This is a genomic window from Polaromonas sp. (genome assembly GCF_016185115.1).
Classification (GTDB): domain Bacteria; phylum Pseudomonadota; class Gammaproteobacteria; order Burkholderiales; family Burkholderiaceae_C; genus Polaromonas.
Map to the genome: position 1 here is coordinate 284,761 of NZ_JACPOF010000021.1, position 112,585 is coordinate 397,345.

A 112,585-nucleotide genomic window follows, 5' to 3' on the forward strand; every position below is an offset into this window, starting at 1 on the left:
TCGTGAGGCAGAGGTTTTGGTACAGGTAGGGCAGGTCGTCGGCATAACGAAAGGCGATGTTGGTCATCTCGATGCGGCCCTGGCCTGCGGCCTGGCGGCTGGGCGTGAGGCTGTAGGGTTCGGTGGGGGCGTTCATCAAATCACCCAGCCGTGCCACGGCCAGGCTGGCTTGTTGAAACTGCTGCCACAGGCCGACCAGGCGCATGACGGGCTGGCTCAGCTTGCCGGCAAACATCTGAAAGGCGACCAGCATACCGATGGTGAACACAGCTGCCTTGCCGCTGCCATCAAGCGAGGGGTTCATCACAATCCACGCGCCGACCAGCAATATCAGCAGCGTCATGAGCTGCTCAAGGGTAGAGGCGACCACGTTGTAGGTATTGCCAATCTGCTTGGTCTGAAAGCCTGACTCAAGATAGGTGGCCAGATAGCCCGAATATTTGGCTTTAAGCTGGGGCTCGAACTGCAGGCTTTTGACGGTTTCAAACCCGCCGATGTATTCCGTCAAAAAGGCCTGGTTGCGCGCGCCCAGCATGAACTGCTCGTTGAGCCGCTTTTGAAACACGGGTGCCACCAGCACCGAAAGAATGCCGATGACAGACAGAATGCCCAGGGCCAGCAGCGTGAGTGGCACAGAGTAATAAAACATGACGGCCACGGCGATCAGCATGAAGGGCACGTCGAGAACCAGGGTCACTGCGGCTGAACTGACAAACTCGCGAATCGTCTCCACCCCATGCAGGCGCGCGGCGACCACGCCGGTCGGCCGGTTCTGAAAATAACGCGGAGGCAGTTTGAAGAGGTGGTCAAACACCCCGGCGGCCAGCACGGCGTCAACCCGGTTGCCGGTGTGCAGCACCAGGTACTGCCGCACCCAGGTAAGTACGGCGGTGGCCACCATGAAGATGGCCATGCCGATGGCAATGGCGATCAGTGTGCTTTCAGACTGATGCACGATGACCTTGTCGATGATGGTCTGCGTGAACAGGGGCAGGCCGAGTGCCAGCAGTTGCAGTACCAGGGAAGCCCAGAGCACATCACGCCAGACCTTGCGGTGCTTGAGCAATTCGGGCACAAACCAGCGAAAGCCAAACGAAGCCGGGCCCTGTGCGGTTTGGTCCGGGTCCCTGACGGCTTCGACCTGCGGCTGGAGCTGCAGCACCCGGCCGCTGTAGCGCGTATTGAAGTCGCCTAGCTGGTCGGTTACCGCATCGCTGGAGCCGGCAGGTATCCAGTTGATGGTGCCGGCGTGTGCATCGATGCTGACCAGCAGGCCGAGACCGGGCTGGTCGGGCAAGTCGGGCTGGTCAGGCACGGCATTGAGCAGCAGTATGGTCGTTGTTGTGGCGTCGCCAAGATGGGCGACGGCAACCAGAAGAGTCTGGGCTTGAAAACCCAGCGCCCGTGATGCGGTGACCAGGGTGGCCACTGAATACGGCGGTGCATGTTGCTTGAGCAGCAACTTCGCATCAAACGGCTTGCCGTGCAATGCGCAGCACGACCCCAGCGCCCAGAGTAACTCCCTCGACTCGATGTCCTGCATGACCGGTGGCCCTCCCTCTTACAACTGCGTTGTAAGCCTCTACCTGCTCGTTTTTGTTCTCGAAGTATAGGATTGAAAAATCCCAACCAGATCGATTAACACACAAACAAGGGTTGGTGGCGGGCTTACCCCTGTCAATGTTGACAGGGGGGTAGGCAGGTCCACGCTTGCGACGGGATTCACGACACTCTTATAGGGCACTGCGCCGGGTTCATGGATTACGGATCAAGTCTGCAATAACGATTCGGCGCGAAGCAGCCATGCATTTCGCTGCTAACCTTCAGCCATGCGAGACCGTGCCGGACTGATCATCCATACACTTCGGCTGAGCCCGGGTGAAGACCTCCGCCTTGCCATCGAAGCGGCCTGCGACCAGCTGATGGCCGAAAAAGACTGTCAGGCGGCCTGCGTCATCTCGTCCGTCGGCGGCCTCTCCTGCGCCGTGCTGCGCTATGCGGCAGAGCCTGAAGGCAGCCGGCTTGAAGGCCCGCTGGAAATGATCACGCTCTCAGGCACCCTGGCCGCTCCGGGTAGTGGCGGTGTTCACCTGCATGCCAGCGTGGCTGACGCTCAGGGCCGCGTGACGGGCGGGCACCTGATGCCGGGCTGTGTGGTCCGCACCACCGCCGAGATCGTGCTGGCCCTGTTGCCCGGCTGGTCGTTTGTGCGCACGCTGGACCCGGCAACAGGTTTCCGCGAGCTGGTTGCAGGCCGCCGACCCTGACTGCGGAGCCCTCAGGGCCGGGGCGTTACGCGTTCAGGTGTGCAAGGTCTGCAAGCCAGGCCGACCAGGCCTGGTTTTTTTCATGAGGCGGCAAACGCAACAGCGCGGAAGGGTGAAGGGTGACCAGCACCTTCAGGCCGTCTTCACGCTCGAAAATCTGGCCCCGTGATGCCATCACCGGTACGGGCCGCCCCAGCAGTGAGCGGGCGGCTGTGGCACCAAGGGCTACCAGCAGTTGCGGCTGGACGATGCGAATCTCGTCGTCAAGCCAGTGCAGGCAGGCCGCAGCTTCACGCTGTGTCGGTGTTTTGTGGATGCGGCGTTTGCCGCGCAACTCGTATTTGAAATGCTTGACTGCGTTGGAGACAAACACGCCATCACGCTCAATACCCAGCTCAAGCAGGGCGCGGTCAAGCAGCTGGCCAGCAGGGCCGACAAAGGGTCTGCTGCGCACATCCTCCTGGTCACCTGGCTGCTCACCCACAAACATGAGGCGCGCACCGACCGGGCCTTCACCGGCAACCGACTGCGTGGCGCATTCACCGATGGGGCATTCACGGCAATGTTCGGTGGCCTGACGCACGGCAGACAAAGACTTCATGGCCTTGCCGTCCGGGGTCTGGGTGAATGCCGATACCGGTGTATGCGTCACGTCGGCGATGGGAATGACGGGAATGCGGCGACGCGGCACGCTGCCGGGCTGCTCGATCATGCGAATGCTGCTTTCGTGCGCACCTGCCACCAGCGTGTGGATCATCTCTGCCTCGGGCAGGTTCTTCCAGTACTTGCGCGGCATCTCCTTCTGCATCATCTTCACCTTCAGGCGTGCCGGGTTGAAGATGTTGCGGTAATAGGTGAGCCACAGTTGCTCACCGGCATCGGGCGGCGGTGCGTCTTCCTTGCGGGCGCCGGGCCCAAAGCGCAGGCCGGCCATCACGGCATCTGCGCCTGTTTCCTTTGACGATGGCGCGTCAGTACCGCCATTGAGCCATTCCACGCTGCGTTCAGGTGTCATGATGGCCCAGCGCATCTGCGCAAAACGCCGTGCAAAAAATGGCGCCACGGCTTCGACGATATGGTGTTCGGGTTCAAACCAGGCCACGTGCAGCGGCCCGCCTTCGGGGTGGGTGTTGAAGGTTTCGTCCTGCACGCTGCGAAAGCGCACAAAGGCTTTCATCTTGTGCATGTCGCGCCGCACGGCATGCGCCATTTGCTGTGCGCGCATCATGTCGGCATCGAGCGGATCGTGACGAAGACCCGGCTCATGTGCGAGCCGCCACAGGATGCGGTACAGCAGGCCAAAGCGGGCAGGGTCGCTGTGCAGGATGGCGGCCTGGCACAGCGTTAAAAATTCGGGCGGCACACTGACTGCGGGAGCAGCGGCAAACTCCTGCGGGCTGAGGTAATGAAAGGTGTCCTGCTCGCCTGAAGCCTGCGCGCCGAAGAGGTCCCGGGTGGCTTCATCGCCACTGCTCCAGACGATTTGTTCGGGCAGCATTTGCCGTGCAAGCAATGCGCGTGAAGCACGGCGGAAGCCTTCCAGGTCGGTTGCGCCCTGAAGGGTGACGGGCAACAAGGCTTGTGGAAACAGGTCGGTCGTCAGCGGGTCATTCATCACGCCCATGGCAAACTCCTTTCTTCACTTACTGAGGCCCATGGTGCGCTCATCCCGCTTGCTGCCAATGTAGGCAAAGCGGCCGTCATGCCTGCTGCCGTGGTCGTGATTTGCGGTGGAATATATGGAAGCTGCGGCAGTGTGCGGGCCGGCGCAGGTGTCTTCCCTGCAGGGGCAGGCTCATCAAAAAGCCCGGGCTGGACGGGGTCACGCAATTGCTCACCCAGGCCCATGCCATCAAGCAGGCCGCCCGGGTGGTGATCAGGCAGCAGCACAAACGGCATCACCTTTTTTAGCGGCAGATGCAGGCGCAGCAGGTCTGCTGCACGCAGGTGGCGAACCCGGCGGCTCTGCAAAATACGCTCGACCGCCTTGACGCCCATGCCGGGTACTCGCAGCAGCATTTCGCGCGGTGCGTGGTTGAGGTCCACAGGAAAGCGGCCCCGGTTGGCCAGCGCCCAGGCCAGCTTGGGGTCATGCAGCAGCGACAGCATGCCGCCGGTATCGCTGGCGTCCGATGAATGTGTGGCGGGCACGATCTCGTCGTGGCTGAAGCCGTAAAAGCGGATCAGCCAGTCCGCCTGGTACAGGCGATGTTCACGCAGCAGGGGCGCCTGCAGCAGGGGCAGCCGCATCGATGCATCAGGAATGGGGCTGAACGCCGAGTAGTACACGCGCCGCATGCGGAAGGTGCCGTAAAGCGATGCAGAGGTTTGCAGGATGACGCGGTCACTGGACGCATCGGCCCCCACAATCATCTGCGTGCTCTGGCCTGCAGGTGCAAAGCGTGGTGCGGCACTGCGTCTGGCCATCCGCGATTTCGGCAAGGAGATCACGCTGCTACGGGCGCTGTCGATGGCCTCGCCTTTGGCATCGTCAATATGCACACGAAGCCTGGCCATGGAGCGGCGAATGGCGGGTGCGTTTTTCTCGGGGGCCAGCGCATGAAGGCCCTCCTGCGTGGGCAACTCGATGTTGATGCTCAGGCGGTCGGCGTAGCGGCCGGCAGCGGCCAGGAGTTCTGGCGAAGCATCAGGAATGGTCTTGAGGTGGATGTAGCCGCGAAAGTCGTGGTCCTCGCGCAGCCTGCGTGCCACCTCGACCACCTGCTCCATGGTGTAGTCGGGGCTCTGGATGATGCCGCTTGAAAGAAACAGCCCTTCTATGCAGTTGCGGCGGTAGAAGTCCAGTGTCAGGGCCACCACTTCATCAACCGAAAAACGTGCGCGCGGCACATTGCTGCTGACCCGGTGACGCAATACAGGCAGTCATAAGTGCAGAAATTCGTGAGCAGGATTTTCAGCAGCGAAATGCAACGCCCGTCAGGCGCATAGCTGTGGCAGATACCCGAATCTTCGGTTGAGCCTATGCCCTTGCCGCCTATCGAGTTCCGTTTGGAGCTGCCGCTCGACGCGCAGGAGGCATCGTATTTGGCGGCGTCAGCCAAAATCGCGAGCTTGCGCTGGAGGGGTTCATTAAACACTGTATTAATATACAGCTTTTGATGGAAAATGCTGTATTTATTTACAGTAATCAGATGCTTTTGTGGCCCTCAGGCTTCACAGGGCCTGGACTTGCAGCGCGTCACGCGGGAACGCTGCGCCGATTGCGGCCCTTCCTGCCTCTGACCTCCATGGCCAGATAGGCCAATACGGCTATTGCCAGGGGCGCGATGTAGTAAATCACCCGGTAAGCCACCAGCCCGGCCAGCAGGTCTGGCTGGGGCATCTGGTGGGACAGCAAGGCAACAAAAACAGCTTCCAGCACACCCAGACTTGCAGGGATATGCGTGATCACGCCGGCGACAGCGCCCAGCAAAAGCACGCCAACCACCATGGGGAATTCAATGCGCTGCTGGAGCAGGACAAAAATAATGCCAGACATGCAGAGCCAGTTGGCCGCGCCCATCAACAGCTGAAGGCAGGCAAGCCCGGCCGACGGCAACGCGATGACATGGCCCCGTATGTTGAACTGGCGATTGCCCAGAAAGGCGCACGCGCACACATAGCCCAGCGCAAGGCAAAGCAGCCCGGCACCCCCCAGGCGAAGTACGACAGGCTGGATACCCCAGCTCGCGGGCACGGCGGGCGGGTAGATGCTGAATACCAGGCCGGCCAGAAATACGTAGCCCATCCAGTTGGTCAGCATGCTGATCGACATGACGCGCGTGATCACGCCTGGCCCGAGCCCAAGACGCGAGTAGAGGCGGTAGCGCATCGCAACCCCGCCCACCAGTGAGCCGAGGTTCAGGTTGAATGCATAGCTCACAAAGGTGGTGGCCATCACCGTACATGTACCCAGGCCATGCCCGGTGTATTTGCGGCCCAGAAGATCAAAGCAGCTGTAAAGCGTGAAGCTCGTGATGGCCAGCAGAACAGCGCTCCATGCGGCCGACAGGGGATAGTTTTCAAGTGCAGTGAGCACCTCGTGCCACTCGATACTCCGCGCCTGGAACGCCAGCAGCGCGACAACCATGACCATGAATATCGCGCCGGCTACCCTCCTGACCCATGGCCACCACGAATGCCGGGATGCCGTCCCAACACGCAGGTCTGGCAGGGCAGGCAGGTCAGGCACGATAGCTGGCGCGGTGTCAGCAGACTGCTTCACACGGGGTCGGCGTTGGCCACGTTGTCCGCGCCTGCATGTTTGAGCCGGTTCGCCTCAGCACCATGATTGCCGGGCGACATCGCGGGAATGATGCGGGGCGCATGGGTAGGCAACCAGCCCGCCCACGACGGATAGCGGCGCAGCAGGTGAAAAATAAAAAAATTACGCAGCGAAAACCACCAGCGGGACGTTTCAAGTCTGTCGGCCGTGACCTGCTTGCAGCTGTTCTGTATGAGGTGGTCAAGGCGTGAGGTCAGGTGCTGGTTGAACGCCCTGTCCCGGATGATGACGTTCGCTTCAAGATTCAGGGACAGGCTCAGGGGGTCGAGATTGCTGGAGCCGACGGTAGACCACTCGCCATCGGATACCGCCACCTTGCCATGCAGGGGTCTCTCGCAATATTCGTAGATGCGCACACCGGCCTTGATCAGATGGTGGTAGAGCATGCTGGCCGCCGTCTTGACGATGGGCATGTCTGGTTCACCCTGCAATATGAGGCGCACATCAACACCACGGCGCGCGGCCCGTCGCATTTCCCTGATCAGTCTGTAGCCGGGGAAAAAATAGGCGTTGGCAATCACCACGCGCTCACGCGCAGCGCGAATGGCGATGCGGTAGTGGCGCTCGATGTCGTTGGTGTGCTTGCGGTTGTCGCGTGTCACAAAAAGGGCGCCTGCCCCGCCGGCACTGTCGTTCGTCACAGACATGGCCAACCTGTCACCCGGGCTGCGTTGCGAATGGCCGGGAAAGCGGTCATGCCACGGCCCAGACGTGCTGGAGCCCTGTGCGTTGCGCTGACCGGCAGCAAGCGCACGGTGCACAAAGTCATGAATGGCGGTGACGACAGGGCCTTCAATCTCGACTGCATAGTCCTGCTTGCCCTGCGGCCCGAAATCGGCAAGGTGATCGGCTGAATAGTTGATGCCGCCGACAAAAGCACGCTTGCCGTCGACCACCACTATCTTGCGGTGCATGCGGCGCAGGACGTTGGTGCGCCAGCCCAGAATCGGTGTGCCGGGGTCAAAGACATGGACCCGCACGCCAGCCTGCGTCAGGATGGAGATGAAGTCGTGCGAAAGATCCGGTGACCCGAAGCCGTCGACGGTGACATCTACCTGGACGCCCCTTTCAGCCGCTTTCAGCAGGGCGCCGTGAAGCTCCTTGCCGACCTTGTCCTCAAACAGGATGAAAGTCTCCAGGACGACTTCACGCTCGGCTGCGGCGATGCATTCAAAAACACGCGGGAAAAATTCCTCGCCATTTTCAAGCAGTGCGAATTTGTTACCTTCAATCCACTTACTCACTGCGTCCTCCGAATGAATCTCTAGATTTCTATTTCTGCCGCAAGCGGTGCATGGTCGGACAGGTGCGACCATGGCTTGTTTGGCAGAACCACAGGCGCATGGCCAATGGCGTTGCGCACGTAAATACGATCCAGCCGCAGCAGCGGGAGCCGCGCTGGAAAGGTTCTTGCCGGATGACCGTTGGCCTGTACAAACACTTCGTGGAGGCCCGCACCTTCTGCCAGCTGCCTGCCGGCACGGTGCCGCCAGTCGTTGAAGTCACCGGCCACGATGAGGGGAGACGCAGCGGGGACGGTGTCCTCCACCAGCTTGCAGAGCTTTTGCATTTGTTGCATACGGTGGGACTCTGTCAGGCTCAGGTGCACGCAAATGGCGTGGACGTTCAGGGAGCGACCGGGGATCTGCAGTTCACAGTGCAACAGGCCCCGGCGCTCCGGTCCGCTGATGGACACATCGTGATTCTCAAACCGGACGATGGGGAATTTGGACATGATGGCGTTGCCGTGGTCGCCATGTGTGTAAACAGCGTTGCGGCCATAGGCAAATTGCGGCCAGATGCTGTCAGCCAGGAATTCGTAGTGGGGCGTATCGGGATAGTTGTCAAACCTGTCCTGATGGGTGGTGTGACTGCCCGTCACCTCCTGCAGGAAAACCACGTCTGCGCCCACGGTGCGCACGGCCTCCCGCAACTCGGGAAGGATGAACTTCCGGTTGAAGAATGTAAATCCCTTGTGAATATTGACGGTCAGAACCTTCAGCGAAAAGGTCATGGCTGCCGTTGCCAGTGCCTCCTGCGCCTGGACAACGACATCCGCATCAGCTTCGGATGACCGAACGGCAGGTATTTCTTCACTAACGGAAATGGCAGAAGCGGGAATGGACATATGAATTTAAGGACCGCACGCAGATGTACAGGCCAGGCAACGATGAAACCACCATTAAAACAAACAGATGAAGTTATTGTTGTGTAACGGCCATGCGCTGCATGTAGGACCGCAAGCTAATTCCTTGTATGAGACGGTTTGTGAGAGTGTGCATGCATCCGGCCGCAGTCCATCCAAACCCTGCGGAAGCTCAGGCTTTTGGACGTTTGCGGGGCGTACTGTCCTACGCGCACGAGCGGGTAGCGCCGATAAGTCGCCACAATACTTGCCGCCTAAATTTGAGTCAACCAAACCAGTCGGTGTGGCTTCTGATGAAGTGCCTGGTTCAGGCACGGTTCAGATTGTTGGTACCGGGATCTGCTTCGCCAGGTCCCCCAAGTCTCTAAAGGAGTCAAAAGTGAACAAGTTCTCCATGCGATCCATCCCCGCTGCAATCGCACTCACAGCAGCAATGGCACTCTCCGCACACGCGCAGGTCGGTCTCGGCGTAGGGGCCGGGGTGGGTGTGGGCGTCAATGCTGGCACTGGTGTATCCACGTCTGGCGCAGGCCTGGACGCAGGTGTGCGTACCGGCGTGAACGCAAATATTGGCAGCGACGTACGCTCCAGTGCAGGCAACTCCGCCACCAATGGTTCTGCTGAAGCGGGGCTGAATGCAGGCACGAATGCCAATGTAAATACCGGCGCTGCTACCAGCGGCGCAGCCCGTGCAGGTGCCCGCACTTCTGCGGCAGTGCAGGGCAGCACGGATACCGCCGTCAAAACCACACGCCGTGCTGCACGTCGTGCAGTGAATACTGGCGGTGATGTTGCAGCACGCGCTGGCGGCACCGTTCGCGGCAGCATTCCATCTTCAGCCGGCGTGTCGGCAGGTGCGTCAGCTGGCATGCAGGGCAACCTGTCTGGTCAGGCCAATTAAAAAAGCCGTCTCGACGACATGACTCTGGGGCTCACTGCGTGGCAGTGAGTCATGCAGAACATGAACCGTGTTGCCGAGGGGGCTGCAAGCGAGCAGCATTGATTTGGGGAGCCATGGTCACTCTAAAGGAGCCCTTGCAATAGTCTCCAGCCAACGTGCAGCTTGCATACATCTTCAATCCAAAGGAAATCGAATGAACAAATCAACAATGTCAGTCCTTCTTGCAGCCATGATGGCTGTATCCGGTTTTGCCGCAGCACAGACGTCGGATAGCAAATCCGGCACGCAAGGTGGTGCAGGCCCTACCGGCGCAAGCGGAATGAGTGACGGCGGCACCTCCGTGAAGTCACGTGCCGAAGTCAAGGCTGAAATCGTTCCACAAAAGTCCGGCATCGGTGGCGGCTCGGGCACCAGCCGTGCCAACAACCCCAATACCGAGAAAACCACCGAAGGCGGCGCCATGCAGGCTCCAAAAATGACTGCTGCAGAACGCAAGGCCAAGCGTGCTGAAGCGCGAGCCGCACGCCAGGCACGTCTGTCTGGCAACGCAGGTAATACCCCGCAAAAAGAAGGCAAATCGAGCAATTGAAGCTTGATTTTCTGGTGATGGGCCAGAGGTCTGTTATCAGTTAGTGCTGCAGCTCCAGGCCTCGCCATCTATTGGCGGGGCTTTTTTCGTTCGGGCTTCCTGTAGCAATAAAACCGTGCATGTTCTCCAATTCAAACTGCCTTGAGGCAGTTCCCTACTTCGGACGCGAACGCTTTAGCTTGCGGTCTGCATCCAGCCTGGCGCGCGTTATGCTGCGCTTTTACCAGCACGGGGAGTTTCATGTCACGCGCATTACTCGACGAAACGCAAATTCATCCGGCGATACGAAACAGGTTGTCCAGCTGGCATCAGTCCATCGTTAGAGAAGTGCAGGCTGCTGTGTCAGCCAATGATGTGGTGGTGGTTGGCATGGGCATCAACCCATTCGTGAAGAAGGCACGCAAGGCGCTGGACCAGGCCGGCATCGCCTTCAACTACCTTGAGTACGGCAATTACTTCAGCCTGTGGCGCGAACGCACGGCGCTGAAGATGTGGACGGGCTGGCCCACACTGCCCATGGTTTTCGTCCGGGGCACATTGATTGGCGGCGCCACCGACCTCGAAAAACTCATCGCCAGTGGCGAACTCAAAACCCTGCTCGGCAAATAAAAACCCGCACCGCCTGGCATGGGCAGGTCCGGTGCGGGGCGCTGTCGGGTAAGACTCCCCCGACTTGCTGAAAGGATGGTCAGCCCTTTTGTGGGCCGGCGCCGCGGTGACCGCCATGACCACCGTGGTGACCGCCGCGCCCATGACGCTTGTGCTCGGCATCAAACACCTTTTGCTGATCAGGCGTCAGTGCCGCGTAGAAGGTTTTGGTAGCTTCACTGCGCTTGTCCATCGCTGCGTTCATCTCGCCCATGCGCTGGGTGCGAATTTCCTTCATCCTGTCGATGCGCTGGGGCGTCGTCAGTTTGTCAAACTCGGCGCGCTGAGCAGGGGTGAGGCGCGCACCGTGGGCGGGCGGCTGCATGGCCGCTGTGTAAGCCGACCATGCGCCTTCCTGGGCCGGGGTGATCTTCAGCTTGGCTTTCATCTCTGCCTGGCGCCTGGCAATAAAAGCCTGCATTTTTGCGGGGTCGTGGCGGCCCATGCGCTCACCGGGAGGGCCGGATGGCTTGCCCGCGGCAGCAGGCCCTGCAGGCGGCGCAGCGGGGGCGCCCTGCGCCATGGCGCTGGCCCCAACAGTTGCCAGCAGGCCGGCGAGTACAAAGCTGTTCAGGGCAGAAGATTTGATAGCGAATTTCATGGAGAGCTTCCTTTCGAGAAGATGCCTGATATCCGGAATTGGCTTCAGGTTGAGATGTAGTCTGGAAGCCCCGTGTATCGCAGCCATTGCGCCGCCGTGATGGTTTGTAAAGTTTGATGTAAGACTGGTTTCAGTGAGTTTGGCAGATCCGGGGTGAATCCAGCCAGGTGGCGCCGCGGAACTGGCTCCGCCAGGCCGCAGGCGCCGTCCCCTGCAAGGGGAGAACAGGCTACACGCAGTGAGCCTGGACAGGGGTGCGCCAAACCTCCACAGGGGTTTACAATAAACTAGCTTGTCGGGGTGCCCAGGATGTTTCATCAAGGGCTGAGATCGCAAATGCGAGACCCGCCGAACCTGATCGGGATTATCCCCGCGTAGGGAACAACGCAATTGGCTCCGGCATTCCGTCCGCCCTTTCCAACAGGGCCTTGATGGCAGATCCCGGCTCCCCGGCAGGCACCCCACCTCTGGAAACAGGAGCAAAAAGCCATGGCCAAAACCCGTCTTACCGTCGATACCGATGACCTCACAGGTCGCATCACACGCACGCCTTTCCCGGGCTCCGCGAAGATATACATCCAGGGCTCCCGGCCCGACATTCGCGTGCCTTTCCGTGAGGTCACGCTGACGGACACGCTGGTCGCTGAGGGCAATGAAACCCGGCGTGAACCCAACCCGCCGCTTCGCCTGTTTGACTCTTCCGGTGTTTACACAGACCCGTCGGCCACGATAGACATCACCCGCGGCCTGCCGCCCCTGCGCGGCGCGTGGATCAACGAACGTCAGGACACTGAAGCCCTGCCCGGTATCAGCAGCGCTTATGGGCGCGAGCGGCTGAACGATCCGGCGCTGGCTGCCCTGCGCATGAAGCATGCGCCGGTGCCGCGCCGGGCCAAGGCTGGCGCCAATGTCTCGCAAATGCATTACGCCCGCAAAGGCATCATCACGCCGGAGATGGAGTACATCGCCATCCGCGAGAACCTGGTGCGCGCGCAGCTGGCGGAACGCCTGGCAACCGAGCGCATGCCCAAGCGTGGACATTCATTCGGCGCGTCCATTCCCCAGGAAATCACGGCCGAATTCGTGCGTGACGAAGTCGCTCGCGGCCGTGCTGTCATCCCGAACAACATCAACCACCCCGAGAGCGAGCCGATGATCATCGGCCGCAACTTTCTCATCAAGGTCAATGCCAACATTGGCAATTCGGCCGTCACGTCGAGCATTGAAGAAGAAGTCGACAAGCTGGTCTGGTCGATTCGTTGGGGCGCAGATACGGTGATGGATTTGTCCACTGGCGAGAACATCCATGAAACCCGCGAGTGGATTTTGCGCAACTCACCAGTGCCCATCGGCACGGTGCCGATTTACCAGGCTCTTGAAAAAGTCAACGGCAAGGCCGAAGACCTGACATGGGAAATCTTCCGCGACACGCTGATCGAGCAGGCTGAGCAGGGCGTGGACTACTTCACCATTCATGCTGGCGTGCGCCTGGCCTATGTGCCGCTGACGGCCAACCGCCTGACCGGCATTGTCTCGCGCGGCGGTTCCATCATGGCCAAGTGGTGTCTCTCACACCACAAGGAAAGCTTTCTGTACGAACGCTTTGACGAGATCTGCGAAATCATGAAGGCCTACGACGTTTGCTTCTCGCTCGGTGACGGCCTGCGCCCAGGCTCCATTGCCGACGCCAACGACGAAGCGCAGTTTGCAGAACTGCACACGCTCGGCGAGCTGACACAGATCGCGTGGAAACACGATGTGCAGGTCATGATCGAAGGTCCGGGCCATGTGCCTTTGCAACTCGTGAAAGAAAACGTCGAGAAGCAGCTGGAGGCCTGTTTTGAAGCGCCTTTCTACACGCTGGGCCCTCTGATCACCGACATCTCTCCGGGCTACGACCACATTTCGTCAGCCATGGGCGCAGCCAACATCGGCTGGTATGGCACGGCCATGCTTTGTTACGTGACGCCCAAGGAACACCTCGGCCTGCCGAACCGCGATGATGTCAAGCAGGGCCTGATTGCCTACAAGATTGCTGCGCATGCGGGTGACCTGGCCAAAGGCTACCCGGGCGCGCAGATGTGGGACAACGCCGTCAGCAAGGCACGTTTCGAGTTCCGTTGGGAAGACCAGTTCCGCCTGGCGATTGACCCCGACACGGCAATGGCGTATCACGATGAAACCCTGCCGAAAGAGAATGCCAAGGTGGCGCATTTCTGCTCCATGTGTGGCCCGAAGTTCTGTTCAATGAAAATATCGCAGGAGGTGCGCGAATTTGCGCGGCTCAATCCTGAAACAACCACACTCGCATCAACGCCTGGTGTGATTGCCATCAAGCAGGTGGATACCGGCTTTGAAGAAAAGGCCAAAGAGTTCCGCGAAGGCGGCAGCGAGATTTATTCCTGAAAGTGATCGCGCAACAAACATGAGCAAACTTCACGTCGGTATTGCAGGTGCAGGTCTCGCCGGCCGCACACTGGCCTGGCGGCTCTTGCGCGCCGGATGCCGCGTGAGCCTGTTTGATACCCGCCACCGCGGCGACATCAACACCGCCTCCATGACAGCCGCGGCCATGCTCTCGCCGCTGGCTGAACTGGCGGTTGCCGACGATGAAGTATTTGCCATGGGCAACCGTTCGCTTGAACTGTGGCCAGAGTGGATTGCCGATATGGCGGCACAAGGGCACGAGGTTTACTTCCGCAGGGAGGGCACTCTTGTTGTCGCCCATACGCAGGACCAGAGTTCCCTGGAGCATTTCACACGGTTGCTGCAACACAAGCTGCCTGAGGCATCGCGGTCACAGCTTCATTCGCTGGATGCAACGGCCCTTGGCCAGATGGAGCCGGCACTGGCCGGGCGCTTTGGCGGCGGGCTGTTCCTGGACGGCGAAGGCCAGCTTGCCAATGACCAGTGGATGGCCGCGCTCGCGATTGAAATAGACCGTCTCGGCGGCGAGTGGCATGAGGGGCAAGGCGTGGAGCGGGTCAAAGCCAGGCGCATCGTCTGCGCCGACGCATCACACGATGTTGATGTGGCCGTGGATGCCCGCGGTGTGGGCAGCAAGACCCAGTGGCCGCAACTGCGAGGCGTGCGCGGCGAGGTGCTGACGGTGGAATGCAGCGGCGTGACATTGCAAAGGCCGGTGCGCCTCATGCATCCGCGTTACCAGCTTTATGTGGCGCCTCGCCCCAACCAGCAGTTTGTGGTCGGTGCCACCGAGCTTGAGTCAGAAGATGATGGCCCCGTGACCCTGCGCTCCGCCCTGGAGCTTGGCAGCGCGCTTTACAGCCTGCACCCCGCTTTCGGGGAAGCGCGTGTATTGCGGCTGGCTGCCGCACTGCGCCCCGCGCTTGATGACCACAGGCCCGCCATTGCCCTGCGCTGCGGTGTCTGGCATATCAACGGCCTGTACCGGCACGGTTACCTCTGTGCGCCCGCACTGGTCGATGACCTTGCGAACAAGCTGCTGAATGAAACCGTATTGAACGAAAATGTCGCCCATGACGATGCTTGATATTTCCCTCAATGGTGAGCGCGTGGCGACTGAGGCCCCGACGCTGCACGCATTGCTGCAGGCGCGTGGCTATGACTTCACGACCGCTTTTGCCTGCGCCATCAACAATGCTTTTGTGCCACGCCCGCAGTGGCCGGAACGTGCATTGCAAAATGGTGACCGGATCGATATCGTCACCCCAATAACAGGAGGCTAGGCATGTCTAACCCTCCCATCGCGCATGGCAAGCCCTGGACGGTTGCGGGCACCACGCTGAACAGCCGCTTCTTTCTCGGCACCTCGCATTACCCATCGCCACAAATCCTCAGCGATGCAGTGGCAGCCTCTGGCACTGAAGTCCTCACCGTCGGCCTGCGTCGTCTGCAACCCGAAAGTGGCGGTGGCAACAGTTTCTGGCAACGCATACAGGCGCTCAAGTGCCACATTCTGCCCAACACCGCAGGCTGCCACAGCGCTGAAGAGGCGATCACGCTGGCGCAAATGGCACGCGAGATTTTCGGCACCACCTGGATCAAGCTTGAGGTCATAGGTGACGACTACACGTTGCAACCAGACCCGCAGGCCACGTTGCAGGCGGCTACGGTGCTGGCGAAAGAGGGCTTTGCCGTCTTCGCCTACACCACCGATGACCTGGTCATTGCCCAGCGCCTGCGCGATGCAGGTTGTGCAGCCGTCATGCCCTGGGCGGCACCCATAGGCACAGGCCGTGGCCCCTTGAACCCCTACGCACTTGAAACCATGCGCCGCCGCCTGCCCGATGCCGTATTGGTGGTTGATGCCGGCCTGGGCCGGCCCTCGCATGCCGCGCAGGTGATGGAGATGGGCTTTGATGCAGTGCTGCTCAACACCGCCGTGGCACAGGCCGGCGATCCGGTGCGCATGGCACGCGCGTTTGCCGATGGCATTGCAGCAGGCCGGGCGTCATATGAATCAACCCCGATGCCGGAACGTGCTGCGGCGCAGGCTTCCACACCGACAGTCGGCGTCCCCTTCTGGCACGCACCATGAACGACAAGGCATTTCCCGCGCTGACAGGACCGATTGGCTTTTACCCTGTCGTGCCCACTGCCGAATGGGTTGAGCGCCTGCTTGGCTGGGGCGTGCGCACGATCCAGCTGCGCATCAAGGCAGCAGACCACACACCGGAGGAGATTGCCCGCGAAGTCAGGGCCGCGATTGAAGCCGGTCGCAGGGTATCTGGCGCGCAGGTCTTCATCAATGATCACTGGCAGCTCGCGCTTGCGGGTGGCGCTTATGGCGTTCACCTGGGCCAGGAAGACCTGGACATTGCCGACATCGAAGCCCTGCGCAAGGCAGGTGTCAGGCTGGGACTGAGCACGCACACGCCGCAAGAACTGGCTCGCGCGCACGCGGTACAACCGTCCTATCTGGCCATAGGTCCCATCTACCCCACCACGCTCAAGGTGATGCCCTATGAGCCTGTGGGCCTGGAGCGTCTCAAACTGTGGGTGGCGGACGCTGCGCCGTATCCGGTGGTTGCCATAGGCGGCATCTCGCTGGAGCGCATGCCCGGCGTGATGGCCTGCGGCGTGGACGGCGTAGCTGTAGTCAGCGCCGTCACGCTGTCCCTTAACCCACAGCAGGCGGCGCTTGAAGGCATGAAAATAGCCCGCGCCTGAACGCGAGCCCTTACCTTCAAACGAAGTCTTCTTCACCCGCCAGTTCACGCACGCGTGCCGGCATTTTTGCCCGGCCAAACCACGAGACGTAAAGTGCAGGCAATACCACCAGTGTGAGCAGGGTGGCGGTGATCAGCCCGCCAATCACGACGATAGCCAGCGGCCTTTGTGTCTCCGAGCCGATGTCATGCGACAGCGCCATGGGCAGCAAACCCAGCGCGGCCAGCATGGCCGTCATGAGCACGGTGCGCAGGCGCTGCATGGAGCCCAGTTTGACGGCATCAAGCGCACTGTGACCTGCGTTCTGCAGTTGCTGGAAGACCGACAGCATCACCACGCCGTTGAGCACCGCCTGCCCTGACAGCGCAATAAAACCAATGGCCGCAGACACCGACAGCGGGATTGAAAAAATCCAGAGCGCCACAAAACCACCTATGAGCGCCAGGGGCACGTTGATGAGAATCAGGGCCGCCATCTTGAAAGACTTGAAGGCGTCGAACAGCAATACAAAAATCAGCAGCAGCGAGATTGGCACCACCACCGTCAGGCGCTGCATTGCGCGTTCCTGGTTTTCAAACTCGCCTGACCAGCCGACGGTGTAGCCTGGCGGGAGCTTGACGTTCTGGGACACACGCGCCTGCATGTCCTTGACGATGGAGCCCATGTCCCTGTCCTTGATGAAGATGCCGATGGCCGCAGTGCGCCGTCCGGCCTCGCGTGCGATGTTCATGGCGCCGCTGGTCTCGCGTATCGTGGCCACGCTGCCAAGTTGTGCGTAACCACCATCAGGCGTGGGAATCAGGGTCTGCGGCAGGCTTGAAATGACACGCCGGTTCTCAGGCAGGCGCACAGCCACCGCAAACTTGCGCTCACCCTCCCAGATCTGGGTGGCGGCCTTGCCGGCCAACGCCGCCTCAATCACATCCTGGATATCCTGCACGTTCAGGCCCAGGCGCGCTGCCCGGTCACGGTCAATGTCAATCACCAGTTGCGGCAGGTCACCGGCCCGGTCGATCTCCGCGCGGTAAACACCCCGCACCTGCTTGATCTCGCGCTCAATCATCTCGGTCAGGCGCTTGATTTCGACAAGATCGTCGCCCGAAACCTTGATCACAATCTGGCCGTCAATCTGCGAGATGGACTCCAGCACGTTGTCGCGGATCGGCTGCGAGAAAGCGGGCTCCATGCCGGGCAGCGCAGACACAGCCTTGTCCATCTGGTCAATGAGTTGTGCCTTGGTCAATCCCTTGCGCCACTGTTCCTCTGGTTTGAGGTCCACGAAGACCTCGGCCATGCTGATGGTTTTGGGGTCGGTGCCGTCTTCAGGCTGGCCTGCCTTGGACACGGTGGTTCGCACCTCGGGAACGGCCATCAACGCCTTGCGGACATTTCGCAGCACGCGCGTAGCCTCTTCGTTTGACACGCTGGAGGGCAAGCGCAAATTGACCCAGATCGTGCCCTCGTTAAGCTCGGGCAAAAACTCCGATCCGAGGCGTGATGCCGCCACCATGGCCAGTGCAAACACACCCAGTGCGATGATCACGACAGTACGGCGGCGATCCAGCGCCCAGTTGAGAACAGGTTCATAAAAACGCTTGCTTGCGGCAACCACACGGTTGTCGCCGTGCGGTATCTTTTTGCGCAGCATCCAGTAGGCCAGCAGGGGTACCAGCGTGAGCGAGAAAATCAGCGAGCCCACAAGTGCCGTCGTAACGCTGAGCGCCATCGGCTGGAAGATCCGGCCTTCGTGGCGTTGCAGCGCAAAAATGGGGATGTGCGCGGCAATGATGATGAGCATGGAGAACAGTGTCGGCCTGCCAACTTCATTGGCCGCCTCGATGATGACATTGCGCCTGTCTGAATCCTTCATGCCTTCTTTTTCTTCAGACAGCCGGTGCATGATGTTTTCGATCACGATCACCGCGCCGTCCACGATGATGCCGAAGTCCATGGCGCCCAGGCTCAGCAGGTTGGCCGGCACGCCCATGATCTTCAGGCCCAGGAAGGTCGACAGCAAGGCCAGCGGAATGATGACCACCACGGCCAGGCTGGCGCGCACGTTGGACAGGAAAAGATAAAGCACCATTGCCACCAGCAAGGCACCTTCGACCAGGTTTTTGAACACGGTGGTCAGCGTCTTGCCCATCAGCCACGTGCGGTCGTAATAGGGCACGATCTGCACGCCCTTGGGCAGGCCACGGTCGTTCAGCTCGGCGATTTTTTCTTTTACCCCCTTGAGGACCACGCTGGGGTTCTCGCCCTTGCGCATGATGACAATGCCGGTGACCACGTCGTCATCCTGGTCCTGGCCCACGGTGCCCAGGCGTGCCACTGCGCCAATCTTCACCTGCGCAATGTCGCGTATCAATATGGGCGTGCCGCCCTTTGCAGAAACAACGATGCGGCCGATGTCATCTGGCGATGTCAGCAGGCCAATGCCGCGTATGGCGTATTGCTGCGCGCCCTGCGCGACATAGCTGCCGCCAGCGTTGGCGTTGCCGCGCCCCAGCGCGTCCAGCAGATTCTGGAAGGTGAGCTTGTAGGCCCGAAGTTTGTCGAGATCGGGCTGGACCTCATACTGCTTTATAAAGCCGCCCATGGCCACAACATCGGCCACACCCGGGACCTGGCGCAAGGCTCGCTCAACGACCCAGTCTTCCAGCGTGCGAAGTTCCGTGGTGGTCTTTCCGTCCCCGCGGACGCGGTAACGCATGATCTCGCCCACCGGCGTGGCATTCGGGGCAATGTTGGCTTCAACGCCGGCAGGCAGGTCAACGCCGCGCAGTCTTTCGCTGACCTGCGCACGCACCTGCAGCACATCGGCCTTGTCGTCGTAAGTCACGACGGTGAATGACAAACCGAACTGTGTGTGCGAGAACACGCGTATGGAATTGGGCAGGCCTGACAGCGCCACCTCGATGGGCAGGGTGACCTGTTTTTCAACTTCTTCGGCCGCACGGCCGGGGTAAAGCGCGATCACGGTGACCTGCGTGTCGGTCACATCGGGAAAGGCCTCGACAGAAAGATTCTTGAAGGCGATCACGCCTGCCATCACAAACAGCAGCGTGCCCAGCACGATGAACAAGGGCTGGTGCAGCGCGTAGTGAATAAGCTTTTTCATGGCTTGGCCTGTGCGCCTGAGGGCATCGGGGTCGTCGCCGGTTTGCTGGCTGACTCAAGGGCATTGGCTGCCTTTTTGTCGCCGCCCGTGGCAGTGCGCGCATCTTCCTGCGCTGTACGGAACTCGCGCGCCAGCAGCAGCATGTTTTCGCTCACCACGTGTTCGCCGGCCTCCAGGCCGCGCGACACCACGGTTTCACGCGGGCCCTGGTAATTGACAGAAATCTCCCGGGTTTCAAATACACCCGGCTGCACCTGCACAAGCACCGTGTGTTTGGCACCCAGTAGCGACACGGCCTGCGAAGGAATCACCACGCCGGGGCCGATGATGCGTTCGATACGCGCCGTTGCAAGCATCTCGGATTTCAGCAGGCGTTCCGGGTTGGCCACCACACCACGGACCTTGATGGTGCGTGTGGACGGGTCGATAAAGTCGGATGCTGCAGCGACGCGGCCTTCAAACTTCTGGCCTGGCAGCGTGGGAATGATCAGCTCGAAAGTCGAGCCCGGCTTGAGCGTACCGATCTCCGACTCGCGCGCATCAATCTGCACCCACAGCGATGTCGGATCAGTCACCACAAAAAGCGCAGGCACACCCGGGCCGGACTGGTCGGGCCTTACTTCCTGGCCGGGGTTGAGATTGCGTTCGACCACCATGCCATTGATGCCAGAGACCAGTGCCAGTTGCTGGTTGACGTTGCCGCCGCCGCCATACAGGCGGGTACGCGCTTCGGCACGCTGGATCTCGGCCTGCGAGCGTGCTGCGTCGGCTTCGGCCACATCCAGGTCCTTGCGCGCAATGATGCCGGCCTCAAACAGTTCGCGCTGTCGCTGTACCGTTTTTTTCGTCAGTTGCGCATCGGCCATCGCCTTGGCGGTATCGGCCTGTGCAATGCCGTAATCGGGTGACGAAAGTTGCGCCAGCAGCGTGCCGGGCTTGACCGCCTGGCCCACGTCGGCCTTGATGGCCATTACGCGTCCTGCAAACGCAGGGTAGATGCGTTGCGTGCGCTCTTCATTCCAGACCAGTTTTGCAGGCAGTTCCACCACGATGGCCTTGCCCGGCGCAGCTGTCGCAATCCCCAGCAGCGCCAGCTGCGGATGCCCAGGCGCAAAGCGCAACTGGCTGCCCTGCAATATGGGCGCAGGTGGTTCAGGCGCAGGCGACGGGGCCTCATTGCAGCCTGCGAGTAAAAGCATGGCCAGCAGTGCGCAGGCGGACAGGGAGTGGGGAAGGGTACGGTTCACGATGGTTTCCAGAAAGGGATGGCGTGGTATCTCGGGGCTGCGCGTCAGGGCTGACGTAACAACCAGGCCTGTGCAGCCTTCGCATGCTCGGTGCGGGCAGCCAGGTCCTCAATCAGGATGGTGCGCAGCGTGCGGCGGGCGTCAATCAGCTCGGTGAGCGACATCGCGCCCTTGCTGTAGGCCAGTTCTGCCATCTCCGCGACCTTGCGCGCGCGCGGAAGAATGGTGGTTTCATAGCTCAAGGCACGTGCGCCTGCGCCCTGCCTGTCCTGCTGCAGGCGCTGCAGTTCATTGCCCGCATTGCGGCGTGTCCTGTCGAGGATGTCCTGCGCCTGGTCCAGCTGGGCCTGCGCCCTGGCGATCTCGCCCTGGAAGTTGTAGCCACCGAGGAGGCCGTAAAGCGGCATCTGCAGCCGGAGCTCCAGCTGCCTGGTGGAGGTGCCCGGAAAGTGGTCAAACGATGCGCCCACGGTCACGTCAGCCTTCTTCTGTGCAGAGGCCACGTCCAGAGCTGCGCGGGCAGCCTCCACACGTTGCAGCGCTGCACGCACGTCGGGGCGGCTTTCCACTGACGGATAAATGATGCCGGCATCCGCAGCGTCGGCCCTGACAACTGCAGGCCAGTCGGGCTGGACGACCAGCATGCCGGCGCCCGTGAAGCCCGTCAGTTGCGCAAGCGCCAGCGCCGCACGCTGACGGTCCAGCCACGCAGACATTAAATCGGTGCTTGCGCGCTGGGCCTCAATCTCGATGCGTGCTGCGTCCTGGGCCGCCAGGTCACCGGCCTGCACACGGCGGTTGGCGGTGTTGGCCAGCTGTGTGGCGCTGCGCGATATCTCGCCCACCTGGCCGATGCGTTCCTGTGCGGCCAGCAGGTCAAAGTAGGCAAAGGCTGTGGCCTGCTGCTGCTGCACCAGCATGTCTTCAATGTCTGCCTGCGCCGCTGCCGCGTTGCTTTGCGCCGCCTGGGTACGCAGTTCGCGCTTGTTGCCACGCTCCCAGGTCCAGTCCATCCCCAGTGACTTGTCGATGCGCTTGTCGCGAAACAGGTTGCCGCCGCCTATGCCACGCTGCAGGTCCATCTGCGAGGCCTTTGTTGTCAACACCGGTGCGGGTGCGTGATCGGCTGCGGCCACATCGCCCTGGGCCGCAGCCAGCGCACGCCGGGCCAGCGACACATCGAGGTTGTTGCGTGCGGCCTGCAGGGCCTGCGCCAGGGTCATGGGGGTGCCCGCCACCGATGGCGAAGGCGCAGCCAGCGGCATGGCCGCGCCCTGCGCGCCTCCCTGTCCCGTGACCTGGGAATGGGCCGGCAATACCGCCGCCAGGCTTGCTGCAAGAAGGAATTGTCGTATGCTCATACAGGCGTTTATCGCCTGCAGGGGCTGACCTGCAACTGACCTCACAGCTTGGTATTTCTACGTAGAACCGCAGACGCAAGCGACGTGGAAGCACCGGCACCCGGAGATAACCACCTCATGCGAATCCTTCTGGTTGAAGACGATGCCGTGCTCTGCAACGTGATGTTGCGCAGCCTGGTTGATGCCGGCCACCGCGTCGACGTAGCCACCACCATGGACGAGGCACGCCACTGGTGGCGCGTGCAGGCCTACGACTCGGTGCTGCTGGACCTCAACCTGCCGGTCTCGCACCAGGAGCGCAGCGGCATGGGCAACGGCCTGACGGTGCTGCGCGAAGCCCGCGCACGCGGTGACCGCACCCCCGTGCTGGTGCTCACCGCTCGCGACCGCACCGAAGAGCGCATCGCCGGACTTGATGCCGGCGCGGACGACTACCTCGGCAAACCGTTTGACCTGGCCGAGGTTGAAGCACGCCTGCGCGCGCTGGTGCGGCGTGTGCACGGTACCGACGACCGGGTCGAACAGGGCCTGCTCGCGCTGGACCGCAAGGCGCGGCGGTTTTTTCTGGAGGGCCAGTCATGGGACCTGCCCGCACGCGAGTTTGAAGTGTTGTGGGAACTCATGACGCCGCCAGGCCGGGTCGTCAGCAAGCGCGTGCTGTCTGAAAAACTCTCGGAGACCGACGGCGCGCTGGGTGACAACGCCCTTGAGGCCTTTATCTCGCGTTTGCGAAAGAAGCTGGCGGGCAGTGGCGTCAGCATACGTACATTGCGCGGTCTGGGTTACGTGCTTGAGGAAGATGCCTCGTGAGTGAGCCGACGGGGGCTGAAAAGTCATCCCAAAAGCGCAGGGCAAAGCCGTCATTGAGAAGCCGGCTGACGCGGCACGTCGTGTTGCCGCTGGTGCTGATGTGGGCACTGGGCACCACCGTCGCACTGTCGGTCGCCAACTATTTCGCCGGCCAGGCCTTTGACCGTTCCATGCTCGACGATGCCTATGCCGTCGCCGCGAATGTGCGCGCCAGCGTTGACGGCCCGTCGCTCAACCTGTCGCCCCGCGAACTGGGCGCGCTGCTCTTCGACCAGAGCGAGTCCAATTATTTTGCAGTGCTCAAGCCTGACGGTGAACTGGTCGCGGGCCATGCCGGCCTGCGGCCGCCGGTGCTGGCGGCAGACGCCAATTACGGTTTTTCAGACATACAGTTTCAGGGCCGTGCGTTGCGGGTGGTCAGCCTGCGCCGCACTGATCCGGTCGATTTCACGGTCGTGATGGGCCAGACATCGGCCAGCCGCAGCAGCCTGTTGCACCGCATGCTGGCCTATGCCGTGGTGCCGCAGGTATTGCTGCTGCTGCTGCTGGGCTGGTGGCTGCTGCGCGTGATACAGCGCGACCTCAGGCCGCTGGCAGAGCTGCAGCGCGCGGTAGACCGCCGTGACGCACGCGACCTCACGCCCGTGCCGCCTTCCGCCACCACCTTTGCCAGCACCCGCGATGTCGAGCGCCTGGGCCTGGCTGTCAATTCCATGCTCGCCCGGCTTGATGAAAGCATCAGCGCCCAGCGCGAATTTGCCGGCAATGTGGCGCACGAGCTGCGTACGCCGCTGGCCGGCATTCGCGCGCAGGCCGGCTACGCACTGGCCCATGCCGACCCGCAGGTCTGGCGCGAGCAACTGCAGGGCATCATCCACGGCGAGGCCAGGGCCAGCCACATGGTCGAGCAGTTGCTGGCCCTTGCACTGGCGGACGAAGCGCGTGCCGGCCTGCGGCTTGAGCCTGTCGCGCTCAACGAGCTCGCGCGCAGCGTATTGCTGCGCTACATGCCCAAGGCCGATGCTGCGGGTGTTGACCTGGGCGGCGAAGGCCTGGACGAAGCCGTGGTGGTGCAGGCAGATGCAGCCTTGCTCGAAGGCATTCTCGGCAACCTGCTCGACAACGCCCTGCGTTATGGCAAGGCCGCCCAACCCCGCGTGACCGTCACCGTGTCACGCGAGGGCGGCGATGCCGTGCTCTCCGTGATCGACAACGGCCCGGGCATCAGCGAGCACGACGCCGGCCAGTTGCGCAACCGCTGGACGCTGGGCCCTGCAGGCCGACGCCTGGGCGAGGGCGCCGGGCTGGGGCTGGCGATTGTGAGCCGTTACGCCGAGTTGCTGGACGCCCGCTTCAGCCTCGATTCCGTTGAGGGCGAGCCGGGGCTCAAGGCGAGTGTGCGGTTTGAAGTCCGGAGTTGAAAGCACCTTTGCCGGCATGACTTTGTCCTGACATCAAGCACTCGTAAACTCCACGGCGTTGGACCCCGAAAATCGGGGTCTTTGTCGCCCGGTTTGCCATGAAGCACTTTTCCCGTTCTCTGCGATTCCGCGTTGCAATCCTGCCCCTGCTGTTGCCACTCGCAGCAGCGGCGCAGGCAGATTCAGCGCCTGCGCCCGCTTTCGGTTTTCATGCGCAGGCCACTTATATCTGGCAACGCAAACCCTCCTTCAGTGCGGCGTACACCGGGCCGAAATCGATCAGACCAGCTGCCGAAAAATCCTATTCATTCACCACCACAGCCGACTTCGGCGCGCGGCTCTGGAACGGCGCGCAACTGCACTTCAACCCGGAAGGCTCGCAGGGGGTGCCACTGTCAAACCTCGGCGGATCGGGCGGCCTGAGCAATGGCGAACTGCAGCGCGGCAGTTCGACCAGCCTCAGGAAATACATTGGCCGTCTGTTTGTGCAGCAACGTTTTGATGTTGGTAGCGAGACTGAGAAGGTAGAGGCCGACTTCAATGAGCTGGGCGGCAACTACGGCACAAAACGCTGGACCATCACCGCAGGCTCGTTCTCGCTGCTGGACTACTTTGACAACAACCCCTACGCAAAAGACCCGCGCGAGCAATTCATGAATTGGGCTTTCATGACGCATGGCGCGTGGGACTACCCGGCCGATGCACGCGGCTACACCACCGGCGCCGTCATTGAGTACCGCACGCCGGCCTGGTCCATACGCGTGGGCCGCGCCATGCAGCCGAAGGAAAGCAACGGCCTGCCGCTGGATCGCAATCTTGCGCGCCAGTACGGTGACCAGATCGAGCTTGATGGCAACCTGCCCGTGACGCTGCCAGCCGGGGCTATGCGCGGCCGCCTGCTGATGTTTCGCAACCGCATCATTGCGGGCAGCTTCAATGATGCGCTGGCACCTGGTGGCGTGCCTGACCTGTCACTGGTACGTCGCAGCCAGACCAAAACCGGCTGGGGTGCGACGCTTGAAGCGCCATTGGGTGATGACGCCGGCCTTTTTGTTCGCGCCAGCAGCAACAGCGGCAATCTTGAAACCTATGCCTTCACCGAAATCGACCGGCAGCTTTCAGCGGGCGGCCAGTTCACCGGCAGCGCATGGGGTCGCCCGCAGGACCGCGTGGGTGTGGCCTATGCCGTCAATGGTTTGTCTTCCGGCCACCGCAACTATCTCGCAGCGGGCGGCCAGGGCGCCTTTCTTGGCGACGGCAGGCTGAACTACGGCAGCGAGCGCATTTTTGAAACGTACTACCGCTGGACCTTGCCCGAATGGGCCATGCGCGCAGGCAGGCTGCAAACAGCCTTGAGCCTGGGCCTGCAGCACATCACCAACCCGGGCTACAACCGCGACCGGGGGCCTGTGCAGGTATTCAGCGTGCGGCTGCACACGGAGTTCTAGGCCGGATTCTTGATTTGCGTCAAGGCGCGCAGGGCCGCAGCGTGGGATGCTGCAGCATCTACTTTGCCGGAGTCCGCCATGTCCCACACCACCCTGACCATCATCCGTGATGAGCATGCCTCCCTGTCAGCGATGCTCAGGTCCATGCTAATGATGGTGACCCGTGGGCCCGGTGATGAGCACGACACGTTTTTCGACGTGTTGCGCGCCATGCTGTTTTACATCGACGAGTTTCCCGAAAAGCAGCATCACCCGAAAGAGTCGGACCTGCTGTTTCCGAAAGTTGTACGCGTGGCGCCAGAAACCATGGCGACGGTCGAGCGGCTTGAGCGTGAGCACATGAACGGGGAAATCGCCGTCCGCAACCTGCAGCACCTGTTGCTGGCCTGGGAGCTTCTGGGCGATGGGCGCCGGCCGGCATTCGAAGAGGCGGCGCGCCAGTACGTCACCTTCTACCTTGAACACATGCGGCTGGAAGAAGCGGTCATCCTGCCCGCAGCCGACAAGGGGCTGGGCGCTGAAGACTGGCTTGAACTCGATGCCGCCTTCGACACCAACCGCGACCCGCTCAAGCCCGGCGGCGTGCAGGACCCCTGTTATGACAGGCTGTTCGCGCGCATCGTGTTGAATGCCCCTGCACCCATAGGGCTGGGGCCTTCAAGCCAGGAGAGGCGTCACGCCAGCGTCGGGTAGTCGGTGTAGCCTTTCGCGCCGCCGCCGTAGAAGGTGCTCTTGTCTGGCGCATTGAGTTCTGCACCTGCTTTCAGGCGGGCGGGCAGGTCGGGGTTGGCCAGGAAGGGAACGCCGAAGGCCACCAGGTCGGCGCCGTCCGCCACGGCTTTTTCAGCCAGTGCCTTGTTGTAGCCGTTGTTGACCATCCACGCGCCCTTGCCTCCCGCAGTGCGGTAAGCCTGCTTGAGCGCTGCATAGTCAAACGGACGGTCTGCGATTTCGCGCGGGCCGCCCGTCATGCCTTCAATGATGTGGATGTAGGCCAGATTGAGCGTGGCCAGGTGTTTGACCACGTATTCAAACAGCGGCTGCGGATCAGCGTCGTGCGCATCGTTGGACGGCGTGACCGGCGACAGGCGTATGCCGGTGCGGCCGCCGCCAATCGCGTCGGTCACGGCGCGCGTCACTTCAAGCAGCAGGCGGGCGCGGTTTTTGATGCTGCCGCCATAGTCGTCGGTGCGCTTGTTGGAGTCGCTGCGCAAAAACTGGTCCAGCAGGTAGCCGTTGGCGCCGTGAATTTCAACGCCGTCAAAACCGGCGGTTTCGACCGCATTGCGCGCAGCGGCCTGGTAGGTGTGCACGATGCCGGGCAGCTCTTCAAGGTCGAGCGCGCGGGGCGCAGAAGTATCGACAAACACGGCCTTGCCGTCCCTGATCAGCACGGTTTTGGTTTTGGCCGTGATGGCCGATGGCGCGACCGGCTTGCCACCGTTCGGCTGCAGCTCGTTGTGCGAGACACGCCCCACATGCCAGAGTTGCACCACGATCTTGCCGCCAGCCTCGTGCACGGCTTGGGTGACTTTTTTCCAGCTGTCGAGTTGCTCGGTGCCGTACAGGCCAGGCACATCGGCATAACCCTGGCCCTGGTGGCTGATGGCGGTGGCCTCGGTGATCAGCAGCCCCGCGCTGGCGCGCTGCGCGTAATAGGTCTGGGCGATGTCAGGCGGAATGGCGTTGGGCGAGCGGTTGCGCGTGAGCGGCGCCATGACGATGCGGTTGGCAAGCTCGAGGTCGCCGGCTTTGGTGGGTTCAAACAGAGTGGTCATGAAAGGGGTCCGTAAATCGGGGAAGTCATGCAGTTTGACCCAAACAGGATTCACATGTGCAAGACAGGCTGCTGGATTTGTGTCAGCAGGCAAAGCCGGGCTGTCATTACGGACCTGATCCGCAATCCATGACCCCGACTCTTGCCGGATATGTCGGTTTTGCCTCAATTTGCTATCAATTCAATAGCTGTTTGCGCGCATATTTATTGGCCCGCAGCCGTTTTTATGCCTCAAAAAAGCCGTTTTTTGACCTGTTTGAGGCCTCCTGAGCAGGTCAAGCCGCCGCCAGAAGAAATTTTTAACGTGTACGTTAAATTTTTGCCGTAGAAGTTAAAAAATGCTTTCCAGCAGTCATTGCGGACTCGATCCGCAATCCATGCTCCCGAGTTTTCAGCCGGGCGCGAAAGGCATGGATCCCGGGTCAGGCCCGGGATGACAAGCCAGGAAGCGCCGGCTGCAGTGCTTACTTCAGCAAACCTTCATGTTTGAGCGCAGCCTGTACCGCCGGACGCGCCATCATGCGTTCGCGGAAGGCGGTGATGTTGGCAAACCCTGTGATGTCCACACCCACGCGCGGCGCCCAGCCGGTCACGGTGAAAAGGTAGGGGTCGGCCACCGTGAAGTCGCCCATCAGGTACTGCTTGCCGGCCAGCTCGCCGTCTACCCACTTCAGGCGCGACATCAGCTTGTCGGCCGTGACCTTCTTGAACTCTTCAGGCGTGGCCGGGTTGAACAGCGGGCCAAAACCCTTGTGCAGTTCGGTGCCAATGAAGTTGAGCCACGACTGCAGCTGCGCGCGGGCAATCGTGCCGTTGGGCGGGGCCAGCTTTTTCTCGGGCACCTGGTCGGCCACATACTGCACGATGGCCGGGCCTTCGCGCAGGCGGGTGCCGTCGTCCAGCTCCAGCAGGGGCACATAACCCAGCGGGTTGATGGTGTAGTAGTCGGTGCCGTCATCGAGCTTGTGGGTCTTGGTCGGGGCAGCGAGGTGTTCAAACTTCAGACCGGACTCGTGCAGCGTGATGTGCGGGGAGAGTGAACAGGCGCCGGGGGAGTAATACAGCTTCATGGTTTGTCCTTGATAGTTATGGGTGGCACAGGCCGCCGGATGAAAAAGGCGGCCGGCCCCCAATGCTAGCCGCTGGCCGTGCGTTTTCATGCGCCCCGGGGACAGGCGCGATTTGCCACAATGGCGCATGGCACGATATTTCAAATGGCTGCTGTTGGTTCTGCTGGCACTTGTTCTGTTGCTTGCGGCTGTGATCTTTGCGCTTCACCGCTGGGTCGGCTCTGACGACTTCAGGCAACGTGTGGAGCGCGAGGCGGGCGCGGCGCTGGGTGTGCCGGTTGTTGTGGGCAGCATGACAGTTGATGTCTGGCCCTTGCCCGCCGTGGCCTTTGGGGGCCTGACGGTGCAAAGCCAGCCCCCGGTCACGCTTGAGCGGCTGGAAGTACGTCCGCAGTGGCAGGCATTGATGCGCGGTGAGTTGTCGATCGCCACGCTCATCATCCGCAAGGCGGTGCTGCCCCAGCAAGGCATAGACGCCATCCTGCTCGCGCTACAGAAAAAGAAGCAGGTCGCCGTGGTCGGCCGGCCTGCGCCTGCGGGGCCGGCGACAGCGTCTGCACCTGCAACACCTGCCGCCGCACAAAAACTGGCGCCGGCTCTACCGGCAGCAACGGTCGTCACTGCACCTGCAGACGACCTGACGTGGCTGCCGCGCCGCACGATTCTTGACGATGTCACCTGGGTCAGCAACACCGGCACCAGTACCGCCGTTGAAGGCGAGGCCAGGCTGGGCGCAGACGCATTGCCCGACAGCGCCAGCCTCAAGCTGATACGCGGCAACCTGCAGGGCCTGACGGCGCAGCTCAGGCGTGAACCGCGTGCCACAGCAGACAGCACAGCAGACCAGTGGGACCTGCAGGTCAATGTGGGCGGGGGCAAGATGGCCGGCAAGCTGGGGCTGGAGCGCAAGGTCGTGAAAGCCGGCCCTGAGCTGGTGGTGCAGGGCAAGATTGAAACGCGTGATGTCGAGGTCTCGGCCCTGACTGCGCCCAACAAACCCCTGAGCGGCAAGCTCGAAGCCAACACCACCCTCAATGCCCGCGCCGCCACCACTGCAGCGCTGGTCGAAGCGCTGCAGACCCAGACGACCTTCACCGTGCACGGCGCGATTGTTCACGGCATTGACCTGGCCAAGGCCGTCAGGACGGTGGGCCTGAGCCGCGGCGGGCAGACGGAGCTGCAGACCCTGGCCGGCCATATCGCCACCAACGGGCGTGCGGCCCAGCTGAGCAACCTTGTGGCGACATCAGGTGCGCTCAGCGCCACCGGGAATGTGGCGGTGTCACAGGCGAAAGCACTCAGCGGCCTTGTCAGTGTGAACCTTTCGGCCGAAAGCAAGCTGGGCAACGCCATTGGCGGCGCGGTGGCTGTGCCGCTGGTGGTGAGCGGTACGCTGGATTCGCCCGAAGTCACACTGTCACGGGCCGCGCTGCTGGGCGCAGCCCTGGGTAAGGCCGTCATGCCCGGCGTTGGCACAGGCGCGGGCGCCAACCTGGGCAGCAAGCTCAGCGAGGGCCTGGGCAAGCTGTTCAGAAAGTAAATTTCTCCAGCTCCGGCAGCACTTGTCCTACAGGGTGAAGCGGGGGCTACTGATTCGGCCGGCGCCTGCCGGCTTTTAGTATCAATGCATATCAACCCAACTGTGCGCAGGCATCTGCCCGTGCCACCAAGGAGTCATTGATGCTCAAGTACGCCATCATTTTTGCGCTTATTTCCCTCGTTGCGGCCGCTCTCGGTTTTGGCGGCATTGCTGCCGGTTCTGCCGGCATCGCCAAAATCCTCTTCGGCCTGTTCCTGATCCTGGCAGTCGTGTTCATTGTGCTGGCTGCGCTGGGCGTGGGCGCCGCGAGAAAAGTGCTGAAGTAAATGCAGCCTTCTGAAGGAAGGGAGCTTGCGCCTTTGGGCAACGCGGGTCTTGTTGCGCGGCTGCGCCAGCGGCTTTTCCCGGCCAGCTCTGCGGTAAAGCCTGTTGCAGCGCCCGCTGCCTATGCGCCTGACAAGATCAAGGCCGGTATTGCCGAGCTTTTACTTGTCAATCGCCTGAAGGCGCGCAGTACCCGCAAGACACAGGCCAAAGACGTGATGGAGCGCGCAGCGCACATCGTGTTTGTCACCTGCAAGAACTGGTTCACGCCTACCGACGGCAGGTTGCCCGAGCGAAGGACGCCGCTTTAATCGCTCATGTTTCCGATGGCAGTCAGTGACTGCCATTTTGTTTTGACCCACTCATTAAAAACTATGCATACCGCCACCGTTGACCTGCTGCTTGACTACGAAGTCACCCATCCGGCACACTTCCTGTTTCACATTGAGGCTGCTTTTCATGAAGGCCATAACATCCTTGAGGAGCGCCTGACCATCACGCCCAGCATGAAGGTGCGCACGCATTCGGACGAGCGCAACGGCAACCGCTTTGTGCGGCTCGATGCGCCCAAGGGCGTACTGTCTGTCAACTACCACGCGAAGATCGAGCTCAACCCGGTGGCGGTGCCGCTGCATCTTGATGAGTCGCCCGTGACATCCGTCCCGGATGACGTGCTGCGCTACCTCATGCCCAGCCGTTACTGCGAATCCGACGTGATGAGCCGCGTCGCGCAGCAGCTGTTCGGCCACCTGCCGCACGGCCTGAGCCGCGTGCGCGCCATTGAAACCTGGCTGCATGAGTCGATTTATTACCTGCCCGGCTTCAGCAACTCAACCACCACCTCGCAGGAAGTTTTTGTGCAGCGTGCCGGTGTCTGCCGCGACTTTGCGCATCTGGGCATCACGCTGTGCCGCGCTCTGAACATCCCCGCACGGCTGGTTGTCGGCTACGTTTATTTTGATGAGCCGCCGCAGGATTTCCATGCCGTGTTCGAAGCCTGGCTGGACGACCGCTGGGTGCTGTTCGACGGCACCAAGATGGCGCCGATTGACCGCCTTATCCGCGTAGGCACGGGCCGTGATGCCAAGGACGTGGCCTTTGCCACCATCTTTGGCGCGGTGGTGATGACCCGCAAGGAACTGACCATAGACCAGGGTGACAGGCTGGTGGCGGTACCGGCAGATGCCAGCCCGCCAGCGCTGTCGCTGGTTTGAATGCTGGTTGGAATTAGCTGGCTCGCGGACGCTTCAATCGGGCTGAATGTTGTTGGCGCTGATGACGCTGGCCCAGCCTGTGATGCCATCCGAGATTATTTTGGCAAAGGCCTCAGGCGTTCCGCCTTCGGGGTCAAACGCCTGTTGCAACAGCGCGCTGCGCACGGCGGGGTCCTTGAGTACGGCATTGATCTCCCGGTTTAGTTTGTCGATCACGGGGCGCGGTGTACCTGCAGGCGCGACAAAGCCCTGCCAGGAACCGAACTTGAGGTTGGGCAGGCCCTGTTCTGCAAAAGTGGGCACGTCAGGCAGGGCGGCCGAGCGGGTCGCTGTTGATACGGCCAGTGGCCGCAGCTTGCCGTCACGAATAAAGGGAAGGGCCGGTGCAATGGTCACGATGATGCCGTCAGCATGCTTGCCAAGAACGTCGGTCAATGCAGGCTGCGCGCTTTTGTAAACCACGGGCGTCACTTTGATGGCCGCCTGGTTTTGCAGCACCAGCACGCCCAGCTGGCCGGGTGTGCCTATGGCCGGCGATGCGAGCGAAAACGGCTTGGCGCCCGGCTTCTGGGATGCCGCAATGAACTCTTTCACGTTGCGTACCGGCACGTCGGAATTGACGGCAAACACCTGGGGCGACGAGATGGCGTGCACGATGGGTGCAAAGCTGTTGATGGCGTGGAAGGGCAGGTTGCGAAACAGCGTCTGGTTGACCGACAGCCCGTCGCTGGCCACAAAAATCGTATAGCCATCAGGCGCTGCCTTGGCCACATAGCCTGCTGCGATATTGCCCGCGCCGCCGGGCTTGTTCTCAATAACCACAGACTGGCCCACACGTTTGCCGAGTGCTTCGCCGACGATGCGCGCCAGGATGTCAGGGCTGCCACCGGGCGCTGCGGATACGACGATGGTGATCGGCTTGTTCGGGAAGGCCTGCGCGATGGCCGAACCTGCTGTTGCGAAAGTCAGGGCCAGTGTGGCGGCAAGTGTGGTGACGGGTTTCATGTGCTCTCCAGCGAAATGTCAAACGGGAGGGCTACTCTAAAAACAAAACGTCAAAAAACGAACGAACAAGATGTGATGAGTTCATGCGCAAATCAGCTTTAAAAAAGCGTCAGCTCATCGCATGAATTTGTCATAAGCATTCGCCAATAAAGTTGTTGTGCAGGCGCATGCAGCTGCCTAGCATGGGCGCTCTTTTCAACTGAAACCGAGGCCTTGAATGAGCACCAACAACCCTTCAAAAACGTCACGTCCCGATGCGCTCTGGTACACCCGCTGCCCGGTGCCTACCGCCTCGGGCATCGCCATCCATCAGGGCTGGATAGACCAGGAGTTTGCAAAAGACGGCATCGTCGTGTCGTCCCTTCGCTCATCGCCTGACCGCGCCGTGCGCGAGTCGCACTTCGACCATCGCCAGGCCAACTCCTTCCGCCAGGGCGGCAACGCGCCGCCCATCTGGTCGCGCTCCGAAGGCCAGGATGTTGTCGTCGTCGGCCTGACCTGGCTGCCGCAGTACCAGTCCATCCTCACGCTGCCTGGCTCGGGCATCAAGACTGCGAAAGACCTCAAGGGCAAGCGCCTGGCCCTGCCACGCCGCATGAACGACAAGATCGATTTCTGGCGCGCCTCTGCATTGCAGGGCTACCTGCAGGTGCTGGCCGCTGTTGGCCTTGGCGAGAAAGACGTGAACTTTGTGGACCTGGCTGTTGAGCGCACCTACATCGGCCAGCAGAAGGCTTCGCATGCGGGGCCGCTGTTCGACGCACGTCAGTCGGCACAGGCGGCCAGCGCCGAGGCCTTTGCGCTTATACGAGGTGAAGTCGACGCGATCTACACCTACGGCGCAGCCGGCCCTGCGCTCGAAACCTTTCTGGGTGCGCATGTGGTGGTCGACATCAACCACCACCCCGACCAGGAAGTCGCCATCAACAACGGTACGCCCAATGTGCTGACCGTCAGCGGTGAACTGGCGCGCAAGCATCCCGACATCGTGGCGCGCTACCTGTCGCAGGTGCTGCGCGCCGCCTACTGGGCACGAGAGAACCGCGAAGAAGCGGGCGCCATCATTGCCGAAGAAGTCTCGGTCGTGAAGGAATGGCTGCCTGATGCATTTGATGAAAGCCTGTACGACAATCTGCTGCCCTCGCTGGACGCGAAGCTCGTGCATGCGCTGGAAGTGCGCAAGGACTTCATGTTCAAACACGGCTTCATCAAGAATGATTTTTCAATCGCCGAATGGATTGATCCGAAGCCGCTCGCTGCGGCGCGGGAGATTTTGAAGAGTCAGGCCAACAAGCCAGACATACGGCTGGCGGCATAAGAAATAGGCGCTGTGAGGCGCCTTTTTTTCACACTGACCAAGCGCACAAACAAGGATTTAACAACAAACCGTATTTGGGCTGATCAGATGGCTGTGTTTTTAATCAGTATTTACCTCATAATTGAATGGCAAACAGTCAACTGGGAGCCAACGTGAATACTGGACCAACAACAGTAGTGACTTCGGGGTTTGAGTCCTTGAGGCAAACCAATGAGCACAATGCCGAATACTGGCGGGCGCGAGATCTGCAACCCATGTTGGGGTACACGCAATGGCGCCGGTTTGAGCAAGCCATTGAACGCGCAGTGGCTTCCTGCGAGGCATCCGGCAACAAACCTGAAAACCATTTTGCCGGCGCCGGCAAAATGGTCGACTTAGGCTCCGGCAGTCAAAGATCTGTTGAGGACTATCACCTCTCACGCTTTGCCTGTTACCTCATCGCTCAAAACGGTGATTCACGCAAACCGGAAATTGCGCAGGCCCAGCAGTACTTCGCGCTTCAGACGCGACGGCAGGAATTGAGCGACCAGGCATTGGCAGATGCTGAGCGCATAGAGCTGCGCAAACAGACGGCCGGAGAATTCAGGGCATTGTCCGGCGCGGCACAAGACGCTGGCGTGCAGAGCAAGATGTTTGGTGTGTTTCATGACGCGGGATACAAAGGCCTTTATGGTGGTCTCGGCCGTGATGCTATCAAGCAACGCAAAGCCATTCCCGAAAAAGACAACCTGCTTGACCGCATGAATGCGACTGAGCTGGCTGCTAACCAGTTTCGAATGACCCAGGCTCGGGACAAGCTGGCGCGCGGTGTGAGCGGTCAGGCGCAGGCCATCCAGACCCATGAGCAGGTTGGCAAGGAGGTGCGCGATGCCATCAAAAGAATCGGCGGCACGCTGCCTGAAAATATTTCACCGGCCGAGCACATCAAGGAAGTTGAAAAGCGCATCAAAAAGGCGACGCCGAAATTGACCTTGAGTGAGCGTGAAGCGAGTGGCCTGCTGGGTGGAAAGGAAAAGTCATGAAAAAAGCGGCACTCGAAGTGCCGCTTTTCATTGGTGGTATGGCGTGAACGCTTATACCGCCCCAGCCTTTACCTTCAAACGCCAGGCATGCAACAGCGGCTCGGTATACCCACTAGGCTGCTCCAGTCCCTTGAAGACCAGGTCGCAGGCCGCCTTGTAAGCGGCTGACTTTTCAAAGTTGCCGGCCATGGGGTGGTAGAGCTTGTCGCCTGCGTTCTGTTTGTCGACGACGGCTGCCATGCGCTCGAATGTTTCTTTCACCTGCGCTTTGGTCACCACGCCATGCAGCAGCCAGTTGGCCATGTGCTGGCTGCTGATGCGCAGGGTGGCGCGGTCTTCCATGAGGCCTATGTTGTGGATGTCGGGCACTTTGCTGCAACCCACGCCCTGGTCGATCCAGCGCACCACGTAGCCCAGGATGCCCTGGGCGTTGTTGTCGAGTTCCTGCTGCTTCTCTTCTGCGCTCCAGTCGGGTGTGCTGGTCACGGGGATTTGCAGCAGGTGGTTGAGGATGCCGTTGCGCTCCTTGTTCGCGTCAATCTTTTCGAGGTCTTTCTGCACCTTGCTGACCTTGACCTGGTGGTAATGCAGCGCGTGCAGCGTGGCGCCGGTGGGGCTGGGCACCCAGGCGGTGTTGGCGCCGGCTCTGGGGTGGCCGATTTTCTGCTCCATCATGGCTTTCATCAGGTCAGGCATGGCCCACATGCCCTTGCCGATCTGTGCCTTGCCGCGCAGGCCGCAGCTCAGGCCGACCAGCACGTTGCTCTTTTCATAGGCGGCGATCCAGGCGCTGGTCTTCATGTCGCCCTTGCGGATCATGGGACCGGCGTGCATGGCGGTGTGCATCTCGTCGCCGGTGCGGTCCAGGAAACCGGTGTTGATAAACGCGACGCGGCTCTTCGCGGCGGCGATACAGGCCTTGAGGTTGACGCTGGTGCGGCGCTCTTCGTCCATGATGCCGAGCTTGACGGTGCTGTCGGGCAGGCCCAGCATTTTCTCAACGCGGGTGAAGAGTTCTGCGGCAAAGGCAACTTCATCGGGGCCATGCATCTTGGGCTTGACGATGTAGACCGAGCCCTTGCGCGAGTTCTTGATGCCGGCCTTGCCTTTGAGCTTTAAATCGTGAATCGCGATGGTCGTGGTGACCACGGCGTCGAGGATGCCTTCGGGAATTTCTTTCGTCGTCCCATCAGCGGCGGTGTACAGCACGGCCGGGTTGGTCATCAGGTGGCCGACATTGCGCACAAACATCAGCGAACGGCCGTGCAGCACGACAGGTTTGCCCTTGCCGTTGGGCGATGTGTATTCGCGGTCGGGGTTGAGGCCGCGGGTAAAAGTCTTGCCGTCTTTCGTCACGCTTTCGGTCAGCGTGCCCTGCAAAATGCCCAGCCAGTTGCTGTACGCCAGCACCTTGTCGTCGGCATCGACAACGGCGACGGAATCTTCGAGGTCAAGAATCGTCGAGAGCGCGGCTTCAACCACCAGGTCGCTCACGCCGGCGGCGTCGCTGCGTCCAATCGCGGTAGTGCGGTCAATGCGGATGTCGAGGTGCAGACCGTTGTGCTGCAGCAGCACTGACGACGGCTCTGACGCCTTGCCCTGGTAGCCGGTGAACTGGCTGGCGTCTTCAAGGCCGGTGGTCTTGCCGTTTTTAAGTTCAACAAGCAGCTTGCCGCCCTTGACGCTGTAGCCGGTTGAGTCGATGTGCGAGCCGGTCTTGAGCGGTGCGGTGCGGTCCAGCACATAGCGTGCGTATTCAATGACTTTTGCACCTCGCACCGGGTTGTAACCCTTGCCTTTTTCAGCGCCGTTTTCTTCAGAGATCACGTCGGTGCCATACAGCGCGTCATACAGCGAACCCCAGCGTGCGTTGGCGGCGTTCAGTGCATAGCGGGCGTTCAGGATGGGCACAACGAGCTGTGGGCCTGCCTGTTTGGCGAGTTCGGCATCGACATTGCCGGTGGTGATGGTGACCTTTTTGGGCGAGGGCACAAGGTAACCGGTCTGCTCAAGAAAGGCGCGGTAGGCCTTCATGTCGGTGATAGGGCCGGGGTGCGCCTTGTGCCAGGCGTCCATCTCGGTCTGCAGGCGGTCACGCTCGGCCAGCAGGGCGATGTTTTTGGGCGCCAGGTCGGTGACGATGGCGTCAAAGCCTTTCCAGAAGGCCGCAGCCGTCACACCTGTGCCGGGCAGCACTTTTTGTTCGATGAACTGGTAAAGGTTGGTGGCAACCTGCAGCTTGTGGGCGGTGGTGCGTGGCGTTGTGGTCATGACGGGTCCTGGGTAGAAACAAAAATAAGGCTGGGGCGCGGCGCGCTGGCGTTGTGCAAACAGCATGCCATTTGCGCTGTGAGCTGTCTTTAGTGATGCAACTACTGTATTCGATACTTGATTCGTGATTAATACTTCATTAATTGTTTTATCCATGACAAAAACTTATGCAATTGAAGCCGGCAGGAGGTATTTTGGCCTCCAGGACGCCCAAAAAACGGCTTTTTGGGTCATTTTCAGGCATCAAATCAGGCTGCAAGCCAATAAATACGTACGTGAGCAGCTATAAAAAGAATAGCGTTTTGTCCGGCAGACGATCCTGGGTGCAAACCTGCGTCGACAGGGGGCTGAACGCTTTTATGCTCTGGCCATGACAAAACCCGCATCGCCTCCCTCCGCAGCTCCTCAGGACAGCCCGCCGCTCCCGCTGGCCGGCATACGTGTGGTCGAGTTCACCCATATGGTGATGGGCCCGACCTGCGGCATGGTGATGGCCGACCTGGGCGCCGAGGTTATCAAGGTAGAGCCCCTGACTGGCGACAACACACGCAAACTGATTGGGGCTGGCGCCGGTTTCTTCAGCATGTTCAACCGCAACAAGAAGTCGATTGCGCTTGATTTACACAGCGCAGCTGGCAAGGAGGCGGCGCTCAGGCTGGTCGCCACCGCAGACATCGTCAGTGAAAATTTCAAGCCAGGCACCATGAGCAAGCTGGGGCTTGACTATGCCAGCCTGAAGAAACTCAACGAACGCCTGATTTACGTCAGCCACAAGGGCTTTCTGCCCGGCCCCTATGACCACCGTACCGCGCTGGATGAAGTGGTGCAGATGATGGGCGGGCTGGCCTATATGACAGGCAGGCCGGGTGACCCGCTGCGCGCCGGCAGCAGCGTGAACGACATCATGGGCGGCATGTTTGGCGCGATTGGTGCGATGGCCGCGCTGGCGCAGCGCAACCTCACCGGCAAGGGGCAGGAGGTGCAGTCGGCGCTGTTCGAGAACAACATCTTCCTGGTGGCCCAGCACATGATGCAGTTCGCTGTTACAGGCAAGGCGGCCGAACCCATGCCCAGCCGCATCTCGGCCTGGGCCGTGTACGACGTGTTTGCGGTGAAGGGTGGCGAGCAGATATTTCTGGCTGTCGTCAGCGACACGCAATGGGCGCTGTTCTGCAAGGCCTTCGGGCTGGTAGAACTGCAGGCCGATCCGCGCCTGGTCACCAACAACGACAGGGTACGGGCACGCGAATGGATGATGCCGCTGCTGCGTTCGCGCATGGCAGAGCACACCGCTGCCGAATTGAGCGCGGTGTTTGAAGCGCACGGCCTGCCGTTTGCGCCCATTGTCAAACCCCAGGATTTGTTCAATGACCCGCACCTGCAGGCCACGGGGGGCCTTGCGCCCATGACGCTGCCCGACGGGCAGCAGACACAGGTGCCGCTGATGCCGTTGATGATGGACGGCCACCGTCCCGGCGTGCGGCTGAACCCGCCCGGGCTGGGCGAGCACACACACGAATTGCTGAAAGAGCTGGGTTACGACGACGAAGCCATCAAGGCGCTCGTCGCCGGCCCGACTGGAACCTAGCGGGCTGGCGGGACGATCACGACGGTGTCACCGCCGGTAGCGCCGCGCTGGCCGGTGCTGCCTGTGTCGCCCGTCATGCCGGTGGTTCCGGTTGAGCCGGTGGCGCCGGTGCTGCCGACTGAACCGGTTGAGCCCGTGGACCCGGTGGCGCCCGTAGGGCCGGCAGGGCCTGGAACCGGAACGGTCACCACGGCGGGTGTCACCACAGCCGCAGGGCGGTCACATGCGCTCAGGCTCAGGGCCACCAGTGCGGCTGAAATAACGATTGAATAGTTCATGAAAATCTCCATTGAATTGCAGGGTAAAAACCGCAATCCGGGATGGGTACAGGCCCACCAGGGTCGGTGCGGGGAAAAAGCCGCCATTCAAAGTGTTGGACAGCTTTTGATGGCAAACCCGTTGTTGTGACGACCTCTGCGCAGTTGTAAGGCCCTGACGGACCAGGCTGCGTAGGCGCGCAACCCCAGCAGGCGTGGTGGTATGGCCTGTGCGAACTGCCCCGGGGGCTGGGGCAAAGTCCAGAACGGCCCCGTCCAGGACCTTGTTGTTCGGCGCAGTTGAGCCGCCATAAATACCAGCACCGACAAAACGCTGCGTCCGCCCGGACCATCCCATCCCATCCACTTTGATGCCACCCTATACTTCGCGAATGGACCAGACAGTACATTTCTCACCTCCTTCAGAAGAGCGGGCCAGACTTGAAGATTTGGCGTTGACAGCTACCTGCCGGCACTGCGGGCAGATGTATCCGCTGTAAAGGCTGCAGGCAAATGACACACGTGATTAATGGCAATACTGAAATCATTGCGCACATTGGTTTCCCGACGCATGCCTTCAAGGCGCCAATGATCTACAACCCCTGGTTTGCAAAGGCCGGGGTCAATGCCATCGTCGTACCCATGGGGTCCCGCCCCGAGCATTTCCCTGATTTTTTGCGCAGCGTTTTTCGCCTTTCCAACATCCGGGGCGCATTGATCACCATGCCGCACAAGGTCGTGACCGTCGGGCTGCTGGACGACGTGTTCCCGACCGCCGCCATCGCAGGCGCCTGCAATGCAGTGCGCCTTGGGCCTGATGGCCGGTTGCAGGGAGACATGTTTGACGGCGAAGGCTTTGTGCGCGGCGTGCTGCGCAAGGGCTGCGTGCTGAAAGGCGCTCGCGTTCTGGTGGTGGGTTGCGGGGGTGTGGGCTCGGCCATCGCCGCATCGCTGGCTGCGGCAGGTGTGGGCGCCATCAGCCTGTTCGACGCCCATGCGGAATCGGCGCGCGGGCTGGGCGAGCGCCTGAAGCGGCATTACCCGGCTCTGGAAGTCAGCACAGGCAGCAACGACCCTGCCGGTTTCGACGTGGTGGTCAATGCCACACCGATGGGCATGAACGAGGGCGACCCCATGCCCATGGATGTGTCGCGCATTGCGGCCACCACTTTTGTCGGTGAAGTCGTCATGAAGACCGAGATGACTGCCTTCCTGAACGCCGTGCAGGCGCGCGGCTGCCGGTTTCAGGTGGGGTCTGACATGCTGTTTGAGCAGATTCCGGCTTACCTGGAGTTTTTTGGGCTTCCCGTGACCACACCCGAGGTGTTGCGGTCCATTGCAACGCTCAGTTACTGACAGGTACAATGACCGCCACGCCGGAACCCCGCATTGACTGCCATGTGCACGTGCTTGATCCGGCCCGGTTTCCCTACACACCAGATGCCTGGTACAAGCCCCTGCCCATGGAGACCGGCACGCCGGCGCAGCTGGGCCGGGTGCTTGATGCCCATGGGGTGAGCCACGCCCTCATCGTGGGCCCCAACTCGGGCTACGGTCTGGATAACCGCTGCCTGCTCGATACAGTTGCGCAGGGCAAGGGTCGTTATAAAGGCATTGCGGTCGTTCGCAACGATGCGAGCCGTGCAGAGCTGCAGGACCTGAAGGCTGCAGGCATTGTGGGCGTGGCGTTCAATGTGGCCCTGCTGGGGCTGGCGTATTACCGCGACATCGGCCCGCTGCTTGAGCGCCTGCGTGAGCTGGGCATGTGGGCGCAGGTGCAGGTCGAAAAAGACCAGTTGGCCGATATGGCGCCCATGCTGCAGGGCAGCGGCGCAAACCTTGTGTTTGATCACTGTGGCCGCCTGGACCCCCAGGCGGGTGTCGGGCAGGCCGGTTTTGCCGCACTGCTGGGGCTGGCCGGGACCGGGCGCGCCTGCGTCAAGATTTCCGGCCTGACCAAATGTTCAAATTTGCCTTACCCCTACCCGGATGCCCTGCCTTATGTGCAGGCCCTGCTGGCGGCCTACACGCCGCAATCTCTGGTGTGGGCTTCTGACTGGCCCTTCCTGCGCGCCCCGGACCGGATTGACTACGGGCCTTTGCAGGGCCTGTTTGAACAGCTTGTGCCAGACGCCACAGCGCGCCGCACCATTCTGTGGGACACCCCGAAACGCCTGTTTGGATTTGAGGAGCGCTGAATGGCCCCCGCATAATCCTGCGGATGGACAAACTCAAGCAGCTTGAATCCTTTGTATCTGTGGTGGCGCGCGGCAGCCTGGCCGCTGCGGCGCGTGCCGAAGGCGTGGCACCGGCCATCATGGGCCGCCGCCTGGATGCCCTTGAAGAGCGGCTTGGCGTGAAACTGCTGGTGCGGACCACGCGCCGCATGTCTCTCACGCATGAGGGCAGTGCCTTTCTTGAAGACTGCCAGCGCCTGCTCTCCGACATCGCCAACGCCGAGGCCAGTGTGTCTGCCGGCGGGGTCAAGGCGAGCGGGCATTTGCGCATCACCGCGCCAGCGGGTTTTGGCCGTCGTCATGTCGCGCCGCTGGTGACTGCGTTTCGCGAGCAGCATGCCGACGTGACGATTTCGCTCAACCTCAGCGACCGCGTGGTGGACCTTGCCGGAGAGGGTTTTGATTGCGCAGTGCGCGTGGGCGATTTGCCTGACTCATCGCTGGTCAGCGTGCGCATGGCCGACAACCGACGCCTCTGCGTGGCCGCGCCCGGCTATCTTGAGATCCACGGAACGCCGCAGCACCCGTCCGAGTTGTCAAAGTTTGACTGCCTGACGCTGTCAAGCGAAGCCTCTCAAACCCGGGGCTGGGCATTCATGGTGGACGGAGAGCTGGTTTACCTCAAGCCGGGTGGTCCGCTCGATTGTTCTGACGGACAGGTGCTGCATGACTGGTGCCTGGCGGGTTACGGCATCGCCTGGCGCAGCACCTGGGAGGTCGAGGCTGAGGTCGCTGCCGGTCAACTGGTGGCGCTGCTGCAGGAGTTTGCCGCGCCGCCCAACGGTATTTATTGTGTCTTTCCTCAGCGCAAGCATTTGCCGTTGCGTGTGCGGCTGTGGATAGACTTTTTGAAGCAGAACTTCAGCGAGCCGGGTTACTGGCATGGCGAAATTCCAGCACCGGAAAATGAAAAAGCCCATCCGCCTGCGGCGAATGGGCCATTGCCTGTGCTGTAAAGATTACTTCTTGGCGTCTTTGGCGTCCGCCTTCTTGTCGGCCACTGGCTTGGCGTCTGCTTTTGCCATGGGCTTGGCTTCAGCGGCTTTCTTGTCGCCGGAAGCATCGGCAATACATTTCTTCTCAAAGCTGGATTTGGCAGCACCGGCGAGCTTCTTCTCGGCGGATTGGGCTGCGCAGGCAGCTGCAGGGCTTGGCGTTGCAGCGCCACCTGCATCAGCAATACATTTCTTCTCAAAGCTGGACTTGGCAGCACCGGCCAGTTTCTTTTCAGCAGACTGGGCAGCACAGGCTGCAGCCGGGCTGGCGGCGGCTGCATCGGCCATGCATTTTTTCTCGAAGCTGGCCTTGGCGGCACCGGCGAGCTTCTTCTCAGCAGACTGTGCTGCGCAGGTATCTGCGGCGTGGGCCACAGGTGAGAAGGCCATGGTGAGGGCGAAAGCGGTGGCGATCAGTGACAAAAGCTTTTTCATGAGGGGCTCCGGTTGGGAATCAGGCGAGTGGAAAAGTAAGGGTGTTTTGGGTTCCAGTGGGAATTCCAACATATAAAGCCATCCCTCACAAGATGGATGACGAGTAGCTTTTGTCCTTAAACGTAAAATCAGGGCATGCTCGCTATAAAAAATGAACTGCTCGCAGCACTGGCTGACGGGCTGGAACAGCTTTCCCCCGGTGCGGGCGACAAGGCTGCGTTTGAGTCACCCAAGGTGGCTGCGCACGGTGACTTCGCCTGTACGGCGGCCATGCAACTGGCCAAACGCCTCAAACAGAACCCGCGCCAGGTGGCGGAAGCGCTGAAGGCCATCCTGCTGGCCAAACCGGCCTATGAAAAGTGGGTCGACGCAGTTGAAATTGCCGGCCCGGGTTTTATCAACGTCAAACTCAAGCCTGTTGCAAAACAGGAAACCGTGCGTGAAGTTTTGCACGCAGCTGCGCAGTACGGCGTCAAGCCGCAGGCTGCTGGCCAGCGCATGATTGTCGAGTTCGTATCGGCCAACCCGACCGGCCCGCTGCACGTGGGCCACGGCCGCCAGGCCGCGCTCGGCGATGCGATCTGCAACCTGTTTGTCACGCAGGGCGTTGATGTCTACCGCGAGTTTTATTACAACGATGCGGGTGTGCAGATACACACGCTGGCCACCAGCACGCAGGCGCGCGCCAAAGGCATCAAGCCCGGTGATGCAGGTTGGCCCGAGTCGGCCTACAACGGTGACTACATCGCGGACATTGCGGCAGACTTCCTCGCCAAAAAAACCGTCAGGTCGGATGACCGCGAATTCACCGCCTCTGGTGACGTGGAAGACCTCGACTCGATCCGCCAGTTCGCCGTGGCCTACCTGCGCCGCGAGCAGGACCTGGATTTGCAGGCCTTCTCGGTACGCTTTGACAACTACTACCTCGAGTCCAGCCTGTACAGCTCTGGCCGGGTCGATGCAGCAGTGGGCAAACTGAAAGCTGCAGGCAAGACTTACGAGCAGGACGGCGCGCTGTGGCTCAAGTCCACCGACTACGGTGACGACAAGGACCGGGTCATGAAAAAGGGCGACGGCACCTACACCTACTTCGTGCCCGACGTCGCCTATCATCTGGCCAAATGGGAGCGCGGTTTCAGCCGCGCGATCAATATCCAGGGCATGGACCACCACGGCACCATCGCCCGCGTGCGCGCCGGGCTGCAGGCGGCGAATGAAGGTGTGCCCCAGGGCTACCCTGACTACGTGCTGCACACCATGGTGCGTGTGGTGCGCAATGGCGAAGAGGTCAAGATTTCAAAACGTGCGGGCAGCTACGTGACGCTGCGCGATTTGATCGAATGGACCAGCGCTGATGCAGTGCGCTTCTTTTTGCTCAGCCGCAAGCCTGATACCGAATACATCTTCGATATCGACCTGGCCCTTAGCAAAAACAACGAGAACCCGGTGTACTACGTGCAGTACGCGCATGCGCGCATCTGCTCGGTGCTGGCGGCGTGGGGTGGCGATGAGGCGACGCTGAAGGCTGTCGATTTGTCGCCGCTGGTGAGCGCGCAGGCGCAGGCGCTGATGCTGTTGCTGTCCAAATACCCGGACATGCTGGCCAACGCCGCCAGCGGCTTTGCGCCGCACGATGTGGCCTTTTACCTGCGTGAGCTGGCCGCCTGCTATCACAGCTATTACGATGCCGAGCGTATCCTGGTTGATGAAGAGCCCGTGAAGCAGGCGCGCCTGGCGCTGGTCGCGGCGACGGCGCAGGTGTTGCACAATGGCCTGGCGGTGCTGGGCGTGAGTGCCCCGCGCAAGATGTGAACAGACCCTAACGAGACGAGCATGACGCATTCCCAAACGGCCAGACCCCGGACCTCCAACAAGCAGCGTGGCGGCACCCTGCTGGGCATCATTATCGGCGCGCTGCTCGGGCTGGGCGCTGCGCTGGCGGTGGCGGTTTACGTGACCAAGGTGCCCGTGCCCTTCATGAACAAGGGCCAGGTGCACAGCGCTGACAACGACGCCGCTGAAGCCAAAAAGAACAAGGACTGGGACCCGAATGCGGCGCTGGCCGGCAAGAACCCGGCACGGCCTGCCGCAGTGGCTTCTGGCACAGTGGGAACCGAGAGCCCGGTGGCGACTGCGAGCGCCGCCAAAGGCAGCAAGCCAGCGGCCTCGGCTGTTTCGGCCGACCCGCTGGGTGATCTGGCGAAGGCCAGGTCCGAAGCCAAACCCAGGACTGAGGCCAAGCCTGACACTGTGGCGTCGGCTGGCAGTAGCGCAGACCCATTCAGCTATTTCATACAGGCAGGCGCTTTCCGGACGCCGGAAGACGCTGAAGCGCAACGCGCCAAGCTCTCGCTGATTGGCTTCCAGGCCAAGGTGACAGAGCGCGAACAGTCTGGCCGTACCGTGTACCGTGTGCGCCTCGGGCCTTTCGACAAAAAGGATGAGGCCGACAAGATCAAGGAAAAGCTGGACAGCAACGCCATTGAAACGGCCCTCGTCAGGGTCCAGCGCTGAACTTTTGGCAGCCTTGGTGTCCAACATGCTGTCTTGTGCAGCAGTTTTGTGCCAGGCCTTCAGGGAATTTCGAGTTTTTCAGGAGAAACATAAATGCAACGACGTCAGTTCTCGCTTTCGGCTGCCACGGTAGCCGCCGCTTCCCTCGGGGGTGCCTTTGTACTGCCGGGTACCGCTCTGGCTCAGGGCAAACCCCCGCAGGACGGGGTTGATTACCTGACGCTGGACAAGGCTGCCACGCTGGAGGCACCCGCCGGCAAGATCGAGGTGGTTGAGTTCTTCTGGTACAGCTGCCCGCACTGCAACCGTTTTGAGCCCCAGCTGGAGGCTTGGCTCAAGAAGTTGCCTAAAGACGTGTTCTTCCGTCGTGCGCCGGTATCGTTCCGGCCTGACTTTGAGCCGCAGCAAAAGCTTTACTACACGCTGGAAGCCATGGGCAAGGTTGACGCGATGCAGAAAAAGGTTTTTGACGCCATCCATGTTGAAAAACAGTCATTGACCACGGCCGACCAGATCATTGCCTGGGCCGGTGTTCAGGGCCTGGACAAGGCGAAGTTTGCGGAGACTTACAACTCCTTTCCGATCGCCACCAAGGTCCGCAAGGCCACGCAACTGCAGGACCAGTACAAGGTGCAGGGCGTACCTGCGCTGGGCGTGGCTGGCAAGTATTACACCGACGGTACCCAGGCCGGGACCATGGAGCGTGCCTTGGTGGTGACCGATTTCCTGGTCGCCAGCGCCCGCAAGAAATAAGTTGCCTGGCCTGCTCCGGTCTTTGAAACGGGGCGCACAAGCAAAAAACCCGCCAAGGCGGGTTTTTTTACGCGTAAAGCCCGGCAACCGGCTGCGGATAAGCGGGCCTGTGCGGTTTTCGGTCGCTACAATGGGCTGAAACAACGCGCAGCAAGATTCGTGCCTTTATGAAATACCCCACTTTTTTGACGAAAACCGCCGCGGCTCTTGCTGTGCTGACCGTGCTGACCGTCTTGCCGGTTGCTGCTGAGCAGGCTGACCGCGATAAGCCCATGAACGCCGAGTCTGATGCCCTGCGTTATGACGACTTGAAGCAAACCAGCGTTTTCACGGGCAACGTGGTGATCACCAAAGGCACGACCATCATTCGCGGCGAGCGGGTCGACGTCACCCAGGACCCCGAGGGCTACCAGAAAGCCATAGTGATCGCCCCGGCGGGCAAGCTGGCCTTCTACCGCAAGAAGCGGGAAGGTCTTGACGAGTTCATCGAAGGCGAGGGCCTGCGCATTGAGTACGACAGCCGTCCCGATGTCGTCAAATTCATAGGCAGTGCCGTGATGCGCCGCTACAAGGGTGCGGTTCTGTCCGATGAATCGACCGGCTCGCAGATCAACTACGACAACGTGACCGATGTGTTCACTGTTGAAAGTAACGCCCAGAACAAGTCCGCCACCAACCCTACGGGGCGTGTGCGCGCCTTGCTGTCACCCCGCAACGCGGCCTCAGGTGCGGCTGGCACCCCTGCTGCAACGCCGCCTGCGTCTGCTGCCACCCTGCGCCCCAGCAATACGCTGGGTAACGAGAAAAACTAGGCCCCTGAATACATGGATACGGAAAACGTGAACGTTGCTGAAAGCGCAACACTGGAATCGTCTTCTCATGAAACCAGCGGCGGCGGCGTTGCGGCGGTCAGCCAGCTTGTGGCGACAGGGCTGCAAAAGTCCTACGGCAGCCGTACGGTGGTCAAGGATGTTTCGCTGTCGGTCAAAAGCGGCGAGGTCGTGGGCCTGCTGGGCCCCAACGGCGCCGGCAAGACCACGTCTTTCTACATGATCGTAGGCCTGGTGCGTGCCGACGCGGGAGACATCACGATTGACGGCAACCCGGTCGAGCAGATGCCTATACACAGGCGCGCACGCCTGGGCTTGAGCTACCTTCCACAGGAGGCGTCCATCTTCCGCAAGCTGACGGTCGAGCAGAATGTGCGCGCAGTGCTTGAACTGCAGACTGACGACGCCGGCAAGGCCCTGAGCCCCGCCGCCATCGGCGAGCGCCTTGACGCGCTGCTCAAGGATCTGCGCGTGGACCACCTGGCAGATTCGCCAGCCCTCGCACTGTCCGGGGGTGAACGCCGCCGCGTCGAGATCGCGCGTGCGCTGGCCACCCAGCCGCGCTTTATTTTGCTGGACGAGCCCTTCGCCGGTATTGACCCGATTGCCGTGATCGAGATCCAGCGCATCATCGGCTTCCTGAAGGCGCGTGGCATTGGCGTGCTGATCACCGACCACAACGTGCGGGAGACGCTGGGCATCTGCGATCACGCCTACATCATCAGCGACGGCCATGTTCTGGCCAAGGGTACGCCGTCGGAGATCGTCAACAACGCCGATGTACGCCGCGTCTATCTTGGCGAACACTTCAGGATGTAATGGCTCCCCCCCGTCGTTGGCTCACTGCGTGTAGCCCCTTCCCCCCTGCAGGGGGCTGCGCCTGCAGTCCGGCAAAGCCGGCCCTGCGGCCCATGCTTGCTCAAGACTCTTCGTTTTCAGTTATGCGGAAAACGGCATGAAGCAGGGCTTGTCGCTTCGCGTCTCGCAGCATCTTGCGCTGACGCCGCAGCTGCAACAGTCGATACGATTGCTGCAACTCTCCACGCTTGAGCTCAGCCAGGAGGTCGAGCAGATGCTCGACGAGAACCCCTTTCTTGAGGTGACGGAAGAGTCTGCTGTGCGTGAAGAGTTTGGCCTGGACCACATCAACACGCCGGTGAGCCAGGACAACCAGGAGTTTGAATCGGCCGGTGATTCGATGTCTGGCGGTACGATCGATTCAGGCACAACAAGCAGCACTGAATCGGAGACGACACCTGAAATCAGCTCTGAAGCCAGGCTGGAAGAAAGCTGGGAGGGCGATGGTTCCGTGGAGTCGGCGCCTGACGACAGTGAATGGGGTGGTGATGCCCTCCCGCGCAAGAACAATAATGGCGATGACGGTGATGCCGACGCCTCCGATCTTGCACGCAGCCATGAGTCGCTTCAGGACCATCTGCACCGCCAGTCGCTGAGCCTGCGCCTGTCCGAAGAAGACAGGGCGGCTTTGCACTTTCTGATTGAGTCACTCAACGACGACGGTTACCTTGAAGACACGCTGGCATCGCTGGCCAGAGGCCTGGCCGGTGATGACCTTGAACAGGCCGAGGAGCTGGAGCAGCATTTTGCGATGGCGCTCAAGCTCCTGCATCACATGGAGCCGCCCGGCGTGGGCGCGCGCAACCTGGCCGAATGCCTGGGCCTGCAACTGCTCGATTGTCGCGATTGCGATGAGACACGCGCTGCCATCGCCATGTGCAGGCAACCCATGGAACTGCTGGCCAAACGCGATGTCAAGCGCCTGTCGCAACTCTGCGGCTACCCCGATACCGTCATTAAAAGTGCGATTGCACTGATAGGCCGGCTCGACCCCAAGCCGGGCCGGCGTTTTGTCAATGTGGAGCGCAACCTGGTGGTGCCCGACGTGCTGGTTGTGAAGGTCGGCCGGGGCTTCAAGGTCACGCTCAATGGTGACGTGATGCCCAAGCTGCGGGTACATGACATTTACGCCAATGCGCTCAAGCAGCACAAGGGCCAGGGTGGTCAGGCGCTGCAGCAACGCCTGCAGGAGGCCCGCTGGTTTATCAAGAACATCCAGCAGCGCTTTGACACCATCCTGCGCGTGAGTACTGCGATTGTCGAGAGGCAGAAAAATTTCTTCACACATGGTGAACTTGCCATGCGGCCGCTTGTGCTGCGTGAGATTGCCGATGAACTGGGCCTGCACGAATCGACCATCTCGCGGGTGACGACGGCCAAATACATGAGCACGCCGTTCGGCACTTTTGAGCTCAAGTATTTCTTCGGATCGGCGCTGGGCACAGAGACTGGTGGGAATGCCTCGAGCACCGCTGTGCGCGCGCTGATCAAGCAGTTTGTGGTGTCTGAAAGCACCAAAAAACCACTCAGCGACAACCAGATTTCGGAAATGCTCAAGGAGCAGGGTATCGAATGCGCGCGTCGTACGGTGGCCAAATACCGTGAAGCGCTGCGCATAGCCCCAGCCAATTTGCGCAAAGCCTTATGAACCAACTTCAACTATTTTTACCCTGTGCCGCCGGCGTCGAGGCCTTGCTGGCCACAGAGGTGCAGCGCATTACAGGCATTACGGGCAAAGCCTGGCGCGCGGGCGTGCAATTGCAGGGTTCGTGGCGCGATGCCATGCAACTCAACCTGCACAGCCGCCTCGCTCAGCGTGTGCTGATCGAATTGCAACACAACCAGTACCGCAGCGAGCAGGACCTCTACAACGCGACGGCCAATGTCGCTTGGGAAATCTGGTTTACACCCAAACAGACCTTCAAGGTCGAGATTACAGCCCAACACAGTCCATTAACCAGCCTGAATTTTGCCGCGCTGAAAATCAAGGACGCGATTGCCGACCGCTTTCGCGCCAAGTTCGACGTGCGTCCTGATGTGGATACGCGCTGGCCCGATGTGCGCATCTATGTACACCTGACGGTCGATACGGTCACCATCTATATCGACACCTCGGGCGAGCCGCTCTTCAAGCGCGGCTGGCGCGAGGACAAGGGCGATGCACCGCTGAAGGAAACTTTAGCCGCCGCCATGATCGCCGCCAGCGGCTGGGACCGGCAATGCCGGGACGGCATGCCCCTGTACGACCCTTGCTGTGGCTCAGGCACCATCGCGATTGAGGCGGCGCAGATTGCCTGCAACATTGCACCTGGCATTAACCGGCGTTTTGCCTTCCAGAAATATTTGCCTTTCCAGCAGCACGTGTGGGACGGTCTGCTGGATCAGGCCGAGGCCGCCATCACCGAACCCACCGCACCAGTATTCGGCAGCGATGTTTCCTTCCGCATGGTTGACTTTGCCGAGCGCAATGCTGAGCGTGCCGGCGTGGCGAACGCCGTACAGTTTCGTGGCGGTGACGCCTTGCAGCGCATGCCGCCCGCACCTACCGGCGTGATGCTGGTGAACCCGCCTTATGGCGAACGCATTGATGTGGCCGGTGTGGCGGGTGCGCAGCGGCGTGAGAGCGCGCGCTCCGAATTCCAGGGGCAAGGCATTGACGAGTTCGGCCAGCCTTTGCCGCAAGCTGACGCCATACACGCGCTGCCGCGTGACCGCAACGCCAACCCGGCGCGCGAACAGGCCTTGACCGAGACGGGCGAAGAGGCCTCAGACTTCTTTCCGAAACTCGCTGCGCACTGGAAAAAAAACTACGCCGGCTGGACCGCTCATGTGCTGACACCTGACCTCAAGCTGCCCGGCAAGATGCGCCTGAAGGAGTCACGCCGCGTACCCATGTGGAACGGCCCGATTGAATGCCGCCTGTTCCGCTTTGACATGGTTGCCGGTTCGGCGCGTACCAAACCCCCTCGCGAGGCATGACACGTGAACTGATCGTCATCGACACCAACATCGTCCTTGACGTGGTTGTGTTCGGTGATGCGGCTGCCCTGCCACTGAAGCAGGCACTTGAATGTGGCAAGCTTGACTGGCTGGCCACGCCGCCCATGCGCGACGAACTTGAGCGCGTGCTGGCCTATGCGCAAATCGTCCCCCGCCTGGCTTTCTACAAACTGAAGGTTGAAGACGTACTCGCTGCCTTTGACAAACACGCACGCATCGTTGAGGTCGCCGCCAAGGCACCCGTTACCTGCAGCGATGCTGATGACCAGGGCTTCATAGACCTCGCGGTTGCGCACAAGGCAATGCTGCTGAGCAAGGACAAGGCTGTGACCTCGATGACCAAACGTCTGCTCGCGTATGGCGTCGTCGTGCGCAGGACCCTGTGACCGTGCAGCCCGGCTCGGTCAATTCAGGCATGTTTATATAGCGGACTTTTATGGTCATGTGGTCATGACAATTGCTTCGTTGTAGAAGCGCGCTCCGGCTCCTAGTATTCGCCTCTGGCTCATTTCAGCCAGATCAACGAATACTGACATGACCTCCCTTTCTCCGACCTCCCGCGCTTCATGGCCCAGGCGCACCGCGCTTGCCTTGCTGATCGTGCCACTGCTTGCAGGCAGCCTGCCTGCCCGCGCCGAGTCTGCCGCCGACTACCCCAGCAAGCCCATACAGATTGTGTTTCCGTGGTCGCCCGGCAGTGATGAACTTGTGCGTGTACTGGCCACCGACCTCACGGCGCGTCTCGGGCAACCGGTGCTCATCGATTACCGCCCCGGTGCGGCCACCAGCATAGGCGCGGCGCACGTCGCCAAGGCCCCGGCCGATGGCTACACGCTGCTCTACGGCAGCAGCACCACCTTTGCCATCAACCCCAGCGCCTATGTCCGCCTGCCGTATGACCCGGCGCGCGACTTTGCACCCATTACGCGCCTCACCTCGTCGCCCTTCTTTGTCTTTGCCAGTCCCAAACTGCCCGTGAATTCGCTTGGCGAATTGCTGGCGCTGGCCAAAAAACGCCCGGGCGAAATCAGCTACGCCACGCCAGGCATTGGCTCAGTTCCGCATCTGTCCATAGAGCGCCTGGCCCAGCAGGTGGGCGTCAAGCTCAATCACGTTCCCTACAAAGGCAATGGCCAACTGATGACCGACGTCGTGGGCGGCCACGTCGATTTTTCATTCAGCGTGCATGCGCAACCCTTCATTCAGGACAAGCGCGTGAAAGGCCTGGCCTTCACCGGCGCGCAGCGCTCGGCGGCCTTGCCCGAACTGCCCACGGTGTCGGAAACCGGCGTGGGCCCCTACACCTCCTCTGTCTGGTTTGGTCTGGTCGCCCCTGCAGGCACGCCGCCGGCGATTGTGAAAAAGATTAACGAGGCTGTGCGCGAGGCTATGGCCCAACCTGCATTCAAGGCCAGATTTGCAGCCCAGGGCATAGACCTCTCGCCCAGCACACCTGAAGAATTCGCGGCCCAGATACGCAACGAGATCCCGGTCTGGCGGGAGGCCGTGCGCCTGGCCGGGGTCACGCCCGCTAACTGAAACCTGAACCGAAACCCATCTTTCCCTCAACCTCCAAAGGACATCATGACTGACAAAACCTTTCCTACCATCCGCCTGTCACCCAACGGCCCGGTCTTCGACCTCCCCATCTATGTGGCGCAGCAGGAAGGCATTTTCGAGAAGTACGGCCTCAAGGTGCAATTCGTCGAGAAATACAACGGCCATGAAAGCCATGCTTCCATTGACCCTTTCGAGCGCCGCAAGGAAAGCCTGTATGAAGACGGCACGGCCGATGCCTACAACCTCTGCGAGTGGGCCGGGCTGGACCGCTCCGAAAACAGCACGCGCGGCAGCCGCGTGCATGCATTGCGTCCTGCAGTGGCCGCCCAAGCCATCCTGTCTTTCGACAGTGAAATCCAGGAAGTGCGCGACCTCGCCGGCGTGCCAGTCGGCATCAACGAACGCACCGGTTCGCACTACACCACCCTGCAGATCCTGGGCGGATCACTGGCGCGTGAAGACGTGGTGCTGGCGCATCGCGGCGCACCGCAGGAGCGCTACGATGAACTGAAGTCAGGCAAGCTGCGTGCGGCTGCGTTGATGGAGCCCTACATCAGCCTGGCGCTCAAGGAAGGTGCGCACATTGTCAGCGTGGTCTTCTACCGTGGTGCTGAAGTGATCTCGCCGGATGTTGATGACGACCTGCGCACCGCCTACCGCAGCGCGCTCAATGAGGCGGCCGACCTGCTGCAACGTGATTTCGGCAAGTACAAACACCACCTCACGGACCAGATCAAGGGCCAGCTTGAGCCGCATGAGCTCTTTGACCACTTTGTGCATTACGCGCGCAGCCGCGAGTTTGACGAGAGCCGCTTTGCCTTCACCTACCAGTGGATGAAGTCCTGGAACCTCACACCCGGCGACAAGGCCTTCAACCAGCTGGCGATCTGAGCCGTAGCCACAACGTCAGGCTCAGGCAGTTGCGGCCCGAAAGCTGTGCGCACTGGCCATGGGCCAGTACTGTTTGAACACATTGTTCTGCTTGTCCAGCGCTCCCAGCAGGGCACCGGGCTCGACCTGCATGATGAGGTTGCTGAGCAGGCGTACTTCGGTATCTGTCAGGCGGCGCACGATGTGGTGAGCGTTGACCTGTTGAGGATGTTCCAGCCCGGCGGCCTGCACCAGCTCCTGCAGGGCGTGCAGCGTGCTGCGGTGAAAGTTGCGCACGCGGTCGGCCTTGTCGGGCACCACCAGCGCGGCCTGGCGCCTGGTGTCCTGCGTTGTCACGCCCGTCGGGCAGGTGCCCGTGTGGCAGGTCTGCGCCTGTATACAGCCCAGCGCCATCATGAAGCCGCGACCTGCGTTGCACCAGTCGGCGCCCAGCGCCATCAGGCGCACCATGTCGAAGGCCGTCACTACTTTGCCGGCCGCACCTATCGAGATGCGGTGGCGCAGGTTCACGCCAATCAGCGTGTTGTGCACCAACAGCAGGCCTTCCTGCAGCGGTGCGCCTACGTGGTCTGTGAACTCCACCGGGGCCGCACCCGTGCCGCCCTCGGCGCCATCGACCACGATGAAGTCGGGCGTGATGTTGGTCTCCAGCATGGCCTTGACGATGGCAAACCACTCCCAGGGGTGGCCGAGGCAGAACTTGAAACCGGTCGGTTTGCCGCCAGAGAGTTTGCGCAGTCTTGCGATGAAATGCATCATCTCGACCGGTGTTGAGAAAGCACTGTGGCTGGACGGCGAGATGCAATCCTTGCCGATTGGAATGCCGCGTGTCGCCGCGATTTCCGATGTCACCTTGGGCCCGGGCAGGATGCCGCCGTGGCCGGGTTTGGCGCCCTGGCTCATCTTGATTTCAATCAGCTTGACCTGCGGGTCGAGCGCGCTGGCCGTGAAGCGCTCTTCATTGAATGTGCCGTCGTCGTTGCGGCAGCCGAAATACCCCGAGCCTATTTCCCAGATCAGATCACCGCCGTGTACGCGGTGATGTGATGAGATGGAGCCTTCGCCGGTGTCATGCGCAAAGCCGCCCATCTTCGCGCCCTTGTTCAATGCCAGGATGGCGTTGGCCGAGAGCGAACCAAAACTCAGCGCAGAAATGTTGAAGACGCTGCTTTGGTAAGGCTGTGTGCAGGGCTCGACTGATTCGGAGGGCTTGCCGGGCGTGCCACCAATCCAGATGCGGAAGTCGTGCGAAGGCAGTCTGGTCGGCGACATCGAATGGTTGACCCATTCATACCCTTGGGCGCCCACATCAAGCTGCGTGCCGAAAGGCCGGTTGTCCGGCTCGCCTTTGGCGCGCTGGTAGACCAGTGAACGCTGCGCGCGAGAGAACGGCGTGGCCTCGCTGTCGCTTTCGATGAAGTACTGGCGCATTTCGGGGCGTATGTACTCCAGCAGAAATCGCATGTGACCAATGACCGGGTAGTTGCGCAGGATGGCGTGGCGGTCCTGCTGCAGGTCGTATATACCAAGTGCGACCAGCGCCACGCAGACGGCAAACAGCACCAATGCCAACCACCAGAACGAGAAAAAGACAAGTTTGACCAGGAAGGCCAGCGCACCGAACACGCACAGGGCCATGAAGGAGTAACGCGTGGGAAAGTGGGCATTGAGTCGCTGGAGCATCGTAAGCCTTCAGATACAAGGTCGTTTTGTGAATCGCTGCCTTGGTGCGGCAGATACACTTTGCATCATAAGAGCGCCGCGTGTCGCTCAGCCCCTGTTGCACATGAAACCAGACCCTGACCCCGCCGCCGCCAGCTTCATGGAGATTGAGGACTTCGACGAACTCGACGCCATCCTCGATGAATTGCGCAGCCGGTATGACGAAACACCCCAGTGGGAATTTTGTGAAGGCTTCATGGCGGCTGTGATCTGCTCGCGCCGGACCATTCCGGCGGCTGAGTACATCCCTGTGCTTCTGGCCACGCCTGCCGACGGAGAAGCGCCTGACGCTGAAGGTGGATCGTTCGCCGATGAGGCGCAGCAGCAGCGCTTCATGGCCTTGTGGAACAGGCGCTGGGCCGAGGTCGCGACCGCGCTGGACTCCAAGGTCGAAACCCTTGAAGACGACGAGTGTTACCACCCCGAGGTCATGGACATACGCGGCGCGGTGGCGGACATGCCGCCCGACGAGCAGGCCAACTTCAAGGGTGAAGACCTGCCTGCGTTTGCCCAGGTCTGGGCGCTGGGCTTCATGTTTGCTGTTGAAAGCTGGCCCGACGAATGGGCTGCACCGCGTGACAAGGATGCCGCCAGATGGCTGGACGAAGCGCTGGAAGCGGTTGTTGCCATGACCGAAGACGACACCGGCAAGCCCGAAGTGTCCCCCCTGAGTGAAGAAGGTGCACCCAGTACCAGCATTGCCCGGCTGAACGCGTTTGGTGAGGCGATATGGGCTGTTTATGACCTGCGCGAGTTGTGGCGCACCATTGGGCCCAAGGTTGAGACGGTTCGTGCTGAAGCCACGCCTGGCCGCAATGATGTCTGTTATTGCGGCAGCGGCAAAAAGTACAAAAAGTGCCATGGGGCTGGCTGAGAGGTCAGGCACAACCCCTGTCCGTAGCCCATAAAAAAAGCCCGCTTGATGCGGGCTTTTTCAATTCAGCCGGGGCTGATTATTTTTGTGCAGCAGCAGCCTTTTTGGCGGCTTTTGCCTTGCGTGCGCCCTTTTTGGCGGTGCGCTTGGTCTTTGCAACAGCCTTGGCAACTGGCTTTTCAGCAGGTGCAGCGGCTGGGGCTGCTGCAGGTGCAGCGGTTTGTGCAGCAGCTGGCGTGGAGATCACGGCCAGGGGCATGGCCAGAACAGCAGCGCTTGCGAGGATAGACAGAAATTTTTTCATGGTTGGCTCCTGGTGTTAGGTATTTGGATGTTTGCCTTTCGGCCCATCTATAACGCCAACATTTGGGCTCCGGTTGACTCATCTGCAAGCTTTTTTGTAACTGACTCAGGCAGCACCGAATTCGTCGCCCATCTCGCGCGCACGTTGTTTGGCCGCGTGCATGGCTCGGACGAAGAGTGTCTTGACCCCGTCCTGCTCCATGGAGGTGATGGCTGCATAGGTTGTGCCCCCTTTGGATGTCACCCGGCCGCGCAGGATTTCGGGTGGCTCGTCAGACGCTTTTGCCAGGGCGGATGCCCCTACAAATGTGCCTATGGCCAGCTTGTTGGCCTGCTCACGGGTCAGGCCCATGTCGACACCCGCCTCTATCATGCCCTCGATGAAATAAAAGACATAGGCCGGGCCGGAGCCTGAAATGGCGGTCACCGCGTCCAGCTGGTTTTCGTCGTCCAGCCAGACGTAGTCGCCGGTGGTCTTGATGACGGATTCGACGGCCAGCCGGTCAGCGGCGTTGACGGCCTTGCGTGCAAACAGCGCCGTCATGCCCTTGCCTACCAGCGCCGGTGTGTTGGGCATGGATCGCACCACCACCTCGGTGCCCAGCCAGCGGGCGATGCTGTCCGAGCGTATGCCTGCCGCCACGCTCAGGTGCAGGGCGGTCTTGGTATGAAAGCGCGCCATCATGGCGGCTTCCTTGAAGGTCTGGGGCTTGACGGCCCACACCACCAGGCTGGCATCGGCCAGCGCTGCGCTCGGCGCCTCTTCCACCTTGACGCCAAACTGTTTCTTGAGTTTGGCCGCCTGCTCGGCAAAGGGCTCGACGACGTGGATGTTGGCGGGCTTTGTTCCCCGCTTGATCAGCCCGCCGATGATGGCGCTGGCCATATTGCCGCCGCCTATGAAGGCGATATTCTCGGGTGCGTGGGCATTGGTGGCGGGCATGGGGGCGGGTCGGGATGTAGTGGGTTTGGGCATGGTGATCACTCCAGGAATTCAAACGCCAGCAGTTGAGTGACCTGCCGTGCGCTGAAATTGTCGTCGCTGATAAAAACAAGGCTGCGATTGCCGCTGGCCAGCCTTGGCCCCCAGGTCATGCCTTCAGTGTTGTCCAGCCGGTCAAGGCGCTTTCCTGCACCGGGGCCGATAAAAGACGCGAAATTGGCCAGCAGCAGCTTGTTCACCGGCTGGTAGTTTGCGCCCTGCAAGGCTGGGGTGTCCAGCGTGTCGCTGCCCTGAAGGGTGTCAACCAGGTAGAGGCGCAGCGAATTGCCGGTGGCGGTGTCGTAACCGGCCATGTAGGCGCGCTCCAGCACCAGCATGCGGTGCTGGTCCAGCATGAGGATCTCGCTGATGCCGTTGTCTGCGGGGGCAATGGCGGGCCTGGGTGCACGCGGAATCGCATCGGGAATGTAGGCCACCTGGCGCAGCAGCCTGCCGCCGGCAAGATCAATCTGCGTCAGGCGGCAGGGCCCGCCCGGCGCGCCAACGCTGGGCAGGGGTCCGTCCTGCAGCATCGCACCCTCCATCGCCAGCCAGGCGGTTTTGCCGTCGGGTGTCAGGCTCATGCCCTCAAAGCCCCGGTTGCTGCGCGGGCCGCGTGTGGTGTTGAAGTCAAACAGGGGCGGCAGGGCGAACTGCCGCAGCAGCGTGCCATCCAGCCGGGATTCGCTGAAAGACGGTGCCACACCCGCCAGCGCATTGCCCTCACTGCTCCAGAACAGGGTCTGGCTGCCTGCGCGCCAGCGTATGGATTCCGGGTCCTGCAGCTTGTAACCGGTGATTGACGACGGGTAGGCAGAACCGTCGGACTGGCGCAATTGCGTCATGCCGGTGATTTCCGGCTGGCCCAGTGCGTTGCCGTCCAGGGGTATGCGCGCCGTATAAAACCGGGCCGGGTTGCGGGCAGAGCCATCATCGGTGATTAAAAAATACTGGCCGCTGGCCGGGTCGTAGTCAATGCCCGAGAGGCCGCCCACCGTTGTGCTCTGGTATTGCAGGCCGTGGGGGATGCGGGCCTCGCCAATCAGGCGCAGGCTGGCGGGAAGAGTGCCGGGCGTTATTGGCGCTGGCGCGGCCGGGGCACAGGCGTGCAGGCCAAGCGCTGCCAGGGCCGAAGCCCCTATCAGTTGCCGCCGTGTCAGGCCGGCGCAGGTGTCATCGACGGGTCTCATGATGCTTTCAACAGGAAGCCTTCAATGGTAGCTGGGGAAAGTGACGACACGCAGCCTCGCCTTATTGCGCTAACCTAGGCTGTAACCGACTACCTGCAGATTGAATGGACTACTTATTAGCACTTGACCAGGGCACGACCAGCTCACGTGCCATTTTGTTTGACCATTCGGGCAGCGTTGTGGCGCTGGCGCAGAAAGAGTTCCGCCAGATATTTCCGAAACCCGGTCAGGTCGAGCATGACGGGCTGGAGATCTGGTCCAGCCAGCTCTTTGTTGCGCGCGAATGCCTGCAACAATTGCCCGCAGGCGGCAAGGTCGCGGCGATAGGCATTACCAACCAGCGCGAAACCACTTTGCTCTGGGACCGCAAGACCGGCCAGCCGGTGGCCAACGCCATCGTCTGGCAGGACAGGCGCACGGCAGGCCGTTGCGACGAATTGCGCCAGGCCGGCCACGCGGCGCGCATCCAGAAAAAGACCGGGCTGGTGCTGGATGCCTACTTTTCGGGCACCAAGATCGAATGGCTGCTGGACCATGTGCCCGGCATCCGTGCGCGCGCCGAAAAAGGCGAGATCGCCTTCGGTACCATGGACAGCTGGCTGGTCTGGAACCTCACTGGCGGCAAGGTACACGTCACCGACGTCAGCAATGCCTCGCGCACCCTGCTGTTCAACCTGCACACCCTGGCGTGGGACGACGAGTTGCTGGGCCTGTTCAACATCCCGCGCTCTGTTTTGCCCGAGGTCGTGCCCAGCAGCGGCATCATGGCTGAGACTGACGCTGACGTGCTTGGCACAACTATCAAAATTGCTGGCATGGCGGGCGATCAGCAGGCCGCCACCTTCGGGCAGGTCTGTTTTGCGCCCGGCATGGCCAAGAACACCTACGGTACCGGCTGCTTCTTGCTGATGAACACCGGCGCACGCCCGGTGATCTCGAAAAACCGCTTGCTGACCACGGTGGGCTGGTCGTCAGAAGCCGCCACCGGCGCCGCTTATTGCCTGGAGGGCAGCGTGTTCATGGCGGGCGCCACCATCCAGTGGCTGCGCGACGGCTTGCAAATCATCAAGTCGGCGGACGAGGTGCAGGCGCTGGCCGAAAGCGTGCCTGATACCGGTGATGTGTATCTGGTGCCCGCCTTTGCCGGGCTGGGCGCGCCGCACTGGGACCCCTATGCGCGGGGCGCGCTGCTGGGCATGACGCGCGGCACCACGCGCGCCCACATCGCCCGTGCTGCGCTGGAAGCCATCGCCCTGCAAAGCGCCGACGTGTTTGCCGCCATGAGCCGCGATGCCGGGCTGGCGCTCAAAGAGCTGCGCGTGGACGGTGGCGCTAGCCGCAATGATTTGCTGATGCAGATGCAGGCCGATTTTTCAGGCGTGCCGGTGGTACGCCCCAGGGTGACCGAGACCACCGCACTCGGCGCAGCCTACCTCGCCGGGCTGGCCGTCGGTTTCTGGAGTGGCTCCGATGAAATCATGGCCCAGTGGCAGGTCGACCGGCGGTTTGAGCCGGTGATGGGTGCTGCCGAGCGCAGCGCGAAGCGGGCGCGCTGGCACAAGGCGGTGGAGCGGTCAAAACTCTGGGTCGAAAGCCAGGGGTGACGTGAACCAGCAAAGTGAATGAGCAGAACATACAAATCATTTGCTATTAAATTCGTAGCTGCCCACGTACGTATCTATTGGCCTGGAGGCTTGTTTGATGCCTGAAAATGGCCTTTTTTAGCCTGTTTTTCAGGTTCTGGCGAGGCAAATTTGCGCCACAGACGTGAAATGTTAAGTTCCATATTAACTTTTCGGTTTTTCGGCGTTCACGCGAACCACTAATAATGAGTGCATCACGCTGGCTCACTGAAGTCCGGCGGAAAAGAAATCCAAAGACATGAACCGCAGCCAGCTGATCGAACAACTCGCCAGGCCCGTCACCTATGACCTGGCCATCATCGGCGGCGGCGCGACAGGGCTGGGGGTTGCGCTGGATGCCGCAGCGCGCGGGTTTTCAGTCGTACTGGTCGAATCGCACGACTTTGCCAAGGGCACCTCGTCCCGTGCGACCAAGCTGGTTCACGGCGGCGTGCGTTACCTGGCACAGGGCAACATCTCGCTGGTACGTGAAGCCCTGCATGAGCGCACCACCCTGCTGGCCAATGCGCCGCACCTGGCGCAGCCGCTGCCTTTTGTGATGCCGGCCTACAGGTTCTGGGAGGCGCCGTTTTACGGCGTGGGGCTCAAGATGTATGACGCGCTGGCCGGCAAGGCGGGGCTGGCACCGACTGAATTTCTGAGCCGCGCCGAGACGCTGGCCCTGCTGCCAAACTCACGGCGCCAAGGCCCGGCCGGGCGGCTGAACGGCGGCGTCAAATACTGGGACGGCCAGTTTGATGATGCCCGTCTGGCCCTGGCGTTGGCCCGTACGGCCGCCGCCCAGGGTGCATTGGTGATCAATTACTGTGCTGCCACCGCATTGCGACATGAGGATGGCAAGCTCGCCGGCTTTGACGTGAAAGACCAGGAGACGGGGCTCAGATACGAAGTGAAGGCTGACTGTGTGGTCAACGCCACCGGCGTCTGGGTAGACCAGTTCCGCATGGAAGACGGCAAAGCCATCGGCCGGGACGTGAAAGAAATGGTTGCCCCCAGCCAGGGTGTGCACATTGTGGTTGACCGCTCGTTTTTGCCGGGTGACCACGCCATGCTGATCCCGAAAACGGCGGACGGGCGGGTGTTGTTTGCCGTGCCATGGCTGGGCAAGACCATTCTGGGAACGACAGACACGCCGCGCCATGACCTGGCGCGCGAGCCGCTGGCTTTCCGGGAAGAGGTCGATTTCATCCTGGGCGAATCCGCCCGCTATCTGACCCGGGCGCCGGGGCTGGCCGACATCAAAAGTATCTGGGTCGGGCTGCGGCCGCTGGTCAAGCCCCCTGACGAAGATGGCGAAAGCACGCAGACGCTGTCCCGTGAACATACCGTGCTGGCCAGCAAAAGCGGGCTGGTCACCGTGACCGGCGGCAAGTGGACGACCTACCGCGCCATGGCTGAAGACGTTCTGGATAAATGTTTTGAAGTAGGCCTGCTTGAAAGGCGAGCAAAGGGAGTAACCACTCACTTGAAGCTGCTCGGTGCGCAGCCCATGAGGCAGAAAATCAGTGATGCGCCCGGACTGCATCTATATGGGAGCGAGGCGGCGGCGGTGTTGGCGATGCCGGGGGCCGGTCGTGAACTGGGCGGCGGCCTGACAGAGCCCATGGTCAGGTTCGCAGCGCGCCACGAATATGCCCGTACGGTAGAAGATGTGCTTGCCAGGCGCTCGCGGCTGCTGTTTCTTGATGCGGGGCTGGCCAGATCGCTGGCAGCGGTAGTCGCGGGTTTATTGCAGGAAGAAACCGGTATGGACCCGAAAACCGGAGCTTTTTTGGCGCTCTGCGATCAATATCTTCACGTTCCGTCCTGAGCAAGACGTCTTTTTTCAGGTTGGCGGCAAATGTGGGCTAATTTCCACGACTTTTGCGCCAATAGGTGTTGACAGGACAAATAGCTTCACCCATAATCGTGGGCTTCGCTCTAAAAAGCGGGGAATTCTGCCCTCATGGAAACGCTGCAAGTGGTTTGCGGCGCGGACAACGGGCCCAAGACTGATTGGTCTGCAGCGTAAATCAAATGATTTGGGCGGCATGTCCGGTGCAAGTTGGGAACAAATTTAAATGATTCAAACGCAATCCAAGCTCGATGTTGCTGACAACACGGGTGCCAAGTCCGTGATGTGCATCAAGGTGCTCGGTGGCTCCAAGCGCCGGTACGCCAGCGTCGGTGACGTCATCAAGGTCAGCATCAAGGAAGCCGCTCCACGAGGCCGCGTCAAAAAAGGCGAGGTTTACAGTGCGGTGGTCGTTCGCACCGCCAAGGGCATCCGCCGTGGCGATGGTTCGCTCGTCAAATTCGATGGCAACGCGGCAGTGTTGCTTAACGCCAAGCTGGAGCCCATCGGCACCCGCATCTTCGGACCGGTCACGCGCGAACTGCGCACCGAGAAGTTCATGAAGATCGTGTCCCTGGCTCCTGAAGTTCTGTAAGGACACGCCATGAACAAGATTCGCAAGGGCGACGAAGTCATCGTGATCGCGGGCCGGGATAAAGGCAAGCGCGGCACGATCACCCTCCGCACCGACGACAGCCACGTGCTGATCGAAGGCATCAACACGGTGAAGAAGCACACCAAGCCGAACCCCCTCAAGGGTACGACCGGTGGCATCGTTGCCAAAAGCATGCCGATTCACCAGTCCAACATCGCGATTTTCAACGCGGCGTCGGGCAAGGCTGATCGTGTTGGCATCAAGCTCCTGGCTGACGGCAAGAAAGTGCGCGTCTTCAAGTCCAGCGGCGACGAAATCAAGGCTGCATAACTATGGCTAAAACCGCACCAACGCAAGCTGCACCTGCCAAGGCTCGCCTGCAGGCCCAGTTCCGCGAAAAAATCACCCCTGCGCTGATCGAGAAATTCGGCTACAAGTCGCCGATGCAGGTTCCCCGCATCACCAAGATCACGCTCAACATGGGTGTGAGCGAGGCTGTTGCCGACAAGAAGGTCATGGACAACGCCGTCGGCGACATGACCAAGATCGCCGGCCAGAAGCCGGTCGTGACCAAGGCCAAGAAGGCTATCGCCGGTTTCAAGATCCGCGAAGACCTGCCCATCGGCTGCATGGTTACCCTGCGCGGCGTGCAGATGTATGAGTTCCTGGACCGTTTCGTGACCGTGGCCCTGCCGCGCGTTCGTGACTTCCGCGGCATTTCCGGCCGCGCTTTCGACGGCCGTGGCAACTACAACATCGGCGTGAAAGAGCAGATCATTTTCCCTGAGATCGAGTACGACAAGGTTGATGCCTTGCGCGGCCTCAATATCAGCATCACCACAACGGCCAAGACCGATGAAGAGTGCAAGGCACTCCTCACCGCCTTCCGTTTTCCGTTCAAGAACTGAGGCGGGACATGGCAAAACAAGCATTGCTGCAACGTGAACTGAAGCGCGAGAAACTCGCCGCCAAGTTCGCCAAAAAATACGCTGAATTGAAGGCAACTTCCAACGACGCCAAACGCTCCGATGAAGAGCGCCAGCTGGCCCGTCTGGAATTGCAAAAATTGCCCCGCAACGCGAACCCGACCCGTCAGCGTAACCGCTGCGAGATCACGGGCCGCCCACGCGGAACGTTCCGCCAGTTCGGCCTGGCTCGCGCCAAGATCCGTGAACTGGCTTTTGCAGGTGATATCCCCGGTATCACCAAGGCAAGCTGGTAAGCATAGGAGCACCAAAAAATGAGTATGAGTGATCCTATCGCCGACATGCTGACGCGCATCCGCAATGCACAGATGGTTGAAAAAGCCGTTGTGCAGGTGCCGTCATCCAAAGTCAAGGTTGCAATCGCGCAGGTTCTGAAGGATGAGGGCTACATTGATGGCTTCTCCGTCAAGACCGACGAAGGCAAGTCCCAGCTTGAAATCGCCCTGAAGTACTACGCAGGCAAGCCCGTGATTGAGCGCATCGAGCGCGTCAGCCGCCCGGGCCTTCGTGTGTACAAAGGCCATGGCGCCATCCCCCAGGTCATGAATGGCCTTGGTGTGGCAATCGTCACAACGCCCCAGGGCGTGATGACTGACCGCAAGGCACGCGCGACCGGCATCGGTGGCGAAGTTCTTTGCTACGTGGCCTAAACGGCGGCATTGAGGAGTAACTGAAATGTCTCGTGTAGGAAAAATGCCTGTGTCCCTCCCTTCGGGTGTGGATGTGGCTTTCAAGGACGACCAGATCAATGTCAAGGGCAGCCTCGGCACCCTGGCACTGGCGCAAAACCCGCTTGTCACCATCAAGAACGATGCCGGCAAGCTGACCTTTGCACCAGCCAATGATTCGCGTGAAGCCAACGCCATGAGCGGCACCATGCGCCAGCTCGTGAACAACATGGTGACCGGCGTCACCAAGGGCTTCGAGAAAAAACTGAGCCTGATCGGCGTGGGCTACAAGGCCCAGGTCACGGGTGCCAAGCTCAACCTGACGGTTGGCTATTCGCACCCCGTCATCATGGACATGCCCGCAGGCATCACGGCAGCAACGCCGACGCCTACGGAAATCCTGATCAAGGGTTCTGATCGCCAGCGTGTCGGCCAGATCGCCGCTGAAGTCCGTGCTGTTCGTCCTCCCGAGCCTTACAAGGGCAAGGGCATCCGTTATTCGGATGAGAAGATCACGATCAAAGAAACCAAGAAGAAATAAGGAGCTGCATCATGTTGACCAAAAAAGAGCAGCGCCTTCGTCGTTCACGCCAGACCCGCATCCGCATTGCCACGCAAGGTGTTGCCCGTCTGACCGTCAACCGCACCAACCTGCACATCTACGCCAGCGTCATTTCCGGCGACGGCACCAGGGTTCTGGCATCGGCTTCCACTGCAGAAGTGGAAATCCGCAAGGATCTGGGCGCGTCCGGCAAGGGCGGCAACGTTGCGGCAGCACAAGCCATCGGCAAGCGTATTGCTGAAAAGGCAAAAGCAGCCGGTGTTGAAAAGGTGGCGTTTGACCGCGCTGGTTTTGCGTACCACGGCCGCGTCAAGGCGCTGGCTGATGCGGCCCGCGAAGCTGGCCTGCAGTTCTAAGCAGACTGGAAATATATATGGCCAAGTTTCAAGCTAAATCAAACAACGACGCTCCAGACGATGGTCTGAAGGAAAAAATGATCGCGGTCAACCGCGTGACCAAAGTGGTGAAGGGCGGCCGTATTCTCGGTTTCGCAGCACTCACGGTGGTTGGCGATGGTGACGGCCGCGTCGGCATGGGCAAGGGCAAGTCGAAAGAAGTGCCTGCAGCCGTGCAAAAAGCCATGGAAGAAGCGCGCCGCAACATGACCAAGGTGTCATTGAAAAACGGCACGATTCACCACAACGTATTCGGCCACTGGGGTGCCGCCAGCGTCATGATGATGCCGGCAGCCAAAGGTACCGGCATCATCGCCGGCGGCCCGATGCGCGCTGTGTTTGAAGTCATGGGCATCACCGACATCGTGGCCAAGAGCCATGGTTCGAGCAACCCGTACAACATGGTTCGTGCAACGATGGATGCGTTGAACAATTCCACCACGGCTTCCGACATTGCAGCCAAGCGTGGCAAATCAGTCGAAGAAATCTTCGGCTAAATAGCTGCCCAGGAGCATTGAAATGACGACAGAGAAAAAAGTGAAGGTTCAGCTGATCAAGAGCCCGATTGGTACCAAGGAATCCCATCGCGCCACCGTGCGTGGCCTGGGTCTGCGCGGTATCAACAGCACCAGCGAACTGGAAGACACGCCCGCAGTGCGCGGCATGATCAACAAGATCGCGTATCTGGTCAAGATTGTCTGAGCTCAAGGCTCGATAGGAATTCAAAATGGAATTGAACGGAATCAAGCCCGGTGAAGGCGCCAAGCACTACAAGCGACGTGTTGGTCGCGGTATTGGATCTGGCATCGGCAAGACCGCAGGTCGCGGCCACAAGGGTCAGAAGTCCCGCGCTGGCGGCTACCACAAGGTTGGTTTTGAAGGCGGTCAGATGCCTATGCAGCGCCGTTTGCCAAAGCGCGGCTTCAAATCGCACAACCTGAAGTTCAACGCTGAAGTTACGCTGTCTGCCCTCGAGCAGCTCGGCCTGGCCGAAGTTGACCTGCTGGCGCTGAAGACGGCAGGCCTGGTGGGCCAGATCGCCAAGAACGTCAAGGTCATCAAGTCCGGCGAGCTGACCAAAGCGGTCAAGCTCAACGGTATTGGTGCGACGGCAGGTGCCAAGGCGGCTATTGAAGCAGCCGGCGGCGCGGTTGCGTAATTAACGACGGACTGGAAAAGAATCAGTGGCAACCAACCCGGCTCAACTGGCAAAATCCGGCAAGTTCGGCGATTTGCGGAACCGGCTCGTGTTTTTGCTGCTGGCTTTGGTGGTGTACCGTATTGGCGCCCACATTCCGGTGCCGGGCATTGACCCCAACCAGCTCAAGGAGCTGTTCAAGGGCCAGCAGGGCGGCATATTGAACCTGTTCAATATGTTCTCCGGTGGTGCCTTGTCGCGTTTTACGGTGTTTGCGCTGGGCATCATGCCCTACATCTCCGCGTCCATCATCATGCAGTTGCTGACCTATGTCCTGCCGACATTTGAGCAACTGAAGAAAGAGGGCGAAGGCGGTCGACGCAAGATTACCCAGTACACGCGTTACGGCACGCTGGGTCTTGCGCTGTTCCAGTCCCTGGGTATTGCGGTGGCGCTTGAAAGCTCCCCCGGTCTGGTGCTTGCGCCTGGTTTTGGTTTTCGCATGACGGCGGTTGTCAGTTTGACGGCCGGCACCATGTTTTTGATGTGGCTGGGTGAGCAGATCACCGAGCGTGGTCTGGGTAACGGTATTTCGATCCTGATTTTTGCAGGCATCGCGGCTGGCCTGCCTAGCGCAGTGGGTGGTCTGCTTGAATTGATCCGCACCGGTGCGATGAGCATTTTGGTGGCCATCGTGATCATCGCAGTGGTGGTTCTGGTGACCTACTTTGTGGTGTTTGTAGAGCGCGGCCAGCGCAAGATCCTGGTGAATTACGCCAGGCGACAGGTGGGTAACAAGGTTTATGGCGGCCAGTCATCGCACTTGCCGCTGAAGCTGAACATGGCCGGTGTGATTCCGCCCATCTTTGCTTCTTCGATCATTTTGCTGCCGGCGACGGTGGTGGGCTGGTTCAGCAGCGGTGAGAGCATGCGCTGGCTGAAGGATATCGCCAGCACGCTGACGCCGGGCCAGCCGATATATGTGTTGCTGTATGCCAGCGCGATTGTGTTCTTCTGCTTTTTTTACACCGCACTGGTGTTCAACAGCCGCGAGACCGCAGACAACCTGAAGAAAAGCGGTGCGTTCATTCCGGGTATTCGCCCGGGTGACCAGACAGCGCGTTACATCGACAAAATCCTGGTGCGTCTGACGCTGGCAGGTGCGGTCTACATCACCTTTGTGTGCCTGTTGCCCGAGTTTCTGATTTTGAAATACAACGTGCCTTTCTATTTCGGCGGCACGTCGTTGATGATTATTGTCGTGGTCACCATGGATTTCATGGCCCAGGTCCAGAACTACATGATGTCGCAGCAGTATGAATCGCTGCTCAAGAAGGCGAACTTCAAGACATCACCTGGTGCTTGAACCGGGAACAGGCAGTTAGCGTAATTTTTTGGTGCGATCAGCACCGCAGAGAATTTAGGAGAATGCAATGAGAGTTTCAGCTTCGGTCAAGAAAATTTGCCGCAACTGCAAAGTCATCCGCCGCAAGGGTGTTGTTCGCGTGATCTGTACAGATCCACGCCATAAACAACGCCAAGGCTGATTCAAAGAGTTTTAGAGGACGAACATGGCCCGTATCGCTGGTATCAATATTCCGCCGCAGCAACATGCTGAAATCGGCCTGACTGCAATCTTCGGCATTGGCCGTACGCGCGCTCGCAAAATCTGCGAAGCCTGCGACATCGCCTACTCGAAGAAGGTCAAGGACCTGACCGACGGCGACCTGGAAAAAATCCGTGACCAGATCGCTCTGTTCACCATCGAAGGTGACTTGCGTCGTGAAACCACGATGAACATCAAGCGTTTGATGGACATCGGTTGCTACCGCGGTTTCCGTCATCGCCGCGGCCTGCCAATGCGCGGCCAGCGCACGCGTACCAACGCCCGCACCCGCAAGGGTCCGCGCAAGGCCGCCCAGTCGTTGAAGAAATAATCCAGAGGTTTTCCCATGGCAAAAGCACCAAGTAACAACGCAGCACAACGCGTGCGCAAAAAAGTCCGCAAGAATGTTGCAGACGGCATTGCACACGTGCACGCATCCTTCAACAACACCATCATCATGATCACCGACCGCCAGGGCAATGCCCTGTCGTGGGCATCGTCTGGTGGCCAGGGTTTCAAGGGTTCGCGCAAATCGACGCCTTTTGCAGCCCAGGTAGCTTCTGAAGTTGCGGGCCGTGCGGCCATCGAGCAGGGCATCAAGAACCTTGACGTTGAAATCAAGGGCCCAGGCCCAGGCCGCGAATCTTCGGTTCGTGCCCTCGGCGCGCTCGGCATCCGCATCAATTCGATTGCCGACGTGACCCCGGTCCCGCACAACGGCTGCCGCCCGCAAAAGCGCCGCCGCATTTAATTCCCGTGGTCCCGGCGAGACCGATTGCAATGCAGTCGGCCTTGCACGGGACTTTTTAACCAAAGCCCACCGCCATCAGGTTCGACGAAAGTCCATACCGAAGGCTCCTGCAGCAATGCAGCAGATGACAAAAGGAAACCAAAGTGGCACGTTACCTCGGCCCCAAGGCCAAACTATCCCGCCGCGAAGGCACGGACCTCTTCCTGAAGAGCGCCCGCCGCGCGATCGCCGACAAGGCCAAATTTGATTCCAAGCCAGGCCAGCACGGTCGCACGTCCGGTACGCGTACGTCCGACTTCGGCCTGCAACTGCGTGAAAAGCAGAAGGTCAAGCGCATGTACGGCGTGCTTGAAAAGCAGTTCCGCCGCTACTTTGAAGAAGCTGACCGCCGCAAGGGCAACACCGGCGCCAATCTGCTGTTCATCCTTGAATCGCGCCTGGACAACGTTGTCTACCGCATGGGCTTCGGCTCAACCCGCGCCGAAGCGCGCCAGCTGGTATCGCACAAGGCCATCACCGTCAACGGCGGCCCGGTCAACATTCCTTCGTTCATGGTCAAGGCCGGCGACATCATCGCCGTGCGCGACAAGTCGAAGAAGCAGACCCGTGTCACGGAAGCACTCGAACTCGCGAAACAGGTTGGCATGCCAGCCTGGGTTGAAGTCAACGCCGAAAAAGGCGAAGGCACCTTCAAGAAGACGCCAGACCGCGACGAGTTTGCTGCCGACATCAATGAATCGCTGATCGTCGAGTTGTATTCACGCTAATTTCGTTCCTGCGACGTGTGGCGCTGCCTGTGGCAGGTCATGCGTCGTCGGCCTTATCGGTGTAACGAGCCGAGGGTATTGAGAGGAAGATTGCATGCAGACTAATTTACTGAAACCAAAAACCATCAACGTTGAGCAACTGAGCGCCAACCGCGCAAAAGTCACGCTCGAGCCTTTTGAACGTGGCTACGGCCACACGCTGGGCAACGCATTGCGCCGCGTCCTGCTGTCGTCCATGGTCGGCCACGCCGCTACGGAAGTGACCATTGCCGGTGTGCTCCACGAGTACTCCTCCATTGACGGTGTCCAGGAAGACGTCGTCAACATCCTGCTGAACCTCAAGGGCGTGGTGTTCAAGCTCCACAACCGCGATGAAGTCACCCTGAGCCTGCGCAAAGATGGCGCCGGTCCTGTGACCGCTGCCGACATCCAGACCCCGCACGACGTTGAAATCATCAACCCCGAGCACGTCATCGTGAACCTGTCGCACGGCGGCAAGATCGACATGCAGATCAAGGTCGAAAACGGCCGTGGTTATGTGCCCGGCAACGTGCGCCGTTATGGCGACGAATCGACCAAGTCGATTGGCCGCATTGTTCTGGACGCATCGTTCTCTCCGGTCAAGCGCGTCAGCTACACCGTTGAAAGCGCCCGCGTCGAGCAGCGTACCGACCTCGACAAGCTGGTCCTGGAAATCGAAACCAACGGTGCTGTGACCGCAGAAGATGCAGTCCGCGCTTCGGCCAAGATCCTGGTCGAGCAACTGGCCGTGTTCGCACAGCTCGAAGGCAATGAACTGGCTGCGTTTGACACGCCAGTCCAGCGCAGCTCGCAGCAGTTCGACCCCATCCTGCTGCGTCCAGTGGACGAGCTCGAACTGACGGTTCGTTCTGCCAACTGCCTGAAAGCAGAAAACATCTATTACATCGGCGACCTGATCCAGCGCACTGAAAACGAGCTGCTCAAGACACCGAACCTAGGCCGTAAATCGCTCAACGAAATCAAGGAAGTGCTTGCATCGCGCGGCTTGACGCTGGGCATGCGACTTGAAAGCTGGCCGCCTGCCGGGCTGGACAAGCACTAAACACTTTTAGTTAAACCGAAGACCACCCTTCATGCGGGGTGGCGCACGGGCAGTACCTGATACGGCTGCCCGGATATTAAAAAGGAAATCACCATGCGACACGGACACGGACTACGTAAACTCAACCGCACCAGCGAGCACCGCCTCGCCATGCTGCGCAACATGATGAACTCGCTGCTCCAGCACGAAGCCATCAAGACCACGCTGCCAAAGGCCAAGGAACTGCGCCGCGTTGTTGAGCCCATGATCACGCTGGCCAAAGAGCCAACGCTGGCCAACAAGCGCCTCGCGTTTGACCGCCTGCGCGACCGCGACATGGTCGTCAAACTGTTTGCTGAACTGGGCCCACGTTACAAGGCACGTCCAGGCGGCTACACGCGTATTTTGAAGATGGGTTTCCGCGTTGGTGACAATGCGCCCATGGCTCTGGTTGAACTCGTTGATCGTCCTGATGTGTCAGAAGACACTACAAGCGACGCGGCCAAGGCAGAGTAAGCTATAATACAAAGATACCGCGCGGTGGAGCAGCCTGGTAGCTCGTTGGGCTCATAACCCAAAGGTCGTAAGTTCAAATCTTGCCCGCGCAACCAACATCCGGATCACCAAGTCCGGTAAACAAAACGCCCACTTCAAGTGGGCGTTTTGCTTTGTGACTCAATTGTTTTTTGTGTGAGTCACGGCGTATGAATGCAATATTCAATACGCTGCATGTCGATCTGGATGCGCGCTGATGATCGCCGCATTCGCTGCAATCAGCGCGCCAGCACTTCCTTTGGAATATTCACAATAAAGTCGGTCAGGCCCTTGGCGTCGCTGGCCGGCCGCATGTGCGTCAGCATGGCGGCTGATGCTGCATCACCGTCGTTGGCCATAAAGGCCTCCACGATCTGCTGGTGCTGCTCAAATGAGGTTCTGATCTGGCCCAGGGCGCCAAACGCGTGTCTGCGGTAATAACCTGTGCGGGCCCGCATGCGCAACACCTCCTGGCGCAGGTAAGGGTTGCGGGTCGCCCGGTAAATCAGCTCGTGAAAGCGCAGGTTGCTTTCCTGCCATCCAGCGAAATCATCTGCATCTGCCACGGCGCGGCTTTGCTCATGGTGCTCAAGTATGGCTTTGCGCTCTTCCGGCGTCATGCGCTGACATGCCAGGCGCACCGCAACGCCTTCGAGTTCCGCCAGCAATTCCCATAAGGACAGCAGCTGCTGGAGGTCCATTTTCGCCACCACCATGCCGCCACGCGGCAGGCTGCTCAGCATGCCCTGCGCCTGCAACTGGATGAGCGCCTCTCTTATGGGCGTGCGGGACACCTTGTATTGCGTTGCGATTTCCGCCTCGTCAATCGGATCTCCCGGCAACAGGGCGCCTTCCCGGATGGCGTTCTCGATTTCTGTGCGGATCTTGTCGCTGGCTTTGGTGAATGTTTTTTTTGTGCTTTCCATAAAGTAAGTTTCGCACATTGATTTGTATGTTTAATTTGTGTATATTAATATTTATAAGCCAAAAACAAATACAGAATGCCAATTTCCGACCCTCCAACAGCCAAATCTATAGAAAGCAATCCGCTTTCCGGGTGGACAGTGGCCGTGCGCGAGGGTCTTTCAGGGCGCAGCAGGGCGACTACCCCGGCAGAAGAGCGCCGGCTGGACAAAACACTTGAGCGCCTCCATCCTGCGGCTACCCTTGCCATGACTGGCGCTGCAGCCTTGAATGGTCAGGCGCCTTCGCCAACCTTCTCCAGCGTCCTGGCGCAGTTGTCTGATGCATGAATTGCCCGCCACCCTGAGGGGCATGCAGCTTGCCATAAGCAGCCGCCGCATTTCCCCCAAGGAGGCGATCAGCCTGCAGCGCCAAAAATTGAAGCGCATGGATGCGCGCTTTCACAGCGTGGTTCAGGAGCTGCCAGATACCGATACCTACCATGGCCTTCTCGCCGGCATAGGCCTCGCGCACAAGGACATCTTCAACACCGCAGGACGCAGGCCAGGCGCCGGGCACGACGCGGGTGCAGCTTCTGAGGGGCTGGTGGCCGCGCCTGCCGTCGCCAGGCTTGACGCTGCCGGTGCCTCAACCCTGGCGACGCTGGCGATGGCCGAATACGCCTGTGGTGCAACCGGTGACAACCCCCTTTTTGAACGCTGCATCAACCCGCTCAATGAGCATGCTGCTGTGGGCGGCTCCTCCAGTGGCAGCGCCGTGGCTGTTGCAGGCCGCCTGGTGTATGGCTCGCTGGGCACAGACACCGCAGGGTCGGTGCGCATTCCTGCTGCCACCTGTGCCTTGCTGGGGCTTAAAACAACGCATGGACTGATCCCGCTGGACGGCGTCCATCCCCTTGCGCCTTCGCTTGACAGCGTGGGCGTGCTGACCCGCTCTGCGGCAGATGCGATGCACCTGCTGCAAATAGTAGCCAATACAGGCCTGCTGCGGCCCGCCAAAGCTGCGCAGTTGCGAATCAAGGCCTGGTTGCCTGCAAATGTTCTGAATGAAGAGGTCGCCTCTGCGCTTGAAGACTTCGCCCGCGAATCCGCCTCTGCCCAAACCATAACGACGCTAGCCCAGCACCAGACCCTCACACGCCTGGCGGAGATCGTGATGCACAGCGAAGCGGCGGCTACACACAGGGAGGCGCTGCTGGCATGCACGCTGTCGCCGTCCGTAGAGGCCGTCGCCCTCGCTGGGCTCGTGATTCCGCCTCAGTGGTACCACGCGGCACTCGCCGACAGGGGGCGTCACGCACAGATGTTTGTGCAGGAGCATTTTCAGGGACACGACCTGCTTGTGATGCCTGCCCTTCCCCAGCCTGTACCTGACTGGCGCGCGGTCGCCGCTGACAGCCCGGGTTTCGATGTCAGACAGTTGCTGGCACTGCACAGCCATATGGGCTTTGTGAATTACCTCGGCTTTCCTTCGATGGTGTTCCCGATTGCGCGTGATTCGCGCGGCATGCCCATCAGCGTTCAGGTGCTGGCACGACCCTTCCACGAAGCAGACCTGCTGGCTTTTGCTGAACAGGTCGAGTTGCGCCGCTTTGGCGTCAATGGTTTTACCGAACATTTCCTCAAACAAGGTTGATTCATCCCATGCCCAAAATTCAGGCATCTACAGCCCTGTCCAGGTTTCGCGTCCTTGATCTCTCACGGGTCAGGGCCGGCCCCAACTGCGTACGCATGCTGACCGACTTCGGCGCTGACGTGATACGTATCGAGCCACCACCCGGCATTGACCCCAACGAAGCGATGTTTGCAGCGAACCGCCGCGGCGGCGACTTCCAGAACATCAACCGCAACAAGCGGTCCATGACCCTGAATCTCAAGAAGCCTGGCGCGCTCGACATCCTGATGCGCCTGGTCAAGGATGCAGACGTGCTGGTTGAAAACTGGAGACCCGAAGTCAAACACAAGCTCGGGCTTGACTACGACTCGCTGGCGAAGGTCAATCCGCGCATCATCCTTGCCAGCATCTCGGGCTTCGGTCAGGACGGCCCCATGGCGTCGCGCCCGGGCTTTGACCAGATCGTGCAGGGCATGGGTGGCCTGATGTCTGTCACTGGTTTGCCGGGCTCAGGCCCCGTGCGTGCGGGACTTGCAGTGGCAGACATGAGTGCAGGCCTTTATGCCGCACTCGGCATACTCACGGCGCTGCTTGAGCGCGAGGTTTCCGGCAAGGGCCAGTGGGTGCATGCATCCCTGCTGCATTCGCAGATCGCCATGATGGATTTCCAGATGGCGCGCTACCTCAATGACAACGACCTGCCGGTTCAGGTCGGCAACGACCACCCGACCAGCAGCCCCATGGGGCTTTTTGAGGCCAGCGACGGTGTGTTCAACCTCGGCGCGTCGGGTGAAGGCAACTGGATACGCCTGTGCAAGCTGCTGGTGCGCGACGACTGGCTGCAGGACCCGGGCTATGCCAACGAGCCGCTGCGTGTGCAGAACCGCGACCGCCTGACGCCCGCGCTGGCAGAAGTCTTTCGCCACCGAACCGTGCAGGAGTGGGTGGGCATGCTCAACGATGCAGGCATTCCCGCCGGCCCGGTATACACCGTACCCCAGGTGTTTGAGGATGAGCAGGTGCAGCACCTGAACGTGACGAGTTCGCTGATGACAGACTTTGGCAAGGAGATGCACTACATCACCCAGCCGGTGACGCTGGCGCGCACGCCATCCAAAGTTGTCGCGCAGGCACCCAACTGGGGCCAGCACACGGATGAAGTTCTCCAGGAAGCTGGCTACTCTGAAGAGGCCATCCGGCAGTTCCATGCCGATGCGGTGGTCTGACGCATATGGCTGATGTCACCTGTCTGATCGAAGGCCACGTGGCCACCATCACGCTCTCCAACCCGGACCGCTATAACGCAATGTCCCTGCTGATGTGGACAAAGCTGGGAGATGCGCTGGAGGCACTGCGGTCCGACAGCAATGTCCGTGTCGTGGTGTTGCGCGGTGATGGCGACCGCGCTTTTGTATCCGGGGCGGATATTTCCGAATTTGACACGCAGCGCAACACAGGTGCGGGTGTGGCCACGTATGAGGCTGCGGTGGCACGCGCGCAAGGTGCGCTGGAACAGTTCCCCCGCCCCGTGATCGCCGCCATCAGCGGCATCTGTTACGGCGGCGGGCTGGGTCTGGCACTGGCCTGCGACATGCGTTATGCCGCGCCCAGCGCGAAATTTCGCATGCCGGCTGCGCGCCTGGGCCTGGGCTACACCCTCGCAGGCGTGCACCGCATGGTGGCCATTCTGGGTACAGCCCGGACGGCTGAACTTTTCTACACGGCGCGTGTGTGTGATGCCAATACTGCCGCGCAAATCGGGCTGGTGAACGAACTTCAGGACGATGTTTTTTCGCATGCTGCAAAGGTCGCGGCCGAGATTGCGGCCAATGCGCCCATGACAGTTGCCGCCGGCAAGCTGGCCCTGAATACCCTGCTGGAAGGCGTGGATGACGCCGGCGCTGCCGCCGTGGATGCGGCGGTCAAGGCCTGCTTTGCCAGCGAAGACTATGCCGAAGGCCGCAAGGCCTTTGCCGAAAAGCGTGCGCCGGCCTTCAAGGGCCGTTGACCTTGAATGTGATTTCCCGATATCCCGTGTGTTTTTAACCCTAACCTGAACGGAGCGTTGACGATGAAACCAAGTACCGCAATCACGGCCATCCTCATGGTCGCCATCACCACGGTCGCCCACGCGATCGGGCCCGCGCCCGCGCCCCTGGCCCAGCGCGAAACGCTGACCATTGGCTTCGTCAAGGTGGGCCACCTCGCCCCCATGCTCAACGTCGAAGAAGAACTCAAGAAATTCAACGTCGACGTCAAGCGCGCAGAGTTCGTGCGCTACGCCGATGCACGCACAGCGCTGCTGTCCAATTCGGTTGATATCTCTGCTGTCGGCCCTGGCGATCTCGCCATCGCAGCCTCGCAGGGCAGCAAGAACCTGGTCGGCCTGACGGGTGTTGGCGGCTCGCTCAAAAACCTGGTGGTGCGCAAGGGTGTGGTCATCAATGACTGGAAAGACCTGGCCGGCAAAAAAATCGGCATCGCGCCCGGCTCTGCTGTCTGGTTCCAGTGGGCCATGACCATGATTGAAAAAGGTGTGCCTTACAACACCTTCACGCCCGTCAACATCCAGGGCGGCGGCACGGCCTTCATCCAGGCCCTCAAGCGCGGTGACATTGATGCCATGGTGTTGTGGGAGCCGTTCGAATCGCAGGCGGTGGCTGACGGCGACGCCTACTTTGCCAAAGGCCTTGAATACAGCCAGGCCAAGGCCGTAGGTGCCGAGCTCGGCATGCTGGCCGCATCACGCGAAGCACTGACCAACAAGAAGGAGGCCATTCGCCGCTTTATGTGGGTTTACCTCAATGCCGAAGAGCAGATGCGCAAGAACAATGAGCTGTTTGCCGATGCCTATGCGAAATACACAGGCCTGCCGCTGGCTGTGACCAAAGAGTCGTCCAAGATCATCAAGCTGGGCGGCGTGCTGACGAAAGAGCAGGTCAGGCTGCAGGCCGAAGCGGCGTTCAAGCAGGGCATCGTGCTCAAGGATGTCTCGGCTGACGCCGCTGCGCTCTACGACGATTCGATCGCACGCGACATCAAGCGCTGATCAGCCCTCAAACCAGGCCACTGCCATGAAGAATCTGGAGCGCTTCAAACAACTTGTCCTCGGTGCGGTCGTGCCTGTCGCGGTGCTGGTGTTCTGGCAGATTGCCGGCAGCCGCCCCGACATGGCAGGCATCGTGCCCACACCGCTGGCCGTGCTGGAGGGCTGGAAGGTATGGATGTTTGGCGCCTCAGGCGGCCTGGGCCTTAACCCTTACCAGGGTACATGGCTGTCCAATGTGCAGTATTCGGCCATGCGTGTGGTGCAGGGTTTTGTGCTGGCAGCCCTCATCGGTGTGCCGCTGGGTCTCATCATTGGCTGGAGCCGCCTGGGCTCGCGCCTGTTCGACCCTGTGATCCAGGGCCTGCGGCCCATCCCCATCACCGCATGGCTGCCGTTCTCGATTGCGCTTTTTGGCATACGCGACATGGGCTCTATCTTCCTGATCTTCCTGGGCGGCTTTTACGCCATCGTCGTCAACACCACCCAGGGTGCGCGCGATGTGGAGCGCAACCTCATGCGCGCCGCCACGATGATGGGGGCCACACGATCCCAGCTTTTGCGCCGGGTGGTGTTCCCATCGGCCATGCCGTCCATCTTTACGGGCCTGCGCATAGGCCTGGGCATCTCCTGGACAGCGGTGATCGTCTCCGAGATGGTGGCCGTCAAATCCGGCCTGGGTTATGTGCTGTGGGACGCCTACTACGTGGGCCGCATGGACATCGTGCTGGCCGACATGGTGTCGATTGGCGTCATGGGTTACCTCAGCGACCGTTTGATTGTGTTTGCGGAACGGCGCGTCCTGCGCTGGCGCATTCTCCAGAACCATTGAGTGATAGCGATTTATGTCTGCCATCAAGATTGAAAAACTCGACAAGACCTACCCGGCACAGCCGCCGGTGCATGCGCTTGACAAAATTGACCTCGACGTACATGCCGGCGAGTTCGTTGCGCTGCTCGGCCCCTCGGGTTGCGGCAAGTCCACACTGCTCAACCTCGTTGCAGGTTTTGAGCAGGCCAGCGGCGGCTCACTCACGGTTCATGGCCAGGCGGTTGACAAACCAGGTCCTGATCGCGGGGTCGTCTTCCAGGAGGCCGCGCTCTTTCCGTGGCTGACGGTCTGGGAGAACGTCATTTTTGGACCCAAAACGCAGGGGCTCAAGGCCAGCGATTACGAAGAGCGCGCCAACGAGATGCTGCGCATCGTGGGCCTGTCCGATTTCAAGAACCATTTGCCTGTGCAGCTCTCGGGCGGCATGCGCCAGCGTGTCGGCATTGCCCGCATACTGACGCTGGGTTCGAGAGTGTTGCTGATGGACGAGCCCTTCGGTGCGCTCGATGCGCAGACGCGTCTGACCATGCAGGAGCTGCTGCTCAGCGTATGGCAACAGCTCAAACCCACGATTGTGTTTGTTACGCATGACATTGATGAAGCACTCTTCCTGGCCGACACCATCTACGTGATGTCGGCACGCCCCGGCCGCATACAGGCGCGCATGACTGTGCCTCTGGCCCGCCCACGCACTATTGAAGACACCACCTCTGAGGGCTTCAACGCGATGAAGCGCGAGATTCTCCAGCAAATCCGCCACTGAAAAGAACGACCATGGCCAATCCCCGCATTCCCTACCGCTTTTCCAATGAAGGCCCGGCGCTTTCGCCGCCGTCGGCCGGCAATATCCTTGTGCACCTGGTCGTGAACGTCGAGCACTGGGAGTTTGATGCGCCCATGCCGCGCACCATCATCACGCCGCCGCACGGCAAGGAAACCGTGCCCGATGTTCCCAATTTCAGCTGGGTCGACTACGGCATGCGGGCTGGCCTGCCCCGCATCATCGAGGCCATCACCTCGCGTGGCCTGACGGCATCGACCAGTTTCAACGCAGGTGTCATCAAGGCCTACCCACGTGCCGCAGAAGCCATGCATGACGCGAAGTGGGAGTTCATAGGCCACGGCGTTCACCAGAAATCGCTGAACCACGCCGGCGCAGAAGAAGAGGTCATCAAGACCAGCCTGGACATGATCCAGTCCTTCACCGGTGTTCGTCCGCGTGGCTGGCTGGGCCCCGGCCTGCGCGAAAGCCACACCACGCCCGAGAACCTCAAGGCCGCTGGCATTGACTATGTATTCGACTGGGTGGTCGATGACCTTCCGAACTGGATGACCACCGCCAACGGCCCGCTGCTCAGCGTGCCCTACAACCTGGAGCTCAACGACTCCATCATCTACGCGGTTGAAAAACATTCCTCCAATGAGATGCTGCAACGTGTGCAAAGCACGGTGGAGCTGTTCGTACGGGAAGCGGCCAAACGCCCGCGCGTGCTCACGCTGGGCCTGCATCCCCACCTGATTGGTGTGCCGCACCGCTTTGGCTCCTTCGAAAAAATGCTGGACCTGCTCATGAAGACACCCGGCGTGTGCTTCATGCAGGCCCACGACATTGCCGACTGGTACATCAGCCAGGTCCCGGTACCCAAACCCTGATACCGCTATAGAAAGAAAATCAAATGGATCTCAAACTTCAGGGCAGCCGTGTGCTGGTCACCGGCAGCTCCAAAGGCATAGGCCTGGCCATAGCCGTCGCCTTTGCGGGCGAGGGTGCCGTGCCCGTCATCGTTTCTCGTTCGACAGATGCTCTTGAGAGCGCGCTGGCGTCCATAAAAAAAGAGACGGGCATCGCCGCACAGGCCGTCACCGCTGACCTTGGTCATGCGGAAGGCATCAAAACCCTGATGTCAAAGGCTGGCGAGATAGACATCCTCGTCAACAACGCCGGCGCGATTCCTGGCGGATCGCTCGCCGATGTTGATGATGCCCGCTGGCGCCAGGCCTGGGAGCTCAAACTGTTTGGCTACATCAATCTGGTGCGTGAGGTGCTGCCCCAGATGGAAAAGCGCGGCAGCGGGGTCATCGCCAACATCATAGGCATGGCAGGTGCGGCACCGCGCAGTGAGTATGTCTGCGGCTCCACGGCCAATGCAGCCCTGATGGCCTTTACCCAGGCGGTAGGTGCCACCAGCCCGCGCCGTGGCGTACGGGTGTTTGGCATCAACCCCTCACCCACACGAAGTGACCGCATGGAGGGCATGCTACGTGCGCAGGCGACCAAAAAATTCAACGACGAAAACCGCTGGATGGAGTTGACGGCTGGCCTGCCTTTTGGCCGCCTGACCGAACCCAAAGAGATTGCAGACCTCACCGTTTTCAGCTGCTCGCCACTGTCTGCCTACCTGTCTGGCACCGTCATCAATGTGGATGGCGGGCAGATGTACGCCAGCCCGCAATAAGCCTCTTCGATATTTCACACATCACGACTTCCCTTTCTCATGATCAAGCAAAACAACCACAAATATGAATTCGCCGACCTGCGCGACGGCGTGCGCTCAGTCTGCAACCAGTTTGATTCGCGTTACTGGCAGGAGGTCGACGAGGCCCGCGCCTTCCCCGAAACCTTTGTCAAGGCACTGACTGAAGCCGGATGGCTATCGGGCCTGATTCCCGAAGAGTACGGCGGTTCCAGCCTGTCGCTCACCGAAGCCAGCGTGGTCATGGAAGAAATCAACCGCGCCGGTGGCAACTCGGGCGCATGTCATGGCCAGATGTATGTCATGGGCTGCGTGGTGCGTCATGGTTCCGACAAACAGAAGCAGGACCTGCTGCCCAAAATTGCCAGTGGCGAGTTGCGCATGCAGTCCATGGCCGTCACCGAGCCCACCACGGGCAGTGACACCACCAAACTCAAGACCACCGCAGTGCTCAAGGGCGATCACTATGTAGTCCAGGGCCAGAAGGTCTGGACTTCGCGGCTCCAGCATTCCGACTACATGCTGCTGCTGGCCCGTACCACGCCGCTGGCGGACGTCAAAAAGAAAACCGAAGGCCTGTCGGTCTTCCTGGTGGACCTGCGTGAAGAGGTCGGCAAAAGCATTACCGTGCGCCCGATTCGCAACATGGTGAACCATGAAACCAATGAAATCTTCATCGACAACCTGCGCATCCCGGTCGAGAACCGCATCGGTGAAGAAGGCCAGGGCCTGAAATACATCCTTGACGGGCTGAATGCCGAGCGCATCCTGATCGCTGCCGAATGTGTGGGTGATGGCTACTGGTTTGTTGAAAAAGCCAGCGCCTACGCCAACGACCGTGTTGTGTTTGACCGCCCCATCGGCCGCAACCAGGGCATACAGTTTCCGATCGCGCGTTCCTTCGTCAACGTCGAAGCCGCCAGCCTGATGCGCTACCGTGCCTGCGAACTGTTCGACGGGGGCAAACCCTGCGGCGCGGAGGCTAATATGGCCAAGCTGCTGGCGGCCGACGCGTCGTGGGAGGCCGCCAATGTCTGCCTGCAAACCCACGGCGGTTTTGGTTTTGCTGCTGAATACGACATCGAGCGCAAGTTTCGCGAGACGCGTCTCTACCAGGTGGCGCCGATTTCCACCAACCTCATCCTGTCCTATGTGGGTGAGCATGTGCTGGGCATGCCAAGGTCTTACTGAGCATGAGCGATTCAAAAGACCAGCCTCAGGCGCTCGAACAGTGGGTCGGCCGCACGCAAACCGTGAGCGACACCATCAGCCCTGTACAGGTGCGGCAGATGTCCGCCACACTGGACGATGCGGCGCGCATGAACAACCCTGCGATGTCGCTGCTGCCTGCGGGCTGGCACTGGCTGTATTTCAACCCGCTGGAAGTGCAGTCAAAACTTGGCGAAGACGGCCATCCGGCGCGCGGTGATTTTCTGCCGCCGGTGGAGCTGCCGCGACGCATGTGGGCGGGCAGCCGGCTGGAGTGGACGCGTCACTTCAGCGTGGGCGCAGAGGTTCAAAAGACGTCCGAAATCATCAATGTGTCACGCAAATCCGGACGCAGTGGCGAGATGGTCTTTGTCACGGTGGCGCATGTGTATTCAGATCCGCAGGGCACCTTGCTGCGTGAAGAGCACGACATTGTTTACCGTGACAGCCAGTCTGCTGCTGAAAAAGCGGCCCTTGCAGAAGTTGCTGGTCGTGTGGCTCAGTGGCAGGCAGCTGCGCCGGTGTTTGAACGTGTCGGCCAGCACACCAAAGCCGTGATGGCCGATGCAGTCATGCTTTACCGCTATTCGGCAGCGACCTTCAACGGTCACCGCATTCACTACGACGTGGACTACTGCCGTGATGTGGAAGGCTATCCCGGCCTGGTGGTGCATGGTCCGCTGATCGCCACGCTCCTGCTGGACTATGTTGAAAACGAACTTGCCCCCGGTCGGCGTATCAGGTCTTTTGAATTTCGTGCCAACCGGCCGACCTTTGATCTCGGCGGTTTCCATCTGCATGCATCGCCCGAAGACGGAGATGCACATGCGCTGAAGGTCTGGGCCACCAACAATGTCGGTGAAGTCGGCATTGACGGCCTGATCACACTGGCCTGAAAAACATGACGCCGGTCACCTACCTGTTTGTTCCGGCGACACGAACCGAACGCGTTGCCAAGGCATTCGCGGCGGGTGCACATGCCGTCATCATTGACCTTGAAGACGCCATTGATGCGGGTGTAAAAGACGAGGCACGTGCACAGCTTGATGCCTTCCTCACCGCTTCGGTGCAGCCGGTATGGATTCGCACCAATGCTGTGACCACGCAGTGGTTTGAAGATGACCTTGCACTCGTCAAAAAGCATCCGGAAAAAATTGCAGGCGTCATGCTCGCCAAGACCGAATCCCCTTTTGAGGTGGATGCGGTCAATGACGGTAGCGCAGAAAACATTGCCGTCATTGCCCTCGTGGAGTCCGCTGCCGGCATGCTCGCGCTGGAGCGCATCTGTGCGCACCCGCGTGTTACGCGCATTGCATTTGGGTCTGCTGATCTGTCACGTGACCTCGGCTGTGAAGACGCATGGGACACGCTGCAGTTCGCGCGTTCGCAAGTGGTGTTGCATTCGGCTGCGGCGCATCTGCTGTCGCCGATTGATGGCGTGACTTTTGCTTTGGATAAACCGGATGTCGTGGAACGCGATGCTGCTCTTGCAGCCCGCCACGGTTTCGGTGCCAAGCTTTGTATTCACCCCTCACAAATCAACCCAACGCTGCAAGGTTTTGCGCCCACAGCACAGCAATTGCAGTGGGCTACGCAGATTCTTGCGGCCAGTGCCTCAGGCTCTGGCGCCCAGCGCCTGCAGGGCCAGATGATCGACAGGCCTGTGATTGAACGGGCGCGCCAGATCCTTCAACGCCATGAATCCTTTCAGGCCACTTTGCCCTGAAGTAACCACCACAAAGAACCCCTCCTATCGTGAACGCCAAAAAAGAAAATCGTGTCATCGTCGTTGGTGCAGGCCCTGTCGGCCTGCTGTGTGCACTTGAACTCGCGCGCCGCAATGTCCCCGTGCTGGTGATTGAATCCGAGCCCGGCACCACGCTTGACCTTCGCGCAGGCACCTTCCACCCCCCTACTCTGGAGATGCTGCAGGAGTCAGGTGTCACCGACGCGATGATGGCCATAGGCATACGTGTGCCGCGCTGGCAATCACGTGACCGCGAATACGGCCTCATCGTCGAGTGGGACCTGGCAGCACTTGAGAAAGACACACCGTTTCCGTTCAGGCTGCACCTGGAGCAGCATCGCCTGACGCCCATCCTGCTGGAGATGCTGCTCAAACATCCGCACGCTGAAGTGCGCTTCGGCCATGAATTTATCTCGCTGGTGCAGGATGCTGACGGCGTAACCGCCACAGCCAAAACCGCGCATGGCGAAGTGCAGTTGAAGGGCAGCTGGCTGGTCGGTGCCGATGGCGGGCGCAGCCCGGTTCGCAAGTCGGCCGACATTGGCTTTGGCGGCTACACCTGGCCAGAGCGTTACAGCGTCATCAGCACGACCTATGACTTCGCGCCGCTGGGTTACGCCGACAACGCCTACATCAGCGACCCCGAACAGTGGATTGCGTTTTTCCGCATGCCCGACAAAGGACCGCCAGGCCTGTGGCGCATGACCCTGCCCGTGCCGCAGGAGCTGCCTGACGAGCAGGTGCTTGACCCGGCATTTGCCACCGCTGCCATTGACCGTGCGCTGCAAAAACCCGCAGGAACTGTGTACCCCATAGTCCACCAGAGCGTGTACCGCGTTCACCAGCGTGTGGCCGACCAGTTCCGCGCGGGGCGTGTGCTTCTGGCCGGTGATTCGGCCCATGTCAACAACCCGCTCGGTGGCTTCGGCCTGAACAGCGGTATTCACGATGCGATGAACCTTGGTGAAAAACTCGCCCGCGTCTTCAATGGCGAAGCGACGGCCGACCTGCTTGACCTGTATGAGCGCCAGCGCCGCACGGTGGCCAATGAGTACGTGCAGACGGTATCGGTCAAGAACAAACAGAACCTCGAAGAGAAGGACCTTGAGACCCGGCTCAAACGATTTGCAGATTTGCGAGACATAGCGGCAGACCCACAGAAGACACGCGAGTATTTGTTGATCTCTTCCATGATCAACAGCATCAAGCGCGCCAATGCCATTCAGTAACTTTGCTTCAACCCGTCAAGGAATATCCAATGTCAACCATCAATCACGGCCGTCGTTACCAGCTCGGCGTCGCGGCCCTGGGCCTGCTGGCGCTCGCACAACCCGTGCTGGCGCAATCACCTGCCTGGCCGCAGCGGCCCATCAAGCTCATCGTGCCCTTTGCGGCGGGCGGCAACACCGACGGTATTGCCCGCCTGACCGCCGAGCGCCTGTCCCAATCGCTGGGCCAAACCGTCATTGTTGAAAACAAGGCCGGGGCCAACGGCGCCATCGCCGCAGATTTTGTAGCGCAGTCGCCGCCTGATGGCTACACGCTCTTCATGGCCGCCATGCCGGTGCTGGCCATCTTGCCAACAATCACCAAAACGAAGTTTGATCCGCTGCGCGATTTTGTTCCCGTCAGCAATGTCGGCAGTAACCCGTTTGTCATGGCCATCAGCAGCTCGGTGCCGGCCAAAAATGTGCGCGAGTTTGTAGCCTATGCCAAAAAGAACGACGGCAAGCTCAACTTTGCATCCGGTGGTTCCGGCAGTGTGTCGCATCTCTCGCCCGTGCTCTTCCTCAAGCGTGCCAACATCAACATGACCCACATCAGCTACAAGGGCGGTGGTCCTGCCGTGGCCGATTTGCTGGGTGGCCAGGTGCAGATGTATTTCGGCAACCTGTCAGAGCTCGCACCGCACGCCGACGGCGGCAAGATACGCATCATCGGTGTCTCCAGCCTGGAGCGCGCCAAGCAGATCCCTGACGTTCCCACACTGGCCGAATCGGGCTATCCGGGCTTCAAGACCCTGACATGGAACGGCATCGTCGCACCGACCGGTACGCCGCCCGCCATCATCAACAAGGTCGCCGCCGCCGTGCAGTCTGCCGTCAGCAAGCCCGAGATGCGCGCGCGCCTCTGGCAACTGGGTGTAGACCCCATAGGCGATACGCCCGCGCAGTTTTCACAAACCCTCAAGGCCGACATCACCACCTGGGCCGAAGCAGCCAAAGCCAGCAACCTCAAGATCGACTAACACCTGTAACACCATGTCCACTGTCCCGATTCGTACACCGTCCACCGATACCATCGCATCCCGCGCCAAGGTGGCCGTGGTGGTGCCTGCCACCAACACCATCGTGCAACCCGAGATGGAGGCCATGCGGCCGGCGGGTGTGACCAACCATGTCTCGCGCATGTATCTTCCGCCGCGTCCCTATGACGACCAGGAGGCCTACAAAAAAGCACTGGAGACCGAAGAGGGCAACCTTGAAGATGCGCTCAGGCTGGTGACGGTGTGCGAACCGCATGTGATTGCGCATGGCCACTCCATCCATTCATTCCGCGGTGACGGCCAGCGCGCCATTGATGAAGAAAAGCGCCTTGAAGCCATGTGCGGTGTGCCCTTCATCACGCCCTCACGCGCGGTGCTGGCCGGGCTGGAGGCGATTGGCAAGCCCAAAAAAATTGCCATCCTCACACCTTACTGGCCGCCAGCCGATGACATGATCGCCAACTTCTTCCGCTCATGCGGTTACGACGTGGTGTCGACGCACGGCCTGAAATCCACGGGGCCGACAGCGGTGGCACGCTTTACGCGCGAGCAGATCATCCACGGCTTTGCAGAAGTGGACCACAAGGATGCCGAAGCGCTGATTCATGTGGGCACCAACCTGCCCGTGTCCGCGCTGACGCCGGAGATTGAAACGAAGTTCGGCAAGCCCATGATTGGCGTGAATGTCGCCACTTACTGGCTGGCGTTGCGCCGCATCGGCATCATGGACAAGCTGCCGGGCATGGGGTTGCTCGCCGAGAAGTACTGAGGCCGGAGACAGCCAAAGAAAAGGCGGCCAGTGCCGCCTTTTTTTATGTGCGCTGTTTTATTCCGGGGTGATGCCAGCCTGTTTGACCGCGCTGCCCCACTTCACGGTCTCGGTGCGGATAAAGTCCGCAAACTGTTGCGGTGTGCTGCCTACGGGTTCTGCACCGGCCTTGACCAGCGTCTCGCGCACATCGGGCATGGCCAGGATCTTCACGATTTCGTCGTGCATGCGCTTGACGACAGGCGCTGGTGTGTTGGCAGGTGCAACGATACCGGTCCATCCTGTGACGACCACTGCCGGCAAACCTGCTTCTGTCGTCGTCGGCACATCGGGCACAGCATCCGAGCGGCGCGGCTGGCCGACGACGAGCGCGCGCAGTTTGCCGTTTTTCACCTGCGAGAGCAGTGCCGGCATGGTGCCGAAGATGAAGTCGACCTGGCCGCCAATCAGGTCGGTGATGGCCGGCGATTCGCCCTTGTAGGGCACGTGCAGCATCTTGACGTTGGCGGCCCCCGCGAGCAGTTCGGCCGCGAGTTGTGACTGGTTGCCAATGCCGGCCGAGGCGTACTTGATGCCTTCGGGCTTTGCCCTGGCCGCCGCGAGCAGTTCGGCCAGCGTCTTGTAGGGCGAGGTGGCGGGCACGACCAGCAGGAAGGCGATGGACGTGGTTTGTGTGACAGGTGTGAAGTCTTTCTGCACGTCGTAAGGCACTTTTTTGTAGACGTGCTGGTTGATGGTCAGCGTGCTGGGCGAGGTCATCAAAAACGTATGGCCATCGGTGGCGCGCGATGCGGCCTCACCGGCAATCATGCCGTTGGCGCCGGCGCGGTTGTCGACCACCACGGTCTTGCCCAGCGCATCGCCGAGCTTCTGTCCTATCAGGCGTGCGGCGATGTCAATGCTGCCGCCTGCCGATTGCGAGACGATAAAACGCACCGGCTGTGTCGGCCACGTTTGTGCGTGTGAAGGCAGGCTGGCGATACAGGCGGAGGCCAGCAGGCCGAACAGGTATTTTTTCATGGGTGATCCGATCAGAGGGAGTTGGCGTTGGAGTTGGAGTTGGAGTGGGAGGGAAAGCAGGGAAGGAATGGGGGTGAGGGTGAACGCTCAGGGATAAAAATCCACCAGCTGGCTGACGTCGTCGCACTTGTCGATGTTCAAAATGGCGTTGCGCAACTGCGCGGCACGGGGCGCACCCCAGAGGGGTTCTGCCAGGTCGCGGTATTTCTGCTCAAGGTCAGCCGTTTTATGGGGGCGTGTGGGCTCGCCACTGGTGATGTGGCATTCACCGCGCAGCGTCGTGCCGTCTTTCAGGTGCATGTCCAGCGTCACGCGCTGGTCGGCCGGGTAGGTGGCGGTGTAGCTTTCGTCTTCGGTCACAAACACTTTGGCCGACAGCGCCATCACACGCGGGTCGGCCACGGCGGTATCTGAAAAGGCCTCCAGCCCGTTGCGGCCACCGACCAGCAGTGTGGCGACGGAAAACGGAATCGAAAAGCGCGTGCCAAACCAGTCTTTGGGCGTCTGGTTGCAAAGGTAGGCCGCCAGGCGATAGGCGCGAACGTCGATGCGCAAGACGTCTTCAGGTTCGATGCGGCGCGGTGCATGTGCGATGGCATCAAAAAAAGCGTCGATGGCCGAATGCACATAACGCGCCGTCGGGTAGAGCTTGAGGTAACCCTCCATCAGCAGCCAGCGTTCACCCAGACCTTCAATGGCTTTGGCGCCCGAGAAGCCATCACCCAACACCAGGCTGAAGGTGGTGTTGACGCCGTCCGACGGCCCGCTGAAACCCGACTCCGCCAGCCGCGCCGCCATCTGCCCCATAAAGCCGCTGTGGCCCGCGTACCAGTTGCGCACCGTGGCGCCGTCCAGCATGGTGTGGCGGTTGGTGGCCATGCAGCTGGATGCGGCCAGGCTGGCCAGGTTGCGCAGCTTGTCCGCCGGCATGCCGGTCAGGCGCGCCGTGGCCAGCGCCGCACCCACCACACCAAAGGTGCCGTGCGGGTTGATGATGAGCTTGATCTTCGTGGCCATGCCTATGCGCGCCACCACCTCATAGGCCAGCGCAATCGTCGCCAGCACCGAGCGGCCGCTACGCCCCAGCTCCTGCCCGACCGCCAGCGCGGCGGGTATCACCTGCATGCCGGGGTGGCCGTTCGCCAGGAAGTTGCCCTCGTCGTAGTCGAGCCAGGCACCGGCGATGCCGTTGAGCATGGCAGCGTCCAGCCGGTTGGTGGTGCAGCCCTTGCCTATGACCCATGACTTGCCGGGCGCGGCGCTGGCCACCTGCCGGTCTGACAGCGCCTGCAGCTCAGGCGTGCGCATGCCCCAGGCCAGCACGGGGAAAGAGTCGAGGATGATTTCGCGCGTGCGCGCCAGCACCGCTTCGGGAATGTCTTCTTCAGGCGTCAGGCCCACAAAGCGCGCCAGCTGGTCAAGGTAGTCGCCTGCGCCATGCGCCGCTTTGGAGTTGTCGGGCATGGGGGAGGGCGCTTTCAGTGAGGGTGTTTTCAGTTTGGCCTAGTTAGCCTGTATCCCGGCTGCGCGCACCAGCCTGCCGAGGCGGGCGACATCGGTCTTGATCAGGTTGCCAAATTCTTCCGGGCCGGCGCCGACCAGGTCAAAACCCAGGCTGGCGAGTTTGGCCTTCACGTTCGGGTTGGCAATGGCTTTGGCGAATTCGCTGTGCAGTTTGCGCACCACATCGGGCGGTGTGGCGGCGGGCGCAACGATGCCGTTCCATGCGGCATAGCCATAGCTTGGCAGGCCGGCCTCGGCAATCGTCGGAACGTCGGGCATGGCAGCCGAGCGTTTGGGTGTGCTGACGCCGTAGACACGCAGCTTGCCGTCTTTCACGAAGGCAATCACGTTGGACATGCCCGAAAACATGATGGGCACGGTGCCCGCAATCACATCGGTCAGGGCCGGGCCCATGGCCTTGTAGGGCACGTGGGTCATCTTGATGCCGGCGGCGTCAATAAAAAACTCCATCGCCAGATGCTGGGCCGAGCCTGAGCCGGTGGACGAGTAATTGATGCTGCCCGGTTTTGCCTTTGCCATGGCAATCAGCTCGGGCACGGTTTTGGCCGCAAACGCCGTGTTGCCGACCAGCACCAGCGGCACGGTGGAGGTCAGCGTGACGGGCGCAAAGTCTCTCAAAGGGTCGTAAGGCAGTTTGGGGTAGAGGGCCGGGTTGGCCGCCATGATGCCGTCGTTGGGCATGAAGAGCGTGTAGCCATCGGCTGGCGATTTGGCGGCAGCTTCAGCGGCAATGATGCCGTTGGCGCCGGTGCGGTTGTCTATGAGCACACCCTGGCCAATCTGCTCGGCCACCTGCGCAGCGATGGCGCGCGCAATCGTGTCCACCGCGCTGCCGGCGCCAAAGGGCACGATGATCTTGATGGGCCGGTCGGGGAAGGCCTGTGCAGAAGAGGCCATGGGAGCCATCAGCAGGGTCATGGGCAGGCAGGCCAGCGCCAGCACCTTCAGTCGTTGAAACAGCATGGAAAGCTCCAGATCAATCGTTTGGTCATTAAATTATGGGGTAGATATTATTTTTATTCAATTAAAAAGTATATTTATGATTCAAATCAAAACATTGAACCTAGCATTAATCATTCCAGCAGTCATGTCCCGTGCAGAAGGTGAGCCATCCCTCATGAATACGCCATCAGCCCAAAACAGGCCCGATTACCTCGACCAGCTGGCTGAATTTGCCTGTTCGGCGCAACTGGCGGACGTCGCGCCCGAGGCGCTGAAGCACCTGCGTTTTATCGTGGCCGACACCCTGGCGGCCTGCGCCATCGGCAACCAGGAGCCCGAAATGCGTGCGATGCGGGCCCTGCAAGTGCAGCTCAGTGGCGGCGGTGAAGCATCCGTTCTGGGCACAGGCACAACGATGAATCCCATCGATGCTGCCGCCCTGAATGCCGCTGCCGGCTGCTGGCTTGAGCTGGACGAGGGCAACCTGACCAGCAACGGCCACCCCGGCATACAGGTGATTCCTGCGGCGCTGGCCGTGGCCCAGCAACTGGGCAAAAGCGGCGAAGAGTTTTTGCTGGCCTGTGCGCTCGGCTACGAGATCTGCGCACGCATAGGCAGTGCCTGCGACATGCGCATGTGCCTGCACCCGCATGGCACCTATGGCGTGGTGGGGGCAGCCGTGGCGGTAGGGCGGCTCATGGGTCTGGCCCCCGCGCAGATGCGTGAACTGATCAACCTGGCCGGTTCATCGCCCATTGCCGGCAACCGCCAGGGCATGAAGGACGGCGCCACGCTGCGCAACTGGTACGCCTCGCACAGCGCCATCATGGGGCAGACGGCGGTGCGGCTGGTGCAAAGCGGCTTTACCGGCCCGCGCGACGGGCTGACCCCTACCTGCGACGAGGTGCTGTTTGACAACTTCAAGCCTGATGTGGTGGTGAAAGACCTGGGCAAACGCTGGCTGCTGGCCGAGGGTTATATCAAGCTGTATGGCTGCGGCCGGCCCATACACGCCGCCATCGACGCGCTGCGCGATGCGCTTGCGCCGCTGGGGGAATCATCGAAATGGCCGCTGGGCAGCGAGATTGCCGGCATCGAGGTGCGCGGTTTCAAATTCCTGGCTTTCCTGAACCGGCGCGATATCCGCAACGCTTTTGCCACGCGCTTCTCAACCCCGTTTGCGGTGGCCAGCGTCATCGTCAACCGCAGCCACGGGCTGGCATGTTTTGACGACAGCGCCGCCGCCAACCCCGACATACACGCGCTGGTGGAGAAGCTGGCGCTGGTCGAGGTCGACGACTACAGCGCGCTTTTCCCGCAGCAGCAGGTGTGCGAGGTCGCCATCACGCTGAAGAATGGCGGGGTGCTCAAAGGCCGCTGCGACATTATTCGCGGCGAGCCCGCCAACCCGGCCGACCCGCAGGATTACCGTGACAAGTTTGTGGGCCTGGCACGGCGTACCTGGCCCGGGCGCACGGATGCGGCGCTGAACGCGCTGTATGACAGGGCCTTGAAGCTGGAGCAGTTGCCCGACATGCGCGGGCTCTGTGGGCCGGACGGGTTTTAAGGCAAATGTAAAGTCAACTTTACATTTTGGCCGCCCGCTTGTCCGCGCGAGCCACTTTTGCCGGTTTCAAGCCCCAAAAATGCCATTTTTGAGGGCTAAATTGGCCTCCGGGCCAATAAATACGGACGTGAGCAGCTATAAGTTCAATAGCAAAATGCAGTTGAACCCTGCAATCCGGCACGGGTTTTTCCCGGTCAGCCGCCTCACGGATTGGTGTGCAGGGGCCAGATTTCGGGAAACAGCACCACGTCCAGCATCTTGCGCAGTTGGCTCACGCCGCCCGTGCCGCGCTTGAAGCCCATGACAGCCTCCACCGTCATCACATGGCGAAAGCGCCGGAGGCGAAATGCGTCTTCAAGTCTGGTCCGGTTTTTTCCTGGCAATGGCCGCTGATTTCCGGCGCTCGTAACTTTTCATCAGCGGCGTGACCGAGATGCCGTGCACCACCACGGAAGCGACCACCACCGCAATCACCAGTGACAACAACTGCTCGGCCAGGGCATTGCTGATGTCGTGCCTGATGGCGTAGAGCAGGTAGTAGATGGAGCCAATGCCGCGTATGCCGAACCAGGCCATGAGGCGGCGCTGCTGGCCGCGTATGCCGGTGCCCAGCAGTCCCGCCACCACGGCTGCGGGCCTGACGACCAGAAACAGCAGCGGTGTGAACCACAGGACTTCCCACCTGAATGGCACGACCGCAATCAGCGCGCCCACTGCCAGCACGATCACCACCTCGGCAAAGTTTTCAAGCTGGGAGTTGAAGCGCTGTACGGCGCGCATCATGGTCGAGGGGGCTGCGCTTTCAGACGTCTGCTGTTCTTCTGCATTGGCATCCAGATCTCCCGGTGCATCAACAGCGGTCTGCGAAGCATGGTGCCTGTCGATGCGGCTGAGCGCCAGGCCCGCCGCGAACACCGCCAGAAAGCCGTAGGTCTGGCACAGCAGGGCCACGCCGTAGGTCAGCGCAATCAGTCCCAGCGCGATGAATTCATCCGAACCCAGCGCTTCCTTGTGACGCACCCGCAGGTACAAAATGCCCCGGCCCACCGCATGGCCCAGCAGGTAGCCTATGCCCAGTCCGCCCGCCACGGCCCAGAGCACGTCAACGGCTATCCATCGCCAGCCCATGTCGCCCAGTTCATGCAGGCCCAGCAGGCCCAGGCCCAGCATGACAAAGGGGAAGGCCGCGCCGTCATTGAGCCCCCCTTCGCCCGTCAGGCCGAAGCGCAGGCGGTCGCGGTCGCCGGGATTGGCCACCTGTACCTCTGATGCCAGCACCGGATCGGTGGGCGCAAGAATGGCGCCCAGCAAAATCGCAGCGCCCGGCGACATGCGCATCAGGCTCACGCCGATGGCGGCAATCACCGCCACCGTGATGACCATGGAGACGGAGGCCAACTGCACAGGAATGCGCCAACGCCTGTCGTTCAGCGGCAGTTCGAGTTTCATGCCCGCGGTGAACAGCGAGATCAGCACCGCCACCTCGGTCAGGCGCTCCAGCAGCACCACATCCCGCGTGGGCCGCAGCACCAGCAGGCCCAGGCCCCAGGGGCCTATGGCCATGCCTATGCCGAGGTAAAGCATGGCGGCGCTGAGCGGCAGGCGCTTGATGAAGGAGCCGCCCATGGTCATCGCGACCAGCAGCAAACCCAGGATCAGGCAGGCTTGTGTGAAAAGATCAGGCGGCGTCATGCGACGATTTCAGGAATAGAAAAATGAAAAATCCATCGTGCAAGCATGCCGCAACGGGTAGTCATTTCATGTGGGACATGGCGGCCAGTTTTTGCAGTCTGAACGGCTGCCCAGGGCACCTGAGCCCGGCTTACCAGTCCACCAGGCTCAGTCCCATGCTGAGCACCGTCCGCTTGCGGTTGTAGTCAAGCAGGCTGTCGCCATAGCCGGTAAACAGTTGCAGGTGGTAGCGCAGCCCGGTGTAGCGGGGCGCCGAGCCTGGCGCGATCATCCAGTCCAGGCGGGCCGAACCGCGGGACTGGCTGGTCAGCGAATGGCGCAGCGTCAGGCCCAGGCTGTCGGTCTGGTTGATCTGCCAGTTGCCCGCCACTTCTGCGCGGCCTATGAAGTTTTCAATGCCGGGGTTGTCGTCATTGCCTGAGGATTCCTTCAAGCGCTGCCAGACCTTGCCCTGCAGGCTCAGGCTGGAGGTGGGGCTGAGTATTTTTTCAGCCGCACCCATCAGGTAGACGCGGTTCCAGCTGCGCGACAGCGGCAGCGTTTGCCCGTTTGACTGGTGCACCACACCAAGACCTGAGAGGCGGTAGTTCCAGTCGCCGCCCAGCGGGATCTGGTGCGGGTAAATGTAGAGCGCTTCGGGTTCGTGGTCGGTGTTGCGAAAGGGGCGGGACAGGCCGCCATTGAACAACTGCCAGTAACTCTGCTGCGTGTAGCCGAACCAGACCGAGTCAAGGTCCTGTGAGTCTTCGGCGCCGCGCTTGAGCAGGCCCTTGGCGATCTTGGTGCGCACTGACAACTGGATCTTCAACTCATGCCTGTTATAGGGCTGTGCCGTCAGCGCGGTGTGGCCTGCCGCTGTTGACGAAGGTTGGGTGTTGACGCTGTCGGACGCCACCAGTGCCAGCGTGGTCGGCTTGTAGCCGCGCAGCGAAAAATTGTCGCAGTCGGTGCCGCGCTGCAGTTCCCAGAAACGCGACAGTTGCGAGTAGTTGTCGTCGCGGCAACCCACGGGCTTGCGCGATGCGTCGGCCTCGGGGACTGGCAGCGGGGGCAGTGCCGCCAGCTCTGCGGGGGACAGCGATCTGGCAGAAGCCGGGGGTGAAACTGTCGATGCCGTTGTCATCGGTGCAGCCGGTGTGGCAGCCGCAGTGACCGCGCTGGCGGACGGCGCGGCTTGCGCAGTGGCCCAGTCCTGAAAACACCTGAGCTGTACCGCAGGGTTACCTGTCATGGCCTGGCAGGCCTGCCAGCCGTTGGACGGGGCCGGGGTATTCGTCTGGGCCATGGCGTTGCCGCCGGGAAAACACGCGGCGGCCAGGCTGCACGCCAGGCTTGAGAGGGTGGACGCTTTGTTCACGGCAGACGTGTGAGTATGAAAGGGATCTCCGGCGCATCGGGCGCCGCAGATTTGCTCGTGTCTTTCCAGACGCCCCTGAACACCTTGCCGCAGGAGCCAGGCACCATCTCGCCATTCCAGGTGCCGGTGATGGCGATGTTGTCTGATGATTCGTCGAGCAGCAGCATGCCCTCATCGAGGTCGCCTGCCAGCGCCGCCTTTGCTGCATGGCCTGCGGCGGGCTTGCTGATGCCATCCATGTTGCGGCTGACCATGCCCGACAGACTTTCGGAAAATTCCGCATGCCGCTGCAGCAGCATGGTGGCGCGTGCGGGCAGGCCCGCAGGCGGATTGGTGAAACTGGCAGACCACATTCCGTAGATCTCGGCGGCCTTCATGTCCCTGGCCGGGGTGCAGGCCGGGGGTGGCGCACTTTGCGCGAATGCGCCCAGGGGAAGGACGCAGGCTGTGGTCAACAAAAGGGCAAGTCGGCGGTAATTCAGTGTCATCAGGGAGTCCATCATTCGCAGGCGTGCGGCACTATGACATGCGGCCATGTCGTTTTTGCACCCCATGTGTAAATCTGCGGTAATTAGACCCCAAGCGCGGCCAGGCCGCCGCCAGTCAGCGTGCTTCGGAAGACGCCGCCGCAGCGGCAATCGAATCAGCAGATTTTTTGGCGAACTCGGCACGCAGGGCCTTGAGCTTTTCGCGCGGGTCTTCTTTCACCGTGGCCTTGTCAAGCGCCATTTCTGCAATGAAGCGGCTGGGTATCCCGGCAACCGTGTCGCGGCCCTTCTTGCGCCGGCGCAGCCAGTTGACGGCCAGTGTGCGCTGCGCGCGTGTGATGCCTACATACATCAGGCGGCGCTCTTCCTGCAGGCGCAGGGCGATGTTGTCGGTATTGGTGCCATCATCGTCTTCAAGTTTGAACGGCAGCAGGCCCTCCACGCAACCGGCCAGCACCACATGCGGCCACTCCAGCCCCTTGGCCGCGTGCAGGGTCGAAAGTGTGACCAGGTTCTGGTCGCCTTCACGTTCAGACAGGGTCGAAAGCAGCGCGATCGTCTGAATCACTTCCAGCAGGTTCTTGCGTTCGCGTTCAACAATGACACCGGCCGTCTCGTCGATCTGTCCGCCGCAGCGCAGCGACATCCAGTCGACAAAATCCATCACATTGGTCCAGCGAGTGGCGGCGGCTTTCTCGCTGTCTTCACCGTCGTAGAGGTGTTTTTCGTAATCGATTTCTTTCAGCCACTCGAGCAGAAAGGTTTTTGCATCTTCTGCGCCCAGCGTCTGTTTGGCGCGGTACTCCAGGTCATTGAGGTAACGGCCGAACTCATGCAGCGAACCTACGGCCTTGGCGGGCAGCACCGAACCCAGCGAGTTGCTGAACAGCGCCTCGAACAGGCTCAGCTTGTACTGCGTGGCAAAGGTGCCCAGCGTGCCCAGCGTGGTGTGGCCTATGCCGCGCTTGGGTGTGGTGACCGAACGCAAAAAGGCCGGGTCATCATCGTTGTTAGACAAGAGGCGCAGCCAGCTGCACAGGTCCTTGATCTCTGCGCGGTCAAAAAAGCTTTGTCCGCCCGACACCTTGTAGGGGATGTTGGCCTTGCGAAATGCTTTCTCGAACACCTTGGCCTGGTGGTTGGCGCGGTACAGCACGCAAAAGTCTTTCCAGTCACGATGCTGGCTGCCTTCGGCCTGCAAACTGCCCTCGGCACGCAGGCTCTGGATACGCGCCACCACACGGTCGGCCTCGTGCTCTTCACTGTCGCAATCGACCACACGCACCGGCTCCCCTTCGCCGAGTTCGCTGAACAGGGTTTTCGGGAACAGCTTGGGGTTGGGGCCGATGACGTTGTTGGCCGCGCGCAGGATGGCGCTGGTCGAGCGGTAGTTTTGTTCGAGCTTGACGACCTTGAGATTGGGGTAGTCCTGCGGCAGTTTTTTGAGGTTATCCAGTGTGGCGCCGCGCCAGCCGTAGATGGACTGGTCATCGTCACCCACGGCGGTGAAGCGGCCGCGTGCACCCACCAGCAGCTTGAGCACCTCGTACTGCGTGGCGTTGGTGTCCTGGTATTCATCAACCAGCACATGGCCCAGCGCCTGTTGCCATTTGGTGCGCACCTCTTCATGGTCTTTCAGCAGCTTGAGCGGCAGGCCGATCAGGTCATCAAAGTCCACACTCTGGTAAGCCGTCAGGCGCTCTTCATAGCGCCCCATGACGCGGGCAATCAGGTTTTCTTCATCGCCGCTGGCCTGGGCCTGGGCCATCTCGGCGTTGAGACCCATGTTCTTCCATTTGCTGATGGTCCACTGCCATTGCCGCGCCGTCGCCGCATCGGTGCTGCCGCCTGCGTCTTTCAATATGCTGGTGACGTCGTCGCTGTCAAGAATCGAGAACTGTTTTTTAAGGCCCAGCACATCGCCGTCTTCACGCAGCATGCGCACACCCAGCGCGTGAAAGGTGCAGATCAGCACGCCTTTCGCACTTTTGCCTATCAGCACCCTGGCGCGTTCGCGCATTTCGGCTGCGGCCTTGTTGGTAAAGGTGATGGCGGCGATCTGGTCGGCCTTCATGCCTGTCTGTATCAGCCGGCCAATCTTGTGCGTGATCACGCGTGTCTTGCCGGAACCCGCACCGGCCAGCACCAGGCAGGGCCCGTGCATGTAGTTCACGGCTTCCTGCTGGGCGATGTTCAGACCGGTATTGATGGGCGAGGCGGCAGGGGAGGCAGAAGAAGGTGACGACATTCAGGCAGACAACAGACAAACGTGAAGAGAGAAGGCGCAAGGCACGTGCAATAAATGCGCCAGCAGACAGAATCATAGCCAGTCACCCGCTGATCAATTTCACAGGCGACAATCGCTTTTGTGCTAGCCATCCTTCTCGTCACTTTTCCATTTTTTGCGCTGGTGCTGTGCGGCTATGTCGCCGCGCGCCGGGGCTTTCTGCCGCAGGCTGCAATACCGGGGCTGAACACCTTTGTGCTGTATTTCGCGCTGCCCTGCATGCTCTACCGTTTTGGCGCCAGCACGCCGATAGCGCAGCTGCTCGACGGCACACTGATAGGCCTGTACACGCTTTGCGCATTGATCATGGTGGCCTTCACGATTGCCGTCACGCGCAACAAACGCACAGGCTGGAACGACGCGTCTTTCGGTGCGCTGGTGGCGGCTTTCCCGAACACTGGCTTCATGGGCGTGCCCTTGCTGGTCGCCCTGCTGGGCGCACAGGCGGCGGGCCCGGCCATCGTCACCATCACGGTCGACATGATCCTGACCTCATCGCTGTGCATTGCGCTGTCGCGGCTGGACGGTGCGGACGAGCATGGTGTGGCACATGCGGCGAAGCTGGCGCTCAAGGGTGTGCTGGTCAACCCGCTGCCCTGGGCCATTGTGCTGGGCGGCCTGTCATCGGCATTCACCATCAGGCTGCCTGCACCCATCGCGGCAACCGTCGGCATGCTGGGCGATGCTGCATCGCCCGTCGCCCTCTTCACCATAGGCGCCATCCTCGCCCGCTCACAGATGAACGCCACCACCCGCACGCCTCTGGGCGACTACGTGCCGGTGACCTTCATCAAGCTGGTGGTGCACCCTGTACTGGTGGGCCTGATGGGTCTGGGGTTCGCCGCCCTGGGCTTTCCACTTGACCCGTTTGCATTGACTGTTGTGGTACTGGCAGCTGCACTGCCCAGTGCCAGCAATATTGCGATTCTGGCCGAGCGTTTTGGTGCTGATAACGGGCGGATCGCCCGCATTATTCTTTTGTCCACCGTGTTGGCGTTTTTCAGTTTTTCTGCGGCTGTTGCGGTTTTGAAGCCGTAGGGGCGTGTCTCACCCGTGCGCCGTCCAGGGCGCGCTGTGCCTTACACGCCTGGCGGTGAGGGGCAACACCTTCAAACAAACAAAGGCGCTACGCAAGGCTTTTCTGAAGCCACTCGGCAAAAGCCGAGCATTCCCATCTGTCCATGGTCCCCGTCCGCCAGCAAAGGTAATGCGCATGCGGGCTCGGGATGCCGCGCGTAAAAACCTCGCCGGCCCCCAGGCGAACCAGCGAGCCATTCTCAAGCCAGGGCGCACCCAGCTTGAGGCGCACCAGCGCGATGCCCATGCCTGCAGCGGCGGCGTCACACATCAGGCCGATGTCATTGAACTGCGAGCCGTCGATGGGTTCGGCCCAATCGAGGTGGTTGGCCGCGAACCAGGTGCGCCAGGGCTCCAGTGGTGAGCGCAGCAGGCTTTCGCCTTCAAGGTCTGCGGCTGTTTCAAATGGGCCGTGTTCACGTAAAAAGGCGGGTGATGCAAGCGGCGTGACATTGTCTTTGGTGAGGCACAGATGCTCAAGGTCTGCATAACGCCCGGTGCCGAAACGCACGATCAGATCCGCGTCTTCGGCGACCACGTCGAGCAGCGGTATCGAGACACCCAGCGTGACATCGATCTCGGGATAGGCCTCGGTGAACTGCCGCAGGCGCGGAATCAGCAGCGAGCGTGCAAACGTCGGCGTCACGGCGAGTCGCAGTTTGCGTTTGCCGGGCGTGCCGCTGGTGCCGGCTGCACCTGGAAATTTCTGCAGCGTGGTCAGCCCTTCACGCACGTGGGCCAGGTATTCGCTGCCTTCAGTTGTCAGCGAAAAGTCGGCGCGGCCAAACAGCTTGGTGCCAATGATTTGCTCAAGCTGCTTGACGCGGTGGCTGACGGCGCTGGGTGTGACGCACAACTCTTCAGCGGCCTGCGTGACGCTGCGCAGGCGGGCCAATGCTTCAAATGTGACAAGACATTGAATCGGTGGAATGCGCCCGGTCATGTCAGCGTCTCTTTTCAAGGGCCACCGCGGAACCGGCTTTGCCGGGCCGCTGGTGGCGCCCCCCTTGGGGGGAGGCGCCACAGGCGCTTCGGGGGGTCATTTGAATATCACGGTTTTGTGGCCATTGAGCAGCACGCGGTGCTCGCTGTGCCATTTCACCGCGCGGGCCAGCACGCGGCTCTCCGTGTCCTTGCCTCTGGCTGTCAGATGTTCGACGGTGTCCTTGTGGTCCACGCGGGTCACGTCCTGTTCGATGATGGGGCCTTCGTCGAGGTCGGCGGTCACGTAGTGCGCCGTGGCGCCTATGACCTTCACGCCGCGGTCATGCGCCTGGTAATAAGGTTTGGCGCCCTTGAAGCTGGGCAGCATGCTGTGGTGGATGTTGATGGCGCGGCCTTCAAGCTTTTTACAAAGGTCGTTGCTCAGCACCTGCATGTAGCGCGCCAGCACCACCAGCTCTGCACCTTCTGATTCAATGATCTCCAGCTGTTTCGCCTCGGCCTGCGCCTTGGTGGCGGCCGTCACAGGGATGTGGTGGAAGGGCACGTTGTAGCTGGCGGCCAGCTGGTAGAAGTCGCGGTGGTTGCTGATGATGGCGCAGACGTCTACCGGCAGCAGACCGGATTTGGCGCGGAACAGCAAATCATTCAGGCAGTGGCCGTCGCGGCTGACCATGATGACGGTGCGCATCGCCGATTCGGTCGAGTGCAGCTTCCAGTCCATCTTGAAGGGCACGGCGAAGGTGGTCAGGCTGGCCTTGAGTTCTTCAAACGAGAGCTTGTCGCAGGCAAACTGCACGCGCATGAAAAACAGGCCCGTGTCGGGGTCGTTGTACTGCGCGGCTTCTTCGATGTTGCCGCCGTTTTCAAGCAGGAAGCCGGAGACGGCGTGAACGATGCCCAGGCGGTCGGGGCAGGACAGGGTAAGGATATAGGCGTGCTTCATAGGTGACGAATTGTCGCAGGACACGCGGGGCTTTGCCCATCATCACAAGCTGGCCCTTCATCAGTGCCAGAATGAAGAAACCGAAAGCAGGAGACAGCCATGCCCACACCCACCTTCAATATGGAGCACCACTGGCTCCCCTTCACACCCAACCGCAGCTTCGGGAGCGACCCGCGCATCTTCGTCGCTGCAGACGGCATGCTTTTCACCACGCATGACGGCAGGCAGGTGATAGACGGCATCTCCAGCCTCTGGTGTGTAGGCGCGGGCCACAACCGCAAGCCGATCAACGAGGCCATCAAGAAGCAGCTCGACACGCTGGACTACGCCACCGCCTTCAACGCCAGCAACGACCAGGCTTTCAAGGCGGCAGAGATGATTGCCGCCATGGCCCCTGGCGACCTGAACAAGGTGCTGTTTTGCAATTCCGGCTCCGAGGCGGCCGACACGGCGCTGAAGGTGGCGCTGGCGTATCACCGTGCGCGCGGCGAGGGCCACCGCAACGTCTTCATAGGCCGCGAGCGGGGTTATCACGGTGTGGGTTTTGGCGGCATGAGCGTTGGCGGAATACCAGCCAACCGCAAGGTGTTTGGCGCGGCGTTGCTGCCGCGGGTCGACCACCTGCGTTTCATCCACGATCCGGTGAGGCACGCTTATATACATAACGACGAGCCGGTCTGGGATGAAGACCTGCTGCTGGAGCTTGAGCAGCGCATACTGCCGCTGCACGACGCCAGCAATATTGCGGCCGTCATCGTCGAGCCTGTGGCGGGCAGCGCGGGCTGGTATGTGCCGCCCAAAGGCTACCTGAAGCGGCTGCGCGAGATTTGCGACAGGCACGGCATCCTGCTGATCTTCGACGAGGTGATCACCGGCTTTGGCCGCCTGGGCACCGGCTTTGGCGCAGACTTTTACGGCGTGGTGCCCGATATGCTGACCTATGCCAAATGCGTGACCAATGGCGTGATCCCGCTGGGCGGCGTGGTCTGCTCTGACCGCATTTACGACGGCATGATGAAGGCCAACGAGGGCGCGCCCGAGCACGCCATCGAGTTCTTCCACGGCTACACCTACTCCGGCCACCCGGTGGCCTGCGCGGCCGCGATTGCCACGCTGGAACTGATGAAGGCTGAAAACCTGTTTGAACGCGCAGGGCAGATGGGCAAAAAGCTGGGCGATGCGATGCATACCGGGCTCAAGGGCCTGCCCAACGTCGTAGGCATACGCACGCTGGGCCTGGCCGGGGCAGTTGAGCTGTCGCCCATTCCTGGTGCGCCTGGCAAGCGGGCTTACGACATCTTCATGGACTGCTTTCACCGCGGCGTGCTGGTGCGTCCTGCCGGCGAGAACATCGTGCTGTGCCCGCCTTACATCGTCGAGCAGGCGCAGATTGACCAGATGCTGAATGTGCTGGCCGACGCGATTCGCCGGAATGCCTGAAGCGCCTCGTCAGGCGCCTTTTTGGACAAAATTTAACGTGCACGTTAAATTTTTAATGTATTCGTTAAAAAATGCCCTCGATATGAGTTTGAGGACGCGCCAAAACCAGAAAATCGCCTGAAAGCAGCTTAAAAAGGCCATTTTTGAGCGCCAAATTGGGCTGCAGGTCAATAGATACAAGCGTGAGCAGCTATTAATTCAGTAGCAAATAGATGGCTGCTGCGCCAGGCTGTCCACCCGCGACTGGGCTTGGGATCTTGCCTTTGGCGCCTGCCAAGTCCCAGCAACTGATTAACCCTACCAATTCACTTGGCTATTGATTGACATCAAAAGGTCATAAGCAAACAATGAATCTTTAGTGAATCATTGTTTCTTTAGTGAAACATTAAAAGTCCGGCAAGCCCCACCTGTAAAGAGAACAGCATGAGCACTCCCACTGGCGATCAAGACCTTCCCTGGCATGACGTTGCATCACGCGAACAGCTTGATCCGGACTTTCCGGTCGGCGTGGACGTCAATGGCCAGAAGGTGGGCCTGTTCCTGCTGAACGACGAGGTGCATGCGCTCGAAGACATCTGCCCGCATGCCTATGCGCTGCTCTCGCAGGGCTTCCAGGAAGACGGCGTCATCGAATGCCCGCTGCATGCCGCGCGTTTTGATATCGCTACCGGCAAATGCCTGGTTGAAATCGGCGAGCGCGACCTGCACCAGTTCCCTGTGCGTGTGCTCGAAGGCAAAGTGCAGATCCAGATTCCTATCGTGAAAGCTGCAGCATGAGCGCAGAACCTGCAGGCACACCGGCCATTGAATTCATAGGCGTTGAAAAACGCTTTCCTGCACGTGGCGACTCCAGGGAAGTGCTGGCCGCACGTGATGTCAACTTTGCGATTGCGCCCGGCGAGGTCGTCTCCATCATCGGCCCATCCGGCTGCGGCAAAAGCACGCTGCTGAACATGGGCTCGGGCCTGGCCAAGCCCAGCGCCGGCATCGTCAAGGTCGCCGGCCAGCTGGTCGAAGGCCCGAACGCGCATGTGTCCTTCATGCTGCAAAAAGACCTGCTCATGCCCTGGCGCACGATTTCGCAGAACATCGAGTTCGGCCTGGAGCTGCGCGGCGTGCCGGCAGCTGAACGCAAAAAAGTATCTGACAAGCTGCTGGCCCAGTGCCACCTCGGCGGCTTCGGCGCGAACTATCCGCATCAGCTGTCAGGCGGCATGCGCCAGCGCGCGGCCCTGGCCCGCACGCTGGCGGTGGACCCACTGGTGCTGTTGATGGACGAGCCCTTCTCGGCCCTTGACGCACAGACCAAGATGATCCTGCAGCAGGACCTCGCACGCACAGTGCACGAGCAGAAAAAGACTGTGCTCTTCATCACGCACGACCTGGTCGAGGCCGTGGCGCTGTCCGACCGCATCCTCGTCATGAGCGAGCGCCCCGGCACCATCGTCGAGCAGATCACCGTCGACCTGCCCGACCGCAAGAACCCGATGGCGCGCCGCAAGCTCGCCGAGGTCGGTCCCTACGTCGCACGCCTGATGGACCTGCTCAAGCTCGACGCCAGCACCGAAGTGCACTGATCACTGTTTTCGTTTTAGACACTGCAACCACCCACCCGGAGAATCTCCATGACCTTCAAAAGCCTTCCCGCCATTCGCAGTGCTCGCCGCACCTGCCTGGCGATTCTTGCTTCCACCGCCGTGCTGGGCGCGGCCGGTGTGCAAGCCCAGAACCTGCAGAAGGTCACCTACCTGCTGCCCGCACCGGGCACGCTGCCGGCTTTCGGCCCCTGGATGCTGGCCCAGGCCAAAGGTTATTACGCCGCTGAAGGCCTTGAAGTCGAATTTGTTTCCGGCCGCGGCGGCGTGGATGTGGCCAAGCAGGTCGGCGCCGGCAATGCCGTCATCGGCGGCGCGATTGGCGACACACCCATCATCGCGCGCGCACAGGGCATCCCGGTCAAGGCCGTGGCCGTGCTCGGCAGCGGTTCGCTGACGCAGCTGGTCAGCCACAAGGACGAAAAAATCGAAAGCCCGCGTGAGCTCAAAGGCAAGACGGTTACTGTCATTTCCTATACCGACACCACTTATTACGCGCTGCTCGGCATGCTGAGCAAGGTCGGCCTGACCAAGAACGACGTGAACATCCAGGCCGCCGGCCCTGCAGGTGTGTGGCAGCAGTTCGCCAGCAAGAAGGCCACCGCCATGGCGGGTGTGCCCGACTGGACAGTGAGCGCAATGGAAGCCGGCGCCAAGGTCGACATCCTGCCTGCAGATGTCTACTTCAAGAGCATGGCCCAGGCCATCCTCGCGTCCGACGAAACCATACAGAAGAACCCGCAGCTGATCCAGAAGCTGGTGCGCGCCACGCTCAAGGGCATGAAAGACATCATGACCGACCCCAAGGCCGCGACTGCGGTTTACGTGAAACACGTGCCCATGTACAAGGGCAAGGAAGCCACCATCCAGGCCAACTTCGAGCTCTACAACAAGTATGTGTATGCCGGCCAGAAGGTGCCCGGCCAGATGGACGAAGCCCGTCTGGGCGAGCTGCAGAAGTTCTACGTCACCAACGGTGTGGTGCCGAAAGAAGCCGTACTGAAAGACCTCTACACCAACCAGTTTGTCGCCAAGTAATTTCCGCAAAGTAGTTTCACATGACCGCCAATCGCGCCCGTCTCGTTACCACCAGCTGGAGCCTGCTTGTCCTTGTCGTTTTCCTGGCGGCATGGCAGTGGGGGCCGGGCCTGCTTGGCGTTCCCGACTTTGTATTGCCCCACCTCAGCAAGGTGTGTGAAGAGGCCGTCCGCATCTGGGGCAGCGAAAGGCTGCTCTGGCATGCCGGCATCACGGCTGCTGAAGTGGTGGTCGGTTTTGTGCTGGGCTCCGTACTCGGCGCGCTGATCGGCTATGCGCTGGGACTGTCGCCACGTGTTGAAGCCGTGCTGTCGCCGTATTTGCTGGCCCTGCAGATTGCGCCCAAGGTGGCGTTTGCGCCGCTGTTTGTCATGTGGATGGGCTACACCATGTATCCCAAAATTCTTGTCGCGGTGCTGATCGTCTTCTTCCCGGTGCTGATCAACGTGCTGTCGGCCATGCGCACCATGGACGTGGACATGATCAACCTGGCACGCTCCTTCTCGGCAACCCGTCTGCAGGTGTTCCGCAATGTTGAATACCCCACCACCATGCCCGCGCTGTTTTCCGGCCTGCGCATTGCCAGCACGCTGGCGGTGATCGGTGTGGTGGTTGGCGAACTTGTCGGCGGCAACATGGGCCTGGGTTATCTGCTCGTTTTCTTTGAAGGCCAGGGCAATACCGCTGCCGTGTTTGTCGTGATCGCCGCGCTGACTGTCATCGGCATCGCTGCCTATTACGCCGTGGTGATCGCCGAAAAACGTGTGCTCCATTACCTGCCCAGCTCCGAGCGCCGTTCGGCCTGAGCAAAAAAACACAAGAGACATTCATGACCACCTCGCTTCCTGAAATCATGCTTCCCGGCCGCAAGGTGCTGGTCACCGGCGGTGCACGCGGCCTGGGTGAAGCGTTTGCGCGCGCGCTGGTCGCTGCAGGCGCAGGTGTGGTCATCAGCGATGTGCTGCATGAGCGCGGCGAAGCGCTGGCTGCCGAGCTGGGTGACAAGGTGTTTTATGTGCCCATGGACCTGAGCGATGCCGATGCCATCAAGGCCGGCGTTGATACCGCCGCCAAACACCTTGGCGGCCTTGACGGCCTGATCAACAACGGCGCCATCACCAACTCTGGCGGCAAACAGATGGCCGATATCGCACTCGACACCTGGGACCGCGTGATGGCCGTCAATGTGCGCGGCACCTGGCTCACCACGGTGGCCGCGCAGCCCTGGCTGGCCGAGTCGGGTTATGGCCGCGTCGTCAACCTCGCATCCGACACTGCACTCTGGGGCGCGCCCAACCTGATGGCCTATGTCGCCAGCAAGGGCGCGGTGGTCGCCATGACGCATTCAATGGCGCGTGAACTCGGTCCACAGGGCATCACGGTCAACGCCATCGCTCCCGGCCTCACCCTGGTCGAGGCGACTGAATATGTGCCGCAGGTGCGGCATGAGCACTATCGCAACGGCCGCGCGATTGAACGCGCCCAGGTGCCTGAAGACCTCACGGCCGCCGTGATGTTCCTGCTGTCTCGCGGCAGCGGCTACATCACCGGTCAGGTGCTGCCAGTCAACGGCGGCTTCGTCATGAAATGAAAGGTGCATCCATAAATCCATTTTTCGAACGAATTGCGTCGTTGCGCGGTGCTCGCAATCCTCATGTACTTGGGTACATTCCGGTTGCTGCGCTCCGTGCGCCTCGCACTTCATTTCGAAAATCTGGATTTCTGAATACACCGAAACGCACTTTAGGAGAATGAACATGAACGCACCCGCAGCAAACCAGCCCGTCTTTAACGAACGCGGCCTGATGGACGCCAACATTCCGCCAGAGGCAGAAATCCAGCGCGGCATGATGCCGGCCGAAGGCCAGGGTTTTGCCGACTGGCTTGAAAGCCGCGTCGCGCGCTTCGGCTCGCGCAAATACGACTGGGACGCGCTGAAGTTCCAGGCCGACTACGACCCGACCTACCGCCGCGCGCAGATGCGTTATGTCGGCACGGGCGGCACCGGTGTGGCCAAGGATGCGAACACCGTGCCTTCGGCCCACTTCACCTTCTCGACCATGGTGATCCCCGCCGGTAACGTCGGCCCCTCGCATATCCACTATGACGTGGAAGAAGTCTTTTTTGTCATGCGCGGCAAGATGAAAATCGTCTGCGAAAAAGATGGCCAGCGCTGGGAGTCTGTGCTCAATGAGCGTGACCTGATCTCGGTGCCACCCGGCGTTTACCGCGAGGAAAGCAATATTGGCGACGAAGACGCATTGATGTGCGTGATGCTGGGTGCGCCCAAGCCCATCACGCCAACCTACCCGCCCGACAGCCCGCTTGCAAAAATCAAGCGCGACATGCTGGCCGCTGCGAAATAAGCGGGCATTGAACCTGGCAAGCCCATGAGTACTGCGCCATCACAGCCTTCCCTTGCGCAACGCCTGCAGCGTTTTGCGCCTGAGCGCGTCACCACGCCGTTGGGCGATGTCGAGTTTCGCCGGGCCGGCCCTGGTGTGCAGGGTGCGACGCATGTGCTGCTGCACGGCATAGGTTCAGGCTCCGGCAGCTGGCTCATGCAGCTTGAAGCCGCTGTCCTGACTAAGGGCGCACAAGTGCTCGCATGGGAGGCGCCGGGGTATGGCCACAGCAGCCCTGTGTTGCCTGAAGTACCCGATGCCGGTGATTACGCCGGCAGGCTCTGGGCATGGCTTGACAAGCTGGAGATCACGCAGCCCGTGACGCTGGTTGGTCATTCGCTGGGCGCATTGATGGCGGCGCGTGCAGCAGTGCAGCGCCCCCATCAGGTCAGGCGGCTGGTGCTGTTGTCGCCTGCACAAGGGTATGCGCGTGCCAGCCCGGAAGAGCGCGCCAAAAAACTGGGCGACCGCCTGAACAACCTCAACACACTCGGTGTGCAGGGCATGGCGCAAAAACGCGGTGCGGCCATGCTGTCGCCAAATGCCGACGCAGAGCGCGTCGCCTATGTGCAGTCCATCATGGCGCAGGTGCACCCTGCCGGTTACACCCAGGCCTCTCACCTGCTGGTGGGCGGCGATCTGCTGACCGATCTTGCTCACATCACCTGCCCTGTCGCCGTGGCCAGCGGCCGCGCCGACACCATCACGCCAGTGGCCGGTTGCCAGAAGGTGGCTGAAGCGGCTGGCGTGCCCTGGACAGACCTCGGCGATGCCGGTCATGCCTGTGCCCTCGATGCCGCTGCGGGTGTCAACGCTGTGCTGGGCTTAGTACTGCAACCCGAAAATATCAAAACATGAAAGCGCGTCTTCACGCCCAGGGCGGCGTTCCAATCTTTGTGAAGGCGTACAGCCTTCACTGCAGCTTGCGCCTTGCCCTGAGCGCGAATCCATCACTTTCATCTTGTTTCGCTACTTCCGGGTTGCAGTACCAATGAACCACAACGAAAAGGGATCCGCATGACTGCCAATGTCCTGAATGCGCCCGTCGCTGAGCCCGAGGACCGCTACACCGTACCGGCGCTGCAGCGCGGGCTGGACCTGCTGGGCCAGTTCAGCCGCCATACGCCCGAGCTCACGGGCGCCGACCTCGCGCGCCAGCTTGACCTGCCGCGCGCTTCGGTCTTTCGCATCCTGCACACGCTTGAGAAAGCCGGTTTTGTAGAACGCGTGGGCGACAGCACCAGCTACAAACTCAGCATAGGCGTGCTGCGCCTGGGCTTTGAATACCTGGCGTCCATGGAGCTCACCGAGCACGGCCGCCCCGTGATTGATGCGCTGCGTGACCTTTCGGGTTATTCGGCCCATCTGGTGGTGCGCGACAAACGCGACGTGGTGTTTGTTGCCAAGTCTGTGGGGCGCAACGCGCTCTTCCATTCGATACAGGTGGGTGCGCGCCTGCCTGCACACGCTACCGTGCTTGGCCGTCAGCTGCTGTCGGATCTCGACATGGCTGGCCTGTCAGAGCTCTACCCCGAATCGCCGCTGCCGGTCTATACACCGCGCACCCCGACCACGCTGGCAGAGCTGAAAAAACTCATAGACGCCGACCGTGCCAACGGCTACGGCATCAGCCAGGGCGGGTACGAAACCGGCATCTCCACCATTGCTGCGCCGGTCTTCAATGACGCGCATGAGGTGGTGGCTGCCGTCAGCATCACCGTGCCTGCGCAGCACCTCGACCAGACACAGAAGGACACGCTGGTGCCCCAGGTCATGGAAGCCGCCGCGCAGCTTACACAGCGCATGAGCCACCTGCCGCCACAACAGGGGGGCGCCAAGGCCACCCAGAAAATTCAACAGGAAAAGATAGCCGCATGACAACTACTACAAACAAAGCTTCCGGCAAGACCCGCGTCACGGTCGGCGAACTTGCTGCGCGCTTCCTGGAGCAATGCGGCGTCAAGGCTGCCTTCGGCGTAATCTCCATCCACAACATGCCGATCCTGGACGCCTTCAATACGCGCCAGAAAATCCGCTTTGTCTCGGCGCGTGGTGAAGCCGGCGCCTGCAACATGGCCGACGCCTATGCGCGTGTCACTGGCGTGATGGGCGTGTGCGTCACCAGCACCGGCACCGGCGCGGGCAACGCCGCCGGCGCGCTGGTCGAAGCCCTGACCGCAGGTACGCCCATGCTGCACCTGACCGGCCAGATCGAGTCCGACTACCTTGATCGTGATCTGGGCTTTATCCATGAAGCACCGGCGCAGCTCGCCATGCTGCAGGCCGTGGGCAAGGCTGCTTTCCGCATCCGCAACCCTGAAACCGCACTGGCCACACTGCGCGAGGCGCACCGCCTGGCCTTCACCGCGCCCTGCGGCCCGGTGAGCATTGAAATTCCCATTGACATCCAGGCTACGCTGCTTGATCTGCCGGCCGACCTGTCACCACTGCCTCTGGTACCGGTGCAGGCCGCTGCATCTGAAGTCGATGCGCTGGCGGAAAAACTCGTCAATGCCAAACGTCCCATGCTCTGGCTGGGCGGCGGCGCACGTGGTGCACGTGCAGCGGTCGAGCGCTTCGTCAGAATGGGCTGGGGTGTGGTCACCTCGGTGCAGGGCCGCGGCGTGCTGCCCGAAGACCACCCTGCCAGCCTCGGTTCCTACAACCTGCAAAAGCCCGCCGAAGATCTTTACCAGACCTGTGACGCCATGCTGGTTGTCGGCTCGCGCCTGCGCAGCAATGAGACCCTGCGCTACAAACTCAAGCTGCCGACCCTGTACCGCATCGATGCCAATGCACTGGCGCACAACCGCGGTTACAGCAGCGAATATTTTGTGCAGGGCGATGCACTTGCCACACTCAACGCGCTGGCCGACAAACTCGAAGGCCGCATGAAGGTTGACGCCGCACTGGCCGCCGATGTGAAGAAGGCGCGCGACCAGGCCTGCGCCATGGTTGACAGCACGCTGGGCGCTTACGTGGCGCTCAAGAACGGTGTGGCCGCGCAGGCCGGCAAGGATCTCTGGTGGGTGCGTGACATCACGCTGTCCAACAGCATGTGGGGCAACCGCGCGCCCATGCTCGACAACCCGCGCGCCGGTGTACATGCCCTCGGTGGCGGCATTGGCCAGGGCCTGGCCATGGCGATTGGCACCTCGATTGCCGACAAGGAACACGCGCTCAAGCGCAAGACGGTGGCGCTGATTGGCGACGGTGGCTTCATGCTCAATGTGGGCGAACTGGCCTGCGCTGTTCAGGAGAAAGCCAACATCGTCATGCTGGTGATGAACGACAGCTGCTACGGCGTCATCAAGAACATCCAGGACGACATCTACGGCAGCCGCCATTGTTATGTCGACCTGCACACGCCGGACTTCGCACAGTTCTGCGCCAGCCTCAAGGTCACGCACTTCCGCCTGGGCGAACCGGCGCAGACCAAAGACGTGCTTGAAAAAGCCTTCGCGGCAAGCGGCCCGGTCGTTGTTGAAGTCGACATGAAAACCTGGGGCCCGTTTGCCGCCAAGTTTGCCGGTCCGATTTTGAAGAAGGATTGAGCGTGCTGAATGTCGTACTCATCGGCTACGGTGCCATAGGCCAGGCGATTTTCCGCCGGCTGCAGGGCAGCGCGCGGGTGAATGTCACGCATGTGGTGGTCAGGCCGCAGCATGTCGCTGAAGTGCAGGCCGCGCTGGGAGACACCGGAGTCGAGGCGGTAGCCGAGGTACCTGCCGGTACAACACTCGCGCTGGAATGCGCAGGCCATGAAGCGCTGGGCGCGCATGTGCTGGGCGCGCTTGAAAAAGGCGTGGAGTGTGCGGTGATGTCGGTGGGTGCGCTGTCTGAAGCGGGCCTGCCTGAAAAGCTCACAGCTGCTGCCGAAAAAGGCGGCACGCAGGTGCATCTGCTGGCAGGCGCGATTGGCGGTATCGACGCCATCGCCGCAGCACGGCAGGCAGGCCTGAGCAATGTCACGTATACAGGCCGCAAACCGCCGCTGGGCTGGAAGGGCTCTGCTGCCGAGAAGGTGGTGGACCTGGCCTCCCTGAAAGAAGCTGCCACGATATTTGAAGGCACGGCGCGCGAAGCGGCCAGCCTCTACCCGAAGAACGCCAATGTTGCTGCGACCGTCTCCCTCGCCGGCCTGGGCTTTGACGCAACGCGCGTACGCCTGATCGCCGACCCGGCGGTGACCGAGAACATCCACGAGATCATGGCCAGTGGCGAGTTCGGTGAAATGCAGGTCACCATGCGCGGCAAACCCCTGGCTGACAACCCCAAAACATCGGCATTGACCGTGCTCTCCGCACTGCGCTTTCTGGACAACCGCGCCTCACCCCTCACGATATAAACATCATGACCACACCCCACCTGAAATCCCTGATTGCCGGCCAGTGGCGTGATGCGTCCGGACCGTCTTACACAACAGACTATGCGCACGATGGCAGCGTGGTGGCCACGCTCAACGCGTCCACTGCCGCCGATGTCGACGAGGCCGTGCAGGCTGCTGAAAAGGCCCGCATGAAGCCCGAGTGGGCCAACCTGAAGCCGCATGAGCGCGCCAGCATGCTGCACCGCATTGCCGCAGGCATACGCGAGCGCGGCGAAGAACTGGCCCAGCTGCAGCGCCTGGACAACGGCAAGCCCATCAGGGAGACGCGTGCGCTGGTGGCCAGTGCTGCAGGTACCTTCCAGTTTTTTGCAGCGGCCTGTGAGACGCATGAAGATGCGATTACCCCATCGCGCGGCGACTATGTGACCATGAGCTTGCATGAGCCGCTGGGTGTGGTCGGTGCCATCACGCCGTGGAATTCGCCGATTGCCAGCGAGGCGCAGAAGCTCGCTCCGGCTCTGGCGGCCGGTTGCGCCGTGGTTTTCAAGCCTGCAGAAATCACGCCGCGTATGGCGATTGAACTGGCGGACATTGCCCAAAAAGCCGGTGTGCCGGATGGCATCATCAGCGTGCTGCCGGGCAAGGGTTCCATCGTCGGTGAAGCGCTGGTGCGGCACCCGCTCATCAGGCGCATAGCCTTCACGGGCGGTACCAACGTCGGCATGGGCATCGCGCGCATAGGTGCCGAAAAACTCATGCCCACCTCGCTTGAGCTGGGCGGCAAGTCGCCGACCATTGTCTGTGCCGATGCCGACCTGGACCACGCCGTGGCCGGTGTGCTCTATGGCATCTTCAGCTCGTCTGGCGAGTCGTGCATCGCTGGTTCACGCGCCTTCATCCACGCCAGCGTGTACGACGAATTCAAGTCGCGCCTGCTGGCCGGCGTCAAGGCGCTGCGCGTGGGTGACCCCATCAGCGAGAACACGCAGATGGGCCCCCTGGTCAGCCAGAGCCACCGTGCCTCGGTTGAAAAATACGTGCAGCTCGGTATCGACGAAGGCGCAAAGGTTTTGTTCGGCGGTGTGCGTCCACAGGGCGCGACCTTTGATAAGGGCAGCTACTACACGCCCACCGTCATGGAAGGCCTGCCCAACAGCGCCCGCATGTGCCAGGAAGAAATCTTCGGCCCAGTGCTGGCCATGCTGCCGTGGAGCGACGAGGCCGACCTGATTGCGCAGTGCAATGACAACGTCTATGGTCTCGCATCCGGTATCTGGACCAAAGACTACAAAACCGTCTGGCGTCTGGGCCGCGCCCTGCAGACAGGCACGGTCTGGGTCAACACCTACAAGGTCTTCTCCACCAGCACGCCGTTTGGCGGCGTGAAGATGAGCGGCACCGGCCGCGAAAAAGGCCGGCTCGGCATTCTTGAGTACACCACGCAAAAGAGCTATTACTGGGGCACCAACGAGGCACCCATGCCCTGGGCCACCATGTGATGAGCGTGATGTGCAGTAAACATATTGAGGTAACACATGATTGAAGGTATTGACGCCATCACCTATTCCACCGACGCGTGGGACGAGGCCGCCCGCTTTCTGGGTGACTGGGGACTGAAGAACGTCGGCCAGTCGAATGAACTGCAGACCTGGGAAACCCTGAACGGCTCCTTCGTTTACGTGCGCCGCACCGATGACGCATCGCTGCCGCCGCCCATGGAAAGCGGCCCGACGCTGCGTGAAGTGGTCTGGGGTGTGCAGGACGATGCGCGGCTTGCCGCCATTGCTGCCAGCCTGGCGGGTGTCAGGGGGTTTGAAGACAAACGCGCCGTCAACGGCACTGTCCGGGCGCTGGACCCGCATGGCCTGCGCGTCGTCTTTCAAAAGAGTGCCAAGCGCGCCATTGATATCAAGGGCATTGGCACCAATGCCTGGGGCAATGTCAGCCGTATCGACAAACCCTCGCCGATTTACGAAGCCGCAC

General features: G+C 60.9%; 114 protein-coding genes, 1 tRNA gene, 2 pseudogenes and 1 riboswitch (2 of these 118 running past the window's edge). Of the genes and pseudogenes, 86 read left to right on the forward strand and 31 right to left on the reverse strand.

All coding sequences use genetic code 11. The features are described from left to right. On the reverse strand, nt 1-1,543 hold the 5' portion of the coding sequence (locus HYX42_RS16710; protein ID WP_293405065.1) for a peptidase domain-containing ABC transporter. Its footprint begins 626 nt before the window's first position; only the first 1,543 of its 2,169 coding nucleotides appear in the window; it begins with the start codon at nt 1,541-1,543; the stop codon falls past the left edge of the window. 286 nt (nt 1,544-1,829) lie between these two features. Between HYX42_RS16710 and HYX42_RS16715 the strand changes: the two genes are divergently transcribed. Beyond that, nucleotides 1,830-2,267, forward strand: a complete 438-nt coding sequence (locus tag HYX42_RS16715; protein WP_293405067.1) for a PPC domain-containing DNA-binding protein — start codon at nt 1,830-1,832, stop codon at nt 2,265-2,267. Between the two features lie 25 nt (nt 2,268-2,292). Here the strand turns inward: HYX42_RS16715 and HYX42_RS16720 are convergent, their stop codons facing one another. From HYX42_RS16720 to HYX42_RS16740, 5 genes and pseudogenes are all read right to left on the reverse strand, one after another. After that, entirely contained in the window at nt 2,293-3,891 is a 1,599-nt protein-coding gene (locus HYX42_RS16720) for a UdgX family uracil-DNA binding protein (protein ID WP_293405069.1), read from the reverse strand. Nucleotides 3,892-4,133: 242 nt separating this feature from the next. Next, nucleotides 4,134-5,365: pseudogene (locus HYX42_RS16725) on the reverse strand (putative DNA modification/repair radical SAM protein); the annotation flags it as partial. 101 nt (nt 5,366-5,466) lie between these two features. Continuing rightward, on the reverse strand, nt 5,467-6,363 hold the full coding sequence (locus tag HYX42_RS16730) for a lysylphosphatidylglycerol synthase domain-containing protein (protein ID WP_293405452.1): 897 nt from the start codon (nt 6,361-6,363) through the stop codon (nt 5,467-5,469). Nucleotides 6,364-6,488: 125 nt separating this feature from the next. Further along, on the reverse strand, nt 6,489-7,796 hold the full coding sequence (gene clsB / locus HYX42_RS16735; protein WP_293405071.1) for a cardiolipin synthase ClsB: 1,308 nt from the start codon (nt 7,794-7,796) through the stop codon (nt 6,489-6,491). A 20-nt stretch (nt 7,797-7,816) separates the two neighbouring features. After that, the gene (locus tag HYX42_RS16740) at nt 7,817-8,566 is read right to left on the reverse strand and encodes an endonuclease/exonuclease/phosphatase family protein (RefSeq protein ID WP_293405454.1); all 750 of its coding nucleotides are present in this window, start codon (nt 8,564-8,566) and stop codon (nt 7,817-7,819) included. A 511-nt stretch (nt 8,567-9,077) separates the two neighbouring features. Between HYX42_RS16740 and HYX42_RS16745 the strand changes: the two genes are divergently transcribed. The 3 genes from HYX42_RS16745 (at nt 9,078) to HYX42_RS16755 (ending at nt 10,797) form a co-directional block, all read left to right on the forward strand. Further along, the gene (locus HYX42_RS16745) at nt 9,078-9,599 is read left to right on the forward strand and encodes a hypothetical protein (protein WP_293405073.1); all 522 of its coding nucleotides are present in this window, start codon (nt 9,078-9,080) and stop codon (nt 9,597-9,599) included. Between the two features lie 193 nt (nt 9,600-9,792). Beyond that, a complete protein-coding gene (locus HYX42_RS16750; RefSeq protein ID WP_293405075.1) occupies nt 9,793-10,188 on the forward strand; it encodes a hypothetical protein in 396 nt (131 codons plus the stop codon). Between the two features lie 240 nt (nt 10,189-10,428). After that, on the forward strand, nt 10,429-10,797 hold the full coding sequence (locus HYX42_RS16755; RefSeq protein WP_293405076.1) for a glutaredoxin: 369 nt from the start codon (nt 10,429-10,431) through the stop codon (nt 10,795-10,797). A 79-nt stretch (nt 10,798-10,876) separates the two neighbouring features. On the opposite strand, the gene HYX42_RS16760 is transcribed toward HYX42_RS16755, so the two are convergent. After that, complete coding sequence (locus HYX42_RS16760) at nt 10,877-11,437, reverse strand: Spy/CpxP family protein refolding chaperone (RefSeq protein ID WP_293405078.1); 561 nt, start codon at nt 11,435-11,437, stop codon at nt 10,877-10,879. A 286-nt stretch (nt 11,438-11,723) separates the two neighbouring features. Next, nucleotides 11,724-11,835, forward strand: a riboswitch (TPP riboswitch). Nucleotides 11,836-11,926: 91 nt separating this feature from the next. Here HYX42_RS16760 and thiC point away from each other — a divergent pair. From thiC to thiE, 5 genes are read left to right on the forward strand one after another with little or no spacing between them, the layout of a single operon-like run. Further along, the gene (gene thiC, locus HYX42_RS16765) at nt 11,927-13,843 is read left to right on the forward strand and encodes a phosphomethylpyrimidine synthase ThiC (protein ID WP_293405080.1); all 1,917 of its coding nucleotides are present in this window, start codon (nt 11,927-11,929) and stop codon (nt 13,841-13,843) included. 19 nt (nt 13,844-13,862) lie between these two features. Further along, the gene (gene thiO / locus HYX42_RS16770; protein WP_293405082.1) at nt 13,863-14,951 is read left to right on the forward strand and encodes a glycine oxidase ThiO; all 1,089 of its coding nucleotides are present in this window, start codon (nt 13,863-13,865) and stop codon (nt 14,949-14,951) included. After that, entirely contained in the window at nt 14,938-15,147 is a 210-nt protein-coding gene (gene thiS / locus HYX42_RS16775; RefSeq protein ID WP_293405084.1) for a sulfur carrier protein ThiS, read from the forward strand. Before thiO ends, thiS begins: the two co-directional genes overlap by 14 nt. A 2-nt stretch (nt 15,148-15,149) precedes the next feature. Continuing rightward, the gene (locus tag HYX42_RS16780) at nt 15,150-15,959 is read left to right on the forward strand and encodes a thiazole synthase (protein ID WP_293405087.1); all 810 of its coding nucleotides are present in this window, start codon (nt 15,150-15,152) and stop codon (nt 15,957-15,959) included. Further along, nucleotides 15,956-16,591: a thiamine phosphate synthase gene (gene thiE / locus HYX42_RS16785; RefSeq protein ID WP_293405089.1), complete on the forward strand. Its 636-nt coding sequence runs from the start codon at nt 15,956-15,958 to the stop codon at nt 16,589-16,591. Before HYX42_RS16780 ends, thiE begins: the two co-directional genes overlap by 4 nt. Nucleotides 16,592-16,607: 16 nt before the next feature. Here thiE and HYX42_RS16790 read toward each other — a convergent pair whose 3' ends face one another. Genes HYX42_RS16790 through HYX42_RS16800 form a run of 3 tightly spaced genes read right to left on the reverse strand, consistent with a single transcriptional unit; the run spans nt 16,608 to nt 22,320 of the window. Continuing rightward, nucleotides 16,608-19,712 carry a CusA/CzcA family heavy metal efflux RND transporter gene (locus HYX42_RS16790; RefSeq protein ID WP_293405091.1) on the reverse strand — a complete coding sequence of 1,035 codons (3,105 nt, stop codon included), beginning with the start codon at nt 19,710-19,712 and terminating at the stop codon, nt 16,608-16,610. Continuing rightward, nucleotides 19,709-20,959: an efflux RND transporter periplasmic adaptor subunit gene (locus HYX42_RS16795; RefSeq protein WP_293405093.1), complete on the reverse strand. Its 1,251-nt coding sequence runs from the start codon at nt 20,957-20,959 to the stop codon at nt 19,709-19,711. The genes HYX42_RS16790 and HYX42_RS16795 overlap by 4 nt, the downstream gene beginning before the upstream one ends. A gap of 44 nt (nt 20,960-21,003) precedes the next feature. After that, nucleotides 21,004-22,320, reverse strand: a complete 1,317-nt coding sequence (locus HYX42_RS16800; protein WP_293405095.1) for a TolC family protein — start codon at nt 22,318-22,320, stop codon at nt 21,004-21,006. Nucleotides 22,321-22,437: 117 nt separating this feature from the next. Here HYX42_RS16800 and HYX42_RS16805 point away from each other — a divergent pair, with 117 nt between their 5' ends. From HYX42_RS16805 to HYX42_RS16820, 4 genes are all read left to right on the forward strand, one after another. Continuing rightward, complete coding sequence (locus HYX42_RS16805) at nt 22,438-23,130, forward strand: response regulator transcription factor (protein WP_293405097.1); 693 nt, start codon at nt 22,438-22,440, stop codon at nt 23,128-23,130. Further along, the gene (locus HYX42_RS16810; RefSeq protein ID WP_293405099.1) at nt 23,127-24,551 is read left to right on the forward strand and encodes a sensor histidine kinase; all 1,425 of its coding nucleotides are present in this window, start codon (nt 23,127-23,129) and stop codon (nt 24,549-24,551) included. The genes HYX42_RS16805 and HYX42_RS16810 overlap by 4 nt, the downstream gene beginning before the upstream one ends. A gap of 98 nt (nt 24,552-24,649) precedes the next feature. After that, complete coding sequence (locus tag HYX42_RS16815) at nt 24,650-25,999, forward strand: carbohydrate porin (RefSeq protein WP_293405101.1); 1,350 nt, start codon at nt 24,650-24,652, stop codon at nt 25,997-25,999. A 78-nt stretch (nt 26,000-26,077) separates the two neighbouring features. Next, on the forward strand, nt 26,078-26,692 hold the full coding sequence (locus HYX42_RS16820) for a hemerythrin domain-containing protein (protein ID WP_293405103.1): 615 nt from the start codon (nt 26,078-26,080) through the stop codon (nt 26,690-26,692). On the opposite strand, the gene HYX42_RS16825 is transcribed toward HYX42_RS16820, so the two are convergent. Continuing rightward, nucleotides 26,674-27,777, reverse strand: a complete 1,104-nt coding sequence (locus tag HYX42_RS16825; RefSeq protein WP_293405105.1) for an alkene reductase — start codon at nt 27,775-27,777, stop codon at nt 26,674-26,676. The two genes, HYX42_RS16820 and HYX42_RS16825, sit on opposite strands and share 19 nt — an antisense overlap. A gap of 56 nt (nt 27,778-27,833) precedes the next feature. On the opposite strand from HYX42_RS16825, the gene HYX42_RS16830 reads away from it, so the two are divergent. Next, nucleotides 27,834-28,046 (forward strand): hypothetical protein, encoded by a 213-nt coding sequence (locus tag HYX42_RS16830; RefSeq protein WP_293405107.1) that lies wholly within the window; start codon nt 27,834-27,836, stop codon nt 28,044-28,046. A 194-nt stretch (nt 28,047-28,240) separates the two neighbouring features. Here HYX42_RS16830 and gstA read toward each other — a convergent pair whose 3' ends face one another. After that, the gene (gstA, locus tag HYX42_RS16835) at nt 28,241-28,846 is read right to left on the reverse strand and encodes a glutathione transferase GstA (protein WP_293405109.1); all 606 of its coding nucleotides are present in this window, start codon (nt 28,844-28,846) and stop codon (nt 28,241-28,243) included. Between the two features lie 127 nt (nt 28,847-28,973). Between gstA and HYX42_RS16840 the strand changes: the two genes are divergently transcribed. The 4 genes from HYX42_RS16840 to HYX42_RS16855 all read left to right on the forward strand — a co-directional run bounded on the left by HYX42_RS16840 (nt 28,974) and on the right by HYX42_RS16855 (nt 31,924). After that, entirely contained in the window at nt 28,974-30,386 is a 1,413-nt protein-coding gene (locus HYX42_RS16840; protein ID WP_293405111.1) for a hypothetical protein, read from the forward strand. A 140-nt stretch (nt 30,387-30,526) separates the two neighbouring features. Beyond that, complete coding sequence (locus tag HYX42_RS16845) at nt 30,527-30,712, forward strand: DUF1328 domain-containing protein (RefSeq protein WP_293405113.1); 186 nt, start codon at nt 30,527-30,529, stop codon at nt 30,710-30,712. Continuing rightward, the gene (locus HYX42_RS16850) at nt 30,713-31,021 is read left to right on the forward strand and encodes a hypothetical protein (protein ID WP_293405115.1); all 309 of its coding nucleotides are present in this window, start codon (nt 30,713-30,715) and stop codon (nt 31,019-31,021) included. 63 nt (nt 31,022-31,084) lie between these two features. Further along, complete coding sequence (locus HYX42_RS16855; RefSeq protein ID WP_293405117.1) at nt 31,085-31,924, forward strand: transglutaminase family protein; 840 nt, start codon at nt 31,085-31,087, stop codon at nt 31,922-31,924. 33 nt (nt 31,925-31,957) lie between these two features. Here HYX42_RS16855 and HYX42_RS16860 read toward each other — a convergent pair whose 3' ends face one another. Then, nucleotides 31,958-32,929 carry a tripartite tricarboxylate transporter substrate binding protein gene (locus HYX42_RS16860; protein ID WP_293405120.1) on the reverse strand — a complete coding sequence of 324 codons (972 nt, stop codon included), beginning with the start codon at nt 32,927-32,929 and terminating at the stop codon, nt 31,958-31,960. A gap of 217 nt (nt 32,930-33,146) precedes the next feature. On the opposite strand from HYX42_RS16860, the gene HYX42_RS16865 reads away from it, so the two are divergent. Next, nucleotides 33,147-34,247 carry an ABC transporter substrate-binding protein gene (locus HYX42_RS16865; RefSeq protein WP_293405122.1) on the forward strand — a complete coding sequence of 367 codons (1,101 nt, stop codon included), beginning with the start codon at nt 33,147-33,149 and terminating at the stop codon, nt 34,245-34,247. A gap of 125 nt (nt 34,248-34,372) precedes the next feature. Beyond that, the gene (gene dinD / locus HYX42_RS16870; protein ID WP_293405124.1) at nt 34,373-35,269 is read left to right on the forward strand and encodes a DNA damage-inducible protein D; all 897 of its coding nucleotides are present in this window, start codon (nt 34,373-34,375) and stop codon (nt 35,267-35,269) included. A gap of 51 nt (nt 35,270-35,320) precedes the next feature. Here the strand turns inward: dinD and HYX42_RS16875 are convergent, their stop codons facing one another. After that, nucleotides 35,321-37,540, reverse strand: a complete 2,220-nt coding sequence (locus HYX42_RS16875; protein ID WP_293405126.1) for a malate synthase G — start codon at nt 37,538-37,540, stop codon at nt 35,321-35,323. 370 nt (nt 37,541-37,910) lie between these two features. Here HYX42_RS16875 and HYX42_RS16880 point away from each other — a divergent pair, with 370 nt between their 5' ends. Beyond that, nucleotides 37,911-39,128, forward strand: a complete 1,218-nt coding sequence (locus tag HYX42_RS16880; protein WP_293405128.1) for a CaiB/BaiF CoA-transferase family protein — start codon at nt 37,911-37,913, stop codon at nt 39,126-39,128. On the opposite strand, the gene HYX42_RS16885 is transcribed toward HYX42_RS16880, so the two are convergent. Then, nucleotides 39,125-39,406, reverse strand: a complete 282-nt coding sequence (locus tag HYX42_RS16885; RefSeq protein WP_293405130.1) for a hypothetical protein — start codon at nt 39,404-39,406, stop codon at nt 39,125-39,127. The two genes, HYX42_RS16880 and HYX42_RS16885, sit on opposite strands and share 4 nt — an antisense overlap. Here HYX42_RS16885 and HYX42_RS16890 point away from each other — a divergent pair. The 4 genes from HYX42_RS16890 (at nt 39,405) to HYX42_RS16905 (ending at nt 42,578) form a co-directional block, all read left to right on the forward strand. Further along, a complete protein-coding gene (locus HYX42_RS16890) occupies nt 39,405-39,536 on the forward strand; it encodes a hypothetical protein (RefSeq protein ID WP_293405132.1) in 132 nt (43 codons plus the stop codon). The genes HYX42_RS16885 and HYX42_RS16890 overlap by 2 nt on opposite strands. A 371-nt stretch (nt 39,537-39,907) precedes the next feature. Further along, nucleotides 39,908-40,741 (forward strand): ThiF family adenylyltransferase, encoded by an 834-nt coding sequence (locus HYX42_RS16895; protein ID WP_293405456.1) that lies wholly within the window; start codon nt 39,908-39,910, stop codon nt 40,739-40,741. 8 nt (nt 40,742-40,749) lie between these two features. Further along, the gene (locus HYX42_RS16900; protein ID WP_293405135.1) at nt 40,750-41,583 is read left to right on the forward strand and encodes an amidohydrolase family protein; all 834 of its coding nucleotides are present in this window, start codon (nt 40,750-40,752) and stop codon (nt 41,581-41,583) included. 23 nt (nt 41,584-41,606) lie between these two features. Continuing rightward, on the forward strand, nt 41,607-42,578 hold the full coding sequence (locus HYX42_RS16905; protein WP_293405136.1) for a LysR family transcriptional regulator: 972 nt from the start codon (nt 41,607-41,609) through the stop codon (nt 42,576-42,578). 3 nt (nt 42,579-42,581) lie between these two features. On the opposite strand, the gene HYX42_RS16910 is transcribed toward HYX42_RS16905, so the two are convergent. Then, nucleotides 42,582-43,052 (reverse strand): hypothetical protein, encoded by a 471-nt coding sequence (locus HYX42_RS16910; RefSeq protein WP_293405138.1) that lies wholly within the window; start codon nt 43,050-43,052, stop codon nt 42,582-42,584. A gap of 135 nt (nt 43,053-43,187) precedes the next feature. Between HYX42_RS16910 and argS the strand changes: the two genes are divergently transcribed. From argS to HYX42_RS16960, 10 genes are all read left to right on the forward strand, one after another. After that, nucleotides 43,188-44,864 carry an arginine--tRNA ligase gene (gene argS / locus HYX42_RS16915; RefSeq protein WP_293405140.1) on the forward strand — a complete coding sequence of 559 codons (1,677 nt, stop codon included), beginning with the start codon at nt 43,188-43,190 and terminating at the stop codon, nt 44,862-44,864. A 21-nt stretch (nt 44,865-44,885) separates the two neighbouring features. Beyond that, nucleotides 44,886-45,566: an SPOR domain-containing protein gene (locus HYX42_RS16920; RefSeq protein ID WP_293405142.1), complete on the forward strand. Its 681-nt coding sequence runs from the start codon at nt 44,886-44,888 to the stop codon at nt 45,564-45,566. 93 nt (nt 45,567-45,659) lie between these two features. Continuing rightward, entirely contained in the window at nt 45,660-46,319 is a 660-nt protein-coding gene (locus tag HYX42_RS16925) for a thiol:disulfide interchange protein DsbA/DsbL (protein ID WP_293405144.1), read from the forward strand. A 167-nt stretch (nt 46,320-46,486) separates the two neighbouring features. Continuing rightward, nucleotides 46,487-47,131, forward strand: a complete 645-nt coding sequence (gene lptA, locus HYX42_RS16930) for a lipopolysaccharide transport periplasmic protein LptA (protein WP_293405146.1) — start codon at nt 46,487-46,489, stop codon at nt 47,129-47,131. A 12-nt stretch (nt 47,132-47,143) separates the two neighbouring features. Next, entirely contained in the window at nt 47,144-47,968 is an 825-nt protein-coding gene (gene lptB, locus HYX42_RS16935; protein ID WP_293405148.1) for an LPS export ABC transporter ATP-binding protein, read from the forward strand. Nucleotides 47,969-48,104: 136 nt separating this feature from the next. Further along, complete coding sequence (locus tag HYX42_RS16940) at nt 48,105-49,655, forward strand: RNA polymerase factor sigma-54 (protein ID WP_293405150.1); 1,551 nt, start codon at nt 48,105-48,107, stop codon at nt 49,653-49,655. Beyond that, on the forward strand, nt 49,652-50,986 hold the full coding sequence (locus HYX42_RS16945; protein ID WP_293405152.1) for a THUMP domain-containing protein: 1,335 nt from the start codon (nt 49,652-49,654) through the stop codon (nt 50,984-50,986). The genes HYX42_RS16940 and HYX42_RS16945 overlap by 4 nt, the downstream gene beginning before the upstream one ends. Next, a complete protein-coding gene (locus HYX42_RS16950; RefSeq protein WP_293405154.1) occupies nt 50,983-51,393 on the forward strand; it encodes a putative toxin-antitoxin system toxin component, PIN family in 411 nt (136 codons plus the stop codon). Before HYX42_RS16945 ends, HYX42_RS16950 begins: the two co-directional genes overlap by 4 nt. A gap of 148 nt (nt 51,394-51,541) precedes the next feature. Continuing rightward, entirely contained in the window at nt 51,542-52,546 is a 1,005-nt protein-coding gene (locus HYX42_RS16955; protein WP_293405156.1) for a tripartite tricarboxylate transporter substrate binding protein, read from the forward strand. A 45-nt stretch (nt 52,547-52,591) separates the two neighbouring features. Further along, complete coding sequence (locus tag HYX42_RS16960; protein ID WP_293405158.1) at nt 52,592-53,458, forward strand: hypothetical protein; 867 nt, start codon at nt 52,592-52,594, stop codon at nt 53,456-53,458. Between the two features lie 21 nt (nt 53,459-53,479). Here HYX42_RS16960 and HYX42_RS16965 read toward each other — a convergent pair whose 3' ends face one another. Beyond that, a complete protein-coding gene (locus HYX42_RS16965) occupies nt 53,480-55,141 on the reverse strand; it encodes an FMN-binding glutamate synthase family protein (protein ID WP_293405160.1) in 1,662 nt (553 codons plus the stop codon). 103 nt (nt 55,142-55,244) lie between these two features. On the opposite strand from HYX42_RS16965, the gene HYX42_RS16970 reads away from it, so the two are divergent. Continuing rightward, nucleotides 55,245-56,054: a UPF0149 family protein gene (locus HYX42_RS16970; protein ID WP_293405162.1), complete on the forward strand. Its 810-nt coding sequence runs from the start codon at nt 55,245-55,247 to the stop codon at nt 56,052-56,054. A gap of 79 nt (nt 56,055-56,133) precedes the next feature. On the opposite strand, the gene HYX42_RS16975 is transcribed toward HYX42_RS16970, so the two are convergent. The 3 genes from HYX42_RS16975 to HYX42_RS16985 form a co-directional block, all read right to left on the reverse strand. After that, nucleotides 56,134-56,358 (reverse strand): hypothetical protein, encoded by a 225-nt coding sequence (locus tag HYX42_RS16975; protein WP_293405164.1) that lies wholly within the window; start codon nt 56,356-56,358, stop codon nt 56,134-56,136. 105 nt (nt 56,359-56,463) lie between these two features. Then, nucleotides 56,464-57,300, reverse strand: a complete 837-nt coding sequence (proC, locus tag HYX42_RS16980) for a pyrroline-5-carboxylate reductase (RefSeq protein ID WP_293405458.1) — start codon at nt 57,298-57,300, stop codon at nt 56,464-56,466. 38 nt (nt 57,301-57,338) lie between these two features. Beyond that, complete coding sequence (locus tag HYX42_RS16985) at nt 57,339-58,529, reverse strand: esterase-like activity of phytase family protein (RefSeq protein ID WP_293405166.1); 1,191 nt, start codon at nt 58,527-58,529, stop codon at nt 57,339-57,341. Between the two features lie 104 nt (nt 58,530-58,633). Here HYX42_RS16985 and glpK point away from each other — a divergent pair, with 104 nt between their 5' ends. The 20 genes from glpK (at nt 58,634) to HYX42_RS17085 (ending at nt 71,148) form a co-directional block, all read left to right on the forward strand. After that, nucleotides 58,634-60,133, forward strand: a complete 1,500-nt coding sequence (gene glpK, locus HYX42_RS16990) for a glycerol kinase GlpK (protein WP_293405168.1) — start codon at nt 58,634-58,636, stop codon at nt 60,131-60,133. Between the two features lie 277 nt (nt 60,134-60,410). Next, nucleotides 60,411-61,982 (forward strand): glycerol-3-phosphate dehydrogenase/oxidase, encoded by a 1,572-nt coding sequence (locus HYX42_RS16995; protein WP_293405170.1) that lies wholly within the window; start codon nt 60,411-60,413, stop codon nt 61,980-61,982. Nucleotides 61,983-62,232: 250 nt separating this feature from the next. Continuing rightward, nucleotides 62,233-62,601 carry a 50S ribosomal protein L14 gene (rplN, locus tag HYX42_RS17000; RefSeq protein WP_007869247.1) on the forward strand — a complete coding sequence of 123 codons (369 nt, stop codon included), beginning with the start codon at nt 62,233-62,235 and terminating at the stop codon, nt 62,599-62,601. A 9-nt stretch (nt 62,602-62,610) separates the two neighbouring features. Further along, nucleotides 62,611-62,931 (forward strand): 50S ribosomal protein L24, encoded by a 321-nt coding sequence (gene rplX, locus HYX42_RS17005; RefSeq protein ID WP_293405184.1) that lies wholly within the window; start codon nt 62,611-62,613, stop codon nt 62,929-62,931. Between the two features lie 2 nt (nt 62,932-62,933). Continuing rightward, nucleotides 62,934-63,509 (forward strand): 50S ribosomal protein L5, encoded by a 576-nt coding sequence (gene rplE, locus HYX42_RS17010; protein WP_293405186.1) that lies wholly within the window; start codon nt 62,934-62,936, stop codon nt 63,507-63,509. An 8-nt stretch (nt 63,510-63,517) separates the two neighbouring features. Beyond that, complete coding sequence (gene rpsN, locus HYX42_RS17015; protein WP_293405188.1) at nt 63,518-63,823, forward strand: 30S ribosomal protein S14; 306 nt, start codon at nt 63,518-63,520, stop codon at nt 63,821-63,823. A gap of 18 nt (nt 63,824-63,841) precedes the next feature. Further along, a complete protein-coding gene (gene rpsH / locus HYX42_RS17020) occupies nt 63,842-64,237 on the forward strand; it encodes a 30S ribosomal protein S8 (RefSeq protein ID WP_293405190.1) in 396 nt (131 codons plus the stop codon). A 25-nt stretch (nt 64,238-64,262) separates the two neighbouring features. After that, nucleotides 64,263-64,796, forward strand: coding sequence for a 50S ribosomal protein L6 (gene rplF / locus HYX42_RS17025; RefSeq protein WP_293405192.1), 534 nt, complete (start codon nt 64,263-64,265; stop codon nt 64,794-64,796). A gap of 11 nt (nt 64,797-64,807) precedes the next feature. After that, complete coding sequence (rplR, locus tag HYX42_RS17030) at nt 64,808-65,173, forward strand: 50S ribosomal protein L18 (protein WP_293405194.1); 366 nt, start codon at nt 64,808-64,810, stop codon at nt 65,171-65,173. 17 nt (nt 65,174-65,190) lie between these two features. Further along, nucleotides 65,191-65,709, forward strand: coding sequence for a 30S ribosomal protein S5 (gene rpsE / locus HYX42_RS17035; RefSeq protein WP_188709721.1), 519 nt, complete (start codon nt 65,191-65,193; stop codon nt 65,707-65,709). 22 nt (nt 65,710-65,731) lie between these two features. Further along, nucleotides 65,732-65,914: a 50S ribosomal protein L30 gene (gene rpmD / locus HYX42_RS17040; protein ID WP_293405198.1), complete on the forward strand. Its 183-nt coding sequence runs from the start codon at nt 65,732-65,734 to the stop codon at nt 65,912-65,914. Nucleotides 65,915-65,939: 25 nt separating this feature from the next. Continuing rightward, complete coding sequence (gene rplO, locus HYX42_RS17045) at nt 65,940-66,371, forward strand: 50S ribosomal protein L15 (protein ID WP_293405200.1); 432 nt, start codon at nt 65,940-65,942, stop codon at nt 66,369-66,371. Nucleotides 66,372-66,396: 25 nt separating this feature from the next. Then, on the forward strand, nt 66,397-67,716 hold the full coding sequence (gene secY / locus HYX42_RS17050) for a preprotein translocase subunit SecY (protein ID WP_293405202.1): 1,320 nt from the start codon (nt 66,397-66,399) through the stop codon (nt 67,714-67,716). A 67-nt stretch (nt 67,717-67,783) separates the two neighbouring features. Further along, nucleotides 67,784-67,897, forward strand: a complete 114-nt coding sequence (gene rpmJ, locus HYX42_RS17055; protein ID WP_028820150.1) for a 50S ribosomal protein L36 — start codon at nt 67,784-67,786, stop codon at nt 67,895-67,897. 24 nt (nt 67,898-67,921) lie between these two features. Further along, nucleotides 67,922-68,287, forward strand: coding sequence for a 30S ribosomal protein S13 (gene rpsM / locus HYX42_RS17060; protein ID WP_293405212.1), 366 nt, complete (start codon nt 67,922-67,924; stop codon nt 68,285-68,287). 15 nt (nt 68,288-68,302) lie between these two features. Beyond that, on the forward strand, nt 68,303-68,707 hold the full coding sequence (rpsK, locus tag HYX42_RS17065) for a 30S ribosomal protein S11 (RefSeq protein WP_293405214.1): 405 nt from the start codon (nt 68,303-68,305) through the stop codon (nt 68,705-68,707). A 143-nt stretch (nt 68,708-68,850) separates the two neighbouring features. Beyond that, complete coding sequence (gene rpsD, locus HYX42_RS17070; RefSeq protein ID WP_293405216.1) at nt 68,851-69,474, forward strand: 30S ribosomal protein S4; 624 nt, start codon at nt 68,851-68,853, stop codon at nt 69,472-69,474. A gap of 94 nt (nt 69,475-69,568) precedes the next feature. Next, nucleotides 69,569-70,558, forward strand: a complete 990-nt coding sequence (gene rpoA / locus HYX42_RS17075; protein WP_293405218.1) for a DNA-directed RNA polymerase subunit alpha — start codon at nt 69,569-69,571, stop codon at nt 70,556-70,558. 93 nt (nt 70,559-70,651) lie between these two features. Continuing rightward, the gene (gene rplQ, locus HYX42_RS17080; RefSeq protein ID WP_293405220.1) at nt 70,652-71,053 is read left to right on the forward strand and encodes a 50S ribosomal protein L17; all 402 of its coding nucleotides are present in this window, start codon (nt 70,652-70,654) and stop codon (nt 71,051-71,053) included. Between the two features lie 18 nt (nt 71,054-71,071). Beyond that, nucleotides 71,072-71,148, forward strand: a tRNA-Met gene (locus HYX42_RS17085). A 162-nt stretch (nt 71,149-71,310) separates the two neighbouring features. Here HYX42_RS17085 and HYX42_RS17090 read toward each other — a convergent pair. Further along, entirely contained in the window at nt 71,311-71,997 is a 687-nt protein-coding gene (locus tag HYX42_RS17090; protein ID WP_293405222.1) for a GntR family transcriptional regulator, read from the reverse strand. A gap of 75 nt (nt 71,998-72,072) precedes the next feature. Here HYX42_RS17090 and HYX42_RS17095 point away from each other — a divergent pair, with 75 nt between their 5' ends. The 15 genes from HYX42_RS17095 (at nt 72,073) to HYX42_RS17165 (ending at nt 85,952) form a co-directional block, all read left to right on the forward strand. Next, nucleotides 72,073-72,324: a hypothetical protein gene (locus HYX42_RS17095; protein ID WP_293405224.1), complete on the forward strand. Its 252-nt coding sequence runs from the start codon at nt 72,073-72,075 to the stop codon at nt 72,322-72,324. Next, nucleotides 72,317-73,630 (forward strand): amidase, encoded by a 1,314-nt coding sequence (locus HYX42_RS17100; RefSeq protein ID WP_293405226.1) that lies wholly within the window; start codon nt 72,317-72,319, stop codon nt 73,628-73,630. The genes HYX42_RS17095 and HYX42_RS17100 overlap by 8 nt, the downstream gene beginning before the upstream one ends. 8 nt (nt 73,631-73,638) lie before the next feature. Continuing rightward, nucleotides 73,639-74,835, forward strand: a complete 1,197-nt coding sequence (locus tag HYX42_RS17105) for a CoA transferase (protein ID WP_293405228.1) — start codon at nt 73,639-73,641, stop codon at nt 74,833-74,835. A 5-nt stretch (nt 74,836-74,840) separates the two neighbouring features. Beyond that, nucleotides 74,841-75,617, forward strand: a complete 777-nt coding sequence (locus HYX42_RS17110) for an enoyl-CoA hydratase (protein WP_293405230.1) — start codon at nt 74,841-74,843, stop codon at nt 75,615-75,617. Between the two features lie 63 nt (nt 75,618-75,680). Beyond that, on the forward strand, nt 75,681-76,658 hold the full coding sequence (locus HYX42_RS17115; RefSeq protein WP_293405232.1) for an ABC transporter substrate-binding protein: 978 nt from the start codon (nt 75,681-75,683) through the stop codon (nt 76,656-76,658). A gap of 25 nt (nt 76,659-76,683) precedes the next feature. After that, entirely contained in the window at nt 76,684-77,487 is an 804-nt protein-coding gene (locus HYX42_RS17120; RefSeq protein ID WP_293405234.1) for an ABC transporter permease, read from the forward strand. Between the two features lie 13 nt (nt 77,488-77,500). Beyond that, nucleotides 77,501-78,250 carry an ABC transporter ATP-binding protein gene (locus HYX42_RS17125; protein ID WP_293405236.1) on the forward strand — a complete coding sequence of 250 codons (750 nt, stop codon included), beginning with the start codon at nt 77,501-77,503 and terminating at the stop codon, nt 78,248-78,250. A gap of 11 nt (nt 78,251-78,261) precedes the next feature. Continuing rightward, nucleotides 78,262-79,140 carry a polysaccharide deacetylase family protein gene (locus tag HYX42_RS17130; RefSeq protein WP_293405238.1) on the forward strand — a complete coding sequence of 293 codons (879 nt, stop codon included), beginning with the start codon at nt 78,262-78,264 and terminating at the stop codon, nt 79,138-79,140. A 23-nt stretch (nt 79,141-79,163) separates the two neighbouring features. Next, the gene (locus HYX42_RS17135; protein WP_293405239.1) at nt 79,164-79,943 is read left to right on the forward strand and encodes a short-chain dehydrogenase/reductase; all 780 of its coding nucleotides are present in this window, start codon (nt 79,164-79,166) and stop codon (nt 79,941-79,943) included. Nucleotides 79,944-79,982: 39 nt separating this feature from the next. Then, nucleotides 79,983-81,152 carry an acyl-CoA dehydrogenase family protein gene (locus HYX42_RS17140; RefSeq protein WP_293405240.1) on the forward strand — a complete coding sequence of 390 codons (1,170 nt, stop codon included), beginning with the start codon at nt 79,983-79,985 and terminating at the stop codon, nt 81,150-81,152. Between the two features lie 2 nt (nt 81,153-81,154). Next, nucleotides 81,155-82,066 (forward strand): MaoC family dehydratase N-terminal domain-containing protein, encoded by a 912-nt coding sequence (locus HYX42_RS17145; protein WP_293405242.1) that lies wholly within the window; start codon nt 81,155-81,157, stop codon nt 82,064-82,066. A gap of 5 nt (nt 82,067-82,071) precedes the next feature. Continuing rightward, complete coding sequence (locus HYX42_RS17150) at nt 82,072-82,896, forward strand: CoA ester lyase (RefSeq protein ID WP_293405244.1); 825 nt, start codon at nt 82,072-82,074, stop codon at nt 82,894-82,896. Between the two features lie 29 nt (nt 82,897-82,925). Further along, nucleotides 82,926-84,146: an FAD-dependent oxidoreductase gene (locus HYX42_RS17155; RefSeq protein WP_293405246.1), complete on the forward strand. Its 1,221-nt coding sequence runs from the start codon at nt 82,926-82,928 to the stop codon at nt 84,144-84,146. Nucleotides 84,147-84,175: 29 nt separating this feature from the next. Then, nucleotides 84,176-85,165: a tripartite tricarboxylate transporter substrate binding protein gene (locus tag HYX42_RS17160; RefSeq protein WP_293405248.1), complete on the forward strand. Its 990-nt coding sequence runs from the start codon at nt 84,176-84,178 to the stop codon at nt 85,163-85,165. Nucleotides 85,166-85,178: 13 nt separating this feature from the next. Next, complete coding sequence (locus HYX42_RS17165; RefSeq protein WP_293405250.1) at nt 85,179-85,952, forward strand: hypothetical protein; 774 nt, start codon at nt 85,179-85,181, stop codon at nt 85,950-85,952. A 57-nt stretch (nt 85,953-86,009) separates the two neighbouring features. On the opposite strand, the gene HYX42_RS17170 is transcribed toward HYX42_RS17165, so the two are convergent. From HYX42_RS17170 to HYX42_RS17180, 3 genes are all read right to left on the reverse strand, one after another. Continuing rightward, a complete protein-coding gene (locus tag HYX42_RS17170) occupies nt 86,010-86,972 on the reverse strand; it encodes a tripartite tricarboxylate transporter substrate binding protein (protein WP_293405252.1) in 963 nt (320 codons plus the stop codon). A gap of 87 nt (nt 86,973-87,059) precedes the next feature. Continuing rightward, nucleotides 87,060-88,436, reverse strand: a complete 1,377-nt coding sequence (locus HYX42_RS17175) for an MmgE/PrpD family protein (RefSeq protein WP_293405254.1) — start codon at nt 88,434-88,436, stop codon at nt 87,060-87,062. A 39-nt stretch (nt 88,437-88,475) separates the two neighbouring features. Then, complete coding sequence (locus tag HYX42_RS17180; RefSeq protein WP_293405256.1) at nt 88,476-89,459, reverse strand: tripartite tricarboxylate transporter substrate binding protein; 984 nt, start codon at nt 89,457-89,459, stop codon at nt 88,476-88,478. Nucleotides 89,460-89,613: 154 nt separating this feature from the next. Between HYX42_RS17180 and HYX42_RS17185 the strand changes: the two genes are divergently transcribed. Continuing rightward, nucleotides 89,614-91,005 carry an MmgE/PrpD family protein gene (locus tag HYX42_RS17185; protein WP_293405258.1) on the forward strand — a complete coding sequence of 464 codons (1,392 nt, stop codon included), beginning with the start codon at nt 89,614-89,616 and terminating at the stop codon, nt 91,003-91,005. Nucleotides 91,006-91,208: 203 nt separating this feature from the next. Here HYX42_RS17185 and HYX42_RS17190 read toward each other — a convergent pair. The 5 genes and pseudogenes from HYX42_RS17190 to HYX42_RS17210 all read right to left on the reverse strand — a co-directional run. Beyond that, nucleotides 91,209-91,388, reverse strand: a pseudogene (locus HYX42_RS17190) (tryptophan 2,3-dioxygenase); the annotation flags it as partial. After that, nucleotides 91,360-92,697, reverse strand: a complete 1,338-nt coding sequence (locus HYX42_RS17195; protein WP_293405261.1) for a cation:proton antiporter — start codon at nt 92,695-92,697, stop codon at nt 91,360-91,362. The gene HYX42_RS17195 and the pseudogene HYX42_RS17190, both read right to left, overlap by 29 nt. Before the next feature lie 130 nt (nt 92,698-92,827). Then, nucleotides 92,828-94,054, reverse strand: coding sequence for a phospholipase A (locus tag HYX42_RS17200; RefSeq protein ID WP_293405263.1), 1,227 nt, complete (start codon nt 94,052-94,054; stop codon nt 92,828-92,830). After that, nucleotides 94,051-94,542 (reverse strand): hypothetical protein, encoded by a 492-nt coding sequence (locus tag HYX42_RS17205; protein ID WP_293405265.1) that lies wholly within the window; start codon nt 94,540-94,542, stop codon nt 94,051-94,053. Before HYX42_RS17205 ends, HYX42_RS17200 begins: the two co-directional genes overlap by 4 nt. 115 nt (nt 94,543-94,657) lie before the next feature. After that, nucleotides 94,658-96,790 carry an ATP-dependent helicase gene (locus HYX42_RS17210; RefSeq protein ID WP_293405267.1) on the reverse strand — a complete coding sequence of 711 codons (2,133 nt, stop codon included), beginning with the start codon at nt 96,788-96,790 and terminating at the stop codon, nt 94,658-94,660. 120 nt (nt 96,791-96,910) lie between these two features. Here HYX42_RS17210 and HYX42_RS17215 point away from each other — a divergent pair, with 120 nt between their 5' ends. Next, entirely contained in the window at nt 96,911-97,867 is a 957-nt protein-coding gene (locus HYX42_RS17215) for an AEC family transporter (protein ID WP_293405269.1), read from the forward strand. 88 nt (nt 97,868-97,955) lie between these two features. On the opposite strand, the gene HYX42_RS17220 is transcribed toward HYX42_RS17215, so the two are convergent. Beyond that, nucleotides 97,956-98,849, reverse strand: coding sequence for a LysR substrate-binding domain-containing protein (locus HYX42_RS17220; RefSeq protein ID WP_293405271.1), 894 nt, complete (start codon nt 98,847-98,849; stop codon nt 97,956-97,958). Between the two features lie 96 nt (nt 98,850-98,945). Then, nucleotides 98,946-99,794, reverse strand: coding sequence for a formyltetrahydrofolate deformylase (gene purU, locus HYX42_RS17225; protein WP_293405273.1), 849 nt, complete (start codon nt 99,792-99,794; stop codon nt 98,946-98,948). A 99-nt stretch (nt 99,795-99,893) separates the two neighbouring features. Between purU and HYX42_RS17230 the strand changes: the two genes are divergently transcribed. From HYX42_RS17230 to HYX42_RS17290, 13 genes are all read left to right on the forward strand, one after another. Next, complete coding sequence (locus HYX42_RS17230) at nt 99,894-101,234, forward strand: aminotransferase class III-fold pyridoxal phosphate-dependent enzyme (protein ID WP_293405275.1); 1,341 nt, start codon at nt 99,894-99,896, stop codon at nt 101,232-101,234. Nucleotides 101,235-101,657: 423 nt separating this feature from the next. Then, nucleotides 101,658-102,011, forward strand: coding sequence for a non-heme iron oxygenase ferredoxin subunit (locus HYX42_RS17235; protein WP_293405277.1), 354 nt, complete (start codon nt 101,658-101,660; stop codon nt 102,009-102,011). After that, nucleotides 102,008-102,811 (forward strand): ABC transporter ATP-binding protein, encoded by an 804-nt coding sequence (locus HYX42_RS17240; protein WP_293405279.1) that lies wholly within the window; start codon nt 102,008-102,010, stop codon nt 102,809-102,811. Before HYX42_RS17235 ends, HYX42_RS17240 begins: the two co-directional genes overlap by 4 nt. Before the next feature lie 48 nt (nt 102,812-102,859). Next, nucleotides 102,860-103,867 carry an ABC transporter substrate-binding protein gene (locus HYX42_RS17245; RefSeq protein WP_293405281.1) on the forward strand — a complete coding sequence of 336 codons (1,008 nt, stop codon included), beginning with the start codon at nt 102,860-102,862 and terminating at the stop codon, nt 103,865-103,867. Between the two features lie 20 nt (nt 103,868-103,887). Further along, nucleotides 103,888-104,673 (forward strand): ABC transporter permease, encoded by a 786-nt coding sequence (locus HYX42_RS17250; protein ID WP_293405283.1) that lies wholly within the window; start codon nt 103,888-103,890, stop codon nt 104,671-104,673. A 23-nt stretch (nt 104,674-104,696) separates the two neighbouring features. After that, a complete protein-coding gene (locus tag HYX42_RS17255) occupies nt 104,697-105,458 on the forward strand; it encodes an SDR family oxidoreductase (protein WP_293405285.1) in 762 nt (253 codons plus the stop codon). Between the two features lie 256 nt (nt 105,459-105,714). Then, nucleotides 105,715-106,233: a cupin domain-containing protein gene (locus HYX42_RS17260; protein WP_293405460.1), complete on the forward strand. Its 519-nt coding sequence runs from the start codon at nt 105,715-105,717 to the stop codon at nt 106,231-106,233. A gap of 24 nt (nt 106,234-106,257) precedes the next feature. Further along, the gene (locus HYX42_RS17265) at nt 106,258-107,130 is read left to right on the forward strand and encodes an alpha/beta fold hydrolase (RefSeq protein ID WP_293405287.1); all 873 of its coding nucleotides are present in this window, start codon (nt 106,258-106,260) and stop codon (nt 107,128-107,130) included. A 159-nt stretch (nt 107,131-107,289) separates the two neighbouring features. Next, entirely contained in the window at nt 107,290-108,150 is an 861-nt protein-coding gene (locus HYX42_RS17270; RefSeq protein ID WP_293405289.1) for an IclR family transcriptional regulator, read from the forward strand. Continuing rightward, nucleotides 108,147-109,826, forward strand: a complete 1,680-nt coding sequence (locus tag HYX42_RS17275; protein ID WP_293405291.1) for a thiamine pyrophosphate-binding protein — start codon at nt 108,147-108,149, stop codon at nt 109,824-109,826. The genes HYX42_RS17270 and HYX42_RS17275 overlap by 4 nt, the downstream gene beginning before the upstream one ends. Beyond that, nucleotides 109,823-110,620, forward strand: coding sequence for an aspartate dehydrogenase (locus HYX42_RS17280; protein ID WP_293405293.1), 798 nt, complete (start codon nt 109,823-109,825; stop codon nt 110,618-110,620). Before HYX42_RS17275 ends, HYX42_RS17280 begins: the two co-directional genes overlap by 4 nt. A gap of 5 nt (nt 110,621-110,625) precedes the next feature. Next, nucleotides 110,626-112,101, forward strand: a complete 1,476-nt coding sequence (locus HYX42_RS17285) for an aldehyde dehydrogenase (protein ID WP_293405295.1) — start codon at nt 110,626-110,628, stop codon at nt 112,099-112,101. A gap of 36 nt (nt 112,102-112,137) precedes the next feature. Beyond that, nucleotides 112,138-112,585 carry the start of a VOC family protein gene (locus tag HYX42_RS17290; RefSeq protein ID WP_293405297.1) on the forward strand. Its footprint extends 512 nt past the window's final position, so the window shows 448 of its 960 coding nt (coding positions 1-448); its start codon is at nt 112,138-112,140; its stop codon lies off the right edge, out of view.

Coding starts and splice junctions, on each gene's coding strand:
- HYX42_RS16945 (WP_293405152.1), top strand. CDS start 49,652: ATGAACCAACTTCAACTATTTTTACCCTGTGCCGCCGGCGTCGAGGCC.
- HYX42_RS16845 (WP_293405113.1), top strand. CDS start 30,527: ATGCTCAAGTACGCCATCATTTTTGCGCTTATTTCCCTCGTTGCGGCC.
- rplF (WP_293405192.1), top strand. CDS start 64,263: ATGTCTCGTGTAGGAAAAATGCCTGTGTCCCTCCCTTCGGGTGTGGAT.
- HYX42_RS16975 (WP_293405164.1), bottom strand. CDS start 56,358: ATGAAAAAATTTCTGTCTATCCTCGCAAGCGCTGCTGTTCTGGCCATG.
- HYX42_RS16885 (WP_293405130.1), bottom strand. CDS start 39,406: ATGAACTATTCAATCGTTATTTCAGCCGCACTGGTGGCCCTGAGCCTG.
- HYX42_RS16875 (WP_293405126.1), bottom strand. CDS start 37,540: ATGACCACAACGCCACGCACCACCGCCCACAAGCTGCAGGTTGCCACC.
- HYX42_RS17110 (WP_293405230.1), top strand. CDS start 74,841: ATGGCTGATGTCACCTGTCTGATCGAAGGCCACGTGGCCACCATCACG.
- HYX42_RS16950 (WP_293405154.1), top strand. CDS start 50,983: ATGACACGTGAACTGATCGTCATCGACACCAACATCGTCCTTGACGTG.
- HYX42_RS16840 (WP_293405111.1), top strand. CDS start 28,974: ATGGCACGATATTTCAAATGGCTGCTGTTGGTTCTGCTGGCACTTGTT.
- HYX42_RS16715 (WP_293405067.1), top strand. CDS start 1,830: ATGCGAGACCGTGCCGGACTGATCATCCATACACTTCGGCTGAGCCCG.
- HYX42_RS17180 (WP_293405256.1), bottom strand. CDS start 89,459: ATGCTGTTTCAACGACTGAAGGTGCTGGCGCTGGCCTGCCTGCCCATG.
- HYX42_RS16925 (WP_293405144.1), top strand. CDS start 45,660: ATGCAACGACGTCAGTTCTCGCTTTCGGCTGCCACGGTAGCCGCCGCT.
- HYX42_RS16850 (WP_293405115.1), top strand. CDS start 30,713: ATGCAGCCTTCTGAAGGAAGGGAGCTTGCGCCTTTGGGCAACGCGGGT.
- rpmD (WP_293405198.1), top strand. CDS start 65,732: ATGACGACAGAGAAAAAAGTGAAGGTTCAGCTGATCAAGAGCCCGATT.
- HYX42_RS17195 (WP_293405261.1), bottom strand. CDS start 92,697: ATGACGCCGCCTGATCTTTTCACACAAGCCTGCCTGATCCTGGGTTTG.
- HYX42_RS17210 (WP_293405267.1), bottom strand. CDS start 96,790: ATGTCGTCACCTTCTTCTGCCTCCCCTGCCGCCTCGCCCATCAATACC.
- HYX42_RS17240 (WP_293405279.1), top strand. CDS start 102,008: ATGAGCGCAGAACCTGCAGGCACACCGGCCATTGAATTCATAGGCGTT.
- lptB (WP_293405148.1), top strand. CDS start 47,144: ATGGATACGGAAAACGTGAACGTTGCTGAAAGCGCAACACTGGAATCG.
- HYX42_RS16900 (WP_293405135.1), top strand. CDS start 40,750: ATGACCGCCACGCCGGAACCCCGCATTGACTGCCATGTGCACGTGCTT.
- rplX (WP_293405184.1), top strand. CDS start 62,611: ATGAACAAGATTCGCAAGGGCGACGAAGTCATCGTGATCGCGGGCCGG.
- rpmJ (WP_028820150.1), top strand. CDS start 67,784: ATGAGAGTTTCAGCTTCGGTCAAGAAAATTTGCCGCAACTGCAAAGTC.
- HYX42_RS17185 (WP_293405258.1), top strand. CDS start 89,614: ATGAATACGCCATCAGCCCAAAACAGGCCCGATTACCTCGACCAGCTG.
- thiC (WP_293405080.1), top strand. CDS start 11,927: ATGGCCAAAACCCGTCTTACCGTCGATACCGATGACCTCACAGGTCGC.
- HYX42_RS17140 (WP_293405240.1), top strand. CDS start 79,983: ATGATCAAGCAAAACAACCACAAATATGAATTCGCCGACCTGCGCGAC.
- gstA (WP_293405109.1), bottom strand. CDS start 28,846: ATGAAGCTGTATTACTCCCCCGGCGCCTGTTCACTCTCCCCGCACATC.
- HYX42_RS16740 (WP_293405454.1), bottom strand. CDS start 8,566: ATGACCTTTTCGCTGAAGGTTCTGACCGTCAATATTCACAAGGGATTT.
- HYX42_RS17135 (WP_293405239.1), top strand. CDS start 79,164: ATGGATCTCAAACTTCAGGGCAGCCGTGTGCTGGTCACCGGCAGCTCC.
- HYX42_RS16970 (WP_293405162.1), top strand. CDS start 55,245: ATGAAACCAGACCCTGACCCCGCCGCCGCCAGCTTCATGGAGATTGAG.
- HYX42_RS17165 (WP_293405250.1), top strand. CDS start 85,179: ATGTCCACTGTCCCGATTCGTACACCGTCCACCGATACCATCGCATCC.
- rplN (WP_007869247.1), top strand. CDS start 62,233: ATGATTCAAACGCAATCCAAGCTCGATGTTGCTGACAACACGGGTGCC.
- HYX42_RS16960 (WP_293405158.1), top strand. CDS start 52,592: ATGACTGACAAAACCTTTCCTACCATCCGCCTGTCACCCAACGGCCCG.
- HYX42_RS16815 (WP_293405101.1), top strand. CDS start 24,650: ATGAAGCACTTTTCCCGTTCTCTGCGATTCCGCGTTGCAATCCTGCCC.
- HYX42_RS16860 (WP_293405120.1), bottom strand. CDS start 32,929: ATGAAACCCGTCACCACACTTGCCGCCACACTGGCCCTGACTTTCGCA.
- HYX42_RS16780 (WP_293405087.1), top strand. CDS start 15,150: ATGTCTAACCCTCCCATCGCGCATGGCAAGCCCTGGACGGTTGCGGGC.
- rplQ (WP_293405220.1), top strand. CDS start 70,652: ATGCGACACGGACACGGACTACGTAAACTCAACCGCACCAGCGAGCAC.
- rpsH (WP_293405190.1), top strand. CDS start 63,842: ATGAGTATGAGTGATCCTATCGCCGACATGCTGACGCGCATCCGCAAT.
- HYX42_RS17120 (WP_293405234.1), top strand. CDS start 76,684: ATGAAGAATCTGGAGCGCTTCAAACAACTTGTCCTCGGTGCGGTCGTG.
- HYX42_RS17100 (WP_293405226.1), top strand. CDS start 72,317: ATGCATGAATTGCCCGCCACCCTGAGGGGCATGCAGCTTGCCATAAGC.
- HYX42_RS17230 (WP_293405275.1), top strand. CDS start 99,894: ATGCCCACACCCACCTTCAATATGGAGCACCACTGGCTCCCCTTCACA.
- HYX42_RS17095 (WP_293405224.1), top strand. CDS start 72,073: ATGCCAATTTCCGACCCTCCAACAGCCAAATCTATAGAAAGCAATCCG.
- HYX42_RS17145 (WP_293405242.1), top strand. CDS start 81,155: ATGAGCGATTCAAAAGACCAGCCTCAGGCGCTCGAACAGTGGGTCGGC.
- rplO (WP_293405200.1), top strand. CDS start 65,940: ATGGAATTGAACGGAATCAAGCCCGGTGAAGGCGCCAAGCACTACAAG.
- rpoA (WP_293405218.1), top strand. CDS start 69,569: ATGCAGACTAATTTACTGAAACCAAAAACCATCAACGTTGAGCAACTG.
- HYX42_RS17160 (WP_293405248.1), top strand. CDS start 84,176: ATGTCAACCATCAATCACGGCCGTCGTTACCAGCTCGGCGTCGCGGCC.
- HYX42_RS16750 (WP_293405075.1), top strand. CDS start 9,793: ATGAACAAATCAACAATGTCAGTCCTTCTTGCAGCCATGATGGCTGTA.
- HYX42_RS17105 (WP_293405228.1), top strand. CDS start 73,639: ATGCCCAAAATTCAGGCATCTACAGCCCTGTCCAGGTTTCGCGTCCTT.
- HYX42_RS17255 (WP_293405285.1), top strand. CDS start 104,697: ATGACCACCTCGCTTCCTGAAATCATGCTTCCCGGCCGCAAGGTGCTG.
- HYX42_RS16755 (WP_293405076.1), top strand. CDS start 10,429: ATGTCACGCGCATTACTCGACGAAACGCAAATTCATCCGGCGATACGA.
- HYX42_RS17150 (WP_293405244.1), top strand. CDS start 82,072: ATGACGCCGGTCACCTACCTGTTTGTTCCGGCGACACGAACCGAACGC.
- rpsM (WP_293405212.1), top strand. CDS start 67,922: ATGGCCCGTATCGCTGGTATCAATATTCCGCCGCAGCAACATGCTGAA.
- rpsK (WP_293405214.1), top strand. CDS start 68,303: ATGGCAAAAGCACCAAGTAACAACGCAGCACAACGCGTGCGCAAAAAA.
- HYX42_RS16965 (WP_293405160.1), bottom strand. CDS start 55,141: ATGCTCCAGCGACTCAATGCCCACTTTCCCACGCGTTACTCCTTCATG.
- HYX42_RS17205 (WP_293405265.1), bottom strand. CDS start 94,542: ATGACACTGAATTACCGCCGACTTGCCCTTTTGTTGACCACAGCCTGC.
- HYX42_RS17090 (WP_293405222.1), bottom strand. CDS start 71,997: ATGGAAAGCACAAAAAAAACATTCACCAAAGCCAGCGACAAGATCCGC.
- HYX42_RS17250 (WP_293405283.1), top strand. CDS start 103,888: ATGACCGCCAATCGCGCCCGTCTCGTTACCACCAGCTGGAGCCTGCTT.
- argS (WP_293405140.1), top strand. CDS start 43,188: ATGCTCGCTATAAAAAATGAACTGCTCGCAGCACTGGCTGACGGGCTG.
- HYX42_RS16865 (WP_293405122.1), top strand. CDS start 33,147: ATGAGCACCAACAACCCTTCAAAAACGTCACGTCCCGATGCGCTCTGG.
- HYX42_RS16985 (WP_293405166.1), bottom strand. CDS start 58,529: ATGAGACCCGTCGATGACACCTGCGCCGGCCTGACACGGCGGCAACTG.
- rplR (WP_293405194.1), top strand. CDS start 64,808: ATGTTGACCAAAAAAGAGCAGCGCCTTCGTCGTTCACGCCAGACCCGC.
- HYX42_RS17220 (WP_293405271.1), bottom strand. CDS start 98,849: ATGACCGGGCGCATTCCACCGATTCAATGTCTTGTCACATTTGAAGCA.
- HYX42_RS16760 (WP_293405078.1), bottom strand. CDS start 11,437: ATGAAATTCGCTATCAAATCTTCTGCCCTGAACAGCTTTGTACTCGCC.
- HYX42_RS16805 (WP_293405097.1), top strand. CDS start 22,438: ATGCGAATCCTTCTGGTTGAAGACGATGCCGTGCTCTGCAACGTGATG.
- HYX42_RS17125 (WP_293405236.1), top strand. CDS start 77,501: ATGTCTGCCATCAAGATTGAAAAACTCGACAAGACCTACCCGGCACAG.
- rpsE (WP_188709721.1), top strand. CDS start 65,191: ATGGCCAAGTTTCAAGCTAAATCAAACAACGACGCTCCAGACGATGGT.
- HYX42_RS17115 (WP_293405232.1), top strand. CDS start 75,681: ATGAAACCAAGTACCGCAATCACGGCCATCCTCATGGTCGCCATCACC.
- HYX42_RS16920 (WP_293405142.1), top strand. CDS start 44,886: ATGACGCATTCCCAAACGGCCAGACCCCGGACCTCCAACAAGCAGCGT.
- thiS (WP_293405084.1), top strand. CDS start 14,938: ATGACGATGCTTGATATTTCCCTCAATGGTGAGCGCGTGGCGACTGAG.
- HYX42_RS16720 (WP_293405069.1), bottom strand. CDS start 3,891: ATGGGCGTGATGAATGACCCGCTGACGACCGACCTGTTTCCACAAGCC.
- HYX42_RS16855 (WP_293405117.1), top strand. CDS start 31,085: ATGCATACCGCCACCGTTGACCTGCTGCTTGACTACGAAGTCACCCAT.
- HYX42_RS16800 (WP_293405095.1), bottom strand. CDS start 22,320: ATGAGCATACGACAATTCCTTCTTGCAGCAAGCCTGGCGGCGGTATTG.
- HYX42_RS17270 (WP_293405289.1), top strand. CDS start 107,290: ATGACTGCCAATGTCCTGAATGCGCCCGTCGCTGAGCCCGAGGACCGC.
- HYX42_RS17265 (WP_293405287.1), top strand. CDS start 106,258: ATGAGTACTGCGCCATCACAGCCTTCCCTTGCGCAACGCCTGCAGCGT.
- HYX42_RS17285 (WP_293405295.1), top strand. CDS start 110,626: ATGACCACACCCCACCTGAAATCCCTGATTGCCGGCCAGTGGCGTGAT.
- proC (WP_293405458.1), bottom strand. CDS start 57,300: ATGCCCGCCACCAATGCCCACGCACCCGAGAATATCGCCTTCATAGGC.
- HYX42_RS17275 (WP_293405291.1), top strand. CDS start 108,147: ATGACAACTACTACAAACAAAGCTTCCGGCAAGACCCGCGTCACGGTC.
- HYX42_RS17245 (WP_293405281.1), top strand. CDS start 102,860: ATGACCTTCAAAAGCCTTCCCGCCATTCGCAGTGCTCGCCGCACCTGC.
- HYX42_RS17260 (WP_293405460.1), top strand. CDS start 105,715: ATGATGCCGGCCGAAGGCCAGGGTTTTGCCGACTGGCTTGAAAGCCGC.
- HYX42_RS16730 (WP_293405452.1), bottom strand. CDS start 6,363: ATGGTCATGGTTGTCGCGCTGCTGGCGTTCCAGGCGCGGAGTATCGAG.
- glpK (WP_293405168.1), top strand. CDS start 58,634: ATGGACTACTTATTAGCACTTGACCAGGGCACGACCAGCTCACGTGCC.
- HYX42_RS17235 (WP_293405277.1), top strand. CDS start 101,658: ATGAGCACTCCCACTGGCGATCAAGACCTTCCCTGGCATGACGTTGCA.
- thiE (WP_293405089.1), top strand. CDS start 15,956: ATGAACGACAAGGCATTTCCCGCGCTGACAGGACCGATTGGCTTTTAC.
- HYX42_RS16940 (WP_293405150.1), top strand. CDS start 48,105: ATGAAGCAGGGCTTGTCGCTTCGCGTCTCGCAGCATCTTGCGCTGACG.
- HYX42_RS16790 (WP_293405091.1), bottom strand. CDS start 19,712: ATGAAAAAGCTTATTCACTACGCGCTGCACCAGCCCTTGTTCATCGTG.
- HYX42_RS17130 (WP_293405238.1), top strand. CDS start 78,262: ATGGCCAATCCCCGCATTCCCTACCGCTTTTCCAATGAAGGCCCGGCG.
- purU (WP_293405273.1), bottom strand. CDS start 99,794: ATGAAGCACGCCTATATCCTTACCCTGTCCTGCCCCGACCGCCTGGGC.
- rplE (WP_293405186.1), top strand. CDS start 62,934: ATGGCTAAAACCGCACCAACGCAAGCTGCACCTGCCAAGGCTCGCCTG.
- rpsN (WP_293405188.1), top strand. CDS start 63,518: ATGGCAAAACAAGCATTGCTGCAACGTGAACTGAAGCGCGAGAAACTC.
- HYX42_RS17175 (WP_293405254.1), bottom strand. CDS start 88,436: ATGCCCGACAACTCCAAAGCGGCGCATGGCGCAGGCGACTACCTTGAC.
- HYX42_RS16955 (WP_293405156.1), top strand. CDS start 51,542: ATGACCTCCCTTTCTCCGACCTCCCGCGCTTCATGGCCCAGGCGCACC.
- HYX42_RS16905 (WP_293405136.1), top strand. CDS start 41,607: ATGGACAAACTCAAGCAGCTTGAATCCTTTGTATCTGTGGTGGCGCGC.
- dinD (WP_293405124.1), top strand. CDS start 34,373: ATGGCAAACAGTCAACTGGGAGCCAACGTGAATACTGGACCAACAACA.
- HYX42_RS16995 (WP_293405170.1), top strand. CDS start 60,411: ATGAACCGCAGCCAGCTGATCGAACAACTCGCCAGGCCCGTCACCTAT.
- HYX42_RS16890 (WP_293405132.1), top strand. CDS start 39,405: ATGAAAATCTCCATTGAATTGCAGGGTAAAAACCGCAATCCGGGATGG.
- HYX42_RS16910 (WP_293405138.1), bottom strand. CDS start 43,052: ATGAAAAAGCTTTTGTCACTGATCGCCACCGCTTTCGCCCTCACCATG.
- HYX42_RS16880 (WP_293405128.1), top strand. CDS start 37,911: ATGACAAAACCCGCATCGCCTCCCTCCGCAGCTCCTCAGGACAGCCCG.
- thiO (WP_293405082.1), top strand. CDS start 13,863: ATGAGCAAACTTCACGTCGGTATTGCAGGTGCAGGTCTCGCCGGCCGC.
- HYX42_RS16825 (WP_293405105.1), bottom strand. CDS start 27,777: ATGACCACTCTGTTTGAACCCACCAAAGCCGGCGACCTCGAGCTTGCC.
- HYX42_RS16820 (WP_293405103.1), top strand. CDS start 26,078: ATGTCCCACACCACCCTGACCATCATCCGTGATGAGCATGCCTCCCTG.
- lptA (WP_293405146.1), top strand. CDS start 46,487: ATGAAATACCCCACTTTTTTGACGAAAACCGCCGCGGCTCTTGCTGTG.
- HYX42_RS17170 (WP_293405252.1), bottom strand. CDS start 86,972: ATGAAAAAATACCTGTTCGGCCTGCTGGCCTCCGCCTGTATCGCCAGC.